At 68.3% G+C, this 97,634-nt stretch carries 90 protein-coding genes and 6 tRNA genes (1 of these 96 cut by a window edge); 50 read left to right on the forward strand and 46 right to left on the reverse strand.

Features of this window, described 5'->3' with window-relative positions:
• The 4 genes from D2K64_RS07355 to D2K64_RS07370 form a co-directional block, all read right to left on the reverse strand.
• Positions 1 to 204 carry the 5' end (the start) of a Zn-dependent hydrolase gene (locus D2K64_RS07355; protein WP_120007567.1) on the reverse strand. Its footprint begins 1,041 nt before the window's first position, so only the first 204 of its 1,245 coding nucleotides appear in the window; it begins with the start codon at positions 202 to 204; its stop codon lies off the left edge, out of view.
• Positions 205 to 269: 65 nt separating this feature from the next.
• The gene (locus tag D2K64_RS07360; RefSeq protein ID WP_120007568.1) at positions 270 to 1,037 is read right to left on the reverse strand and encodes a methyltransferase domain-containing protein; all 768 of its coding nucleotides are present in this window, start codon (positions 1,035 to 1,037) and stop codon (positions 270 to 272) included.
• A gap of 59 nt (positions 1,038 to 1,096) precedes the next feature.
• The gene (locus D2K64_RS07365) at positions 1,097 to 1,891 is read right to left on the reverse strand and encodes a 3-hydroxybutyrate dehydrogenase (RefSeq protein ID WP_120007569.1); all 795 of its coding nucleotides are present in this window, start codon (positions 1,889 to 1,891) and stop codon (positions 1,097 to 1,099) included.
• Between the two features lie 74 nt (positions 1,892 to 1,965).
• Positions 1,966 to 3,294 (reverse strand): FAD-dependent oxidoreductase, encoded by a 1,329-nt coding sequence (locus tag D2K64_RS07370; protein ID WP_120007570.1) that lies wholly within the window; start codon positions 3,292 to 3,294, stop codon positions 1,966 to 1,968.
• Positions 3,295 to 3,586: 292 nt separating this feature from the next.
• On the opposite strand from D2K64_RS07370, the gene rpmH reads away from it, so the two are divergent.
• The 10 genes from rpmH to D2K64_RS07420 all read left to right on the forward strand — a co-directional run bounded on the left by rpmH (position 3,587) and on the right by D2K64_RS07420 (position 11,945).
• Entirely contained in the window at positions 3,587 to 3,721 is a 135-nt protein-coding gene (gene rpmH / locus D2K64_RS07375; protein ID WP_120007571.1) for a 50S ribosomal protein L34, read from the forward strand.
• Between the two features lie 25 nt (positions 3,722 to 3,746).
• Positions 3,747 to 4,088 carry a ribonuclease P protein component gene (gene rnpA, locus D2K64_RS07380; RefSeq protein ID WP_120007572.1) on the forward strand — a complete coding sequence of 114 codons (342 nt, stop codon included), beginning with the start codon at positions 3,747 to 3,749 and terminating at the stop codon, positions 4,086 to 4,088.
• The gene (gene yidD / locus D2K64_RS07385) at positions 4,085 to 4,414 is read left to right on the forward strand and encodes a membrane protein insertion efficiency factor YidD (RefSeq protein WP_120007573.1); all 330 of its coding nucleotides are present in this window, start codon (positions 4,085 to 4,087) and stop codon (positions 4,412 to 4,414) included. The genes rnpA and yidD overlap by 4 nt, the downstream gene beginning before the upstream one ends.
• Before the next feature lie 12 nt (positions 4,415 to 4,426).
• Entirely contained in the window at positions 4,427 to 6,190 is a 1,764-nt protein-coding gene (yidC, locus tag D2K64_RS07390; protein ID WP_120007574.1) for a membrane protein insertase YidC, read from the forward strand.
• Positions 6,187 to 6,852 (forward strand): ribosome biogenesis GTP-binding protein YihA/YsxC, encoded by a 666-nt coding sequence (gene yihA, locus D2K64_RS07395; protein WP_120007575.1) that lies wholly within the window; start codon positions 6,187 to 6,189, stop codon positions 6,850 to 6,852. Before yidC ends, yihA begins: the two co-directional genes overlap by 4 nt.
• 96 nt (positions 6,853 to 6,948) lie before the next feature.
• Positions 6,949 to 7,833, forward strand: a complete 885-nt coding sequence (gene argB / locus D2K64_RS07400; protein ID WP_120007576.1) for an acetylglutamate kinase — start codon at positions 6,949 to 6,951, stop codon at positions 7,831 to 7,833.
• Positions 7,834 to 7,910: 77 nt separating this feature from the next.
• Positions 7,911 to 8,738, forward strand: coding sequence for a 2,3,4,5-tetrahydropyridine-2,6-dicarboxylate N-succinyltransferase (dapD, locus tag D2K64_RS07405; protein WP_120007577.1), 828 nt, complete (start codon positions 7,911 to 7,913; stop codon positions 8,736 to 8,738).
• Between the two features lie 7 nt (positions 8,739 to 8,745).
• Complete coding sequence (dapE, locus tag D2K64_RS07410) at positions 8,746 to 9,873, forward strand: succinyl-diaminopimelate desuccinylase (RefSeq protein WP_120007670.1); 1,128 nt, start codon at positions 8,746 to 8,748, stop codon at positions 9,871 to 9,873.
• A 47-nt stretch (positions 9,874 to 9,920) separates the two neighbouring features.
• Positions 9,921 to 10,433, forward strand: a complete 513-nt coding sequence (locus D2K64_RS07415) for a hypothetical protein (RefSeq protein ID WP_120007578.1) — start codon at positions 9,921 to 9,923, stop codon at positions 10,431 to 10,433.
• Positions 10,434 to 10,562: 129 nt separating this feature from the next.
• Positions 10,563 to 11,945 carry a PleD family two-component system response regulator gene (locus tag D2K64_RS07420; RefSeq protein ID WP_120007579.1) on the forward strand — a complete coding sequence of 461 codons (1,383 nt, stop codon included), beginning with the start codon at positions 10,563 to 10,565 and terminating at the stop codon, positions 11,943 to 11,945.
• Between the two features lie 72 nt (positions 11,946 to 12,017).
• On the opposite strand, the gene rpmG is transcribed toward D2K64_RS07420, so the two are convergent.
• The 8 genes from rpmG to ruvX all read right to left on the reverse strand — a co-directional run bounded on the left by rpmG (position 12,018) and on the right by ruvX (position 21,420).
• Positions 12,018 to 12,185, reverse strand: coding sequence for a 50S ribosomal protein L33 (gene rpmG / locus D2K64_RS07425; protein ID WP_007002299.1), 168 nt, complete (start codon positions 12,183 to 12,185; stop codon positions 12,018 to 12,020).
• A gap of 134 nt (positions 12,186 to 12,319) precedes the next feature.
• On the reverse strand, positions 12,320 to 13,876 hold the full coding sequence (locus D2K64_RS07430) for a S41 family peptidase (RefSeq protein WP_162306160.1): 1,557 nt from the start codon (positions 13,874 to 13,876) through the stop codon (positions 12,320 to 12,322).
• Between the two features lie 344 nt (positions 13,877 to 14,220).
• A complete protein-coding gene (gene topA / locus D2K64_RS07435) occupies positions 14,221 to 16,914 on the reverse strand; it encodes a type I DNA topoisomerase (RefSeq protein ID WP_120007581.1) in 2,694 nt (897 codons plus the stop codon).
• Positions 16,915 to 16,970: 56 nt separating this feature from the next.
• Positions 16,971 to 18,071 carry a DNA-processing protein DprA gene (dprA, locus tag D2K64_RS07440; RefSeq protein WP_120007582.1) on the reverse strand — a complete coding sequence of 367 codons (1,101 nt, stop codon included), beginning with the start codon at positions 18,069 to 18,071 and terminating at the stop codon, positions 16,971 to 16,973.
• Positions 18,068 to 18,652, reverse strand: a complete 585-nt coding sequence (gene plsY / locus D2K64_RS07445; protein WP_120007583.1) for a glycerol-3-phosphate 1-O-acyltransferase PlsY — start codon at positions 18,650 to 18,652, stop codon at positions 18,068 to 18,070. Before plsY ends, dprA begins: the two co-directional genes overlap by 4 nt.
• Positions 18,649 to 19,923 carry a dihydroorotase gene (locus D2K64_RS07450; RefSeq protein WP_120007671.1) on the reverse strand — a complete coding sequence of 425 codons (1,275 nt, stop codon included), beginning with the start codon at positions 19,921 to 19,923 and terminating at the stop codon, positions 18,649 to 18,651. Before D2K64_RS07450 ends, plsY begins: the two co-directional genes overlap by 4 nt.
• Before the next feature lie 17 nt (positions 19,924 to 19,940).
• Positions 19,941 to 20,885, reverse strand: coding sequence for an aspartate carbamoyltransferase catalytic subunit (locus D2K64_RS07455; RefSeq protein WP_120007584.1), 945 nt, complete (start codon positions 20,883 to 20,885; stop codon positions 19,941 to 19,943).
• A 70-nt stretch (positions 20,886 to 20,955) separates the two neighbouring features.
• Positions 20,956 to 21,420: a Holliday junction resolvase RuvX gene (gene ruvX / locus D2K64_RS07460; protein WP_120007585.1), complete on the reverse strand. Its 465-nt coding sequence runs from the start codon at positions 21,418 to 21,420 to the stop codon at positions 20,956 to 20,958.
• Between the two features lie 66 nt (positions 21,421 to 21,486).
• Here ruvX and gatC point away from each other — a divergent pair, with 66 nt between their 5' ends.
• The 4 genes from gatC (at position 21,487) to D2K64_RS07480 (ending at position 24,921) form a co-directional block, all read left to right on the forward strand.
• Complete coding sequence (gatC, locus tag D2K64_RS07465) at positions 21,487 to 21,774, forward strand: Asp-tRNA(Asn)/Glu-tRNA(Gln) amidotransferase subunit GatC (protein ID WP_120007586.1); 288 nt, start codon at positions 21,487 to 21,489, stop codon at positions 21,772 to 21,774.
• A 5-nt stretch (positions 21,775 to 21,779) separates the two neighbouring features.
• The gene (gene gatA / locus D2K64_RS07470) at positions 21,780 to 23,264 is read left to right on the forward strand and encodes an Asp-tRNA(Asn)/Glu-tRNA(Gln) amidotransferase subunit GatA (RefSeq protein ID WP_120007587.1); all 1,485 of its coding nucleotides are present in this window, start codon (positions 21,780 to 21,782) and stop codon (positions 23,262 to 23,264) included.
• On the forward strand, positions 23,261 to 24,712 hold the full coding sequence (gene gatB, locus D2K64_RS07475; protein WP_120007588.1) for an Asp-tRNA(Asn)/Glu-tRNA(Gln) amidotransferase subunit GatB: 1,452 nt from the start codon (positions 23,261 to 23,263) through the stop codon (positions 24,710 to 24,712). The genes gatA and gatB overlap by 4 nt, the downstream gene beginning before the upstream one ends.
• Before the next feature lie 116 nt (positions 24,713 to 24,828).
• Positions 24,829 to 24,921, forward strand: a tRNA-Ser gene (locus D2K64_RS07480).
• Positions 24,922 to 24,931: 10 nt separating this feature from the next.
• On the opposite strand, the gene truA is transcribed toward D2K64_RS07480, so the two are convergent.
• Genes truA through def form a run of 3 tightly spaced genes read right to left on the reverse strand, consistent with a single transcriptional unit; the run spans position 24,932 to position 27,147 of the window.
• A complete protein-coding gene (truA, locus tag D2K64_RS07485; protein ID WP_120007589.1) occupies positions 24,932 to 25,693 on the reverse strand; it encodes a tRNA pseudouridine(38-40) synthase TruA in 762 nt (253 codons plus the stop codon).
• 3 nt (positions 25,694 to 25,696) lie between these two features.
• The gene (gene fmt, locus D2K64_RS07490) at positions 25,697 to 26,608 is read right to left on the reverse strand and encodes a methionyl-tRNA formyltransferase (protein WP_120007672.1); all 912 of its coding nucleotides are present in this window, start codon (positions 26,606 to 26,608) and stop codon (positions 25,697 to 25,699) included.
• Positions 26,609 to 26,613: 5 nt separating this feature from the next.
• Complete coding sequence (gene def, locus D2K64_RS07495) at positions 26,614 to 27,147, reverse strand: peptide deformylase (RefSeq protein ID WP_120007590.1); 534 nt, start codon at positions 27,145 to 27,147, stop codon at positions 26,614 to 26,616.
• 167 nt (positions 27,148 to 27,314) lie between these two features.
• On the opposite strand from def, the gene D2K64_RS07500 reads away from it, so the two are divergent.
• The 7 genes from D2K64_RS07500 to D2K64_RS25915 all read left to right on the forward strand — a co-directional run bounded on the left by D2K64_RS07500 (position 27,315) and on the right by D2K64_RS25915 (position 30,990).
• Positions 27,315 to 27,797: an Hsp20 family protein gene (locus D2K64_RS07500; RefSeq protein ID WP_120007591.1), complete on the forward strand. Its 483-nt coding sequence runs from the start codon at positions 27,315 to 27,317 to the stop codon at positions 27,795 to 27,797.
• A 63-nt stretch (positions 27,798 to 27,860) separates the two neighbouring features.
• A complete protein-coding gene (locus tag D2K64_RS07505; RefSeq protein WP_120007592.1) occupies positions 27,861 to 28,103 on the forward strand; it encodes a DUF1150 family protein in 243 nt (80 codons plus the stop codon).
• A gap of 109 nt (positions 28,104 to 28,212) precedes the next feature.
• A tRNA-Thr gene (locus D2K64_RS07510) sits at positions 28,213 to 28,287 on the forward strand.
• A 147-nt stretch (positions 28,288 to 28,434) separates the two neighbouring features.
• Complete coding sequence (locus D2K64_RS07515; RefSeq protein WP_120007593.1) at positions 28,435 to 28,869, forward strand: Tat pathway signal protein; 435 nt, start codon at positions 28,435 to 28,437, stop codon at positions 28,867 to 28,869.
• Between the two features lie 10 nt (positions 28,870 to 28,879).
• Complete coding sequence (locus tag D2K64_RS07520) at positions 28,880 to 29,626, forward strand: MotA/TolQ/ExbB proton channel family protein (RefSeq protein ID WP_120007594.1); 747 nt, start codon at positions 28,880 to 28,882, stop codon at positions 29,624 to 29,626.
• A 6-nt stretch (positions 29,627 to 29,632) separates the two neighbouring features.
• Complete coding sequence (locus tag D2K64_RS07525; RefSeq protein ID WP_120007595.1) at positions 29,633 to 30,082, forward strand: ExbD/TolR family protein; 450 nt, start codon at positions 29,633 to 29,635, stop codon at positions 30,080 to 30,082.
• The gene (locus D2K64_RS25915; protein WP_157985755.1) at positions 30,082 to 30,990 is read left to right on the forward strand and encodes a TonB family protein; all 909 of its coding nucleotides are present in this window, start codon (positions 30,082 to 30,084) and stop codon (positions 30,988 to 30,990) included. The genes D2K64_RS07525 and D2K64_RS25915 overlap by 1 nt, the downstream gene beginning before the upstream one ends.
• Before the next feature lie 58 nt (positions 30,991 to 31,048).
• On the opposite strand, the gene uvrA is transcribed toward D2K64_RS25915, so the two are convergent.
• Positions 31,049 to 33,949, reverse strand: a complete 2,901-nt coding sequence (uvrA, locus tag D2K64_RS07535) for an excinuclease ABC subunit UvrA (RefSeq protein ID WP_238384065.1) — start codon at positions 33,947 to 33,949, stop codon at positions 31,049 to 31,051.
• A gap of 271 nt (positions 33,950 to 34,220) precedes the next feature.
• Here uvrA and ssb point away from each other — a divergent pair, with 271 nt between their 5' ends.
• The 11 genes from ssb (at position 34,221) to msrP (ending at position 47,877) form a co-directional block, all read left to right on the forward strand.
• Entirely contained in the window at positions 34,221 to 34,748 is a 528-nt protein-coding gene (gene ssb / locus D2K64_RS07540) for a single-stranded DNA-binding protein (protein ID WP_120007597.1), read from the forward strand.
• Positions 34,749 to 34,856: 108 nt separating this feature from the next.
• Positions 34,857 to 37,370, forward strand: coding sequence for a phosphoenolpyruvate--protein phosphotransferase (ptsP, locus tag D2K64_RS07545; RefSeq protein WP_120007674.1), 2,514 nt, complete (start codon positions 34,857 to 34,859; stop codon positions 37,368 to 37,370).
• Positions 37,360 to 38,301, forward strand: a complete 942-nt coding sequence (locus D2K64_RS07550) for a 1-phosphofructokinase family hexose kinase (protein WP_157985756.1) — start codon at positions 37,360 to 37,362, stop codon at positions 38,299 to 38,301. Before ptsP ends, D2K64_RS07550 begins: the two co-directional genes overlap by 11 nt.
• Positions 38,302 to 38,330: 29 nt before the next feature.
• Positions 38,331 to 40,103 (forward strand): fructose-specific PTS transporter subunit EIIC, encoded by a 1,773-nt coding sequence (locus D2K64_RS07555; RefSeq protein WP_202910540.1) that lies wholly within the window; start codon positions 38,331 to 38,333, stop codon positions 40,101 to 40,103.
• 217 nt (positions 40,104 to 40,320) lie between these two features.
• Positions 40,321 to 43,023 carry a DNA gyrase subunit A gene (gyrA, locus tag D2K64_RS07560; RefSeq protein WP_238384078.1) on the forward strand — a complete coding sequence of 901 codons (2,703 nt, stop codon included), beginning with the start codon at positions 40,321 to 40,323 and terminating at the stop codon, positions 43,021 to 43,023.
• Entirely contained in the window at positions 43,016 to 43,531 is a 516-nt protein-coding gene (gene coaD, locus D2K64_RS07565; protein WP_120007599.1) for a pantetheine-phosphate adenylyltransferase, read from the forward strand. Before gyrA ends, coaD begins: the two co-directional genes overlap by 8 nt.
• Before the next feature lie 7 nt (positions 43,532 to 43,538).
• Positions 43,539 to 44,111: a peptidylprolyl isomerase gene (locus D2K64_RS07570; protein WP_162306162.1), complete on the forward strand. Its 573-nt coding sequence runs from the start codon at positions 43,539 to 43,541 to the stop codon at positions 44,109 to 44,111.
• Positions 44,112 to 44,196: 85 nt separating this feature from the next.
• Positions 44,197 to 44,269, forward strand: a tRNA-Lys gene (locus D2K64_RS07575).
• A 61-nt stretch (positions 44,270 to 44,330) separates the two neighbouring features.
• Positions 44,331 to 45,419: a glycosyltransferase gene (locus D2K64_RS07580; protein WP_120007600.1), complete on the forward strand. Its 1,089-nt coding sequence runs from the start codon at positions 44,331 to 44,333 to the stop codon at positions 45,417 to 45,419.
• Positions 45,416 to 46,864 carry an ArnT family glycosyltransferase gene (locus D2K64_RS07585; RefSeq protein ID WP_120007678.1) on the forward strand — a complete coding sequence of 483 codons (1,449 nt, stop codon included), beginning with the start codon at positions 45,416 to 45,418 and terminating at the stop codon, positions 46,862 to 46,864. Before D2K64_RS07580 ends, D2K64_RS07585 begins: the two co-directional genes overlap by 4 nt.
• A 65-nt stretch (positions 46,865 to 46,929) precedes the next feature.
• Positions 46,930 to 47,877, forward strand: coding sequence for a protein-methionine-sulfoxide reductase catalytic subunit MsrP (gene msrP / locus D2K64_RS07590; protein ID WP_120007601.1), 948 nt, complete (start codon positions 46,930 to 46,932; stop codon positions 47,875 to 47,877).
• Positions 47,878 to 47,881: 4 nt separating this feature from the next.
• On the opposite strand, the gene D2K64_RS07595 is transcribed toward msrP, so the two are convergent.
• The gene (locus D2K64_RS07595; RefSeq protein ID WP_120007602.1) at positions 47,882 to 48,331 is read right to left on the reverse strand and encodes an NUDIX hydrolase; all 450 of its coding nucleotides are present in this window, start codon (positions 48,329 to 48,331) and stop codon (positions 47,882 to 47,884) included.
• 16 nt (positions 48,332 to 48,347) lie between these two features.
• Positions 48,348 to 50,420 carry an ATP-dependent DNA helicase RecG gene (gene recG, locus D2K64_RS07600; RefSeq protein WP_306418938.1) on the reverse strand — a complete coding sequence of 691 codons (2,073 nt, stop codon included), beginning with the start codon at positions 50,418 to 50,420 and terminating at the stop codon, positions 48,348 to 48,350.
• A 43-nt stretch (positions 50,421 to 50,463) separates the two neighbouring features.
• Between recG and D2K64_RS07605 the strand changes: the two genes are divergently transcribed.
• A complete protein-coding gene (locus D2K64_RS07605; RefSeq protein WP_120007604.1) occupies positions 50,464 to 50,778 on the forward strand; it encodes a succinate dehydrogenase assembly factor 2 in 315 nt (104 codons plus the stop codon).
• Positions 50,775 to 54,239, forward strand: coding sequence for a transcription-repair coupling factor (mfd, locus tag D2K64_RS07610; RefSeq protein ID WP_120007605.1), 3,465 nt, complete (start codon positions 50,775 to 50,777; stop codon positions 54,237 to 54,239). Before D2K64_RS07605 ends, mfd begins: the two co-directional genes overlap by 4 nt.
• A 4-nt stretch (positions 54,240 to 54,243) precedes the next feature.
• Here the strand turns inward: mfd and D2K64_RS07615 are convergent, their stop codons facing one another.
• Positions 54,244 to 54,942 (reverse strand): DsbA family oxidoreductase, encoded by a 699-nt coding sequence (locus tag D2K64_RS07615; protein ID WP_120007606.1) that lies wholly within the window; start codon positions 54,940 to 54,942, stop codon positions 54,244 to 54,246.
• Positions 54,943 to 55,099: 157 nt separating this feature from the next.
• Here D2K64_RS07615 and D2K64_RS07620 point away from each other — a divergent pair, with 157 nt between their 5' ends.
• Complete coding sequence (locus D2K64_RS07620; protein WP_238384066.1) at positions 55,100 to 55,756, forward strand: metal-dependent hydrolase; 657 nt, start codon at positions 55,100 to 55,102, stop codon at positions 55,754 to 55,756.
• Positions 55,757 to 55,767: 11 nt separating this feature from the next.
• Here the strand turns inward: D2K64_RS07620 and D2K64_RS07625 are convergent.
• Positions 55,768 to 55,857 (reverse strand) — tRNA-Ser (locus D2K64_RS07625).
• 88 nt (positions 55,858 to 55,945) lie between these two features.
• Between D2K64_RS07625 and D2K64_RS07630 the strand changes: the two genes are divergently transcribed.
• The 10 genes from D2K64_RS07630 to mazG all read left to right on the forward strand — a co-directional run bounded on the left by D2K64_RS07630 (position 55,946) and on the right by mazG (position 65,724).
• Entirely contained in the window at positions 55,946 to 56,956 is a 1,011-nt protein-coding gene (locus tag D2K64_RS07630; RefSeq protein WP_120007608.1) for a lipid A deacylase LpxR family protein, read from the forward strand.
• Between the two features lie 64 nt (positions 56,957 to 57,020).
• The gene (locus D2K64_RS07635; protein WP_120007609.1) at positions 57,021 to 57,992 is read left to right on the forward strand and encodes a lytic murein transglycosylase; all 972 of its coding nucleotides are present in this window, start codon (positions 57,021 to 57,023) and stop codon (positions 57,990 to 57,992) included.
• Positions 57,989 to 58,891 (forward strand): septal ring lytic transglycosylase RlpA family protein, encoded by a 903-nt coding sequence (locus D2K64_RS07640; RefSeq protein WP_120007610.1) that lies wholly within the window; start codon positions 57,989 to 57,991, stop codon positions 58,889 to 58,891. The genes D2K64_RS07635 and D2K64_RS07640 overlap by 4 nt, the downstream gene beginning before the upstream one ends.
• A 28-nt stretch (positions 58,892 to 58,919) precedes the next feature.
• Positions 58,920 to 60,125, forward strand: a complete 1,206-nt coding sequence (locus D2K64_RS07645) for a D-alanyl-D-alanine carboxypeptidase family protein (protein ID WP_238384067.1) — start codon at positions 58,920 to 58,922, stop codon at positions 60,123 to 60,125.
• 1 nt (position 60,126) lies between these two features.
• Positions 60,127 to 60,756 carry a dTMP kinase gene (tmk, locus tag D2K64_RS07650; protein ID WP_120007612.1) on the forward strand — a complete coding sequence of 210 codons (630 nt, stop codon included), beginning with the start codon at positions 60,127 to 60,129 and terminating at the stop codon, positions 60,754 to 60,756.
• Complete coding sequence (locus D2K64_RS07655) at positions 60,732 to 61,754, forward strand: DNA polymerase III subunit delta' (protein WP_202910544.1); 1,023 nt, start codon at positions 60,732 to 60,734, stop codon at positions 61,752 to 61,754. Before tmk ends, D2K64_RS07655 begins: the two co-directional genes overlap by 25 nt.
• Positions 61,755 to 61,765: 11 nt before the next feature.
• On the forward strand, positions 61,766 to 63,304 hold the full coding sequence (gene metG, locus D2K64_RS07660) for a methionine--tRNA ligase (RefSeq protein ID WP_120007613.1): 1,539 nt from the start codon (positions 61,766 to 61,768) through the stop codon (positions 63,302 to 63,304).
• Positions 63,304 to 64,086, forward strand: a complete 783-nt coding sequence (locus D2K64_RS07665) for a TatD family hydrolase (protein ID WP_120007614.1) — start codon at positions 63,304 to 63,306, stop codon at positions 64,084 to 64,086. The genes metG and D2K64_RS07665 overlap by 1 nt, the downstream gene beginning before the upstream one ends.
• Entirely contained in the window at positions 64,080 to 64,871 is a 792-nt protein-coding gene (locus D2K64_RS07670; protein WP_238384068.1) for an MBL fold metallo-hydrolase, read from the forward strand. Before D2K64_RS07665 ends, D2K64_RS07670 begins: the two co-directional genes overlap by 7 nt.
• A 58-nt stretch (positions 64,872 to 64,929) precedes the next feature.
• Positions 64,930 to 65,724 carry a nucleoside triphosphate pyrophosphohydrolase gene (mazG, locus tag D2K64_RS07675; RefSeq protein ID WP_120007615.1) on the forward strand — a complete coding sequence of 265 codons (795 nt, stop codon included), beginning with the start codon at positions 64,930 to 64,932 and terminating at the stop codon, positions 65,722 to 65,724.
• A 4-nt stretch (positions 65,725 to 65,728) separates the two neighbouring features.
• Here mazG and D2K64_RS07680 read toward each other — a convergent pair whose 3' ends face one another.
• The 10 genes from D2K64_RS07680 to dusB form a co-directional block, all read right to left on the reverse strand.
• Entirely contained in the window at positions 65,729 to 66,556 is an 828-nt protein-coding gene (locus D2K64_RS07680) for an inositol monophosphatase family protein (RefSeq protein WP_238384069.1), read from the reverse strand.
• Between the two features lie 14 nt (positions 66,557 to 66,570).
• Positions 66,571 to 67,926, reverse strand: a complete 1,356-nt coding sequence (gene hflX, locus D2K64_RS07685; protein ID WP_456316370.1) for a GTPase HflX — start codon at positions 67,924 to 67,926, stop codon at positions 66,571 to 66,573.
• A complete protein-coding gene (gene hfq / locus D2K64_RS07690) occupies positions 67,907 to 68,245 on the reverse strand; it encodes an RNA chaperone Hfq (protein ID WP_120007617.1) in 339 nt (112 codons plus the stop codon). The genes hflX and hfq overlap by 20 nt, the downstream gene beginning before the upstream one ends.
• A gap of 116 nt (positions 68,246 to 68,361) precedes the next feature.
• The gene (locus tag D2K64_RS07695; RefSeq protein ID WP_120007618.1) at positions 68,362 to 69,036 is read right to left on the reverse strand and encodes an HAD family hydrolase; all 675 of its coding nucleotides are present in this window, start codon (positions 69,034 to 69,036) and stop codon (positions 68,362 to 68,364) included.
• Positions 69,033 to 69,905 (reverse strand): D-amino-acid transaminase, encoded by an 873-nt coding sequence (locus D2K64_RS07700; RefSeq protein ID WP_120007619.1) that lies wholly within the window; start codon positions 69,903 to 69,905, stop codon positions 69,033 to 69,035. The genes D2K64_RS07695 and D2K64_RS07700 overlap by 4 nt, the downstream gene beginning before the upstream one ends.
• A gap of 82 nt (positions 69,906 to 69,987) precedes the next feature.
• The gene (ntrX, locus tag D2K64_RS07705) at positions 69,988 to 71,388 is read right to left on the reverse strand and encodes a nitrogen assimilation response regulator NtrX (protein ID WP_120007620.1); all 1,401 of its coding nucleotides are present in this window, start codon (positions 71,386 to 71,388) and stop codon (positions 69,988 to 69,990) included.
• A complete protein-coding gene (locus D2K64_RS07710) occupies positions 71,378 to 73,627 on the reverse strand; it encodes a sensor histidine kinase NtrY-like (protein ID WP_120007621.1) in 2,250 nt (749 codons plus the stop codon). Before D2K64_RS07710 ends, ntrX begins: the two co-directional genes overlap by 11 nt.
• A 29-nt stretch (positions 73,628 to 73,656) precedes the next feature.
• A complete protein-coding gene (gene ntrC / locus D2K64_RS07715; RefSeq protein ID WP_120007622.1) occupies positions 73,657 to 75,099 on the reverse strand; it encodes a nitrogen regulation protein NR(I) in 1,443 nt (480 codons plus the stop codon).
• A complete protein-coding gene (locus tag D2K64_RS07720; protein ID WP_120007623.1) occupies positions 75,096 to 76,238 on the reverse strand; it encodes a two-component system sensor histidine kinase NtrB in 1,143 nt (380 codons plus the stop codon). Before D2K64_RS07720 ends, ntrC begins: the two co-directional genes overlap by 4 nt.
• Positions 76,235 to 77,263: a tRNA dihydrouridine synthase DusB gene (dusB, locus tag D2K64_RS07725; protein WP_370764544.1), complete on the reverse strand. Its 1,029-nt coding sequence runs from the start codon at positions 77,261 to 77,263 to the stop codon at positions 76,235 to 76,237. The genes D2K64_RS07720 and dusB overlap by 4 nt, the downstream gene beginning before the upstream one ends.
• A 187-nt stretch (positions 77,264 to 77,450) precedes the next feature.
• Between dusB and D2K64_RS07730 the strand changes: the two genes are divergently transcribed.
• A complete protein-coding gene (locus tag D2K64_RS07730) occupies positions 77,451 to 78,599 on the forward strand; it encodes a bifunctional 2-C-methyl-D-erythritol 4-phosphate cytidylyltransferase/2-C-methyl-D-erythritol 2,4-cyclodiphosphate synthase (protein ID WP_120007625.1) in 1,149 nt (382 codons plus the stop codon).
• Between the two features lie 3 nt (positions 78,600 to 78,602).
• Here the strand turns inward: D2K64_RS07730 and trpS are convergent, their stop codons facing one another.
• On the reverse strand, positions 78,603 to 79,604 hold the full coding sequence (gene trpS / locus D2K64_RS07735; protein ID WP_120007626.1) for a tryptophan--tRNA ligase: 1,002 nt from the start codon (positions 79,602 to 79,604) through the stop codon (positions 78,603 to 78,605).
• A 295-nt stretch (positions 79,605 to 79,899) separates the two neighbouring features.
• Here trpS and D2K64_RS07740 point away from each other — a divergent pair, with 295 nt between their 5' ends.
• Both D2K64_RS07740 and D2K64_RS07745 read left to right on the forward strand, forming a co-directional pair.
• Positions 79,900 to 82,056, forward strand: a complete 2,157-nt coding sequence (locus tag D2K64_RS07740) for a VTT domain-containing protein (RefSeq protein WP_238384071.1) — start codon at positions 79,900 to 79,902, stop codon at positions 82,054 to 82,056.
• On the forward strand, positions 82,053 to 82,793 hold the full coding sequence (locus D2K64_RS07745; RefSeq protein ID WP_120007628.1) for an endonuclease/exonuclease/phosphatase family protein: 741 nt from the start codon (positions 82,053 to 82,055) through the stop codon (positions 82,791 to 82,793). Before D2K64_RS07740 ends, D2K64_RS07745 begins: the two co-directional genes overlap by 4 nt.
• A gap of 12 nt (positions 82,794 to 82,805) precedes the next feature.
• Here D2K64_RS07745 and D2K64_RS07750 read toward each other — a convergent pair.
• The 13 genes from D2K64_RS07750 to D2K64_RS07810 form a co-directional block, all read right to left on the reverse strand.
• Positions 82,806 to 82,882 (reverse strand) — tRNA-Arg (locus tag D2K64_RS07750).
• Positions 82,883 to 82,897: 15 nt separating this feature from the next.
• Entirely contained in the window at positions 82,898 to 83,221 is a 324-nt protein-coding gene (locus D2K64_RS07755) for an ETC complex I subunit (RefSeq protein ID WP_120007629.1), read from the reverse strand.
• Between the two features lie 46 nt (positions 83,222 to 83,267).
• Positions 83,268 to 83,341: transfer RNA gene (locus D2K64_RS07760), tRNA-Pro, on the reverse strand.
• 52 nt (positions 83,342 to 83,393) lie between these two features.
• Positions 83,394 to 84,662: a serine--tRNA ligase gene (gene serS, locus D2K64_RS07765; RefSeq protein ID WP_120007630.1), complete on the reverse strand. Its 1,269-nt coding sequence runs from the start codon at positions 84,660 to 84,662 to the stop codon at positions 83,394 to 83,396.
• Positions 84,663 to 84,669: 7 nt separating this feature from the next.
• Positions 84,670 to 85,422: a twin-arginine translocase subunit TatC gene (gene tatC, locus D2K64_RS07770; protein WP_120007682.1), complete on the reverse strand. Its 753-nt coding sequence runs from the start codon at positions 85,420 to 85,422 to the stop codon at positions 84,670 to 84,672.
• Between the two features lie 50 nt (positions 85,423 to 85,472).
• On the reverse strand, positions 85,473 to 86,012 hold the full coding sequence (gene tatB, locus D2K64_RS25045; protein WP_202910573.1) for a Sec-independent protein translocase protein TatB: 540 nt from the start codon (positions 86,010 to 86,012) through the stop codon (positions 85,473 to 85,475).
• A gap of 146 nt (positions 86,013 to 86,158) precedes the next feature.
• Positions 86,159 to 86,782 carry an SMC-Scp complex subunit ScpB gene (gene scpB, locus D2K64_RS07780; RefSeq protein WP_370764548.1) on the reverse strand — a complete coding sequence of 208 codons (624 nt, stop codon included), beginning with the start codon at positions 86,780 to 86,782 and terminating at the stop codon, positions 86,159 to 86,161.
• Positions 86,766 to 87,560, reverse strand: a complete 795-nt coding sequence (locus D2K64_RS07785) for a segregation and condensation protein A (protein WP_120007632.1) — start codon at positions 87,558 to 87,560, stop codon at positions 86,766 to 86,768. Before D2K64_RS07785 ends, scpB begins: the two co-directional genes overlap by 17 nt.
• Positions 87,560 to 88,261: a site-2 protease family protein gene (locus tag D2K64_RS07790; RefSeq protein ID WP_202910546.1), complete on the reverse strand. Its 702-nt coding sequence runs from the start codon at positions 88,259 to 88,261 to the stop codon at positions 87,560 to 87,562. The genes D2K64_RS07785 and D2K64_RS07790 overlap by 1 nt, the downstream gene beginning before the upstream one ends.
• Positions 88,258 to 89,259 carry a beta-N-acetylhexosaminidase gene (gene nagZ / locus D2K64_RS07795; protein WP_120007633.1) on the reverse strand — a complete coding sequence of 334 codons (1,002 nt, stop codon included), beginning with the start codon at positions 89,257 to 89,259 and terminating at the stop codon, positions 88,258 to 88,260. Before nagZ ends, D2K64_RS07790 begins: the two co-directional genes overlap by 4 nt.
• A gap of 14 nt (positions 89,260 to 89,273) precedes the next feature.
• Positions 89,274 to 90,095 (reverse strand): SPOR domain-containing protein, encoded by an 822-nt coding sequence (locus D2K64_RS25420; RefSeq protein WP_238384073.1) that lies wholly within the window; start codon positions 90,093 to 90,095, stop codon positions 89,274 to 89,276.
• Positions 90,092 to 91,879 (reverse strand): arginine--tRNA ligase, encoded by a 1,788-nt coding sequence (argS, locus tag D2K64_RS07805; RefSeq protein WP_120007634.1) that lies wholly within the window; start codon positions 91,877 to 91,879, stop codon positions 90,092 to 90,094. The genes D2K64_RS25420 and argS overlap by 4 nt, the downstream gene beginning before the upstream one ends.
• Positions 91,880 to 91,888: 9 nt before the next feature.
• Positions 91,889 to 93,040, reverse strand: a complete 1,152-nt coding sequence (locus D2K64_RS07810) for a deoxyguanosinetriphosphate triphosphohydrolase (protein ID WP_120007635.1) — start codon at positions 93,038 to 93,040, stop codon at positions 91,889 to 91,891.
• A 104-nt stretch (positions 93,041 to 93,144) separates the two neighbouring features.
• Between D2K64_RS07810 and D2K64_RS07815 the strand changes: the two genes are divergently transcribed.
• Both D2K64_RS07815 and xth read left to right on the forward strand, forming a co-directional pair.
• Complete coding sequence (locus D2K64_RS07815) at positions 93,145 to 93,498, forward strand: HesB/IscA family protein (RefSeq protein WP_120007636.1); 354 nt, start codon at positions 93,145 to 93,147, stop codon at positions 93,496 to 93,498.
• A 17-nt stretch (positions 93,499 to 93,515) separates the two neighbouring features.
• Complete coding sequence (gene xth / locus D2K64_RS07820; protein ID WP_120007637.1) at positions 93,516 to 94,283, forward strand: exodeoxyribonuclease III; 768 nt, start codon at positions 93,516 to 93,518, stop codon at positions 94,281 to 94,283.
• A gap of 33 nt (positions 94,284 to 94,316) precedes the next feature.
• Here the strand turns inward: xth and D2K64_RS07825 are convergent, their stop codons facing one another.
• Together D2K64_RS07825 and D2K64_RS07830 are read right to left on the reverse strand one after the other, a co-directional pair.
• Entirely contained in the window at positions 94,317 to 97,016 is a 2,700-nt protein-coding gene (locus D2K64_RS07825) for a valine--tRNA ligase (protein ID WP_120007685.1), read from the reverse strand.
• Positions 97,017 to 97,069: 53 nt separating this feature from the next.
• Entirely contained in the window at positions 97,070 to 97,486 is a 417-nt protein-coding gene (locus D2K64_RS07830) for a DUF2497 domain-containing protein (RefSeq protein WP_157985757.1), read from the reverse strand.
• Positions 97,487 to 97,634: the final 148 nt, after the last annotated feature.

The raw sequence follows: 97,634 nt of genomic DNA on the forward strand, positions 1-97,634 counted from the left end.
CGCGAACATGTTGCCGATGGCATCCACGCGGAGTGTCAGTCCCAAGTCCCGGCACCAGCCGGCGAGGCGTTCCCGGCCGGCCTGATCCTCCGGTGTTAGTGTAAGGCGGCGGACCCCGCCCTTGGGCGTGGCACCGATCTCAGCCATGGACATCAGACTGTTCCAGAGGCGCCCCGCGTCGATGCGCTGGTTGGTGCCGGCCATTCCTGCTGTCTCCGAGCTTGCGGCCGGCATTCTGCGCGGCCATGCCGTCTTGGCCAAGCCCCGGGTCAGAGGCTTCCCACCAGGAACAGCCGACGGAACGGCAGCAGCACCGTGCCGTCGGGGAGCGGCGGGTAGGCGGCGCGCATGGCTTCGCCATAGGCCGCACGGAACGCCGCACGTTCTTCCGCGTCCAGCGCGGCTAGGTAGGGGCGAAGGCTGGAACCCGCGGCCCATTCGACGACCGGATCCTTGCCGCGCAGCACATGGAGATATTCCGTGTACCAGAGATCCAGGCTGCGAAGCCGCGGCGCCAGCAGCGCATGGTACCCGGCCGCGGGCAGGATCGGCGGGGCGGATGCGATGCCCCTCAACTTGTCCCGCCACGGGCCTTCCTGGGCAATACGGTCCTGCTCCGCGCGCAGGGGCGCATCATGCATGGACGGCATCTGAACGGCGAGGGTGCCGGCGGGCGCCAGGAAGCCGAGCAGGCGCGGAAACAATGCGGCGTGATCGGGCAGCCAATGCAGCGCCGCATTGGAAAACAGCACGTCCACCGGCTCGCGCGGCTGCCAGCCGGCGATGTCCGCCTGCTGCACCGGGATGCCGTGCCGCCCTGCCTCGGCCAGCATCGCGGCGGAGGCATCGACCCCGACAACCTCGGCCACCGCAAAACGCGCCGCGAGCAGCGGCAGGGCGCTGCCGGTGCCGCAGCCGAGATCCACGACACGCTGGCCGCCCGTGTGGTCGATGCGCGCGATCAGGTCCTGAACCGGGCGCAATCGCTCGCTGTTGAAGCGAAGATACTGCGCCGCGTCCCATGGGGTGCCCTGCAAGCCATCCTCCTCGTCACCGGATTCTCAGCTCACCTTCGGCGCCGCCTGCCGCCGGCCGGTCAAGCCGCCGACCAGCCGCCATCGATCGACAGCGCGGCTCCGTTGACGCTGCCACTATCCGGGCCGCACAGGTAGAGGGCCATGCGCGCCACCTCCTCGACCTCAACCCAGCGCTTGCTGGGCTGCTTGACGAGAAGGAAGTCCTTCAGCGCCGCTTCCTCGGTGATGTTGTGCCTGGCGGCGAGGGCGGTCACCTGCTTTTCCGCCAGGGGCGTGCGCACGAAGCCGGGACAGATCGCGTTGCAGGTGACCTGCCCCTGGGCGAGCTCCAGCGCCACGGTGCGGGTCATGCCGATGACGCCATGCTTCGCGGCGACATAGGCCACCTTTTCCGGGGAGGCGACGATGCCATGGATGGAAGCGATGTTGACGATGCGTCCCCAGTTCCGCGTCGTCATGCCCGGCAACAGGGCCTTGGTGGTGTGGAAGTTGGCGGACAGGTTGAGCGCGATGATCGCGTTCCACTTCTCGTCCGGGAAGTCGACGATCGGGCTGGTGAACTGGATGCCGGCATTGTTCACCAGGATGTCGACCTGTCCCAGGTGCTGCTCCGCCTCGGCGCACATGGCGCGGATCTGGGCGGGGTCCGAAAGATCCGCCGCGGAGTGATGCGGCTCGGGCGCATTGCCGGCCTTCGCCACGTCCCGCTTGGCAGCCGCGATGTCATCCGCGGAGCCGAAGCCGTTCAACATGATGCGCGCGCCGGCAGCGGCCAGCATTCGGGCAATGCCCAGTCCGATGCCGCTGGTTGATCCGGTGATCAGGGCCGTGCGGCCTGACAGGGTCTGCTCCATAATCCGATCCTCAGTTTGAATGGCTGGCGGATGCCCGGCCGGTCGCTGCCGGCCCCTGGAAGGTCAGAGTGCCCTCACGAGGCGCACGGGTCCAATAACGGGGACAGATCCAGCGCCGAGCGCAGTTGTGCGATGGACACGGTACCCCGGAACTGGAGGCTTCGCAGCGCCGGCAGATCCTTCGGGGCGTCCTGGCGCAGCAGCGTGAGGCCGAGAAGCTGCGTTTCGCCCTCGTGGATGAGTTTCAAAGACAATGGGTAATCGGCCGAGCCTTCGGGCACCGACAGGCGCATCACCGTGACCCGATGGCCTGCTTCGCGGGCCTCCGCCTCGGTGAGGCCGAGCTGCACCAGCCCCGGATCGGTTCTCACCACCTGGACCCGGAGGCGTGCGGACGCCGAGCCATGGCCGATGATGGAGGCGGTGACGCGTTGCATCGCCGCCTGCACTGGCTGCACCAGCCAGGGGGCAGCCTCGGTGTCCTCCGGTTGCCAGAGGGGACCGAGGACCCAGATCCGCCCATTGCTGGTGGCTTTGACGGTATCGGTGGGAGCCGGGATGGCTTCGGCGGCGGTCAGCTGCGCGGCCGGCAGATCCAGAGATTGCAGGTCGGGATGCCGCCCCTGCGCGAGAACCAGATGAGTGCCGCGAAGCGCGGCGCCGGTGGATGTCCGCAGTTCCACCGCCCCCTTGTCATCGGCGACTCTGACCACCCCGGTATTTTCGCTGAATTCAACGCCATCGGCCCGGAGGCTCTCGCGGATTGCCAGACGCGCCTCGGGCTCCAGCCGCTCCAGGATGTTGGGGCGCTCGGTCACCAGGGTGACGCGGGAGCCGAGCCGCGCGAAGCATTGCGCCAACTCGGCCGCCATGGTGCCGCCGCCCAGGATCAACAGATGCTCCGGCCGGTCGGGCAGGGCCAGAAGGCGGTCGGGCGTCAGCCAGGAACAGCTGGCAAGCCCAGGAATATCCGGAATCACATGCGCCCGGCCGGTCGCGATGACCGCCTTTCCAAAGCTGTGCAACTGCCCGCCGGCCTCGATGCGGTCGGTGCCGGTGAAATAGGCACTGCCCTGAACCACCGTGATGCCGCGCGACGCCAGGCGGGCGCCGCCGCAACTCTCGGCGATGGCATCCTGAGCCGCTTCGACCCGGCGCCGCACCGCTGGCCAGTTCACCACCGGGTCCTGGCATCGCATCGCGTCATCGTCATCCCTCGCCAGCGCCACCTTGCGCGCCAGTCTTGCCAGAACCTGCAACGGAACGGTTTCGGCGAGATAGGCGGTGCCGCCGAGCCGTCCGCGTTCGAACAAGGCGACGGACAGGCCCCGGGCGGCCGCCTGCACCGCGACGCCGATGCCGGCTGGGCCTCCCCCGATCACGGCGAGGTCATGATTCGGCATGGCGGGTCTCCTTGCGTCCACGGTGATGCGGCAGGCGGCGCCGGCGAGGCCACCGCGTTGCCACGAAGCGCCGGACGGTGAAAGGGGGAGGTGAAGCGCTGCGCCCCAGACATCAATGGCTTGAACGCTGGTGATGGCAACGCCGCGAACCAAGAACGGTTGACGGAATGGGAGGCGGGTTCCTATACGTCGCCACCTTCACCGGCCTCCCCAAGGGGGGCCGGCCCGATTCATGCAGGGCTCCGGGATCCGGGGCTGTGCTGCAGACGAAGATCATACGGAGTAGCTCGTCGTGAAGCGTACCTATCAGCCCTCCAAGCTCGTCCGGAAGCGCCGGCACGGATTCCGCACTCGCATGGCGACGGTGGGCGGCCGCAACGTGCTGGCCAATCGCCGCTCCAAGGGCCGCAAGAAGCTTTCCGCCTGAGGCTAAAGCCCGGAGGAGGACGCCCGTGCCCTCGCCATCCCGCCTGAAGAAGCGCCGCGAGTTCCTTCGCGTCGCTGGCAAGGGCGCCAGGGTGGCGCGGCCGGGCGTTCTTTTGCAGGCGCTGCCCGGAACCGGGGAGCCGTTGCGCGTCGGCTTCACCGCCACCAAGAAGCTCGGCAACGCCGTGGTCCGCAACCGTGCGAAACGCCGGCTGCGCGAAGCGGCGCGGCTGCTGCTGGCCGATCGCGGCCTTGTGGGTTGGGATCTCGTGCTGGTGGGCCGCGACGCAACCCGTTCGCGGCCGTTTCAGCAGCTGATGGGTGATCTGCGGGGCGCGTTGCGGCAGGCCGGCGTCGCCCAGCCATGACGCGGCGTGGCAGCGGCCCCGCGGGGGCCGTTGCCTGGTTGCTGATCGGCGGCGTCCGGACCTATCAATTGACCCTGCGTGGCGTGATCGGCAGCCATTGCCGGTTTCATCCGCATTGCAGCGCCTATGCCATTGAGGCGCTGAAGAAGCATGGTGCCGCCAGGGGAACCTGGCTCGCCACACGACGCATCCTTCGCTGCCATCCCTGGCATCCCGGCGGGTATGACCCCGTGCCGGAGGCTGGACCGGAAGCACCATCCGCGGCGCCACGACAGGCGCCTCCCGCCGGGCCTGGATCGGACCGTGCGGGGCAGAACAGGGCCTGACGGCACGTAACGATGGACCAGAAGCGACTTTTCGCGGCAATCGCAATTTCGATCGGCATCCTGCTGGCCTTCGACCTGTGGAAGCGCGAAACGACGCCTCCGGCCGATCCATCGCCGGCGGCCGTGACGCGGCAGGCGCCGACCCCGGCATCGCCGCTGTCGCCGACCGCCCCGGCGACCTCCGACTCGGCGGCCGCTGCCGCTGCCAACAGGCCGCCGCCGGAGCGCCTGCGGATCGACAGCCCGCGCCTGGCCGGCAGCCTCCTGCTGCGCGGCGCCCGGCTCGACGACCTTATCCTGAAGGATTACCGCGAAACCACCGCGCCGGGTTCGGCGCAGGTGCGGATGTTCGCCCCGCGTGAGGAAGCTCAACCTTACTTTGCGCAGTGGGGCTGGTCGGCCGCGGATGGCCGCACGCGTGTTCCGGACAGCCAGACGGACTGGACGGCCAGTGGAGGCCCGCTCGCGCCGGATCAGCCGGTGACGCTGTCCTGGGACAATGGCCAGGGTCAGACCTTCCAGATCGTGCTGACGCTGGACCGGAACTTCATGTTCCAGGCCGAGCAGCGCGTCATCAACAATGGCAGCGAACCGGTGCAGCTGTTGCCCTGGACACGGATCCGGCGCGAGCGCACGCCGCAGGTCGAAGGATATTACATCCTGCACGAAGGCTTCGTGGGCGTGCTGAACGGCCGCTTGAACGAGCAGACCTACAAGACTGCCAAGAGTGATGGCGAAGCCCGTGGCGGCCTGTCGCTGGAGCAGGAGACTCGCGGTGGCTGGGCCGGCTTCACCGACAAGTACTGGCTGGCCGCAATTGCTCCGGTCGACGCTGCGCAGCCGCTGAAGTCGAGCTGGCGCCACACCACCGAGAATGGCGAGGACCGCTGGCAGGTCGATTTCGCGACCCCGGCGCCCATGGCGGTTGCCGCAGGCGAGACCTCCAGCCTGGCCACGCGGCTGTTCGCCGGCGCCAAGGAAGTGCACCTGCTGGACGCTTACCAGTCCAATCTCGGCATCACCGACTTCGACAAGGCCATCGACTTCGGCTGGTTCTACTTCCTGACCAAGCCGTTCTTCTACGCCCTGGATTTCCTGTTCAAGCTGTTCGGCAATTTCGGCGTCGCCATCCTGCTGTTCACGGTGGTCCTGAAGGCGCTGTTCTTCCCGCTCGCCAACAAGGCCTACAAGTCGATGGCGCGCATGAAGTCCATGGCGCCGAAGATGCAGGAGGTCCGCGAGCGCTATAAGGATGATCCGGCGAAGGCGCAGAGTGAGATGATGGCGCTGTACCGGACGGAGAAGATCAACCCGGCCTCCGGCTGCCTGCCGATCCTGATCCAGATCCCTGTGTTCTTCGCCCTCTACAAGGTGCTGTTCGTCACCATCGAGATGCGGCACGCCCCGTTCTTCGGCTGGATACGCGACCTGTCGGCGCCGGATCCGACCAACCTTTTCACCTTGTTCGGACTGATCCCGTGGGATCCGCCGCAGATGCTGCACATGCCGGTCTGGGCGATCATCATGGGCGTCACCATGTTCCTGCAGCAGAAGCTCAACCCGGCCCCGCCGGACCCGGTGCAGGCGAAGATCTTCCAATTCATGCCGCTGATCTTCACCTTCATGCTGGCGAGCTTCCCGGCGGGCCTGGTGATCTACTGGTCCTGGAACAACCTGCTGTCGATCCTGCAGCAATGGTACATCATGCGCCATGAGCGCGAGGCCCGGCGGCAGGAGAAGACGCTTGGCAAGACCGTCGTAAAGGCCAAGGGGTGAACCGCGGCCTGCTGGATGCGCGCGATGCGGAGGAGCGGGAGGCCCTGATCGAACAGGGCCGGCTGCTTTTCTGTCAGCCCTGCAACTTCTTCTTCGCTGCGCAGCGCCTGGATCAATTGCCGCCGACCAACCATCCGGAGGTCGCGTTCTGCGGCCGCTCCAACGTCGGCAAATCCTCGCTGATCAACGCTGTGACGGGCCATCACGGCCTCGCCCGTGTGTCGAACACGCCGGGACGGACCAAGCAGCTCAACTTCTTCGATCTAGGCGGGCGGCTCACCCTCGTGGACATGCCGGGTTATGGCTATGCCCAGGCCTCCAAGAGCGTGAAGGAGGATTGGCAAGGGTTGATGTTCGACTTTCTGCGTGGCCGCCCCACCTTGCGCCGGGTAATCCTGCTGTTGGATGCGCGGATCGAAACCAAGGCGGGTGATCGGGCAGCCATGAAGCTGCTGACCGAGGCGGCGGTGATCTTCCAGATCGTGCTCACCAAGGCCGATGACACCAAGGCGGCCTGGCTGCGCCAGCGTCAGGACGAGGCCGCGGAATTGGTGAAACAGCATACCTCGGCCCATCCCCTGGTGATCACCACCAGCAGCGAGACCGGCCTCGGATTGCCGGAACTGCGGGCCGAGATGGCGGCCCTCGCGATCCCAGGTTAGCCGAGCGGTCGGGAAGGCATTCGGCGGCGCTCTTGACCCCCGGGAAAGAGGCCCGTAGACGCGCCGGACTGCGATTTCTTGCGGAAAGAGGGCGGGATGGCCGACAGCGCACGCGATCAGATGGAAATCCTTGCCGCGGCGCTTCCGTTCCTGAAGCGCTATGACGAGCAGATCGTCGTGGTGAAGTATGGCGGCCATGCCATGGGCGAGGAAGACACGGCGCTACGCTTCGGCCGCGACATCGCCTTGCTGGAGCAGATGGGCGTCCAGCCGGTCGTGGTTCATGGCGGCGGCCCGCAGATCAGTGCAATGCTGAAGCGCCTCAACGTCCAGTCCACCTTCGTGAACGGCCTCCGGGTGACCGATTCGCAGATGGTGGATGTGGTGGAGATGGTGCTGTCCGGCACCGTCAACAAACAGGTGGCCGGCTGCATCACCCGCGCAGGGGCGATCGCCGTCGGCATCTCCGGCAAGGATGGTGGCCTGATCCGTGCCCGCAAGCTGGAGCGCACCTATCGCGACCCGGACGACAACGTCGAGAAGGTCCTGGATCTCGGCTTCGTGGGCGAGCCCGAACATGTGGATCCGCGGGTGCTGGAACTGCTGATCGCGGCGGACATCGTGCCGGTGGTCGCTCCCGTCGGTGCCTCGGCCGACGGGCAGACCTACAACATCAACGCGGACACGGCGGCCGGAGCCATCGCGGGCGCGCTGAATGCATCCCGCCTGCTGATGCTGACCGATGTGCCGGGCGTTTTGGGCCCGGACAAGGTGCTGATCCCGGAGATGACAGTGGCCGATGCCAGGAGCGGCATCGAGGCCGGCTGGATCTCCGGCGGCATGATCCCGAAGATCGAGACCTGCATCTATGCCATCGAGCGGGGCGTCAAGGGCGCCGTTATCGTCGATGGCCGTGTGCCGCATGCGGTGCTGATCGAGCTGTTCACCAATGGGGGCGCAGGCACCCTGATCCGCCCCTGACACCCGACCGTTGACAGTTCCGGCCCTGGCTCTGATACCGCAGGCGAGCATTGTTGATCTGCGCCGGAGCTGCCGCCATGGAACTCGCCGCCACCATCGAGGGGCTTTGGGCCCGACGCACCGAGATCTCGCCCGCCACCAGCGGTGCCGAGCGTGAGGCCGTCGAGGCGGCGCTGGAGCTTCTCGACAGCGGACAGGCGCGGGTGGCGGAGCCGGACGGGCAGGGTGGCTGGAAGGTCAATCAATGGCTGAAGCAGGCCGTGCTGCTGTCGTTCCGGCTGGATGACTCCGCCGTGATCCCGACCGGGTTCGGCGCCTATGACAAGGTGCCCCTCAAGTTCGCCGACTGGGGCGAGAATCGCTTCAAGGAAGCTGGCTTCCGCGCGGTGCCGGGCGCCGTGGTGCGCCGTTCCGCCTATATCGCGCCGGGCGTGGTGCTGATGCCATCCTTCGTGAATCTGGGCGCCTATGTCGACAGCAACACCATGGTGGATACCTGGGCCACCATTGGGTCCTGCGCGCAGATCGGCAGGAACTGCCACATCTCGGGCGGCGCCGGCATCGGCGGCGTTCTCGAGCCGCTGCAGGCCAATCCGGTGGTGATCGGCGACAATTGCTTCATCGGCGCGCGCTCCGAGGTGGCGGAAGGCGTCATCGTGGGCGAGGGCAGCGTGCTGTCCATGGGCGTGTTCCTTGGGGCTTCGACCAAGATCATCGACCGGTCCAGTGGGGAGATCTTCATCGGCCACGTGCCGCCCTTCTCGGTGGTGGTGCCGGGAAGCCTCCCGGGGAAGTCCCTGCCGGATGGAACGCCAGGCCCCAGCCTGTATTGCGCGGTGATCGTGAAGCGCGTGGACGCCCGCACACGGGAGAAGACCTCGATCAACGAGCTGTTGCGGGACTGATCCGGTGCTGGATCCAGTGCCGCTGCTGCAGGCGCTCATCCGGTGCCGCAGCGTGACGCCGGCGGATGACGGTGCCCTTGCGGTGCTGGAAGCGGCACTGGTGCCGCTGGGCTTCACCTGCACACGCCTGCGCTTCGGCGAGGTGCAGAACCTGTTCGCTCGCCGCGGCAGCCTGCCACCGCATCTGTGCTTCGCCGGCCATACCGATGTGGTGCCGCCCGGCGATCCCGCGGACTGGATGGTGGACCCGTTCTCTGCGGAGATCCGCGACGGCTCCGTCATGGGGCGTGGGGCCACGGACATGAAGGGCGGCATCGCCGCGTGGATTGCCGCGATCGCCGGCCTTCCGCGCGACCTGCCGGGCAGCCTCTCGCTGCTGATCACCGGCGACGAGGAGGGACCTGCCCAGGACGGAACGATCCGCGTGCTGCACTGGATGGAGCAGAATGGCCACCGTCCCGACATGTGCGTGGTGGGCGAGCCGACCAGCAGGGCGGTGCTCGGCGACACCATCAAGATCGGCCGGCGCGGCAGCCTGAACGCGGTGATCCGGGTGCATGGCACCCAGGGGCACAGTGCCTATCCACAACGCGCCGACAATCCGGTGCATCGGCTCGTCCGGGTGCTGGCACGCTTGACCGAACAGCCACTCGACACCGGCAGCCGGTGGTTCGAGCCTTCGACGCTCCAGGTCACCAGCTTCGATGTTGGCAATCCGGCCACCAACGTGATTCCGGCCTCGGCCGAGGCGCGCCTGAACATCCGCTTCAACGACCTGCATTCCTCGGCCTCGCTGGACGCCCGGTTGCGGCAGGCCCTGGAGGCGGAGGAAGCCCGGTTTGATCTGGAAACCCGCTGTTCCGGCGAATCCTTCCTGACCACGCCCGGGCCGTTCGTGGACGCGCTGGTGCAGGCGACGCTGGATGCCACGGGGGTGAAGCCTGCGCTCGATACGGGCGGCGGCACCTCGGATGCGCGGTTCATCACACGGATCTGCCCGGTCGCGGAACTGGGGGCAGTGGGAGCCAGCATGCACAAGGTGAACGAGGCGACGCCGGTTGCGGAGCTGCGGCAATTGGCGGCTCTCTATGCCCGCGTCATTGGAGCGCTGCTGCCTGGGGAGCCGGTTTCCTGAGCGGGCAGGGAAGCACCCAGGGCCTGCTCAGCGGGTTCGTCGGCCTCTTGTTTCTGCTGCGCGGGCGAAAGGACGGCGTACGCTTCCACGCGGCAACCCTGGAAGCCGCGCGCCAGTCCTTCTGGGTCGTGGCTGTCTGCGCGCCCCTGTTCCTGCTGGCCCGGCTGCTGGCCCAGCCGGCGGAGGCCGTGACGGGGCGGTTTCTCACAGCCGAGATCTTCGGCTTCATCGCCTCCTGGCCGGCCTATGCGCTCGCCTCCCTCGTGCTGTGCCGCGTGGTGAACCGGCAAACTCTCTGGCCCCGACTCATCAGCGTCTGGAACTGGACCAATCTGGCCCAGTACGTGCTGATGGTGGGGCTGCTGGTGGTCGGATTGCTGCAGCCGCCGGCCTGGATCCTGGAAGGCAGCAGCCTCGTGGTGATCGGCTACGTGCTGTGGCTGCAATGGTTCGCCGCGCGTGCAGCGCTGGAAGTGGACGGCCTACAGGCGGCGGCTTTCGTGATGCTGGACCTGATCGTCAGCCTGCTGCTCTCGGGTGTCGTCGCCGATCTCTCCTGAACCGGACGGCGGCACCCTGCCGGGCTCCTTGCCTTACAATTTGGTCTTAGTGGGAACAGCAATCTCGGACTATCCTGGGTTGTACAGAGGCCTTGATCAAGTTTTCTGCTTGCGAAAGACCCATATGGCATGAGCGCGCGTATCCTGGTGGTCGACGACATCGCGGCGAATCTGCGCCTGCTGGAGGCACGGCTGAATGCCGAATACTATGATGTCGCGCTGGCCTCCTCCGGGCAGGAAGCCCTGGTGCGTGCGGAGGAATGGCTGCCGGACGTCATCCTGCTGGATGTCATGATGCCAGGCATGGATGGCTACGAGGTCAGCCGCCGGCTGAAGGCGAACCCGGCGACGGCCCACATCCCGGTGGTCATGATCACCGCCCTGGTGGATCCGGTGGAGCGGGTCCGGGGTCTCGAGGCCGGGGCCGATGATTTCTTGTCGAAGCCGGTGGATCACCCGACGCTGTTCGCCCGGCTGCGGGCGCTGCTGCGCACCAAGCAGGTCATGGATGCCTTCCGCCTCCGCGCGGCGACTGCCCTGGACCTCGGCTTCGAGCCGGATCCCGCGCCGGCGGAAGGCGTCGCCGGCGCCGCTGTTCTGCTGGCCACCGAGGATGTGAACGAGGCCGAGCTGATCACCGCGCTGATGCGGCAGGAGGGTGTCGAGCTGCACCTGGCGCAAACGGCGTCCGAGGCATGGCACTGGCTATCTCAGGGGCATCACGACGTGGCGCTGCTGAGCCTGTCGCTCGATGGCGGGGAAGGGCTGCGGCTGGCGTCGCGGCTGCGGGCGCATGACCTGACCCGTGACATCCCGGTTCTGCTGATCGCCGACCTCGATCAGCGGTCCCTGGTGCTGAGAGGCTTCGATCTGGGAGCCAATGACCATGTGCTGCGGCCGGTGGACCCGAATGAACTGCGAGCGCGGCTGCGGAACCAGATCCGCCGCAAGCGCTACCAGGAACATCTCCGGCTGGAACTGGACCGCTCGCTGGAACTGGCGGTCACCGACAGCCTGACCGGCCTGCGCAACCGGCGCTACATCACCCGGCATCTCGAAGGACTTCTTCGCAGCGGCCGCCCGGCGATGCTGCTGATGGATGTGGACCGCTTCAAAGCGGTCAACGACACCTATGGCCATACCGTGGGCGACGTGGTGCTCCGGGAAGTCGCCAGCCGCATCCGGCAGGACATGCGGGCCGTGGACGTGGTGGCGCGATTCGGCGGCGAGGAATTCGTGGTCGCGATGGCCGATGTTTCGCAGGAGGAAGCCCTGCAGGCGGCCGAACGCCTGCGGCAAATCGTGGAACGCGAGGTGATTGCCACCGGACATGGCGACATGCTGCACATCAGCGTCAGCATCGGGGTGGCGCTGGCGCAGCCTGGAGAAACACTGTCCAGCCTAACGCGGGCAGCGGACGGCGCTCTCTACCGGGCCAAGGCGGCCGGGCGCAACAGAGTCGAAATGGCGGATGAACTTGACCGGAGGCCACGCAGCATCGGTGCCGCCTGAGCGGCAGGAACCATAAAAAAACGCCGCGCCCGGCGGGCACGGCGTCATCACGGCAGCGTCTGAAGCCGCGGCTTACTTGATCTTGGATTCGCGGAAAGCGACGTGCTTCCGCGCAACCGGATCGTACTTGCGCATTTCCAGCTTGCCGGTGGTGTTACGGGTATTCTTCTTGGTCACATAGAAATACCCGGTATCAGCGGTGCTGACGAGCTTGATCAAGATGGTGTTCGACTTGGCCATGATCTTCTTCCGTGGGCGCCTGGGTGGCACCGCAAGCAAGGCGGCCCTGAGCCGCGCACCTGGGTGCGACGCGAGAGGCCGCAAACTAATGGAATGAGTCGTTCAGTCAAGGCAAACCTGTACCGGCGGGCCGTTCAGCGGGCCAGCAACGCGTCGTAAGCCGCCGGATGATCGAGCAGGAAACGCGCCACCACCAGATCCTGCTCGCGTCCCTCCGCGGGGGGGCAGGTTCCGCGCAGTGCCAAGACTTCGCTGGCGGGTACCGGCGTGCGAAGGCTCCGCAACCGCGCCAATGCACCCGCCATGGGTGCGACGCCCTGGCCGATCTGCTGCAGATCCCTCTGCAGGGTTTCCTGCCCGAGGCTGGTACAAAGCGCGGGAAGCACGCCGAGGCCCTGCACCGGCCAGCCGCGCGGCGCCAGCACGCGCGCCCAGGAGATCAGCATCTCCGCATCATTGGGCAGTGGCAGGACGATCTGGATCAATCCCTTGCCCAGGCTGGAACTGCCGACCACCACGGCCCGGCCCTGATCGGACAGCGCAGCGACCACGATCTCCGCAGCCGATGCCGTTCGCCCATCCACCAGCGCCACCACCGGTCTGCCGCGCGCCAGGTCGCCGCCTGCAGCGTGCCAGATGCGCTGAGCGCCGGGATGGCGGCCCTGGCTCTGTGCGATCACGCCTCGACTGAGGAAGGCATCGGAGACGCTCATGGCCTGTTGCAGAAGTCCGCCGCGATTGCCGCGCAGGTCCAGCACGATTCCCGTGGGCGGTACGCCTGCCGAGAAGGCGCGATCCAGCGCCTCCGCCACCTTCAGGCCGGTATCGGTGGAGAACACCGTCAGCCGGAGCCAGAGGATGTTCTCGTGCAGCTCGGCCAGGAGGGAAGAGCCCCGCTGATTGGGCCGGGACAGGGACAGGGTGAGGCGACGGCCGGCACGCCGCACTGTCAGCTTGATGTTTCCTTCGGTGGAGCCTTCCAGCAATTCCGCGGCCAGGGCGATACGCGCCGCGGTGACGGCTTGCCCGTCGATCGCCAGAACGGAGTCGCCTTCTCGCAGCCCAGCCTGCTGGGCAGGTCCGCCAGGGAACACCGATACCACGACGATGGTGTTGCGGGCACCGGCAGCCATTCTGAAACCCAGAGGAGTTTGTCCGCTGCGCCGATGCCGCAATTGCTGCGCTTCCGCTGAGGGGACGTAGCGGCTGTAGGGGTCGAGATGGTTGAAGACCTCTTCGAAGCCGGATTGCAGCAGGCGCTCCGCGCCGCCGGCCTGAATGGCGGCGGAGCTGTTCCAGGCGGCGACATAGAACTCGACCAGGGAGCGGGCGATCAGGTCCGCTATTGTCAAATTGTCCTGCTGCGCCGACGCGGCGGCCGGCAGATCGGAAAGGGAGCGGCTGAGCAGCACCACGCTGCCGCGTCCCAGCTGCAAGGTTCCGCCAACCACCTGGATGGTGAATGCAGTGTCCAGGGCCGTCAGGCCCCGGAGAGCCCAGAGCAGCAGCTCGGCGGGGCTGGCGATGTCCAGCTGTCGCTCAAGCATGCCGGAATAAGCCGTTCGCAGAACGTCGCGGACATCCTGAGGATAGAAGTGATCCCGCTGCGGCGCCGCGCGGCGCATCTCCTGCGCGATCACGGGCGGCGCCAGAAGAATGCCGCACAGGATCGCGGCGGCAGTGTTCCTCAACAACCGGCCTCTTGATCCCTGCCAGCCTCGGCGCCGGATGCTCATTCCTGTGTCAGCGGGGCCACGGATAGATCGGACGGCCTCGCATCGCGGAGACTCCGATGCAGCTTCCTGGCGAACGATGCGCGGCCTGAACCGGATCCAAATCCCTGCCTGGCATCGCTGGGCCGCCATGAAACATCCGGAAAGGTAGATCAGTGTACGCGATCATTCGCCACATCTGCGAGCAGGGTGGCGAAGCCGTGCCGTTCTGTCACGCCTGAAATGGCGCAGCCTGGCTCAGATTCCGGCTCATCGTTCAACAAGGCTGCGCCGCGACACTGCAAGTGTCGCCGCACGATGAATCAAGCTCCCACCTTGGCCTTGGCAGAACGAGCCCGGCTTCCGGTGGCCTTGGGCTTGGCTTTCGCGGCCGGCTTTCGCGCCGGCGGCTTGGCCGCGGCCGTGGCGGCGCTGGCTGCGGGCTCTGTGGCCTTCGCCTTGCGGGCAGCCGGCTTCTTGGCACCCTTCTTCGCCCCGGCCGGGGCCAGCTTCTTGCCCTTCTCCGCCAGCAGCAGGACGGCCTGCTCCAGCGTCACGTCTTCCATCTGCGTGCCTCGGGGCAGGTTGGCCACCATGCCGGCATGCTGTGCATAGGGTCCGAAGCGCCCGCGCTTGATCTCGACTGGCTCGCTATCCTTGGGATGCGGGCCGAGGGAGCGGACCTTGGCCTTGGCATCGGCCAGCAGCGCCACGGCGCGGTTGATGCCGATGGACAACACATCATCGTCGCGATCCAGCGATTTGAAGATGCTGCCCATTTTCACATAAGGGCCGAACCGTCCGATGGCCGCCGTGATCTCGTCGCCCGTTTCGGGATGCAGCCCGACCACCCGCGGCAGGGCCAGCAGCGCGACGGCACGTTCGAGGGTCAGGGAATCCGGGTCCATGCCGCGGGCCAGGCTGGCCCGCTTCGGCTTGATGGCCTTTCCCTTGGCGTCCGTTCCACCTTCGCCGAGCTGGACGTAGAGACCGTAGGGTCCGCGACGCAGCGTGATGGGCGCGCCGCTGACCGGATCGGGACCCAGCTCCTTGATGCCCCCCGCCAGGGCAGCCTCGCCTTCGCCTTCGCCTGCCATGGACAAGGGCCGGGTATGGCGGCATTCCGGATAATTGGAGCAGCCGATGAACGCACCGTTGCGGCCGAGGCGCAGCCCGAGCCGGCCCGTGCCGCAGGCCGGGCAGGCGCGCGGGTCCCCACCCTCGGTGGCCTGGGGAAAGAAATGCGGACCAAGTTCCTCGTCCAGCGCGTCGATCACGGCGCTGATGGTCAGGTCCTTGGTGGCGGCGACCGCAGTGTTGAACTCGTTCCAGAAGGCATGCATCACCGCCCGCCAATCGGCACGCCCACCCGAAATATCGTCGAGCTGCTCTTCCAGCGATGCCGTGAAGCCGGTGTCGACGTAGCGCTCGAAGAAATTGACCAGAAAGGCGGTGACCAGCCGGCCCCGGTCCTCGGGCGTGAAGCGCCGCTTCTCCAGCTTCACGTAATCGCGGTCCTGCAGCGTCTGCAGGATTGAGGCATAGGTGGAGGGCCGGCCGATGCCGAGTTCCTCCATCTTCTTCACCAGGGACGCCTCCGAGTAACGGGGCGGCGGCTGGGTGAAGTGCTGGTCGGCCTGGGCCGCGCTCAGCCTGGCGGGATCCTGTTCGCGCATCGGCGGCAGGACGCGCGAATCCTCGTCGTCCGTGCCGGCGGCATCATCCACATCCTCCCGGTACAGCTTCAGGAAGCCGTCGAAGGCGATGATGCTGCCGGTGGCCCGCAGCCGCGTCTTGCCGGAAGGCTCCGACAATTCCACCGCCGTCTGGTCCAGCTCGGCCGACTGCATCTGGCTGGCCACGGCCCGCTTCCAGACCAGCTCGTAGAGGCGCCGCTGCTCCGGCGACAGGTAGCGCGCCACGTCCTCCGGCGTCCGGGTCACATCGGTCGGCCGCACCGCCTCGTGCGCCTCCTGGGCGTTCTTGGCCTTGGAGGAATATTCGCGCGGCGCCGCCGGCAGGTAGTCGGCGCCGAAGGCGCCTTTCACATGGTCACGGATGGCACCGATGGCCTCCCGCGCCATCTGCACGCCATCGGTCCGCATATAGGTGATGAGGCCCACGGTCTCGCCGCGGATGTCGACGCCCTCATACAGCTGCTGCGCCAGCCGCATGGTCTGCTGCGCGCCGAAACCGAGCTTGCGGGAGCTTTCCTGCTGCAGGGTCGAGGTGGTGAAGGGTGGCGGCGGGTTGCGTCGGACCCGCTTGCGCTCGATGGAGCTGATGCTGAACTCGCCGGCTTCCACCGCGGCCTTGGCCCGGAGCGCGCCGGCCTCGTTCGGCAAGTCGAACTGGTCCAGGCGCTTGCCGTCGAGATGCGTCAGCCGGGCCGTGAAGGGTGCCCGGTCGAGCGTCAGGAAGCGGCCTTCCACCGTCCAGTATTCACGCGGCCGGAAGGCCTCGACCTCGGCCTCGCGCTCGCAGATCAACCGCAGGGCCACCGACTGGACACGGCCGGCGGAACGGCTGCCAGGCAGCTTGCGCCACAGCACCGGGGACAGGGTGAACCCCACCAGGTAGTCCAGCGCCCGGCGGGCCAGATAGGCCTCGATCAGCGGCGTGTCGAGATCGCGCGGATGCGCCAGCGCATGCTGCACCGCCCGCTTGGTGATCTCGTTAAAGGTGATGCGGTGGACCTGGACGCCCTTCAGCGCCCCCTTCTGCCGCAGCATCTCCTGGACGTGCCAGGAGATCGCCTCGCCTTCGCGGTCCGGGTCGGTGGCCAGGTACAGGTTGCGCGCGCCCTTCACCGCCTTGGCGATGGCGGCCACCTGCTTCTCGCCCCGATCCTCGGAGGACCAGTCCATGGCGAAATCCTCGTCCGGACGGACGCTGCCATCCTTGGCCGGCAGGTCCCGGACATGGCCGAAGCTGGCAAGAACGGTGAAGTCCTCGCCGAGGTACTTGTTGATGGTCTTCGCCTTGGCCGGCGATTCGACGACGACGACGTCGGTCATGGCGGGTATCGAGCGCTCTCTCCTGACCGCCGGCAGCAGGGGCGCTGGGCGGGAACTTATCGCAAGCCGCTGCGGATCACGCGGTTGCCGGGCAGCGTCTCTATCCGCCCCTCGAGTTCCAGGTCCAGCAGAATAACCTGCACCGCAGCGGCAGAGAGGTGGCAGTGTCGCATCACCTCGTCAACCGTGACGGGCGATGCGCCGATCAGATCGAGGATGTGGGCGGCGTCTCCGTCCGTCACTCCAGGTGCGGTTGCGGGCTCCACGGAACGCACCGGCTGTCGGGCGAAGGGCCTGGCTTCGCCGGGTGCGGCCGGCAGGTGGTCCAGCACGTCCGCGACGCGTTCGGTCAGGTGGGCACCCTGGCGGATCAGATCATTGGAGCCGGAGCAGCGCGGATCGAGGGGACTGCCCGGCACGGCGTAGACCTCCCGCCCAGCCTCCAGGGCCAGCCGGGCGGTCATCAGCGTGCCCGATTGGTGCGCGGCCTCGATCACCACCACGCCGAGGCTGAGCCCGGCAATGATGCGGTTGCGGCGGGGGAAGTGGCGGGCGATGGGCGCGGTGCCGAGCGGCGCCTCCGCCACCACCGCGCCTGCCTCGGCGATCACCGATTGCAGCTCCGCGTGCTCGGGCGGATAAGCGCGATCCAGCCCGCCCGGGATCACCGCGATGGTCGGCCCGGCCCGCAGCGCACCGAGATGCGCCGCACCGTCGATGCCCCGGGCCAGCCCGGAGGTCACCACCACGTTGTTCTGCGCGAGGTCAGCCGCCAGATCCCCGGCCAGACGGCGCCCAAGGCTGGACGCGTTGCGCGCCCCCACCACGGCTACCTGCATCCGCTGCAGCAGGGACGCATCTCCCACCACTGCGACGGCAGCCGGCGGATCGTCCAGCAGGGCCAGCAGCGGAGGATAATCCTCCTCGCCCCAGAACAGGAAGCAGCCGCCCATCTCGGCGACCTGGTCCAGCTCATGGCGGATGGCGGCGGACGGGGGCGGCGTGAAGGGCGTGCTGCGGCGGGCCGACAGGGCGGGCAGGGAGTCGAGCGCCGCTTCGGCGCTGCCGTAGCGCTCCAGCAGGCGCCGCAGCGTGACGGGACCGATGCCATCGGTCCGCACAAGGCGCAGCCGGGCCAGAGCCTCGGCCGGCGTCATGTCTTCCGGCCGATCCGGGGTTCCGTGCCGGCCAGGAGGCGGCGGATATTGGCATGGTGCCGCAGGGCGATCAGCAGCGCCAGCGCCAGGGCAAACACCGCCAGCTGGCTGTCGCCGGCCAGCCAGGCGATCAGCGGAGCGGCGCCGCAGGCGGTCAGGGCCGAGGCGGAGGAGATCCGCGTCACCTTGGCCATCACCAGCCAGATCAGCGCGCAGGTCAGCCCCAGCCACCAGGACGCCGCCAGCAGCACGCCGGCACCCGTGGCCACCCCCTTGCCGCCGCGGAAGCCGAGCCAGATCGGAAACACATGGCCCAGCATGGCGGCCACCCCGGCCACCAGACCCGCCTCGCGCCCCCAGATCACGCCGAACAGCAGAACCGGCACAACGCCTTTCAGCGCATCCAGCAGCAAGGTCGCGGCCGCCACCTTCTTGTTGCCGGTGCGCAACACGTTGGTGGCGCCGATGTTGCCGCTGCCGATCGTGCGGATATCACCAAGGCCGGCCATCCGGCTCAGCAGCAGGCCATAAGGAACGGAACCCGACAGGTATCCGAGGAGGGCGGCGAGCAGCAGGCTCATCCGAACACGCGCCGCCCGGCTTTCCAGGTGCCGATCACCCGCCCTTCCAGGGCCCGGCCGTCGAAAGGAGAGTTCTGCGCCTTGCCCGGCAGGCGCCCGGCTTCGACCTTCCAGGCCCGCTCCGGGTCCAGGAGCAGCAGATCCGCCGCCTTTCCGCGGCCCAGCGTCCCGGCCTCCAGCCCCAGTAGGGCGGCCGGGCGGGAGGCCAGCAGGGCAAGCGCCTGCAGCATGGTCAGGTCGCCGCCATGCACCCGCGCCAGGGTGATCCCCAGCAGGGTCGCGAGGCCAGTGCCACCGGCCGAGGCCAGGGCGAAGGGCAGGCGCTTGTCATCCGGATCGGCGGGCTGGTGGTCGGACGCGATGGCGTCGATGGTGCCGTCCGCCAGCGCGGCCACCACGGCTTGGCGGTCCTCCTCCCGCCGCAAGGGCGGCGACAGCTTGGCATAGGTGCGGAAATCACCGATCGCCGTCTCGTTGAGATCGAAATAGGGTGGCGCGGTGTCGCAGCTGACCGCCAGCCCTTCCTGCTTGGCTGCGCGGATCAGCGCCAGCGCCGCGCCGGTCGAGACATGGGCGAAATGCACGTGGCCACCGGTGATGCGGACCAGGGCGATGTCGCGCGCCACCATGATGGCTTCTGCGGCGGGGGTGATCCCAGGCAGGCCGAGCCGGGTCGCCAGCTCGCCCTCGGTGGCAGCGCCGCCGGCAGCCAGGGCCGGCTCTTCCGGATGCTGGACGATGAAGCTGCCGAAAGCCCGCGCGTAGGACAAGGCCAGCCGCATGGTGCGGGCGCTGGCGATGGCGTGGGTGCCGTCGCTGAAAGCCACCGCACCGGCTTCCCGCAGCAGGCCGAATTCGGCGATCTCCTTGCCCTGGCAGCCCTTGGTGGCCGCGCCATAGGGCAGGATGGTGAGGCTGCCGGTGGCTTCTCCGCGGCGCAGCACGAATTGAACCAGGGCCGGATCGTCCAGCACGGGCTGCGTGTCCGGCAGGGCGCACAGCGTGGTGATGCCGCCGGCGGCCGCGGCAGCGGCGGCCGATTCGATCGTTTCACGGTATTCCGCGCCGGGCTCCCCGAGCGCCGCCCGCATGTCCACCAAGCCGGGCGCCAGCACCGCGCCGGCGCAATCCACCACCTCCGCGCCCTCTGGAACGCCGAGGCCGGTGCCGTGCTCGGCGATGGTGCCATTCCGAACCAGAAGGCTTGCAGGCGCATCCATCCCGGAGGCCGGGTCGATCAGGCGCGCATTGATGAACAGCGTGTCGGGCATGGCAGTCATCGGGGGGCTCACAGCCGGGCGCTCCGGCGCAGGTTCCGGGCCAGCGTGTCGAGCACGGCCATCCGGACGGCGACGCCCATCTCCACCTGCTCGCCGATCACGCTGCGCTCCGTGTCGTCGGCAACCGCGCTGTCGATCTCCACGCCGCGGTTCATCGGGCCCGGATGCATCACGATGGCATCCGGCTTGGCGACCGCCAGCTTGGCGGCATCCAGGCCGTAGAAGCGGAAGAACTCACGCGCGGAGGGCACAAGGCCACCCGCCATGCGTTCCTTTTGCAGGCGCAGCATCATCACCACGTCGGCATCGCGCAGACCGGCCCTCATGTCGTGGAACACTTCGACGCCCATGCGGCCGGCCTCGGCCGGGATCAGGGTCGGCGGGCCGACCACCCGTACGCGGCAGTTCATGGCCGAGAGCAGATGGATGTTGGAACGTGCCACGCGGCTGTGCAGCACGTCGCCGCAGATGGCCACGGTCAGGTTCTCCAGCTGCCCCTTACGGCGGCGGATCGTCAGTGCGTCGAGCAGCGCCTGGGTCGGATGCTCATGCGTGCCGTCGCCGGCATTGATCACGGCGGCATCCACCTTCTGGCTCAGCAGGGCCGGCGCGCCGGATTGCGCATGCCGCACCACCAGCAGGTCGCAATGCATGGCATTGAGGGTGGAGGCGGTGTCGAGCAGCGTTTCGCCCTTGTTCACGCTGCTGGTGGAGACCGACATGTTGATCACGTCGGCGCCCAGCCGCTTTCCCGCGAGCTCGAAGGAGGTGCGGGTCCGGGTGCTGTCCTCGAAGAACAGGTTGATCAGCGTGCGGCCCTTGAGCAGGTCACGCTGCGTCTTGCCGCTGCGATTCAGCAGGGCATAGGACTCAGCGAGGTCCAGGAGGTCGGCGATGTAAGGCGGCTCCAAACCTTGCAGGGCGAGGAGGTGCCGGTGAGGGAAGGGCAGCATCGAGCACCAGTCCGGCTAGAAGGTGGGGGACCATAACGGCGTGCGTCCGGTGCCGGAAGAGGGCGATAGCTCAGCCCGCGGTGGCATCCAGCGCCGCCTGCAGCATGTAGGCCGCGGCCGCGGCATCCACGACCTTGGCGCGGCGGGCGCGGGTCATGTCGGCCTCCTCGACCAGCATGCGGTTCACCGCCGAGGAGGACAGCCGTTCATCCCACAGCGCCGCCGGCAGTTCCGTGGCTTCGGACATGGCGATGGCCCAGTCCTTGGCCGCCTGTGCCGCCGGCCCGAAGGAGCCGTCCAGCCCGAGCGGAAGGCCGACCACGAGGCCGCCGGCGCCTTCCTTGCGGGCGATGGCGGCGACCGTTGCGGCATTGGCCGCGAGCTTGCCGCGCGGCAGGCCCTGATAGGGACTTGCCAGCATCAGCATCACGTCCGTCAGCGCGATGCCGATGGTTTTCCTGCCGGGGTCGAGCCCGATCAGCCTTTGACCTCGGGGCAGGGCGGCGCGAAGCTCGGTCAGGTTGATGACGGGCATGGCGGTGTTTATGGTCCGGCCCCGTTTGCGCGCAAACCCGACCTTGTCACTTCCGGAAGAAAAAGAATGTCGCTCGACACCGCCACAGTCCGGCGCGTCGCCTCACTGGCCCGCCTCAGGGTCGAGGAGAGGGACCTGCCACGCCTCGAATCCGAACTGAACGGGATCCTGGGCTGGATCGAGCAGTTGCAGGCCGTTGATACGACGGGCGTCGAGCCGGTGGCCGGTGGCGGCGCCGAGGCGCTGCGCCTGCGCGAGGACCGCGTCACCGATGGCGGCATCCAGGACGACGTGCTGGCCAACGCCCCCGACCGCGCCGGTGCCTTCTTCGCCGTGCCCAAGGTGGTGGAGTGATCGGCATGACCGCAGCCACCGACCTGACCCTGGCTGGCGCCCGCGCCGCCCTCGCGCGGCGCGAGCTCAGCGCCGTTGAGCTGACGCGCGCCCACCTGGACGCGATCGCCGCGCTCAACCCGCGGCTCAACGCCTTCATCACCGTGACGCCGGACCAAGCGCTGGCGCAGGCCGGAGCCGCCGACGCGGCGCTGGCGCGCGGTGATGCCGGGCCGCTGACCGGCCTGCCGCTGGCGGTGAAGGACCTGTTCTGCACGGCCGGCACGCGCACCACGGCGGCCAGCAGGATCCTGGGCGATTTCGTGCCGCCGTATGAGAGCACGGTGACGTCCCAGCTGCTGCGCGACGGCGCCGTGTTCCTGGGCAAGGCGAATCTGGACGAGTTCGCCATGGGGTCCTCCAACACCTCTTCCGCCTTCGGGCCGGTGGAGAATCCCTGGAAGCGGCAGGGCGAAGAGAACACCGTGCTGGTGCCAGGCGGCTCCTCCGGCGGCTCGGCGGCGGCGGTGGCGGCGCGGCTGGCGCTGGGTGCCACGGCGACGGATACGGGCGGCTCAATCCGCCAGCCGGCGGCCTTCTGCGGCGTGGCCGGCATCAAGCCGACCTATGGCCGCTGCTCGCGCTTCGGCATCATCGCCTACGCTTCCTCGCTGGACCAGGCGGGACCGGTGGCGCGCACGGTCGAGGACTGCGCCATTCTGCTGAACTCCATGGCCGGCTTTGATCCCCGCGATTCCACTAGCGCCGACCTCGCGGTGCCGGATTTCGCCGCCGCCTGCGAACGTGGCGTCAAAGGCTTGCGCATCGGCATTCCACGCGAATACCGGCTGGACGCCCTGCCGGCCGAGATCGCCGCGCTGTGGGAGCAGGGCATGGCCTGGCTGCAGGCGGAAGGCGCCACGCTGGCGGAGATCAGCCTGCCGCATACGCGCTACGCGCTGCCGACCTACTACATCGTGGCGCCGGCCGAGGCTTCCTCCAACCTGGCGCGCTACGATGGCGTTCGCTTCGGCCTGCGGAAGGATGGCGAGGACCTGAAGGACCTGTATGAGCGCACCCGCGCCGCCGGATTCGGCGAGGAGGTGAAGCGCCGCATCCTGATCGGCACCTATGTGCTCAGCGCCGGCTATTACGACGCCTACTACGTCAAGGCGCAGCAGGTGCGGGCGCTGATCCGCCAGGATTTCGACCGCGCCTGGGATCAGGTGGACGCCATCCTCGCACCCACCACACCGACCGCCGCCTTCGGCCGTGACGAGAAGCAGGACGATCCTGTGGCCATGTACCTGAACGACGTCTTCACCATCACCGCCAATCTGGCGGGCCTGCCGGGCATGTCCGTTCCGGCCGGCCAGGATGCCAAGGGCCTGCCACTCGGGCTGCAGATTCTCGGCCGCCGCTTCGATGAGGAAACGGTGTTCGCCGTCGGCCGCGCCATCGAGCGCAATGCCGGCTTTTCCGCCCTTCCGGCGCTGAGGGCCGCGGCATGAGCTACACGATCGAGGGCGCGAGCGGCGCCTGGGAAGTGGTGATCGGGCTGGAGGTGCATGCCCAGGTCATGTCGGAAGCCAAGCTGTTCAGCGGCGCCGCGACCGAGTTCGGCGCCGAGCCGAACTCGCAGGTGTCCTTCGTCGATGCCGGCTTCCCCGGCATGCTGCCGGTGATCAACGGCGAGTGCGTGGCGCAGGCCGTGCGCACCGGCCTCGGGCTGAAGGCGCAGGTCAATCTGTGGTCGCGCTTCGACCGCAAGAACTACTTCTACGCCGACCTGCCGCAGGGCTACCAGATCAGCCAGTACCAGTTTCCGGTGATCGGCCGGGGCGAGATCCAGGTCGAGCTGTCGGATGGCAGCACCAAAATGATCGGCATCACCCGCCTGCACCTGGAGCAGGACGCCGGCAAGTCGCTGCACGACCAGCATCCGAGCAAGTCCTACATCGATCTGAACCGCTCGGGCGTGGCGCTGATGGAGATCGTGTCGGAGCCCGACATGCGCTCGCCGGAGGAGGCGGGCGCCTACCTGACCAAGCTGCGGCAGATCCTGCGCTATCTCGGCACTTGCGACGGCAACATGGAGCAGGGCTCGCTGCGGGCGGACGTCAACGTGTCCGTTCGCAAGCCTGGTGAAGCGTTCCGCACCCGCTGCGAGGTCAAGAACGTCAACTCCATCCGCTTCGTCATGCAGGCGGTGGAGGCTGAGGCGCGCCGCCAGATCGCCGTCTGGGAGGAAGGCGGTGAGGTGGTGCAGGAAACCCGGCTGTTCGACACCGGCCGCGGCGTCACCCGCTCCATGCGCTCCAAGGAGGACGCGCATGACTACCGGTACTTCCCTGATCCCGATCTGCCGCCGCTGGTGCTGCAGCAGGACTGGGTCGATCAACTCAAGGCCGCGCTGCCGGAACTGCCGGACGAGCGCCGCGCCCGCTACGTCGGCGAATACGGGCTGACGCCGTACGACGCCCACGTGCTGACGCTGGAAAAGGAAACCGCGGCCTTCTACGAGGCGGTGGCGTCCGGCCGCGATCCGAAGATGGCGGCCAACTGGGTCACCGGCGACTTCTTCGCCGGGCTCAACCGGCATGGCGAAGGCATCGGCGAATCGCCGGTCAGCGCGGCGGATCTGGGCGCATTGCTGGACCTGATCGCCGACAACACCTTGTCCGGCAAGCTGGCCAAGGAGGTGCTGGAGGCGATGTTCGAAACCGGCAAGCCGCCCGCCGCCATCGTCGAGGAACGTGGCCTGAAGCAGGTCACCGACACCGGCGCCATCGAGGCGGTGATCGACCAGGTGATGGACGCCAATGCCGGCAAAGTCGCGGAATACCGCGCCGGCAAGGACAAGTTGTTCGGCTTCTTTGTCGGCCAGACCATGAAGGCGATGCAGGGCAAGGGAAACCCGGCCCTGGTCAACGAGTTGCTGAAAAAGAAGCTGGGATAGAAAAGCCCGCAGGGCGGGGGGTGTTTTTTGCGCTCCCCGTCCCATGGCCATTTGACGACGGCCTGGCCGCCCGCTAGAAGCCGCTCAAGCATACGCCGTGCAACTTCAAACCCTGCGGAGGGGTGGCCGAGTGGCCGAAGGCGGCGGTTTGCTAAACCGTTAAAGGGAGATAATCCCTTTCGTGGGTTCGAATCCCATCCCCTCCGCCACCTTTCGTTGTCAGCGCCAGTCCAGCCCCTCAGGGTAGCGGGCGAACAGAAATGTCAGCCCCTCGGCCGGCGCATTCTGCCCGGCCAGAGTGCGGTCACGGCCATCCAGCAGCTGGCGCGGCCATTCCACCGGGCGGCGCCCCAGGCCGACCTGCACCAGCGTTCCCACCATGTTGCGAACCTGGTGGTGCAGGAAGGAACGCGCCTCGGTCCGCACCAGGATCTCGTCGTCCTGCCGCTCCACATCCAGCCGGTCCAGGGTGCGCAGCGCGTCCTTTGCCTGGCAGGCCGCGGCCCGGAAGGCGGAGAAATCGTGCCGTCCCAGCAGATGCTGGGCGGCGCGGTGCATCACTTCGGCATCCAGCGGACCCTGCACGTGCCACACCCGCCCAGCCTGCAGCGCCGGCCGGGCGCGGCGGTTCAGGATGCGATAGCGATAGCCCCGGCCGGTGCAGGAGAAGCGCGCCGACCACCCCGCCGGCGCATGGGCCGCCTTGACCACGCTGACGGGGTGAGGCCGACCGTGGAAATTCAGCGCATCGCGTAGCCGCTCCGGTGACAGGCCGAGCGCGATGTCGATCTGCACCACCTGACCTTCGGCATGCACGCCAGCATCGGTGCGGCCGGATGCCATGGTGGGCGCCGGAACGCCACCATTCAGCGACGCGCCGGCGTCTTCCAGCACCTGCTGCACCGACAGGCCGCTGGCTTGGCGTTGCCAGCCCACGAACGGCGCGCCGTCATATTCCACCAGAAGGGCGTAGCGCGGCACCGGTCAGGCCAGAAGGGTGCCGGGCGGCAGGCTGTAGCCGCGCAGAAAGGCTTCCGCATCCTGCGCGGCGCGACCGGCCCGTTGCAGGCGCCGCAGGCGTAGCCTGCCATGGCCGCAGGCGATGCGCGGCGCGTCATCCAGCACCTGGCCCGGCGGCGCTATCGTCGGGCAGTCCTCCGCCACGGCGTCCAGGACGCGGACCGGCTGCCCGTCATGCCGGAAGAACGTGCCCGGCCGCGGGTTCAGGGCCCGTACCCGCCGCGCCAGCCCCGCGGCGTCCTCGGTCCAGTTCAGCTGCCCGTCGGCCTTGCTGAGCTTGGGCGCATAGGTGGCACCTTCCTCGGGTTGCGGCACCGGCGGCGGCGGTTCTGCCAGGGTGCGCAGGATCAGCTCGCTGCCCAGGGCCGCCAGGGCGTCATGCACCACCTGGGTGTTGTCCGTGTCCCGGATCGGCACCCGCCCGGACAGCAGCATCGCTCCGGTATCCAGCCCCTCATCCATCTGCATGATGGTGATCCCGGTTTCCCGATCTCCCGCCAGGATCGCCGCCTGGATCGGGGCCGCGCCACGCCAGCGCGGCAGCAGCGAGGCGTGGATGTTCAGGCAGCCGCGACGCGGCGCCTCCAGCATCGCCGCTGGCAGGATCAGGCCGTAGGCGGCGACCACGGCGGCATCCAGCGCCAGGGCGGCGAAGGCTTCATGCTCGGCGGCATCGCGCCGCAGCCGGACGGGATGCCGCGTGGGCAGGCCCAGCGCCAGAGCCTTGCGATGGACGGGGCAGGGGGTTTCGCGCTGCCCACGGCCGGCGGGGCGAGGTGGCTGGGTGTACACGGCGGCGATCTCGTGCCCGGCGGCGTGCAAAGCCTCCAGTGCCGGCACCGCGAAGTCCGGGCTGCCCATGAAAGCGAGGCGCAGCGGCGTCATTCCTTGTCGCGCGCCTGTTGCTTGAGTTCCTTGGCCAGCTTGCGCAGCAGCATGTTGCGCTTCAGCGCCGACAGATGATCCACGAACAGCACGCCGTTGAGGTGGTCGATCTCGTGCTGGATGCAGGTGGCGAGCAGGCCGTCCGCCGACATTTCCTGGCGCCGGCCCTCGAGGTCAAGCCAGCGGACCTTGACCTCGGCCGGCCGCTCCACATCCGCGTACTGGTTGGGCAGCGACAGGCATCCCTCCTCGCGCACCGCGTGCTCGGCGCTGGCGGCCACGATCTCGGGATTTACCATGACCAGCGGCGAGGGCACCTCGTCGGGCTGCAGGTCGATCACCACCAGACGCAGCAGCGATCCGATCTGCGGGGCAGCGAGGCCGATGCCGGGAGCCTTGTACATCGTGGCGAGCATGCGCGGCGCCAGGGCGCGTACCGCGTCCATGTCGGCGGGGCCCACGGGCCGCGCCTTGGCACGCAGCTGGGGGGCGGGAACGAAAAGGATCGGCAACAGGTCGGAATCTGGCATGGGATGCCTGCTCTAGCCGCCGCCCTCGTTCGCTTCAACCGGCATGCGCCACGCAGCTGAGCCAAGGCAGCCCCTTGCATCGCGCGCCGGAAATATCACATCTGGAAGCGTCGGAGGTGCCTCGGGCCTCCGGCACCGACTCGCTCAACCTTGAGGGGTTACCGGCCATGTCCCGCTCGTCGCTTTTCGGCTCTCCGCTGTTTCTGGGCTTCGACCACCTCGAGCAAATGCTCGACCGGGTTGCCAAGAATTCGGACGGCTATCCTCCCTACAACATCGAGCAAACCGGCGAGAGCCGCCTGCGGATCACCCTTGCCGTGGCGGGCTTCAGCATGGACGACCTGCAGATCACGCAGGAAGACAACCAGCTCGTTGTTCGCGGAAAGCAACGCGAGGAGGTCGAAGGGCGTATATTCCTTCACAGGGGTATCGCCGCCAGGCAGTTCCAGCGTGCCTTTGTTCTGGCGGAGGGTATCGAGGTGGAGGGGGCGTGGCTCGATAACGGCCTGCTGCACATCGACCTGAAGCGCCCGCAGCCCGAGGTTCGGGTCAAGGCCATCCAGATCGGCACGCGCGGCAACCAGCCCAGCCGGTCGTTGATGAGCAATGGCTTGCTCGGGGACCGCAAAGGGTCCGAGCGCGAATCCTGAATTTGGCCCGCGTTTGTCCGGGATACGTCCGCCTGAAACAGGGGACAGAAAGGAGATCAGTTCATGATCAAGGAGAATGCAACCCGCCCGTTCGCCGCTTCTGACGCGTTGCGCCAGTTGACCGCCGCGGACTGGGCCCGGTTTGGAGCCGACCAGATCGCCTATATCCGCCCGATCATCGTGGATGGGCAGGCCGTGGTGGCCATCCATGCCGCGGATGGAACGCAGATCGGCGCGGCGCCGGATACCGGCTTGGCGACGGCGGCGATCCTGCAGCATGAAATGCTGCCGGTGCTGGTCCACTGACGATCGGCCTCGCGGGCGAAAGGAGCCGGCGCGGTGCGTTTTCTTGGCTCTTCGCTCCCGAGAGGCGTTGCCCTGGGCATCCGGGGCCGTTAGATAGCGCGGCGCAGGCGCCGACGTAGCTCAGCGGTAGAGCAACTGATTCGTAATCAGTAGGTCCCCGGTTCAATCCCGGGCGTCGGCACCAGTTCTTCCCCTCACATCGCGCGCATCGCTTGCCGGCCTGCCGATGCTTCGCTCGATGTGACTTCCTGTCGCGGTATTTTGCGAATCATTCGCATTGCAAGCGCGTCGCAATGGCGCCATATGCTCCGCAACTGCGAAGGAAGCCACCATGCTGGTTCGCCAGATCCTCCTCGCCACGGCCACAGCTACGGGGCTGCTATTGCTGGCACCGTTCGCGCGGGCGCAGACGGCAACCCCGATCGGGCTGGAACTGAACCGCCTGGAAGCGCGGCAGGAAGGCTGCCGCGTGTGGCTGGTGCTGCGCAATCCTGGCGAGGAGGCGGTGGACCCACTGCGGCTCGACCTCCTGGTGTTCGGCAAGGACGGCGTGGTGTCGCGCCGCCTCGCGCTCGATGTCGGACCTTTGCCGGCCGAAAAGACCATGGCGCGCATCTTCGACCTGAACGGACAGAATTGCGACGGCATCGGCACGGTCCTGCTCAACGACCTGCTGGCCTGCGGCGCCAGCGCCGAGGCGCGGGCGGGTTGCCTGTCCCGCATCACCCTCGGCTCCCGGGTCGAAGGTGTGCCGTTCGAGAAGTGAGGACATCGCGATGAACCCGACCGAAACTGCCGCCGGCGCTGCCGCGATGCCCTCCGTCACCAATGCGCTGGTGCCGCCGCACGCTGATCTCTCGATGCTGGGCCTGTTCCTGCAGGCCGACTGGGTGGTCAAGGCAGTGATGATCGCCCTGGCCCTGGCGTCGCTGGTGTGCTGGGCCATCATTATCGAGAAATCCCTGCTGCTGTCGCGGCTTGGGCGCGAAATCCGCGTGCTGGTCGCCGCCTCCCTTCCGGGCGCGGCACCGTCGACCGTTCCGCAGGGGGATGGCCTGTCCGCGCATGTTCTCCAGGCCGGGACCCGCGAATGGCACGATGGCCGCGAAGGCGGCGAAAGCCGGTTCGAGTACCGGCACCGCATGGAGCATGCCATGCGCCATGTCCTGGCGGGCGAGCTGCGCCGGGTTGAGCCGGGTCTGCCGTTCCTGGCGACCACCGGAGCCGTGGCGCCGTTCATCGGCCTGTTCGGCACGGTCTGGGGCATCATGAACAGCTTCGCTGGCATCGCGCAAAGCAATGACACGTCGCTGGCCGTGGTCGCCCCCGGCATCGCCGAAGCCTTGTTCGCGACCGCCATCGGCCTGGTGGCCGCCATTCCGGCGGTGATGGCTTACAACCGGCTCCTGGTGCGCTTGAACCGGCTGCGCCAGGAAGGGCAGGCGGCCGCCGGCGATCTGGCGGCCAACCTGTCGCGCCGCCCGCCGCAGTTGGGCCATCACCGCGCCAGCGCGGCGGAGTAGGCGGCCATGGCTTTCTCCGGCATGGGTGTGGGGGGTGGCGAGGACGACAGCCCGCTCCCCATGGCCGACATGAACGTCACGCCGCTGGTGGACGTCATGCTGGTGTTGTTGATCGTCTTCATGGTGGCCGCACCGATGATGGTGGTGGGCGTTCCCGTGGAGCTGCCGAAAACCGCCGCTCCGCGTGCGGCTGCGCAGCGGCCACCGACCGTGCTGACCGTGGCGGCCGATGGCCGCGTGTTTCTGCGGCAGGACGAGATCGCGCGGGGCGAACTGGCCGGACGCCTGCGAGACCTGCACCAGGAGGACCCTGAGGCGCCGGTCTATGTGCGCGGCGACCGTTCCGCTCCCTATGGAGACGTGCTGCGCGTGATGGGGCTGGTGACCCAGGCCGGCATCAGCCGGGTCTCGCTGATCGCGGAAGCCGAACCGGGCCCGGCGGTGCAGGCCCGCTGATGTCTGCCGCTGCTTCGATGGGGCAGAGCCTGCCGCGGATGCGGACTCTGGGCTGGGGCGTCTCCGTGCTGCTGCATGGCGGCGCGGCCGCCTTTCTGCTGGTCGGCCTGCCGGCCGAGCCGCCGCCATCGGCCGTGGTGGTGCCGCTGGAGATGACGAGCATGCCGACGGCGCCGACAGACGGCGAGTCGACGGCGAGCGATGCGGCCGAACCGGTTCAGGCCGTGGCGCCCGAGACCGTGCCAGCGGAACCGCCGCCCGTGGCGGCCGAAGCCCCGCCCGAACTGGCTCCCGAAGCCCCGCCTGATATTGCCCCTGTGCAGCCGCCCGATCCGGTTCTCGCCGAAGTGCCTCCTGAGCCGGCGCCGGCGCCGCCCGAACTGGCCCAGGCGGTAGAGCCGGAAACGGCTCCCCTTCTGGAGACCGAGGTGCCGCCGCCGCCGCCGCCGGCCCCCCCGCCGCCGCCACGGCCGGTGCAGCCACCGCCACGGACGGTTCCGCCGCGCCCGGTGGCGCGTCCTGCTCCGGCTGAAGCCACGCCGCGTCCCGATCCGGCGCCGCGGCCGGCCGCTTCGGCGGCCCAGGCGGCCGCGCCGGCCCAGCCCGGGCGGCTGGCCGCGCCGCCGCCGAGCTACATCAGCCGGCTCAATGCGGCCCTGGTGCGGGCCAAGCGCTATCCCAACGGCGCCCGCATCCGACGGCAGGAAGGAACCGCCATCCTCAGCTTCCGGATGGATCGCCAGGGTGAGGTCCTGGGCTGGCGCATCGTCCGCAGCACCGGCTTCGACGATCTGGACAGCGCGGTGGGCGAGATGATCGAGCGGGCATCGCCGCTGCCTCCACCGCCGGAGGAAGTGCCGGGCAATCCCGTGGAATTGCAGGTGCCCGTCAACTTCAGCCTCCGCTGAGGAACAAGAAAGGCCGGGAAGCCGGCCTCCCTTGTTCAAAAGTCCAGAGTTCGGAGGCTCAGGCGCGCTTGCGGCGAGATGCCGGCTTGGCCGGCAGCAGGGGGGCCAGGAATCGTCCCGTGTGGCTCGCCGCCACGGCCGCGACCTGCTCCGGCGTGCCCTCGGCTACGATCTGACCGCCGCCATCGCCGCCCTCGGGACCCAGGTCGAGGATCCAGTCGGCGGTTTTGATGACTTCCAGGTTGTGCTCGATCACGACGACCGTATTGCCCTGCTCCACCAGTTGGTGGAGCACTTCCAGCAGCTTGCGCACATCCTCGAAATGCAGGCCGGTGGTCGGCTCGTCGAGGATGTAGAGGGTACGGCCGGTGGCGCGGCGGGACAGTTCCTTGGACAGCTTGATGCGCTGCGCCTCGCCGCCCGAGAGCGTCGTTGCCTGCTGGCCGAGATGGATATAGCCGAGGCCCACCTCCCGCAGCACGCGGAGCTTCTCCCTGATCGCGGGCACGGCGGAGAAGAACTCAACGCCTTCGTCCACCGTCATCTCCAGCACGTCGGCGATGGACTTGCCGCGGAACTTCACTTCCAGCGTCTCGCGGTTGTAGCGCTTGCCCTTGCAGGTGTCGCAGGTGACGTAGACGTCGGGCAGGAAGTGCATCTCGATCTTCAGCACGCCGTCGCCCTGGCAGGCCTCGCACCGCCCGCCCTTCACGTTGAAGGAGAAGCGGCCGGGCTTGTAGCCGCGCGAACGGCTGTCCGGCAGTTCCGCGAACCAGTCCCGGATCGGTGCAAACAATCCGGTATAGGTGGCCGGGTTGGAGCGCGGCGTGCGGCCGATCGGCGACTGGTCGATGTCGATGATCTTGTCGAGGTGCTCCAGCCCCTCGATCCGGTCATGCGGCGCCGGCACGGTGCCGGCCCCCATCAGGCGGCGGGCGGTGGCCTTGTACAGGGTTTCCACCGTGAAGGTGCTCTTGCCGCCGCCGGAAACGCCGGTGATGCAGGTGAAGGTGCCGAGCGGAATGCCAGCGGTCAGGTCGCGCAGGTTGTTGCCGCGCGCGCCTACCACGCGCAGCATGCGGTCCGCATCCGGGGCGCGGCGCTGCGGTGGTACCGGAATGCCGCGCCGGCCCGAAAGATAGGCGCCGGTGATGCTGTCCGGATGGCGCGCGACCTCCTCCGGCGTGCCCTGGGCGATGACGCGGCCGCCGCCGGCGCCGGCGGCGGGGCCGATGTCGATCAGGTGGTCGGCCGTGCGGATGGCGTCCTCGTCGTGCTCCACCACCAGCACGGTGTTGCCGAGGTCGCGCAGTCGTCGCAGCGTGGCCAGCAGCCGCTCATTGTCACGCTGGTGCAGGCCGATCGAGGGCTCGTCCAGCACGTACAGCACGCCGGTCAGGCCTGAGCCGATCTGCGAGGCCAGCCGGATGCGCTGGCTTTCACCGCCCGACAGGGTGGCGGAGGAGCGGGACAGCGACAGGTAGTCCAGCCCGACATCCAGCAGGAAGCGCAGCCGGTCCACGATCTCCTTGAGGATGCGGCGCGCGATCTCGGCCCGCTGCGGGGTCAGGGTAGCCTCCACGCCCTCGAACCAGGGCAGCGCGTCGCGGATCGACAATTCGCTCGCCGCCGCGATGTGCCGGCCGCCGATCTTGACCGACAAGGCCTCCGGCTTGAGCCGGGCGCCGCAGCAGGCATGGCAGGGACGGTCCGCCTGGTAGCGGGACAGATCCTCACGCACCCAGGGATTGTCGGTTTCGCGCAGGCGCCGCGACAGGTTGGGCAGCACACCCTCGAAGGGCTTCTTGACCTCGTAGGCGCGCAGCCCGTCCTTGTAGCGCAGCGACACCACCTCGCTGCCGGTGCCGTTCAGCACCGCTTCGCGGAAGGCAACCGGCAGGTCGCTCCAGGGCGTGGTGGTCTTGACCTTGAAGTGCTTGGCCAGGCTGTCCAGCGTCTGATCGTAATAGGGCGCGCTGTTGCCGGCCCAGGCGGCGATGGCGCCATCGCCCAGGCTGCGGCCCTCATCCGGCACCACGAGGGCCGCGTCGAAGAAGCTTTCCGTGCCGAGGCCGTCGCAGGCCGGGCAGGCACCCTGGGGCGAGTTGAAGGAGAACAGCCGGGGCTCGATCTCCTCCAGGGTGAAGCCGGAGACCGGGCAGGCGTAACGGCTGCTGAACACCGTGCGCTCGCCATCGTCGGCGTTCTCGGCATAGGCCACGCCGTCAGCCAGGCCGAGCGCCGTTTCAAAGGAATCCGCCAGGCGCTGGGCCAGCCCCTCATTGCCCACCACGACGCGGTCCACCACCACCTCGATGTCGTGCTTGCGGCGCTTGTCGAGGGACGGCGCATCCTCGATCCGCATCAGCTCGCCATTGATCTTCACCCGCTCGAAGCCGCGGCGCTGGTACTCGGCCAGCTCCTTGCGGAACTCGCCCTTTTTGCCACGCACCACCGGCGCCAGCAGCAGCAGCCGCGTGCGCTCCGGCATGGCCAGCACGCGGTCCACCATTTGACTGACCGTCTGCGCCTCGATCGGCAGGCCGGTGGCGGGCGAGTAGGGCACGCCCGCCCGTGCCCAGAGCAGGCGCATGTAGTCGTTGATCTCGGTCACCGTGCCGACGGTGGAGCGCGGGTTGTGGCTGGTGGTCTTCTGCTCGATCGAGATGGCCGGCGACAGGCCCTCGATGCTGTCCACGTCCGGCTTCTGCTGCAGCTCCAGGAACTGCCGCGCATAAGCCGACAGACTTTCCACGTAGCGGCGCTGGCCCTCGGCATAGATGGTGTCGAACGCCAGCGACGACTTGCCCGAGCCCGACAATCCGGTGATCACCGTCAGCGTGTGCTTCGGGATGTCGATGTCGACATTCTTCAGGTTGTGCTGGCGGGCGCCGCGGATGCGGATCAGGTCGTTCTGACCGGAGACAGCGGGGAGGTTCTGCTTGGACAGCTTGTTCAACGGAAGCTCCTGCGGCCCTGCGTTCGCCATGTGTTCCTGCGGCCTCTCATGCCAGCATCCGCCGGGCAGGGGAAGTAGGCCAGTGAACTTGCGGCGCCGCGGGAGCCGTGGCGGGGGACTGGTGGAGGAAACGGGCTGTGGCTAGTTTGCGGCACGGCGCCCGCAGGGGCGCGCGGAGATGTGAAACCTTGCCCGTCCACCCCATGTTCTGCCCAGGCCCGCGGCCGGGCAGGCCCGGCGGGACGGGGCAGCGGATGAGGAAGCGCGCGGCATGGCCGGCAGTGTCAACAAAGTCATTCTGATCGGCAATCTGGGTCGCGACCCCGAGGTCCGCAACTTCCAGAATGGTGGTCGGGTGGTGAATCTGCGAATCGCCACCACGGATTCCTACAAGGACCGTGAAGGGAACCGCCAGGAACGCACGGAGTGGCACTCCGTCGCCATCTTCAACGAGCGCGTGGGCGAGATTGCCGAGAAATACCTCCGGAAGGGCAGCAAGGTCTATATCGAAGGCAAGCTCGAAACCCGGAAATGGCAGGACCAAGCCGGGCAGGACCGCTACTCCACCGAGGTGGTGATCCGCAATTTCGGCGGCGAGTTGACGCTGCTGGACGGCCGCGGCGGGGAGGGCGGCGGCGCCATGGACGCCGGCGAGCGGCCTGCTGGTGGACGCCAGGGCGCAGGCTTCGGCGACCGTGGCGGCAGCTCCGCCGGCGGCGGTGCGTCACGGCCGCAACGCGGCGGCTGGGATGCGCCGAAGGGTGGCGGAAGCGATCTGGACGACGACATCCCGTTCTGACGCGAGCAGACAGTGCCGGGCCCGCGGCACGCTTGAGCACGGGCTGGGCCGGGTCTGACAGCGATGGCGGGCTCCGTTCCGAACAACCACAACAGGACCCGACCAGCCGTGATCCTTTCCGCGGACCTCATCCGCCTCGCCGCGAAGCCTGCCAGCAAGGACGCCGCCATCCGTCAGGCGGCGCAGCTGCTGGTTGATGCCGGTGCCATCCAGCCCGGCTACGTCGACAGCATGCTGCGCCGCGAGGTCGAGGCGGACACCTTCCTCGGCAACGCCATCGCCATTCCGCATGGCCAACGCGGCGACCGGCACCTGATCTCCCGCACGGCCATCGGCGTGCTGCAAGTGCCGGACGGCGTGGCCTGGAACGGCGATGACGTGGCGAAGCTGGTGGTCGCCATCGCGGCGCAGGGGGATGAGCACATCGCGGTGCTGCGGCGCCTCACCGACGTTCTCGGTGATGAGGCGCTGTCGGATCGCCTGGCCCGCACCGGGGATCCGCAGGACATCCTCGCAGCCCTCGATCCGGAGGCAGAGCCGCGGTCGGCCGGGGCGCCCGCTGCGGCCGTGCCGGAGGCGGCCGGTGACCTGATTTCCCTGGCGGTGGCGGCCCCCGCCGCGGCCGGCATGCATGCCCGGCCTGCCAAGGTGCTGGTGCAGCTGGCGAAGCGCTTCGGTGCGGAGATCCGTCTCCGGCATGGCGATCGCAGCGCCGACGCCCGCAGCATGATGGGGCTGCTGCAACTCGGCGCCGGGCCCGGCGCCGGCATGACGGCGGAGGTGTCCGGGCCCGATGCGCGGGCGGCGGCGACAGCCCTTCGCGCCGCGTTTGACGAGCAGTTGGGCGATGCCGCGCCGGGGTCTGCCACCGCGCCGGCCCCGGCCGGTTCATCGCCTCCGGCGGCGGCCGATGCGGAGTTGGAGGCCGGGGCGCTGCGCGGCCTGCCGGCCAGCCCGGGCATCGCCATCGGCGTGCTGCACCGCTTCCGCTCCGAGGCCGCCGGCTTCGCCGCCACCTCCACCGATCCGGCGGGCGAGCGCGCGGCGTTGGAAGCCGCGCTGGATCAGGCCCGACATGAGTTGAAATCCGTCGCCTCCGAGATGGCCCAGCGGGTTGGCGACCAGCATGCCGCCATTTTCGCGGCGCATGAGGAGTTCCTTGGCGATCCTGAACTGCTGCAGGCGGCGGATCGCGCCATCGCCGAAGGCGCCTCAGCGCCCGCGGCATGGCAGGGGGCGACCGACGCGCAGGCCGCAGCCCTGGCCGGCATCGGCGATCCGCTGCTGGCGGCCCGCGCGACGGATCTGAAGGATGTTGCGCGTCGGGTGCTGCGGCATCTGGTGGGCGGCCCGGCCGAGACCGCGGCCATTCCCGAGAAGGCCGTGATCGCGGCGGAGGACCTGACGCCGTCCGAAACCGCGAATCTCGATCCGCAGCGGGTCGTGGGCCTTGTCACGGCCGCTGGGGGGCCGACGGCTCACACCGCCATCCTCGCGCGCGCCCTGGGCATCCCGGCGGTGGTGGCCGCCGGACCGGGTGTTCTGGATATCGCCGATGGCACGCCGGTGATCCTGGATGGTGACCGCGGCGGGCTGCTGCCGAACCCCGACCCTTCTGCCCTGGGACGAGCGGAGGAGCGCCGGGAGCAGGGCCTGCACCGCGCCGACGCGGCCCGGGCCGCCGCCTTCCGGCCGGCGGTCACCACCGATGGGCACCGGATCGAGGTCGCGGCCAATGTCCGCCATCCGGAGGAAGCCTTGGCGGCAGTGGCGGCCGGCGCCGAAGGCACTGGGCTGGTGCGCAGCGAGTTCCTGTTCGACGAGCGCAGCGAGCCGCCTGGCGAGGATGAGCAGTTCGACCTTTACCGGCGCCTCGCAGAAGGCTTCGGCGGATTGCCGGTGGTGCTGCGGACGCTGGATGCCGGCGGCGACAAGCCCTTGCGCTTCGTCCAGCACCCGGTCGAGGCTAACCCGTTCCTCGGCCTTCGCGGCCTGCGTCTCAGCCTTGCCCAGCCCGGGCTGTTCCGGACCCAGGTGAGGGCGGCCCTGCGTGCCGCCCGCCACGGGGATCTCCGCATCATGCTGCCGATGGTCGATGGCCTGGCTGACCTGCGGGCGGCGAAGGAGCTGATCGAGGCGGAGCGTGCCGCGCTGAACGCGCCGCCGGTCGAGATCGGCATCATGGTGGAGGTGCCGTCCGCCGCCGTGATGGCGGATCAGCTGGCCCGCGAGGCCGATTTCTTTTCCATCGGCACCAATGACCTCACCCAATATGCCCTGGCCGTGGACCGGCTGCACCCGACCCTCGGCGCGCGGTCGGACGCCCTCGATCCGGCCGTGCTGCGCCTGATCGACATGACGGTGAAGGCGGCGCATGCGCGCGGCCGCTGGGTCGGCGTCTGCGGCAACATGGCCGCCGACCCGATGGCGGCGCCGATCCTGATCGGGCTCGGGGTGGATGAGCTTTCGGTTTCGGTGCCCAACGTGGCCGCGCTGAAGGCGCAGATCCGTGGCCTCAGCATGGCGCGGGCGGAGGATGTGGCGCGCGCGGCGCTGGGCTGCGGCACCGCGGCGGATGTCCGCGGCCTTCCGGCCCTGCGGGAGCTGGTCCATGGCCGGTGACACCCTGGCGCGGATCGGCACAGTTTCGCTGAACCCGGCCTTCGACCTGACCATTCCGCTGGAGCGCCTGGAGCCCGGCGAGGTGAACCGGGCCGCGGCGACGGAGCTTCGGCCGGCCGGCAAGGGGATCAATGTTTCGGTGATGCTCTCGATTCTGGGGGAGCCATCCGTCGCCACGGGGCTGCTGGGCGCGGAGGATGTGGCCGCCTTCGAAGCCTTCCTGCGGCCGATGGGCGTGATCTGCCGGTTCGAGCCGGTGCCGGGACGCTGCCGGATCAACGTCAAGGTTGTTGAAACGGCAGGTGGACGCGTCACCGACATCAATTCCCCCGGCACCGCCGCCACGGCCGACGCCATCCCGGCATTGCAGCAGCGCCTGCTGACAGCACCCGAGTTGATGGTGGTGTCGGGAAGCCTGCCGCCTGGACTTCCTCTGGGGGAGTGGTCCGGTCTGATGCAGCATCTGGCGGCCGGTGGGCGGCGCATCATCGTCGACACCAGCGGTCCTGCCTTCGGTGCAGCCCTGCCGGCGAAGCCGTTTCTGGTGAAGCCGAACCGCTCCGAGCTGGCGGCCGTTCTCGGCCGGCCACTGGTCGGGCGCGAGGCGCTGCTGCAGGCCGCCCTGGAACTTCAGCAGCAAGGCGTCCGACAGGTTGTGGTGTCGGACGGTGCCGAGGGCGCCCTGTTCCTGCTGGGTGATGCGCGGTTGTGGGTGCGCCCGCCTCCGGTGCCGCTGACCACCACGGTGGGGGCCGGCGATGCCATGGTGGCGGGCCTTGCCGCGGCTCTGGCCCGAGGCCATGACGCGGAGGCCGCCGCCCGCCTCGCCACGGGCTGCGCCGCGGCCGCGGTGTCGCGGCCGGCCTCCGCGCTGCCAGCGGCGGCGGAGATCACGCGGCTCGCGGCGGCGGCCCATATTGAACGCCTTTGATGTCTTCTCTTTGAACCTGGATGTGCGTCATGCCACCTGAACCCGGCTCCTCGCCATCGCCCAAGCTGCTGGCAGTGATCCGCCACGGTGCCAGCCAACCGCATGAGCGCATGGCCGCCGAGGCCCTGCGGGACGCCGCCCAGCGCGCCGATCTGCAACTGGCCATCGACACCTCCGACGCGCCGGCAGCCGCCACATCCGGCGGGGCCGTGCTGCTGGTCGGCGATGCCACAGCGGATGCCGCCCGCTTCGCCGGCCAGCCCCTGATCGCCACCACCATTGTGGAGGCCATCCGGCGGCCCGAGCAGGCGCTTCGCTCCGCGGCCTCGCTCGCCATGCTGCCCCGTCCGCAAGCCACGGCGCCCATGCCGGCGGCTCCGGCGGCTCCGGCCGCACCTGTTTCGCCGGCGGCGGAGGCCCGGTCACGCAGGCTGGTCGGCATCACCGCATGCCCCACCGGCATCGCCCACACCTTCATGGCCGCCGCCGCCCTGGAGAAGGCCGCCAAGGCGTCCGGCTACGAGATCAAGGTCGAGACGCAGGGTTCGGTGGGCGCCAAGAATACCCTGACCGATGCCGAGATCGCCGAGGCCGACGCGGTGGTGATCGCCGCGGATACCGGGGTCGACACGGGCCGCTTCGCTGGCAAGCGGATCGTGGTCACCGGCACGGCGGAAGCGCTGAAGGACGGCAAAGCCCTGATCGCCCGCGCCCTGGCGGCGGAGCCGATGGCCGGCGCGAAGCCGGGCGGTTCCACCCCTTCGCCCGGCAAGTCGACCCAGGCGCCCGGTGTCTACAAGCACCTGATGACCGGCGTGTCCTACATGATCCCGCTGGTCACCGCCGGCGGCCTATGCATCGCGATGTCCTTCGCTTTCGGCATCGAGGCTTTCAAGGAACCGGGCAGCCTGCCCGCCGCCTTGTTCCAGATCGGCGCCCAATCGGCTCTGGCGCTGATGGTGCCGGTGCTGGCCGCCTTTATCGCCTTCTCCATCGCCGACCGCCCGGGCCTTGCGCCGGGCTTCGTTGGCGGCTCGCTGGCGGGCGCGATCGGCGCCGGCTTCCTGGGCGGCATCGTCGCCGGCTTCCTGGCCGGCTATGTCGCCCGCTTCCTGCGCGACCGGCTGCCATTTCCGGAAAGCCTGGAAGGGCTGAAGCCGGTTCTGGTGATCCCGCTCCTGGCCTCGCTGATCACCGGCCTGCTGATGATCTACGTGCTGGGAACACCCATCGCGGCGGCGCTGGCCTGGCTGACGGAGTTCCTGCGCAGCATGGGCTCCACCAATGCGGTGATCCTGGGCGTGCTGCTCGGCGCCATGATGGCGGTGGACATGGGCGGGCCGGTGAACAAGGCGGCCTATGCCTTCGGCGTCGGCCTGCTGGGTTCCGAAACCTATGCTCCCATGGCAGCCATCATGGCGGCCGGCATGACGCCGCCGCTGGGCATTGCCCTGGCCACCCTGATTGCAAGGTCGCGCTTCGGGCAGGAGGAGCGGGACGCCGGCAAGGCCGCGGCGGTGCTCGGATTAGCGTTCATCTCGGAAGGCGCCATTCCCTTCGCCGCGAAGGATCCGGTGCGGGTAATCCCGGCGCTGATCCTGGGTTCGGCGGTGGCGGGCGGATTGTCCATGCTGTTCGGCTGCACGCTGCGGGCCCCGCATGGCGGGATCTTCGTGGTCGGCATTCCGGGGGCTGTCGGCAATCCCCTCTTCTACCTAGTGGCCATCGTCGCGGGGACTCTGGTCACCGCCTTCGCCGTTGCCGCCCTGAAGCGCAATTCGCCGGTGGCGGCCACGGCTTGAGGCCGTTTGGCGGCCGCCGCCGGACGCGGTATAAGAAGCGGGAAACCAACAGGGCAGGTGGCTTCCGCCGCCTCCCTCCACCGGCATCCTCTTCGAACCGGTGGCTGATTGCCATCCTGCTGCATGGGAACACCGCGTGAGCGAGAGCGACAACGGCACCGGACCGTCCGGCCATATTCCGCCTGAGGGAACCCTGCCGATCGCGCTTGAGGAGGAGATGCGCCGCTCCTACCTCGATTATGCGATGAGCGTCATTGTTTCGCGCGCCTTGCCGGACGTGCGGGACGGTTTGAAGCCGGTGCATCGGCGGATCCTGTTCTCCATGCAGGAGAACGGCTTCACCGCCGACAAGCCCTACAAGAAATCCGCCCGCGTCGTTGGCGACGTGATGGGCAAGTATCACCCGCACGGCGACAGCGCGATCTACGACGCCATGGTCCGCATGGCACAGACCTTCTCGCTGCGCGTGCCGTTGATCGATGGGCAGGGCAATTTCGGCTCCATGGACGGCGATCCGCCGGCGGCGATGCGCTACACCGAGGCCCGGCTGGCCAAATCCGCCGCGGCGCTGCTGGAAGGCATCGACGAGGACACCGTCGATTTCAGCCCGAACTACGACGAAAGCGCCGAGGAGCCCAGGGTTCTTCCGGCCGCCTTCCCGAACCTGCTGGTGAACGGCGCCAACGGCATCGCCGTCGGCATGGCGACCAACATTCCGACGCACAACCCGACGGAAGTGATCGACGCCACGCTGAAGCTGATCGCGGAGCCGGACACCTCGCTGGAAGATCTGATGCAGATCATCCCGGGACCGGATTTCCCCACCGGGGCGCTGATCCTGGGCCGCTCCGGCATCCGCTCCGCCTTCGAGACCGGCCGCGGCAGCGTGGTGCTGCGCGCCCGCGCCGAGATCGAGGAGATGCGCGGCGGCCGCAGCGCCATCGCCGTGTCCGAGATCCCCTACCAGGTGAACAAGGCGGCACTGATCGAGCGCATCGCCGATCTGGTGCGCACCAAGCAACTCGAAGGCATCAGCGACCTCCGCGATGAGAGCGACCGTTCCGGCCTGCGCATCGTGGTGGAGCTGAAGAAGGATGCCACGCCGGAGGTGGTGCTGAACCACCTGTACCGGTACACCAACCTGCAGACATCCTTTGCCGTCAACTTCCTGGCGCTGCATGAGGGACGGCCACAGCAGATGGGGCTGCGGCAGGCGCTGCGCGCCTTTATCGATTTCCGCGAGGAGGTGATCCTCCGCCGGTCCCGGCATCGCCTGGGCAAGGCGCGCGATCGCGGGCACCTGCTGGTGGGCCTCGCCATCGCGGTGGCCAACATCGACGAGGTCATCCGGCTGATCCGCGAAAGCCCGGACGCGCTGACCGCCCGCACCGCGCTGATGGCGCGGCAGTGGCCGGTGGCCGATGTCGGGCCGCTGCTCGCCCTGGTGGACGATGCGGGCAACATCGTGGTCGACGAGACGGTTCGCCTGACCGAGGCGCAGGCGCGCGGCATCCTGGAATTGCGCCTGCAGCGCCTGACCGGGCTGGAGCGCGACAAGATCCATGGCGAGCTGGATGAGGTGGCCGGCCGCATCCGCGAGCTGCTCGACATCCTGTCCTCGCATCCGCGTCGCATGGAGCTGATGAGCAGCGAATTGCTGGCCGTGCGGGCGCAGATCGCCTCGCCGCGCTTGTCCGAGATCGTCGAGGGCATCGCCGACCAGGATGACGAGAGCCTGGTCGAGCCCGGGCTGATGGTGGTCACCCTGACCCGGGACGGCTACGTCAAGCGCACGCCGCTGGAAACCTTCCGCGCGCAGAACCGCGGCGGCCGTGGCCGCAGCAGCGCCTCGATGCGGCAGGACGACGTGGTGATCCGCTCCTTCAACGCCCATACTCACCAGTGGGTGCTGTTCTTCACCAGCCGCGGCATCGCCTTCCGCGAGAAGGTGTGGAAGCTGCCGGAGGCGGGGCCGACGGCGCGCGGGCGTTCGCTGCGCCAGTTGCTCCAACTGCAGGAAAACGAGTCGGTGACCGCCGTGCTGCCGCTGCCGCAGGACGAGTCGCTGTGGGAGAACCTGCACCTGGTGTTCGCCACCGCGCAGGGGAATGTGCGCCGCAACCGCCTGTCGGATTTCAGGAACGTCCGCTCCTCCGGCTTGATCGCCATGAAGCTGGACGAGGGCGACAGCCTGATCGGCGTCTCGACCTGCCGCGAAGGCGACAACGTGTTGTTGGCGTCGCGCTCCGGCCGGGCCATCCGGTTCGTGGCCGATGTTGACACGCTGCGCGTCTTCGCCGGCCGCGACTCCACCGGCGTCCGCGGCATTCGGCTCGGCAAGGGCGACGAGGTGATCGCGCTGTCCGTGCTGCGCCACGCCGAGGCGAGGGTGGAGGAGCGTGCCGCCTACTTGAAGCAGGCGGCGCAGCGCCGCCGTAGCGCCGATGAGGCGGCGGAAGCGGCGGCCGAATCCGAGGCCGCGCTGGCCGAGGAGAGCGCCGAGGAGGCGCATAGCGATATCGCCCTCTCGGCCGAGCGGATGAGCGAGCTTGAAGCGCTTGAGGATATCCTGCTCACCGTCACCGATGGCGGGTTCGGCAAGCGTTCCTCGGCCTACGAGTACCGCGTCACCGGACGTGGCGGGCAGGGCATCACCAACATCAACCTGACGTCCCGCACGGGCCGCGAGGTGGTGGCGACCTTTCCGGTGCGCGGCGGCGACGACGTGATGCTGGTGACCGATAGCGGCCGGTTGATCCGCGTGCCGGTGGACCAGGTGCGCATCACCGGCCGGCAGGCCATGGGCGTGATGCTGCTGCGGCTGGATGATGGCGAGCGCGTGACCTCCTGCTTCACCGTGGTCGAGGAGCAGGGCGTGGATGCCGAGCTGCCCGGCGGCGAGGACGTTCCGGATGCCTGAGCGCGCCGGCGTCTATCCCGGCACCTTTGATCCGGTCACCAATGGGCATCTCGACATCATCGGGCGCGCCGCGCGCCTGCTGGACCGCTTGGTGATCAGTGTCGCCCGCAGCGGCGGGAAGGGACCTCTGTTCGCGCTGGAGGAGCGGGTGGAACTGGTCCGCGCCGAGGCCGCGGCCGTGGCGGGCGGCAGCGGCTGCACCATCGAGGTCGTCGCGTTCGACGGCCTGCTGGTGAACCTGGCCCGTGACGTCGGCGCCGGATGCATCATCCGGGGCCTGCGCAGCGGGACGGATTTCGACTACGAGTTCCAGATGGCAGGCATGAACCGGCGCCTCGATCCCGCGGTCGAGGAGCTGTTTCTGATGGCCAGCGAGGGGAACCAATTCATTGCTTCGCGTTTAGTGAAGGAAATCGCGCGGCTGGGAGGCGATATCTCCTCCTTCGTGCCGCGGATGACGCTGGAGCGGACGCTTGCGCGGCTCCGCCCGGCGGATCCAGGGGAGTAACCACGGCATGCATCGACGCACTCTGCTTGCCAGCACCATTGCCGCCACGGGGATCATGATGAGCGAAGCCACCACCAACGACGCCGCCGCCCAGGACGATCGCGAGAACACGCTGTTCTTCGATCTCAAGGATGGCCGCGTCGTGATCAAGCTGCGGCCGGACCTCGCGCCCCAGCATGTCGAGCGGATCAAGGCGCTGGTTCGCCAGGGCTTCTATGACGGTACGCCGTTCCACCGCGTGATTGAGGGTTTCATGGCGCAGGGCGGGGACCCGACCGGCACCGGCACGGGCGGCAGCCAGATGCCGGACCTGCCCGCCGAGTTCAGCCCGCCGGCCAAGGCGCGCTTCCTGCGCGGCGTCTGCGGCATGGCTCGGACGGCGGCGCCGAACAGCGCCAACAGCCAGTTCTTCATCATGTTCGCACCGGCTTCCAGCCTGGATGGCCAGTACACCATCTGGGGACAGGTGACGTCGGGCATGGAGTTCGTGGACAAGATCAAGCGCGGCGCCGGCCAGAGCGGCATGGTGCGTGAGCCGGACCGCCTGTTGAAGGCGCAGCTGGCCGCCGACGCGGCCTGAACGGAGCTCATGCACCCTCTGGTGGTGCCTGGCTCTTGACAGCCTGGGCCCGGATCGGCTTACCCCCGCTCCGGCGTCCCACTCCGTGCCCGTAGCTCAGTTGGTAGAGCACGAGACTTTTAATCTTGGGGTCCAGGGTTCGAGTCCCTGCGGGCACATACCCCCCAGCCGCCGGCATGCCCTGGCACAGCGTGACCAGGAAGGCTAAGCACGGCGGCGATGTCACCGCCGATTCTGACCGTTGTGGTTCCCTGTTACAACGAAGCCGCCAATGTGCTTGCCATGGTGTCGCGGCTGCGATCGGTGCTGCATGGCATCGCATGGGAAGTCATCTTCGTTGATGATGACAGCCCGGACGGCACGGCCGCCGTGGCGAAGCAGCTCGCGGCTGATGATGGCCGCATCCGCTGCATCCGGCGTGTTGGCAGGCGCGGCCTTTCATCCGCCTGCGTGGAGGGGATGCTGGCCTCCGCCGCCCGCTACGTCGCGGTGATCGATGGCGACCTCCAGCACGATGAGAACCTGCTGCCGGAGATGTTGCGCGTGCTCGAAGCGGATGAGGCCGATGTCGTGATCGGCAGCCGCCATGTGAGCGGCGGCGAGGCGGCCGAAGGCTTCTCGCGGCTGCGACGGATGCTCAGCGATGGCGGAACCGGCCTCGCCCGCCTGTTCCTGCCGGTTCCCGTGGCCGATCCGATGAGCGGCTTCTTCATGCTGCGCCGGGCCACGGTGGATCAGCTGGCGCCGGAACTGACCGGGCGCGGCTTCAAGATCCTGCTCGACCTGTTGCTGACCAGCCATGCCGTGCTGCGCATCAAGGAACTGCCCTACGTGTTCCGGCCTCGCGAAGCGGGCGAGTCGAAGCTCGACACCATCGTGTTGATTGAATTCCTGACGCTGCTGCTGGACAAGGTGTCGGGCGGCATCCTGCCTATGCGGTTCCTGTCCTTCGCCGCGGTGGGCGGCTTCGGGTTGCTGGTGCATCTGCTGGTGCTGACCGCGTCGATCCACCGGATGGATTTCGCGGCCGCGCAGTGGTTGGCCAGCTTCGCCGCCATGACCGCCAATTTCTGGCTGAACAATCGCCTGACCTATAGCGACGTCCGGCTTCGGGGGGCGGCCTTGTGGCGCGGCCTGCTGATCTTCTACGTCGTCTGCGGCGTGGGCGTCGCGGCCAATGTCGGCATCGCCGGGCTGATGCTGCATGATGACCAGATGAACTGGGGCCTGGCCGGTGCCGCGGGCGCGCTGATCACGCTGGTGTGGAACTACGCGGTCTCGGCGACTCTGGTTTGGCGCGCGCGATGACCGCATCGGCCCGCCCCTGGGTGCTGGCGCTCGGCCTGCTGACCGCCTTGCGGCTGGTTGCGGCCATGATGCTGCCGCCGGCTCCCGACGAAGCCTATTACTGGATCTGGGGGCGGGCCCTGGCCCTCAGCTACTACGACCATCCGCCCATGGTGGCCTTGTGGACGGCCGCAGGCTCCGGTCTGCTAGGCGACACGGCCCTCGGCCTGCGGCTGCTGGGTCCGCTGAGCTTGGCGGTGGCCTCGGTGCTGCTGGCGCGGGCCGGCAATGCCCTGTTTCCGGCCAGTGGCGCCGGATACTGGGCCGCGGCGCTGTTGAACGGGACGCTGCTGTTCAGTGCCGGTTCGGTGCTGATGACGCCGGACACGCCGTTGCTGGTGTTCTGGTGTGCCGCCTTGTGGGCCTGGGTACAGGCGCATCTGCGGCAGGACGGGCGCTGGTGGCTGGTGTTCGGGGTGCTCGCCGGGTGCGCGCTGTTGTCGAAATACACAGCGGCATTCCTGGGTCTTGGCGTCCTGATCTGGATGATCGCCGCGCCCCGGGCGCGGCACTGGTTCCGAGACTGGCGCCTGTGGGCCGGCGGCATCCTGGCGGTGGTGGTGTTTTCCCCGGTTTTGGTGTGGAACGCACAGCATGACTGGGTCAGCCTGGTGAAACAGGGTGGGCGGGCCGGCAGCGTGGGAACCGGATCGGCGCTCCGCTATCTGGGCGAACTCATCGGTGGCCAAATCGGGCTGGCGACGCCGATCATCTTCGTGCTGTGCGTCGCCGGTATCGCCGTCGCATGCCGGCGGTTCTGGCGAGGCGATGCTGCGGCAGGGCTTCTGGCCGCCGCGACGATTCCCGCCGCCCTGGTCTTTCTGTGGCAATCCACCGGCAGCCGGGTGCAGGGAAACTGGCCGGCGATCCTTTATCCCTCGGCCTGCCTCGCGGCGGCCGGCTATCTCAGCCCGCGCTGGCACCGGTGGCGCCGCTGGGGCATCTCGGTGGGCCTGGTGCTGACCGCGATGGTGTTGCTGCAGGCCGCGCTGGCCCCGTTGCCCCTGCCACGCCGCAGCGATCCGACGCTGGCGCGCCTCGGCGGGTGGCAGGATTTCGCGAACCGTGTGGAGGAACTGCGCCTGGAGCGCGGCGCCAGCTTCGTGGCCGCTGAGGAATACGGGCTGGCGAGTGAGCTGGCCCTGCACCTGCCGCGTGGCACCCCGGTCATCGCGCTGGGCGATCGCTGGGACCTTTTCAACCTTCCGGAGCCTCCTCCGGGTGGCCGGGGATTGCTGATCCGCAGTACGCGGCGGGGCGAGGCCGAGCCGCTCTGGCCGCAGTCGGAACCTGCGGGCGAGGTGTCGCGCCGGCGCGAGGGGATCGAGGCGGAGCGCTACCGCATCTACAACGTGACTGTGATCGGGGACGGGCCGAGGAAGGTGGCTTTGCCGTCGCGCCGCTGACGTGCCGGCCCTGGTGAAGCCCGCGCCGCCGCCTACATGCAGGGGGCAAGCGAAAGGGCCGCGCCATGTTGATTCGGATCCGCCGGGGATGGGAGTTGCCGGAAGCAGCGGCGACGCCGGAAGCCCTGGTGTTGAGGCGCCGCGCTTGGCTGCGTGCCGCCGGGCTCGGCGCGGTGGCGATCGCGGCCCCGGGCCTCGCCGGCGCCCAGACGGCCCCGGGCCCCATGAATGCTGTGGCGAACAGCCGCTTCCAGCCCGGCCGCGACATCACGCCGGAGAAGGATGCCGCCAGCTACAACAACTATTATGAGTTCGGCTCCAGCAAATCGGTCGCGGCCGCGGCGCAGAAGCTTCCCCAGTCGCCCTGGACCCTGAAGCTCGAAGGCTTGGTGGAGAAGCCGCAGGAGCTTGACCTCGGCGATCTGCTGAAGCGCGTATCCCTGGAGGAACGTGTTCTGCGCCATCGCTGTGTGGAAGCGTGGGCCATGACCGTGCCCTGGACCGGTTTTCCGATGGCGGAGCTGGTCAAGCTCGCCGCGCCGACCTCCGCAGCCCGCTTCGTGGTGTTCGAAACGATCCAGGACAGGGCCCGGATGCCGGGGCTTCGGCAAAGCTGGTATCCCTGGCCCTATCAGGAGGGCTGCACCCTGGCCGAGGCCACGAATGAGTTGTGCTTCCTGGCCGTCGGGATGTACGGCAAGCCGGTTCCGGCCCAGAACGGCGGACCGATCCGGGTGCTGTTTCCATGGAAATACGGCTTCAAGAGCGGCAAGGCGCTGACGCGGATCCGCTTCACCGACACCCGCCCCGTCAGCTTCTGGGAGAAGCTGCAGCCGAGCGAATACGGCTTCTGGGCCAATGTGAACCCCGCCGTGCCGCATCCCCGATGGAGCCAGGCGTCCGAGCGGCTGCTGGGCAGCAACGAACGCGTGCCCACGCAGATCTTCAACGGCTACGGCGAGTTCGTGGCGCCGATCTATGCCGGGCTTGAGAAGGAAGCTCTGTTCCTCTGACCCCTCAATCCGGCAAGCGGCGGCGGCCCTCAGCAATGGCCTGGAGCACCTCCGGCCGAAGGCTGAGGCCGGCGACCTGATCCGGCGTGAACCAGGCGGCAGCGCTGGCATCGTCGCCCGCCCGCGGCGTGCCGGCCAGCCATCGCGCCGCGAAGTCGAGGATGGTGTAGTGGAAGCGGGTACGGCCCTCCTCATCCTGGCTGATCGCATCCACGGCCAGGGCGATGTGCAGGGGGCCGGCCGTGACCCCGGTTTCTTCGAGCAATTCGCGGCGAGCGGCCTCGTCCACGGTTTCGCCCAGATGCTGGGCGCCGCCCGGAATCGACCATTCGCCGAGGCGGGGCGGCCTAGCGCGGCGTACCAGCAGCACGTCCTCGCCCCGGAACAGGATGACGCCGATGCCGATCCAGGGACGGTCAGGATATTCCCGAGAGAGCGCGGGAGCAGAATTCATGTCTTGCCTCCCGGTGTCAGCCCGCTGCCAGCGGAGCGAGGCTAAGGTCGTGGTCGAACAACGCCAGCAGGGTGCGCGCCGCACGGCCGCGGGGCGAGGCGGAGAGTTCCGGGTCACGTTCCAGCAGCAGCGCGGCATCCTGGTGCGCCATGCGAACCAGACCGCCATGCCGGGCCGGGTCCGCCAACCGGCGGCCGATGCGGCCCGCCTGCCGTACTCCCAGAGCATCTCCGCCGCCGCGATAGTCCAGATCGGCATCGGCGATCACGAAGCCGTCCTCGGTGTCGCGCAGCACCGAGAGCCGGCGCTGCTCCGCCTCGTTCAACTCGGCCGAGGGCAGCAGCAGACAGAAGGATTGCGCGCTGCCGCGCCCGACCCGTCCACGCAGCTGGTGCAGGGCCGCCAAGCCGAAGCGCTCGGCCTGCTCGATGATCATGATGGTGGCCTCAGGCACATCCACCCCGACCTCCACCACCGTGGTGGCCACCAGCAGCTGCGCCGTTCCGGCGGCGAAATCCTGCAGCGCCGCTTCACGAATCTCCAGCTTCTGGGCGCCATGCGCCAGCCGGACCAGGGACCCGAAGATCGCGGAAAGCTCCGCGAAGGTGGTCTCGGCCGCCACATTGTCGTGTTTCTCGCCTTCCTCCACGGCCCGAACGACCCAGTAGGCGCGGTGCCCCTGCGCAAAGGCAGCACGCAGCCGTTCCACCAGCTCGTCCCGCCGCTCGCGGCTGACGATGCGGGTGACAATAGGCTGCCGGCCGGCGGGCCGGCCTGCGAGGCGGCTGACCGCCATATCGCCCCACTGGGTCAGCAGCAGGGTGCGGGGAATGGGCGTGGCCGTCATCACCAGCACATCCGTGAGGCCCTTCTCCGTCAGGGCCAGGCGCTGCGCCACACCGAAGCGGTGCTGCTCGTCGACCACCACCAGGCCCAGATCGCGGAACACCACGCCATCCTCGATCAGGGCATGGGTCCCAATCACCATCGGGATGGAGCCGTCGGCCAGGCCAGCCATGACCCGACGGCGCTCCTTGCCCTTCACGGAGCCCGCCAGCAGCATGCATTCCACGCCGGCGGCGCCGGCCAGCTTCCGCAGCGTCCTCAGATGCTGCCGCGCGAGCAGCTCCGTGGGCGCCATCAATGCCGCCTGCGCCCCGGCTTCCACCGCCCGCAGCATGGCCAGGATCGCCACCAGCGTCTTGCCCGCGCCCACATCGCCCTGCAGCAGCCGCAGCATCCGGCGCGGCACGGCCAGATCCGCATCGATCTCGCGCAGGGCCTGCTGCTGCGCCTCCGTCGGCGGATAACCGAAGGCTTCGAGGGCAGCGCGGCGGAGGCGGCCATCGCCCTGCAGCGCGCGGCCGGGGCGTTGCAGAACCGTTCGCCGCACCAGCCCAACGGCCAATTGCCCCGCCAGCAGCTCGTCATAGGCGAGACGTTCCCGCGGTTCCTGGTCGGGGATGGTGTCGGGCCCCTGAAGCAGGTGCAGCGCGTCGGAGAAGGAGGGCCAGCGGCGCCGGGCGAGCAGGGTCGGATCGTGCCATTCGGCCAGATCCGGCACGATCTTCAGCGCTTCCTCCATCGCCCGGCCGATGTCGCGCTGACCCACGCCCTTCACCAGCGCCCAGACCGGCTGGATGGCGGGGATCTGGTCGGGCGGCTCGACGAAATCGGGCGCATCCATCTGCCAGCGGTCGCGGTACCGCTTCACCCGCCCCGAGATCCGGCGACTGGCCCCTTCCGGAAAGGTTCGGCCCAGCCACGCCCCGAGCCAGGATCGGCGGCCGAAATAGATCAGGTCGATCGGACCGGAAGCGTCGTCGCAGCATACCACCCAGGGCTGCTGCGGCGTGCGGGGCGGCGTCACGTGGCGGATCACCACCGGACGGGTCGTTATCTCGCCATCCTGCAGATCCAGGTTGCGGCGGTCCTGATACCGTTCCGGGAGATGGAACAGCAGGTCGATGATCCGCGTTCCATCGATCGCGCGTTGCACGCGGGCGCGCTTGTCCTCACCCAGCGGAAGGCTGTCCAAAGGCGCCAGAAGCGCGGCGTGGCTTTCCGGCATCGTCTCTCGGGCTGACATGATTCCCATCCGCCTCTATATGCCAGCCTTGAAAGGCGCCGACATGTCCCAGACCGATCACACCTGTCCCGATCTTTCGCCGCGTCACCGGCGCCTGCTGTTCCGCGCCTCGCATCGCGGCACAAAGGAAACCGACCTGATGATCGGCGGCTTCGTGTCCCGCAACATCCGGACCTTCAACGAGGCCGAGCTGGATGAACTCGAGGCCGTGCTGGAATACCTCGATGTCGACCTGGTCGACTGGCTTTCCGGCCGGCGGCCCATTCCGTCCGAGATGATGACGCCGATGCTGGCCCGCATGGCGGAGGCCTGTTCGGAGTCGGGCGCCGGCATGCCGGAGAGCGTGCGACGCGCATGACGGCTCTGACCGTCTTCGGTGCCCCGGAAGGTTTCGACGCACTTCTCCTGGCCCGCCGCAGGGCCGAGGCGGACGGCTTCGTTCTGCATGTCTGCCGCGACGATGCCCGCGTCGCCCGCATGCAGGACGGGCTGGCCTTCTTCGCGCCCGATGTCGAGGTGCTTCGCCTGCCGGCCTGGGATGTGCTGCCCTATGACCGGATTTCGCCGCATGCGGAGCTGGTGGCCGAGCGGATGGCGACCCTGGCCCGGCTGGGCGAGCCGCAGGCGCGCCGCGGCGTCGTCCTGACCACCGTCAACGCCCTGGTGCAGCGGGTGCCGCCGCAGGCGGTGTTCGAGGGTGCGACGCTGCATCTGCGCCGCGGCAGCCGCACCACTCCGGAAAAACTCTCCGCCTTTCTGGAATCCAATGGCTATGGCCGCGTTGCGACGGTCATGGAGCCCGGGGAATATGCCGTGCGCGGCGGCATCATCGACCTCTACCCGGCGGGGCAGCCGGAGCCGGTGCGCGTCGACCTGTTCGGCGATGAGGTCGAGAGCCTGCGCAGCTTCTCCACGGAAACGCAGCGCAGCGGTGCGCAGCTGAAGGAATTATCACTGCGCCCGGTGGGCGAGGTGTTCCTGGACCAGGAGTCGATCTCACGCTTCCGCAGCGGCTACCGCGAATTGTTCGGCTCAGCCGCGGCGGAGGATCCGCTCTACGTCTCGATCTCCGCCGGCCGCCGCCATCCGGGCATGGAGCATTACGCGCCGCTGTTCCACGACAGCATGGCGACGCTGCTCGACTACCTGCCGGGCGCTTCGGTCAGCCTCGACCATCAGGCCGAGGATGCCCTGGAAGCCCGGCTGGAGATGATCGAGGATCATTATCAGGCACGCCGCAACCCGACGCGGGAAGGCGAGGTGCCGTACCGGCCCGTGCAGCCTGCCCGCTTGTACCTGACGCGCGGCGACTGGGACGCCATGCTGTCGGGCGGCCCCCTGCTGCGCTTCACCCCGTTTCCCCAGCCCGAAGGCTCCGACGACGGCCTGGATGCCGGCGGGCGCCCCGGGAGGCTTTATTCCGAGGTCCGGGCTTCCGGGGAGAACGTGTTCGCCGCCTTCAAGGAGCAGGCGCAGAGCCAGTCGCGGCTCGGTCTGAAGCCCGTGCTGGCGGCCTGGAGCAAGGGCTCCCGCGAGCGGCTGGGCAATCTGCTGCGCGAGAATGGCGTCGCCGCGCAGGTGGCGGAAGACTGGCGCGCCGCCACTCGCGTGCCGGATGGCGTGATCGCCCTGGCGACCTTCGGCGTTGAGCGCGGCTTCACGGCGCCGCCCGGCGGCCCGCGGCAGCCCGGCATCGCCATCACCGGCGAACAGGATCTGCTGGGCGAGCGGATCGCCCGGCCGCCGCGGCGCCGCAAGCGCGCCGACCAGTTCATCGCTGACGCCACGGAGATCGCTGAGGGCGATCTGGTGGTGCACCAGGATCACGGCATTGGCCGCTATGACGGGCTGGCCATCATCGAGGTCTCCGGCGCGCCGCATGATTGCCTGCGGCTGATCTATGATGGCGGCGACAAGCTGTTCCTGCCGGTGGAGAACATCGAGCTGCTGTCACGCTTCGGCAGCGAAACGGCTGGCGCCACGCTGGACAAGCTGGGCGGCGCCTCCTGGCAGAACCGCAAGGCCAAGGCCAAGCAGCGAATCGCCGACATGGCCGAACGCCTGATCCGCATCGCGGCGGAGCGCCGGGTCAAGGACGCGCCACTCGCCGCGCCGCCGGAAGGCGCCTGGGACGAGTTCTGCGCCCGCTTTCCCTTTGCCGAGACCGACGACCAGCAGCGCGCCATCGCCGATGTGCTGGAAGATCTCGCCGCCGGCCGCCCCATGGACCGGCTGATCTGTGGCGATGTCGGCTTCGGCAAAACCGAGATCGCCCTGCGCGCCGCCTTCGTGGTGGCGATGACCGGCGTTCAGGTGGCGGTGGTGGTGCCCACCACGCTCTTGTCACGCCAGCATTTCCGCACCTTCACCGCCCGCTTCGAGGGCCTGCCGATCAAGGTCGCGCAGCTGTCACGGATGGTGACGGCGAAGGAGGCAGCCCAGGTGAAGGCGGGGCTGGCCGACGGTTCCATCAACATCGTGGTCGGCACCCACGCCCTGCTGGCCAAGGGCATCGAATTTGCCGATCTCGGCTTGGTGATCGTCGACGAGGAGCAGCATTTCGGCGTGGCGCACAAGGAGCGGCTGAAATCGCTGAAGGCCGACGTCCACGTGCTGACGCTGACCGCCACGCCGATCCCCCGCACCCTGCAGCTGGCGCTGACCGGGGTACGGGAGATGAGCATCATCGCCACGCCCCCCGTGGACCGGCTGGCGGTGCGCACCTTCATCATGCCGTTCGACGCGGTGGTGATCCGCGAGGCGATCCAGCGCGAGCGCTTCCGCGGCGGGCAGATCTTCTGCGTCGTGCCGAGGCTCGAGGACCTGCCGAGAATGGCCACCCGGCTCGCCGAGATTGTGCCGGAGGCGCGCACCGTTCAGGCGCATGGCCGCCTGACACCCTCCGAGCTGGAGCGGGTGATGACCGAGTTCGGCGACGGCAAGTACGACATCCTGCTGGCCACCAACATCGTCGAGAGCGGCCTCGACATGCCGGCGGTGAACACCCTGCTGATCTACCGCGCGGACATGTTCGGCCTGGCCCAGCTCTACCAGCTGCGTGGACGCGTCGGCCGCGGCAAGCTGCGTGGCTACGCCTATCTCACCTGGCCGGCGACGCAGCGCCTGTCCGTCGCTGCCGAGAAGCGGCTCGCCGTGATGCAGACGCTGGACAATCTCGGTGCCGGCTTCACCCTGGCCAGCCATGACCTCGACATTCGCGGCGCCGGCAACCTGTTGGGCGACGAGCAGTCCGGCCACATCCGCGAGGTCGGCATCGAGCTCTACCAGCAGATGCTGGAAGACGCGGTGGCCGATATCAAGGCCGGGCAGGGGCGGAAAGGCGAGGGTGCCGATCGCGAGTGGACGCCGCAGATCAATCTCGGCCTGCCGGTGCTGATCCCGGAAAGCTATGTCGCGGACCTGCCGGTGCGGCTCGGTCTGTATCGCCGCATCGGTGGCCTGGCGGGAGATCAGGAGGTCGACGCCATGGCGGCCGAGCTGAGCGACCGCTTCGGTCCGCTGCCACCGGAGGTCGAGAACCTGCTCCAGGTGGTGTCGATCAAGCATTTCTGCCGTCAGGCAGGGGTGGAGAAGCTCGATGCCGGTCCCAAGGGGATCGTGGCCAGCTTCCGCGGCAACCGCTTCGCCAATCCGGGTGGGCTGGTGAGCTGGGTGACCGCGCAGAAGGGGCAGGTGAAACTGCGGCCCGACCACAAGCTGGCGATGGTGCGGGAGATGGATCTGCCGGTGCGCGTGCGCGCCGCCAAGGACATGCTGGTCGCGCTGGCCAAGCTGACCCGTCAGGCCAAGGCGGCCTGACGGGTCAGAACTCGGCGGCCTCGGCGATGGCGACGTCCATCAGCCTTTCCAGCACCTCGGGCTCCTGCGCGCCGGCGATCGCATGCCCGGCGCCGATGCCCTGCCGGCCGCTGACCACGAAGCAGGGAACGCCATTGATGCCGAGGCGGTGGGCCCGGAGGTTCTCGGCGTGGATAGCGTCGGTTTCCAGCCCGCCGGACAGGAAACGCTGGGCCGCCCAGTGATCCAGGCCCTGCTGCGCGGCGATGGTGGCCAGCGTTCCCGCATGCCCGATATCCGCGCCGTCGCAGAAATGCGACGTGAACAACGCATCCACCATGGCATCCGCCAGGCCGAGCTGTTCAGCAAACCGCACCAGCCGATGCGCATCCACCGAGGGCGGAACGCGACGGATCCGCTCGAAGCGGAAGGCGATGCCTTCCGCCTGGCCGAGTTCGGCCATCGTTGCATGAAGGCGCCGGGCCCGTTCCTCGCCGCCGAACTTGCGGGCCATGTAGTCCTGTCGGGCAGTACCGCCCAGGCCCAGATCCGGGTTCAGCAGGAAGGGCCGCCAGCGGATCTGCGCCAGGATGTCCGGCCGTGCCCGCAAGGCGCGGCGAAGCCGGCGCGTGCCCAGGAAGCACCAGGGACAGACCAGATCAAACACCACCTCGATCTCGAGCTGGTGGCGGGAGGGCGACAGCAGGTTCACGAACACCAACATAGTGGGATCGGCACGGGATCGCATCCCCGGCTTTCGGACTAATTCTTTTGACTGCTGAAGCCTATTCGTGAATAAAAACTTCAGAATCAAACTTGTAGAAGGTAGGGCTGAGTCTTAGGTTCAGCCACTCGATGCAAAGGCCGTTGAACAGCGTATGATGGCGGGATCGCATATCGCGTTGGGTGCAGCGGCCTGGTTCGTGGCGGGTCCCCGGCTGGGCCTCCCGGCGCTGGATCCGGCCATGCTGGGCTTGGCCGTGACAGGCGCCCTGCTTCCCGACATCGACCATCCGAAATCCTGGGTCGGCCGGCGCCTCAAGCCTTTGTCCCTGGTTCTGGCCACTCTGCTGGGACATCGCGGCATCACGCATTCGCTGCTGGCCGTGATCGGCTGTGCGGCGTTGTTGCTGTGGCAGCAGGTTCCGCTCGGCATCGCGGCACCGCTGGTGGTCGGTTACCTGTCTCACCTGGCCGCCGATCTGCTGACGCCCGGCGGATTGCGCCTCGCCTGGCCTCTGAAGCGCAGCTTCAGCTTTCCACTCTGCCGCACGGGCTCGCCGTTTGAGCCGCTGGTTGTGGCGGTGGCGCTGTCCTGGGCCTGGGGTTCCGCCCCGGCAGGCCTCGACTGGTGCGCCGGCTACCGGCTGACCGGGCTCTCCAGGCTGACACAGGCGGAATGGCCGGGCTTCTGCCAGGGCGGTGCGTCGTCCCCTGAATTGCGCTCGTTCCTGTGGGGCGACGCCACCCTCGGCCATTGGTGGCAGATGGCGCAGATCAGCGATCCTGGGCGCTCTGCACCGGCGGGGCCACGCTGATGAGCCATTCCTGGCGGATGGGGTGGGATTCGAACCCACGGTAAGGTTACCCCTACGGCGGTTTTCAAGACCGCTGCCTTAAACCACTCGGCCACCCATCCCGCAGGGCTGCCACCATCGTGTTGCCGGCACGCCCGGCAAACTGCCGAGATGCGGCGTTAGCGTCCCCGCCGTGAAAAGGAAAGTCTGATGCGCGTCTGCCTGTTGTTTCCTGTGATCCTGGCCGCCACCCTGATCTCGGCTCCGCCGGCCTCGGCTCAGGATGCCAGTCTTGCCGCGCCGCTGCCCGATCCTTCCGGCACCTTTGCGTTCTCCCTGGAGAACGACATGTTCGGCGGCAGCGACCGCTACTACACCAACGGATTTCAATTCGCTTACCGCTCGCCATCGGCCGATCTGCCGAGCCCTCTCGACTGGTTCAATCGGCGGCTGGACTGGCTGATGGGACCAGGCACGCTGCGCTGGGGGTGGGCGTTCGGGCAGAGCATCTACACGCCCCAGGACACGGAAAGGGTGCAGCCCGATCCGCGCGATCGTCCCTACGCCGCCTATCTCTACGGCGCCCTGTCCCTGACCAGGGTATCGGAGCGCAGCTCCAACCTGTTCGAGCTGCAGGCCGGCATGGTGGGACCTTCGGCGCTGGGCGAGTTCGTGCAGAACAACTACCACGATGCGATCAACATTCCCCAGACCAACGGATGGCACTCCCAGCTCAAGGACGAACCGGCGATCACCGCGCTGTACGAGCGGAGATGGCGGGTTCCGCTCGGAACCATTGGCGGAGTCGAAGCCGAGGTCATCCCGGCGGTTTCGGTCAGCCTCGGCAATGTGCAGACCTATGGCGGCTTCGGGGCGGTCGCGCGCTTCGGCGAAGGCCTCGACGCGGATTACGGTCCGCCACGGATCAGGCCGGCGCTGGCGGGCTCGACCTGGATCCAGCCGCGGCAGGAACTCGGCTGGTACGTCTTCGCCGGCCTGGATGGAAGGGCCATGGCGCGCGACATTTTCCTCGACGGCAATACCTGGCGTGACAGCCGCAGCGTGGACAAGCGGATCTTGGTGGGCGACCTGCAGGCGGGGGTGGCCCTGCTGTGGCGCGGCATCCGCCTGTCCTACACGCAGGTCTGGAGAAGCGAGGAATTCTACGGCCAGTCGGGGCTGCAGAGCTTCGGCTCCCTGAGCGCGTCGTTCCGCTTCTAGGAGTTGAAAAACCCCTGCTGATGCCTGTTGCGGGAGGGGCGGTGGTCATGGCAACCCTGCGGCCATGCTTGAACGCCGCCCACTGCTCCTGCGACTCGCTGCCCTGCCGCTTCTGGCCTGCGGCAGCGCCAAAGCTGCCACCGCCAGCTTCAGCGCCTTTCTGGATGGGGTGGCGGCCGAGGCGCGCCGCAGCGGCGTCTCGGAGATCACCCTGAGGCAGGCACTCTCCGGTGTTCAGCCGAATGACAAGGTGCTGGAACTGGATCGCCGGCAGCCTGAATTCACCCTGACCTGGGAGGGGTATCGCGACGGCCGGCTCTCGGTGCAGCGGATCGATCGCGGACGGCAGCTGTTCCAGGAACACCAGGCTCTTTTGGACGCCATCTGGCAGCGGTTTCAGGTGTCGCCGCGCATCATCATGGCGGTCTGGGGCCTGGAAACCAATTACGGTGGCTTCACTGGCAATTTCAACGTCATCGAAGCGCTGGCGACCTTGGCTTGGGACGGCCGCCGCAGCGAATTCTTTCGCAAGGAATTGCTGGCCGCACTGCGGATCCTGGAAGCACGCGACGTCACGCCGGAGCGCATGCGGGGCAGCTACGCAGGTGCCATGGGCAATCCGCAGTTCATGCCGACCAGCTTCGAGCGGCTGGCCGTGGATTTCGATGGCGATGGGCACCGCGATATCTGGGGAAGCCATGCCGACGCCCTGGCCTCGATCGCCAACTACCTGGCGCGCAGCGGCTGGCGCGAGGATGAGCGCTGGGGGCGGGAGGTCATGCTGCCGGCGGGCTTCGATCCGGGCCTGTCTGGGCGAGCCAACCGCAAGCCGTTGCAGGAATGGCTTCGCCTTGGCGTCCGCGCCGTGGATGGCACGGAGTTGGCGCCCTTCGACATGGATGCCTCGATCCTGTTGCCGGGGGGTGCCGGGGGGCAGGCCTTCATGGTTTACCAGAATTTCAACGTGATCAGGCGCTACAATCCGTCGGACTACTACGCCCTGGTAATCGGCATGCTGTCCGACCGGCTGGCATGATCCCGGCTGGCGCCCTGTATCTCGCCGTGCTGGGCGGCTGCATGCTGGTCTGCAGCTGCGCGCCACCCGGCCCGGCCGCAGTTCCGGCGCCACAATACGTGGTCGGCGAACCGTATCAGATGGGCAGCCGCTGGTCCTACCCGCGCGAGGATTTCGATCTGCGGGAAAGTGGCCTCGCGGCGGTGATCGCTGACCGGCGGGCCGGGCGGCGCACCGTGAATGGCGAGATCTATGACCCGGACCGCCTGACGGCGTCCCATCGGACTCTCCAGCTTCCCGCGATCCTGCGCGTCACCAACCTGGAGAACGGGTTGCAACTCCTGGTGCGGGTGAATGACCGCGGGCCGGCTCAGCCGGGCCGGCTGCTGGAACTGTCCCGGCGCGCCGCCGAACTGCTGCAGATCCCGCCCGCGGGCGGCACGCAGATCGCCATCGCCGTGGAGGGCGAGCCGTCCCGCACCCTGGCGGCGGCGCTGCCCACCCAGGAGGCTCGCAGCCTGCGCATCGATGCCGCGCCGCGCGAACAGCTGCAGGCCGAGCGCCTGTCGGACGTGCCCGGCGCCCGGACGGCAGCGTCGGTGCGGCGTGCCCCGGCCGGTCCGGCGGTGGCGGATCTGCCGCGGCCATCCGGCGACGAAAACGTCGTGCTGCCGGAGCTGCCGGCTCGCGGCCCCGCACGCCCGGGACGGCTGATGATCCAGGCCGGCAGCTTCACCAGCCGCGGCGATGCCCAGCGCCAGGCGGCCCGGATCGGTGCCCGGGTGGACACGGTGGGGCAGGGAAGGCGTGCGGAGCACCGGGTGCGCCTGGGGCCGTTCCCCGACGCGGCGCAAGCCGACAACGCTCTTGAGGCGGCCCTCAGATCGGGCGTATCGGATGCCCGGATCATCATCGACTAGAACCGCCAGGACCATGGAGATATCCGCTATGCCGCTCCGCCGTAGACTGCTTGGTGGCGCCATCGGGATCGCGGCCGGCGGCATGTTGAGCCATCCGGTGGCCGCGCAGCGCCGGCCGGCGCAGCGCAGCGCACCGGCCGCACCGCCCGCCACGCCGGCGACGACGCCGCTGGGTCCTGTGGACACCCAGGCGCGGCAGGCCCTCATCATTGATGCCGACACCTCCGCAGTGTTGCTGGAAAAGAACGCGGATGAGCGGATGCCGCCATCCTCCATGTCGAAGCTGATGACGATGTATGTCGTGTTCGACATGCTGAAGCAGGGCCGGCTGCGCATGGATCAGGAGCTTCCGGTGAGCGAAGCCGCTTGGCGCATGGGCGGTTCCAAAATGTTCGTGGAGCTGGGCAGCAGCATCAGCGTCGAGAACCTGGTGCACGGCGTGATCGTCCAGTCCGGCAACGACGCCTGCGTTGTGCTGGCCGAAGGTATCAGCGGGAGCGAGCGGCAATTCGCCGAACTGCTCAATGAATACGGCACGAGGCTCGGGCTGAAGAACAGCACGTTCCGCAACGCGACGGGCTGGCCCGACCCTGAACACCGCATGACCTGCCGCGATCTGGCGACGCTGGCGCAACGCCTGATCAACGACTTCCCGCAATACTACACCATCTACAGCCAGCGCTCCTTCAGCTGGCACGGCATCAGCCAGGAGAACCGAAATCCGCTGCTGGGGCGGGTTTCCGGAGCGGATGGCCTGAAGACCGGCCACACCGAGGACGCCGGCTACGGGCTGACAGGAACGGCGAAGCGGGGCGAGCGACGCCTGATCCTGGTGGTGAACGGGCTGACCTCGATGCGTGCGCGCGGCGAGGAGTCGGAGCGCCTTCTTGAATGGGGCTTCCGTGAATTCGAGAATGTGACGCTGTTTCGCACCGCCGACACGATCGAGTCGGCACCGGTGTATCTGGGGGAGCAAGCCGCGGTGCCGCTGGTGGGGGGGCGCGATCTGGTGCTGACGCTTCCGCGGCAATGGCGGCGCAGCCTCGCCGTGAAGCTGCGCTACGCGGCACCGATTCCGGCGCCGGTTGCGAAGGGACAGGAGGTGGGGCAGCTGGAGGTGTCCGGCGAGGGCGTTCCCGCCATGACGCTGCCGCTGTTCGCCGGGGCCGACGTGCCGCGGCTCGGCCTGGTTCAGCGAATTCCCGCCGTGATCAGCCGATTGGTCTCGGGCTGAGGTGCAGCGCGGCTTCTTCATCACCCTGGAAGGCGGCGAGGGCGCGGGCAAGACCACATTGGCGCGGGGCCTGTCGCGGCATCTGGCGGGGCTCGGCATTCCCGCTCTGCGCACCCGAGAGCCTGGGGGAGCGCCGGGGGCCGAGGCGCTGCGCGGGCTGCTTCTGGGAACCGCCCTGGACTGGGACCCTGTGGCCGAGGCGATGCTGATGTTCGCCGCCCGGCGCGAACACTGGGTCAAGACCATCGAACCGGCCCTCCAGGCCGGCGCCTGGGTGATCTGCGACCGGTTCTTCGACTCCACCCTGGCCTACCAGTGCCACGGCCGCGGACTGGATGCCGGCATCGGGCAGGGCCTGCGTGACATTGCGCTGCCCGGTGTCTCGCCGGATGCCACCCTGGTGCTGGATGTGCCGTCGGCACTGGGCATGGCGCGCGCAGCGCGCCGCAGCCGGCCGGATCGTTTCGAGCAACTGGACGGGATGTTCCATGAGCGTGTCCGTCAGGCCTTCCTGAGGATCGCGGCGCAGGAGCCGGAGCGCTGCGCCGTCCTGGATGCTGCCGGCGCGGAGGATGGCATCCTGAGCGGCGCGCTGGCGGAGCTGCAATGCCGGCTCGGCTTCCCGCTGTGATCCCGCCAGATCCCCAGGCCAACGCTTTCCTCTTCGGCCATGAAGCGGCGGCCCGGAGCCTGGCCGCCGCGGCCGGCGAGGGCCGCCTGCACCACGCCTGGCTGATCTCCGGTCCCTCAGGCGTCGGCAAGGCGACACTGGCCTATCGCTTCGCCCGGTGGCTGCTGGCCGGCCGTCCGTCAGGCGACGAACCGCTCGCGGTTCAGCCGGAGGATGCGGTGTTCCGGCGCATCGCCGCCGGCACCCATGCCGACCTGAAGATCCTGGCGCCGAGCGCCGGCACCGGGGTCAAGCTGATGATCCGGGTTGACGAGGTGCGGCAGGTGCCGCGCTTCCTCGGCTTGACGGCCGCCGAAGGGGGCTGGCGGGTCGTCGTGGTGGAACAGGCCGAGGCCATGAACGCCGAAGCGCAGAACGCTCTGCTCAAGACCCTCGAGGAACCGCCGGCACGGGCGCTGATCCTGCTCACCACCGCGGCTCCGGATCGGCTGTTGCCGACCATCCGCAGCCGCTGCCGGCGGATCGAGCTGTTTCCGCTGCCGGAAGCCGAGATGCTGCGGCTGGCGGAAACCTGGCTGCCGGAGCTGGATGCGGGGCAGCGCCGGGTGCTGACCGAGATCTCAGCGGGGGCGCCCGGCCGTTTGCTGCGCCTGGCTGAAGGCGACGGCCTTACCCTGCACGAGCAGGTGCAGAATTTTCTGGCCGATCTGCCGCAGCCTGACCCTCGCCGGATGCATCAGCTCGCGGACCTGCTGGCCGCAAAGCGCGATGGCACCGCATTCGTCACCTTCACCGAGCTGTTGCGGGACCGGCTGGGCAGCGCCATCCGGCAGGCGGCGCGGGGGGCGCCGGCACCGCGCTTCCTGGCATCCCGGCCGCTTGCCGAGTGGGCCACCCTGTGGGACACCCTCGGGCACCTGGCCATCGAGACCGAAGCCCTGAACCTCGACCGCAAGCAGGCGGTCCTGAGCGGCCTTTCGCGGCTGGCCTCGCGTTGAGGACCAAGAGCATGAGCACCGAGCGGCGCACCTATCTGACCACCCCGATCTACTACGTGAACGACAAGCCGCATATCGGCCATGCCTACACCTCGCTGGCCACCGATGTGCTGGCGCGCTGGCGCCGGCTGGCCGGCGACGAGGTGTTCTTCCTGACTGGAACGGATGAGCACGGCCAGAAAGTGGAGAAGGCCGCGGAAGCGCGCGGCATGGCGCCGCAGGCCTTCACGGACGAGGTCAGCCAGGCCTTCCGCGGTCTCGCGGCGCGCATGAACTTCTCCAACGACGCGTTCATCCGCACCACCGAGGAGCGCCACAAGGTAGCCTGCGCCGCGCTGTGGCAGCGCCTGTGGGACAAGGGTGAGATCTACCTCGGTCACTACGAAGGTTGGTACGCGGTCCGCGACGAGGCGTTCTACGGCCCCGACGAAATCACCGAGAAGGATGGGCAGAAATTCGCTCCGACCGGCGCGCCGGTGGAATGGGTGAGGGAGCCGTCCTACTTCTTCCGCCTGTCGAACTGGCAGCAGAAGCTGCTCGATTTTTACGACGCGAATCCCGACTTCATCGCGCCGGCGACGCGCCGCAACGAGGTGATCAGCTTTGTCCGGACTGGCCTGACCGACCTGTCCATCTCGCGCACCTCCTTCACCTGGGGCGTCAGGGTGCCGGGCGATGAGAGCCATGTGATGTATGTCTGGCTCGACGCGCTGACCAATTACATCACGGCGCTGGGCTATCCGGACGAGCAGGCGCCGCTGTGGCGCTTCTGGCCGGCGGATGTGCATTTCGTCGGCAAGGATATTCTGCGCTTCCACGCCATCTACTGGCCGGCCTTCCTGATGGCGGCGGAACTGCCGACGCCGCGCCGCGTTTTTGCGCATGGCTGGTGGACCAATGAAGGCCAGAAGATTTCTAAATCGGTCGGTAACGTGATCGATCCGCTGGCGCTGGTGGACGAATTCGGGCTCGATCCCGTGCGCTTCTTTCTGCTGCGCGAAGTGCCCTTCGGAAATGACGGCGATTTCAGCCGGCGCGCGCTGATGGGGCGGCTGAACAGCGATCTGGCCAACGACCTGGGCAATCTGGCGCAGCGTTCCTTGTCGCTGATCCAGAAGAATTGCGAAGGCCGCCTGCCGGGGATCGAGGCGCCGGATGCGAGCGACAGCGAGATTCTGGAACTGGCCGCCGCCTTGCCGGCCCAGGTCGAGGAGGCGCTCGACCGTCAGGCCTTCCATGAGGCGTTGGAGCGGATCTGGGCCTTGTCGCGCCTGGGTAATGCCTGGATCGACGCGCAGAAGCCCTGGGCACTGCGCAAGACCGACCTGCCGCGCATGGCCACCGTGCTGCGCCACCTGCACACCGCGCTGCGCACCCTCGCCACGGTTTTGCAGCCCTTCATGCCTGACACTATGCGACGCATGCTGGACCAGCTCGGCGTGCCGGAGGAGGCGAGGGCGCTCGCCGCCCTGTCGACCCCCTTGGCCGATGGCGTGCCGCTGCCCCCGCCCAGCCCCTTGTTCCAGAAGATCCAGGACGAGCCTGCCTGATGCTGGTCGATAGTCATTGCCACCTCGACTACTTTACCGAGGCGGAGATCGAGGCCGTGCTGCAGCGGGCTCAGGATGCCGGCGTGACGGAGATGGTGACCATCGGCGTGCGCATGGCGCAGGCCGACGCTGTCAAGGCGCTGGCCGAGCGGTTTCCCGCCGTGTGGGGCACGGTCGGGGTGCATCCGCAGAATGTGGGCGAGGGGCCCTTGCCGAGCGTGGACGAGATCGTCCGGGCCGCGGATCATCCGCGCATCATCGGCCTGGGCGAGAGCGGCCTCGACTATTTCTATGACAAGGCGCCGCACGAGGTTCAACACGACGGGTTCCGCCGCCATATTCAGGCGGCCCGGCGCACCGGGCTGCCCCTGGTAATCCATGCACGGGACGCCGACGAGGACATCGCCGCGGTCCTGCGCGAGGAACACGCAGGGGGAGCATTTCCATTTCTTCTGCACTGCTTCAGTTCCGGCCGCGGCCTAGCCAACACGGCGCTGGAACTGGGCGGATACCTGTCCTTCTCCGGAATCCTGACCTTTCCGAAATCGGCCGAGTTGCGGGAGATCGCGCGCGATGCGCCTCGCGACCGGATCCTGGTAGAGACCGACGCACCCTATCTTGCGCCGGTGCCGTTCCGCGGCAAGCGGAACGAACCCTCCTATGTGGCCCACACGGCCAGGATGCTGGCCGAACTACTGGAATTGGAGCCGGAGGCGCTGGCCGGGCTGACCACGGCCAATTTCCGCCGCCTGTTCAACCGCGCCATCGATCCGCGATGCTGAAAGTCACGATCCTGGGCTGCGGCGGATCGGCCGGCGTGCCGATGCTGGGTGGCACAGATGGGGCCGGGGAATGGGGCCATTGCGACCCGGCGGAATCCCGCAATCGCCGGACGCGCTCCTCGATCATCATCGAAGGAGAGGATGGCCGCCGGCTGCTGGTGGATGCCGGTCCGGATCTGCGCAGCCAGCTGCTAGCGAACCAGATCGGCCGCATTGATGCGCTGCTGGTCACGCATGGCCATGCCGACCACATCATGGGTCTCGATGAAATCCGCCCGCTGAATCGGGCGATCGGCGCGGCGATACCAGTCTATGCCACGGCGGAAACCCTGGCGGCTCTGCAGGTGCGCTTCGATTACGTCTTCAGGACACCGACGCCGCCGGTGTTCTTTCGTCCGGCCCTGACGCCGATCACGGTGGCGCCTGGCCAGGCAATTGAGGCGGCGGGACAGCCGGTGCTGCTGTTCCGGCAAGACCACAAGGTCATGGAGACGCTGGGGCTACGCATCGGCCGGTTTGCGTATTCAACCGATGTGGTCGCGATGCCGGAGGCGAGCCTGGACGGTCTGCTGGACCTCGACACCTGGATCGTCGGCTGCTTCCAGAGACATCCGCATTCGGTGCACGCACATGTCGACCTCGTGCTGCAATGGGTTGAACGTCTACGGCCCCGGCGCACCATCCTCACGCATATGGGGCATGACATGGACTGGGCGTGGATGCGGGCGCATCTGCCGCAGGGCGTCGAGGCTGCCCACGACGGCATGTCCCTCCACATCGATTAGTTTACATAATGTCCCTTATGCGGCATATGGAGCCGCTCTTTGCCGGAGCCGATGCGCCATGGATGATGCTTCCTCCGCCCTTCGCGACCTTCTGTTGATCATGGCGCGTCTGCGGGGTCCGGATGGCTGCCCCTGGGATCGTGAACAGGATTTCGCGTCCATCGCGCCCTACACCATCGAGGAAGCTTTCGAGGTCGCCGACGCGGTGGAGCGGCAGGATCTCGTGGCTCTGCAGGATGAACTGGGCGATCTTCTGCTCCAGGTGGTGTTCCATTCGCGCATGGCCGAGGAACAAGGCGCCTTCGATTTCGCCGCCGTTGCCCGCACCATCGGCCAGAAGATGATCCGTCGCCATCCGCACGTCTTCGGCGCCGCGGAGATGCGTGACACCGCCGAGCAGAACGAGGCCTGGGAACAACAAAAGGAAGCCGAACGTGCCGCGCGGCAGGAGATCGGCACGCTGGCGGGGCTTCCGCGCAACCTCCCTGCCCTTGTTCGCGCCACCAAGCTGACCCGGCGAGCCGCCCGGATCGGCTTCGACTGGCCGGATGCTGAGGCCGTGCTGGACAAGCTGGCAGAAGAAACCGCCGAGTTACAGGCCGAACTGGCCGCCGGGCAGCGTGACCGCCTGGCGGACGAACTCGGCGATATGCTGTTCGTGCTGGCTAATCTCGCCCGGAAGCTGGACCTCGACGCGGAAGCCTGCCTGCGCGGCGCCAATGCCAAGTTTGAACGCCGCTTCCGGGGCATGGAAGCCGCCGCCGCCGCCGATGGCACCGCACTGGCCGATCACGACCTTGACCGCATGGAAGATTACTGGCGCCGCGTAAAGGCCACGGAGCGCGGTGCCTGATGCTTCACTCCGCCAGCAAGGCGGCATGCAGCTCCTGCCAACTCACCTTGTCAGGCGCCAGCAACAGGCCGCCATCGATGTGGGCCGGCCGGTAGTCGCTGCCATCGAAGCGTGCGCTGTAGCCTCCCGCCTCCCGGTGCAGCAGCCATCCGGGAAGATGATCCCATGGCATCAGGCGTTGATAGGCCGTGGCATGAGCGCCACCCGATGCGATGAGCCGGTATTCATGCGCGGCGCAACGGAACTGAACACCGCCCGCGAGCCTGCCGAGTCGTGCCGTTAACCGTGATCGCAGCGGTTCCTGCATATAGGTCCAGCTGATGCCCGCGATCATCCGGTCCACGGGCGCAGCATCGGCCACGTGCAGCCCGGTGCGGTGACCATCCGGTGCCTCGATCCAGGCGCCCTCGCCCCGGAGTGCGATGGCGGTGTCGTCGCCCATCGGATCGTGGATCCACGAGGCCACCACTTCGCCGCGCCACACCGCGGCCACCATGCAGCCGAATAGGGGCACGCCCGCTGCGAAATTGGCCGTGCCGTCGACCGGGTCCACCACAAAGGCCAATTCGGCGTCCGACCAGCCCGACAGCAGGGCCGGCTCGGCGGCGCAGGCTTCCTCGCCGATCACCAGGGCGCCCTGGAAGCTCCGCCGCAGCGCCTCGGCGATGCGCAGTTCGGCGGCCTCATCCGCATCCGTGACGAGGTCGGTGGCGCTGCTCTTGGTGCGGATGGCGCCGGCGGCGAGCCGCCGAAAGCGAGGCTTGATCTCGGCTGCCGCCACGTCGCGCAGCATCGCGGCGATGTCCGAGGCCATGGGCTGGTTGAAGCGCAAGGGGCCAGACCTTCTCAACGTTGCTCGAAACGCGCACGGTCAGCGGGGGCCAGGCGCACCGTCACCAGCATGCGGCCTTCCTTGTCGGCGCGGTCCAGCACTTCGCCATGCTGGTAAAGCCAGGCGAGGCCGGCGCCGTCCTCGATCGACAAGGCGTATTCCACCGTTTCCATGCCGGCGGCCAGCCGGGTGTCCAAAGCCTGGCGCAGGGTGTCGAGCCCTTCTCCGGTCAGCGCCGACGCGACAATGGAGAATGCATCATCGGTCCCGGCCACCGCCTCGGCGCCACCCAGCAGGTCCGCCTTATTCAGCACCTCGATGGTGCGCTCCTGCCAGTGCTCGTCCAGTGCCGGATCAAGGCCCGTCGTCATCTCGTTCAGCACGGCGATGACATCGCTTCGCTGGGATGCGGTGTCGGGATGAGCCACGTCGCGGACATGCAGGATGATGTCGGCCGCTGCGACTTCCTCGAGCGTCGCACGGAAGGCCTCGATCAGCTGCGTCGGCAGGTCGCTGATGAAGCCCACCGTGTCCGATAGGATCACGGTGCGGCCGCTGGGCAGCCGGATGGCCCGCATGGTCGGGTCCAGCGTCGCGAAGAGCTGGTCCTGCGCATACACGCCTGCTCCCGTCAAAGCATTGAACAGGGTCGATTTGCCGGCATTGGTGTAGCCGACCAGCGCCACCACCGGGAACGGCACCCGCGACCGTGCGGAGCGGTGCAAGCCGCGGGTCCGGCGGACCTGCTCCAGCTCGCGCTTCAACTTGACGATTCGTTCACCGATCAGGCGGCGGTCGATCTCAATCTGGCTTTCGCCCGGGCCGCCCAGGAAGCCGAAGCCGCCGCGCTGCCGTTCAAGGTGGGTCCAGGACCGTACCAGCCGCGTACGTTGGTAGTCGAGATGCGCCAGTTCCACCTGCAGCGCACCTTCCCGGGTCCGCGCACGCTCGCCGAAGATCTCCAGGATCAGGCCCGTGCGATCGATCACCTTGCAGTGCCAGGCCCGCTCGAGGTTGCGCTGCTGCACAGGGGACAGGGCGGCGTCCACCACCACCACGCCGATGCCATGTTCCTCGATCGCGGCCGCGGCCATCTCCACCTGGCCTTCGCCCAGCAGGGTGGAAGGCCTGCGATTGCGCAACGGGAAGACCGCGGTATGGACGATGGTCAGGCCGATCGAGGCCGTGAGCCCGACCGCCTCCGCCAGGCGTGCCTCTGCGGCGCGGGTGGCGGAGCGTCCATCCGGAAAGGGCAGCACTCCTTCGCCGGAGGTGCCGGAGCGGAGGGGGCGATCGAAAGGCAGCAGAACGGCGGCAAGCTGTGGCTTGCCGGCCGTCTCGTTGCCGGAATTACTCGGAGGAGCCGACAGGATTGACCTCGCGCTGCATTGTCATCGTTCCTTCGCGTGTCACGGAGACGCTGGCGCCCGGAGCCGCGGGAGCAGCCTGCCCCGCCGCGGCGGCATCGAACAGCATGATCGGCGCGCCGGGCATGACCGTGCTGATGGCATGCTTGTAGACAAGCTGGGTGTGCCCATCACGCCGCAGAAGAACGGAGAAATTGTCGAACCAGGTGATGATGCCCTGCAGCTTCACCCCATTGACCAGAAAGATGGTCACCGGCGTCTTGCTTTTGCGGACATGGTTCAGGAACACGTCCTGAACATTCTGGGACTTCTCGGCGGCCATGGGCTCGGTCCTTCTTGTTCTTGGCGAGCCGGCGAGACCCTCCGGCATGTTGACGCAGGATGGGGCACATGGCTTCGCCCCGGTGGACGGGGGTGCCCACCGGTTCGCCGGCAAGATCATGCATGCGGGGGTGTCTTGGCAAGGCCGCGCAAGCACTTTGCAAGGTCATGACCATCCACGAAGACCACGTCCGGCTGCAGCGCCGCCACGCCTCCGTCATGCGCCGCATCGCCGATCAGCACGGCCCGGCAGCCGGCGGCACGGGCCGCCTGCAGATCGACGCCGGTGTCGCCGATGAACCAGACATCCGGTCCCGCCGCCATGCCCATCCGCTGCAGCGCCAGCAGAACCGGCGCGGCCGCCGGCTTGTCGGCCTCGGCATCCCCGGCACCGATCAGTGCGGCGAAGCGGCCGGTCCAGCCGAGATGCTCGACTTCCGCCCGCAGGATCGGACCCTGCTTGTTGGACACCACACCCAGCGGCCAGGGCACCGCGGCAGCCAGGGCTTCCATGGTGCCGTCCAGCGGCATCAGTACATCCAGGTGCCGCGCCCGCACCTCCGCGTAGAACAAGTCGCGGGCATGGTGCCATCGCTCGCCGAACAGCGCCGGGAATGCTTCCCGCAATGACAGCCTGGCCCGGCCTCGTACTTCCTCGACCGTCCATTCCGGCAGGTCGAAGGCGCGGAGCGCGGCGTTCATGCCGGCCTGGACGCCGGCCCAGGCATCCACCAGCGTGTTGTCCCAGTCCCAGAGCAAGGCACGGGGTGGCTGTAGGCTGTCGCAGCTCATGCCGCGTTCGCCAGACTGCCCTGCACGTGACGTGCAAACAGCTCAAACAGTTGCCGGGTCACGGGTCCTGGCTGCCCATCCCCGATGGCTTGGCCGTCGATGTGCAGGATCGGCTTCACGAATGAGGTAGCGGACGTCAGGAAGGCTTCCCGCGCATAGAGCAGATCATTCCGGCTGAATGGCTGTTCCAGGACATCCATGCCGGCTTCCCGCAATTCTGCCAGCAAGGCGTCCCGCGTGCACCCGGGCAGGATGTCACGGGAAAGATCGCGGGTGCGCACCCTGCCCTCGGCGTCAACGATCCAGAAGCTGGTGGCCGCGCCTTCGGTGATCATGCCGGTGCTCTCCTCGTACAGGACGGCCTCGATGGCGCCCTGTTCCCGCGCCGCCTGCCGGGCCAGCACGTTGGGCAACAGGTTGGTGCTCTTGATGTCACGCCGTGCCCAGCGAAGGTCGGGCATGGTGATGGCATCGCCGCCCCAGTTCTCGATGCTCGCGGGGTAAGGCTTGATCCGGCGGATCGTGACCACCAGGGCCGGTGGCACGGGATGGGCCGGAAAGGCATGATCGCGACGGGAGACGCCGCGGGTCACCTGCATGTACAGCAGCCCTTCGGCAACGCGGTTGCGCTGCGCCACCTCCTGCAGGACCTGCCGCAAGGCGTTGCGGGCCAGCGGCATCGGCAGCCGGATCTCGCGCAGGGAACGTTCCAGCCGGTCCAGGTGCCGCTGCTCATCGATGAAGCGGCCCTTGTACAGATGGACAACCTCGTAGATGCCGTCGCCGAACTGATAGCCGCGATCCTCGATGTTCACGCTGGCGTCCCGCTGCGGCAGGTAGCGTCCATTCACGTAAGCGATGCGGGACATGGCCTGATCTTTCTGCGTCGGATGGAAGAGGGCACGACGGGCGCGCCGGAAGCATGGCGCGGCGACTGCGAGGCGGAATGGGTCATGCCAGCGAGGCACGGTCCTCCGCCTGCACGCCGAGGAACTTCAGCTTCCGGTGCAAGGCGCTCCGCTCCATGCCGACGAAATTCGCGGTTCGGCTGATGTTGCCGCCGAAGCGCAGCAGCTGCGCCTCCAGGTATTGCCGCTCAAACAACTCCCGCGCCTCGCGCAGCGGCAAGGTCATGATCTCGGAGGAACGATCGAGCTTCAGCGCGGCAGGCGCGGCCGATCCAACCTCGGGCGGCAGCATTTCCGGCCGGATCGCCTCACCCGGGCCGCCCGGCGCCATGATCAGCAGCCAGTCCACCAGATTACGGAGCTGCCGCACATTGCCGGGCCAGTCATAGGCCTGCATTGCGGCCAGCACGTCTTCCGACAGCTCGCGGGCCGGAACGCCCGAGGTGCCGGCGGAGCGCGCCATGAAATGCCTGGCCAGCACCGGCACGTCTTCCCGCCGCTCGCGCAGTGAAGGCACACGGAGCGGCACCACGGCCAACCGGTAGTAGAGATCTTCACGGAAGCGCCCGGCGGCGATCTCGGCCGAGAGATCACGGTTGGTGGTGGCGATCACGCGGACATCGACCTTGACGCGGGTGGCGCCGCCAACACGCTCGAATCCCTGTTCCTGCAGCGCGCGAACGATCTTGCCCTGCGTCTCCAGCGGCATGTCCGCCACCTCGTCGAGCAGCAGGGTGCCACCATGCGCCCGCTCCAGCACGCCGGAGCGGCGCGGCGGAGCCTGCTGATCGGAACTGGATTCGACGCCGAACAATTCTTCTTCGAATCGGGCCGGATTCAGGGTGGCGCAATTCAGCGCCACGAAGGGCTCGTGGCTGCGCCGCGACCGCGCATGGATCATGCGGGCTGCGACTTCCTTGCCCACTCCGGCGGGACCTGAAATCAGCACGCGGCTGCCGGTGGGAGCGACGCGCTCGATCGAGGAGCGAAGCTGGCTGATCTGCGAGGAATGGCCGATCAGCTCGGTTTCCGCACCCGCGCGCAGCTTCAGCTCGCTGTTCTCGCGCTTCAGCCGCGCCGCTTCCAGCGCGCGCTCGGCGATCAACAGCAAGCGGTCCGACTTGAACGGCTTCTCGATGAAGTCGTAGGCGCCCTGCTGGATCGCCTGCACGGCCGTTTCGATCGTGCCGTGGCCGGAGATCATCACGACTGGCACCTGCGGCTCCTCTCGCTGCATCGCCTCCAGGATGCCAAGGCCGTCCAGCCGCGAATTCTGCAGCCAGATGTCCAGGATCACCAGGCTCGGCCGACGTGCGCGGAATGCCGCCAGGGCGGTGTCCGAGTTCTGAGCCGCACGCGTGTCGTAGCCCTCGTCCGACAGGATGCCTTCCATCAGCGCGCGAATGTCCGGCTCGTCATCGACGATCAGGATCTCATGCGCCATGACGCTGCATCTCCGTGGCTTGTTCCGTGGCTTCGACCTCTACCGGACGGCGAGGCAGGATCAGCGCGGCGCGCGTGCCAGGCGCCGCCGTGCCATCGGGAAGCCGCCGCTCGGTCAGCACCAGCTTCCCGCCATGGTCCTCCATGATCTTCTTGACGATGGCAAGACCAAGGCCGGTTCCTTTCGGCTTATGAGTCACATAGGGCTCTGTCAGACGATCACGCTCCTCGCCGGACGGCAGGCCGATGCCGTTATCCTCCACGGCCAGGGCCACGCTGTCCTCCGACGGTTCGACGGTGAGCAGCACATGGCCGCGATCCGCGCCCTCGCCGGCCGCCTGGCGCCGCATGGCGACGGCATCGGCCGCGTTGGTCAACAGGTTGGTCAAAGCCTGACCGATGAGCCTGCGGTCGCACGGGATGCGGGGCGCTTGGTCCGGAATGCGGGTTTCATAGACAATGTCCGAATGGGCGTTCTGCTGCAGCACCAATGCCTCGCGCACCAGCTGGCCGAGTGGTTCCGGACGGATCACCGGCTGTGGCATCCGGGCGAAGGCGGAGAACTCATCCACCATTCGGCCGATATCCTCGACCTGGCGGACGATGGTGTCGGTGCAGGCGCGGAAGGTATCGGGATCCGATTGGATCTCCTTCAGGTAGCGGCGCTTCAGCCGCTCGGCCGAGAGCTGGATGGGTGTGAGGGGATTCTTGATCTCGTGGGCGATCCGGCGCGCCACATCGGCCCAGGCGGCCTTGCGCTGGGCAGACAGCAACTCGGTGATATCGTCGAAGGTGACAACGTAGCCGGTGACGTGTCCCCGCTGCATCTCGGCGCCGATCTGCGCGAGCAGGGTGCGGCGGCCGCTGCTCGGGCCGATGCGGATCTCCGCCGTGCGCGCCCGTTCCGGCGCCGCCAGGGCGGAGTCAAGCAGGTCGGAAAACTCCGGCACCACCTCGGAGAGCCGGCGGCCCAGTTCCGCATCGAGGTCGAGTCCCAGCAATTCGCTGGCCGAGCGATTCGGCAGGTTGATCTGTCCTTCGGCGTTCAGCCCGATCACGCCTGCCGAGACACCCGACAGAACCGTCTCGGTGAAGCGCCGCCGCTCGTCGATCTGGCGGTAGGCTTCCATCAGTTCGCTGCGCTGGGCGGCCAGCTGGTTGGTCATGCGGTTGAAGGCCCGCGACAGGCTGCCGACCTCGTCATCGGCCTCGCCCTCGGCCACGCGCACCGACAGGTCGCCGCTGCGGACGCGATCCGCCGCGACGATCAGGCGCGCCAGCGGCCGCGCGATCTGGTTGGCCATCACGAGCCCCACCAGAACCGCCGCCATCAGCACCAGCAGCGCGGCAATGGCGAAGATCATGGCAAAGGTGATCTGCAGCCCGCCACGGTTCCGATCCAGCTCGTTGTATTGCTGGAAGGCGCGCTCGGTCCTTTGCATGTGCTCGATGACGCCGGGATCCACCGGACGACCGATCAGCAGCATGAGTCCCTGGCCGATGTCCAGCTCCACTAGGGCCCGCACCCTGCCCTCCTCGGACTCGCCGGGTAGTACGGCTACCTCGCCGCTGCGCGCCAGTTCCATGGCCCAGGCGGGCGGCGGATCGACCACCGCGCTGGTGGTGAGTCCGGCATGCGAGATGACACGGTTCAGCGTCGGCTCGAACACCACCGACTCGGTCAGTCCGCGCAAGGCCGTATGGGTCGCCAGAATCTGCGCGAAGCCGTACTGGTTGGCATCCAGCAGACGCCCGGCGCGGTTCAGGTCCGCCGCCATGGCCAGCGCGTCCCCGCGGATCGTGTTGCGGTGCTCATCCAGGTAGGCGCGGGATGCCACCAGGCTGGCCTCCAGCGTGCTGCGCACCCGGTCGCTGAACCAGGCCTGGATGCCGAGGTTGAAGAACACGGCGGCGAACACGGCCACCAGCAGCGCCGGCACCACCGCCACCACGCTGAACAACATCACCAGCCGCACGTGCAGGCGGGAGCCGGCCGAACCGCTTCGCCGCTCAGCCCAGACCCGCACCAGCCGGGCGATCAGCGACACCAGCAGAAGCAGCAGGAACAGCGCGTTGATCAGCACCATCGCCACCACCTGCCCGGGACGGGTGGGACCGAAGGGGCTGCCGCCGGACAGCAGCATGAAGGTGCCGATGCCCAGCAGCAGGGCACCGACCGCGAGCGCCAGCGTCACGCCGCGGCCGAGCAGAAGATCCAGGATGCGCCGCCCCAGGGGCATGCCGCCCCTCGCCGTGTGCGGCGAGGGGCTCACGACAGCCCGCGCACCACGGGAAGATCCAGTTCACGGATCTTCTTGCGCAGGGTGTTGCGGTTCAGGCCGAGCATGGCCGCGGCCTTGATCTGGTTGCCGCGGGTGGCGGCCAGGGCCAGGCGCAACAGCGGGCGCTCCACCTCCGCCAGAACCCTCTCATACAGGTCGCGTACCGGCAACCCGTCCTTCTGCGCGGCCACGAAACTGGTCAGGTGACGCTCCACCGCCTGTTCCAGCGTTTCCGGCGAGCGACTCTCCGGATCGTTCAGCGGCTCCGCCTCCATCAGTTCGGCATGCACCGCATCGCCGCTGATCACCTCCTGCGGATACAGCGCGGCGAGGCGCCGCATCAGATTCTCCAGCTCGCGCGCATTGCCCGGCCAGGCATGCTGCCGCAGCCGGTCGATGGCACTCTGGTCCAACTGCTTACCCGGCAGGCCGGATGCCTTGGCCCGGTCCAGGAAGTGGCGTGCCAGCAGGGGAATGTCCTCGATCCGCTCGCGCAGCGGTGGCAGGCGGATGGGAACGACGTTCAGCCGGTAGAACAGGTCCTCCCGGAACATGCCCTGGCGGATGGCCTGCCGCAGGTCGCGATGCGTGGCGGCGACGATGCGCACATTCGCCTTGACTGGATTCCGGCCGCCCACCGTGGTGAACTCGCCCTCTTGCAGCACCCGCAGCAGCCGGGTCTGTGCTTCCGGCGGCATGTCGCCGATCTCATCCAGGAACAGCGTGCCCCCCGCCGCCTGCTCGAACCGGCCGACGCCGCGGGCCAAGGCACCGGTGAAGGCGCCGCGTTCATGGCCGAACAGCTCGCTCTCGATTAGTTCGCGCGGGATCGCCGCCATGTTGATCGCCACGAACGGACCGGTGCGGCGACGCCCGTAATCGTGCAGCGCGCGCGAGATCAGCTCCTTGCCCGTTCCGCTTTCGCCGGTGATCATCACCGTCAGGTCGGTCGTCGTCAGGCGGGCGACGGTGCGGTAGATCTCCTGCATCGCCGGGGACCGGCCGATCAGCGGCAGGCGCTCGCCCTCGGCATCCTCATCCGTCTGCGGCATGGCCGCGGCAGGTGCGGTCAGGGCCCGCGCCACCACGGCCAGCAGTTCCTTCAGGTCGAAGGGCTTCGGAAGATACTCGAAGGCGCCGCGCTGGGCCGCCTTGACCGCCGTGACAAAGGTCGATTGCGCCGACATCACCACCACGCGCAGGTCGGGGCGGATCCGCTTGATGCGCGGCACCAGATCCAGGCCGTTCTCATCCGGCATGATCACGTCGGTGATCACCAGATCGCCCGCCCCCTCCTCCACCCAGCGCCAGAGGGTGGCGGCGGAGGAGGTGGCGCGAACCGTGTATCCTGCCCGGCCCAGCGCCTGTGACAGAACGGTTCGAATGGCCCGATCGTCGTCGGCCACCAGGATGGTGCGGGATTCGTTCATTCGTCTCGCGTCTTGAGGGCCGGCACGACGCCGGAGGGGATCATCGGGAGGGAGATGCGGAACACGGTCCGGCCGGGCTGGCTGTCACACTCGATCAGAGCGCCCATATCAGCGACGAGCTTGGCCACCAGGGCAAGGCCGAGGCCCTGCCCGCCCCGTTTGGTGCTGATGAAGGGCTCCCAGATGGTGGATTCCACCTCGGCCGGAATGCCGGGACCATTGTCGCGCACGCTGACGCGCAGCGGCAGGTGCACCCGTTCGGGTGAGCCCGGGACGGCAATCCGGACGCCGTGATGATAGGCCGTCGACAAGTGGATTTCGCCGCCTTGAGGATCAACGGCTTCCGCGGCGTTCTTCACCAGATTCAGCAGGACCTGCACCAGGAAATCCCGGTTGCCGAAGACCTGGGGCAGCGAAGGATCGTAATCCTCGACGATGCGCAGATGACTGGCGAAGCCGCGTCCGGCGATGCGGCGCACATGGTCCAGCACCTCATGGATGTTGACCGGCGCCCGCTCCACCGGTCGTTCGGAGAACATCTCCATGCGCTCCACCAGGGCGCGGATGCGATCCGCCTCATCCTGGATGAGCGTGCATAATTCACGATCATCCTCGCTGGCGGACTGCTCCAACAGCTGCGCCGCGCCGCGGATGCCCGAAAGCGGGTTCTTCACCTCGTGCGCCAGCATGGCCGCCATGGCGGACGCACCGCGCGCGGCACCCCTGAAATCCAGCTGCCGCTCCAGCCTCTGAGCCTTGCTGCCGTCCTGCAGGCTGAGCACCACGGCGCCCTGCATCTCCGGCAGCGGCGCGCCATGGGCGGCGACATCGGTGCGTCGCAGGCGAGGGCTTTCCACCGTCAGGCCATGGTCCGAAACAGGCGCGTCCTGCAGGCGAACCTGGCTGACCAGCGACAGCAGGCGGCTGTCGGGGGGGATCAGCTCCGCCAGCCCCAGCTGGCGCAGCGAACTGGCCGAAAGCTGGAAGAACTGTTCCGCCGCCGGATTGGCGAACAGGAACCGGTCCTCCGCATCCAGCACCACCACCGGCACCGGCAAGGCAGCCAGCAAGGCCAGGGAGTCGGGCACGGCCGAGGCGCCGCTGCCGCTGAAACGCCGCCCCAGCGCAGGGGCGGTCATGCGGCCAGGGAGTCCGGCTCAGCGTCCCGGAAGGCATCGCGGACGGCTTCCACGCCGTTCTCGATCAGCGGCCGGTAGAAGCCCTCCAGCAAGGCCTCCACCGCTGCGACGCTGTCGGCACGGTTCACCTGCACGCGGAACTCCGCCGATCCCGGCAGGCCCCTGGAATACCAAGCCAGGTGCTTCCGCGCGAGGCGGATGCCGGGATGGGCGCCGTGGTGGTCCAGCATGGCATGGTAATGGCGCAGCAGGATCGCGTATTGCGCCGCCAGATCGGGTTCCGGAAGCATGTCCTGACCGGTCAGGTAGGCCGCCGTGCGCGCCAGCAGCCAGGGTCGGCCGTAGCAGCCCCGGCCGATCATCACGCCATCAGCGCCGGACTGCCGCAGCGCCTCTTCGGCGTGCTCGGGGGTCAGGATGTCGCCGTTCACGATCACCGGGATGCCGACGGCCTGCTTGACCTGCGCAACAAAGGCCCAGTCGGCCGTGCCGGTGTAGAACATCTGCCGCGTGCGGCCATGCACCGTCACCATGCGAATGCCGCTTGCCTCGGCGATGCGCGCCAGATTGGGCGCGTTGAGGCTGGCGTGATCCCAGCCCATGCGCATTTTCAGGGTCACCGGCACCGGGACCGCCTTGACCACGGCCTCCAGGATGCGCGCGGCGCCGATCTCGTCGCGCATCAGCGCGCTGCCGGCCTGCTGGCCCACCGCCACCTTCTTCACGGGGCAGCCGAAATTGATGTCCACGATGGCCGCGCCGTGATCCACGGCGAGTCGGGCCGCCTCGGCCATCACGGCCGGATCGCAGCCCGCGAGCTGAACGCTGGCCGGCCCGCCGAAGCCATCCACCTCCGCCATCTTCAGAGTCTGCCGGTTCTCCCGCACCATGGCCTGGCTGGCGATCATCTCGCTCACCACCATTGGCGCCTGCAACTCGCGGCAGATCCGCCGGAAGGGCAGATCCGTCACCCCGGACATTGGCGCCAGGATCACCGGCGCCTCGATCCGGATCGGCCCAACCATGATCGGTCGCAGGCGCGGCTCTGAGGCCGTCGGACGGGTCGGAAGGATGCTCATGATTTGGGCAAGTTAGCCGCAGCGCCGCCCTGCGTCCATGCGCAACAATTGGTTGGCTCCTTCGCGTGCACAGGGAAGCGCGGGTGCGGAGATGGCTGGGCGAACACCTCGCCCGCCGTTACCTTGCCGCCCCATGCGCGTCATCGCCCTTCTTATGGCGGCCGGCCAGGGTACCCGCTTCGGTGCCGGCCGACCCAAACAATTCCTGCCCCTGCTGGGGCGACCGGTCCTGCGACATGCGGCGGAGGCCTTGCTGCGTGGCGGCTCGGTCGATGCCCTGCTGCCGGTGGTGGCCTCGGACGAGGAAGCGAAGGCCGTTGCCGGGGCGCTTGTTGGCCTTCCCCTGCTGCCGGCGGTGCTGGGGGGCGCGACGCGGCAGCAGAGCGTGCGGGCCGGTCTGGAAGCCCTGGCAAGCCAGCCGCCGGACATCATCCTGGTGCATGATGCGGCCCGTCCCTTCATTCCCGACAACACGATCGGCAACCTGCTCCAGGCGCTGCAAGACACCCCCGGCGCCATTCCCGCGCAACCGGTCAGCGACACCCTGAAGCTTGGCCGGCAGGGCCGCATCCTGCGGACCCAGCCGCGAGACGGCCTGTTCCGGGCACAAACGCCCCAAGCCTTCCACTTCCGCGCGCTGCTGGACGCCCACCGGATGGCACGCGATGAAGCCACCGATGACGCGGCGCTGCTGGAAGCCGCAAACCTGCCGGTGACCCTGGTGCCTGGATCGGAGAGCAACCTGAAAGTGACCTATCCCGAGGATCTGGCCCGTGCCGAGGCCGCCCTGGTGCCCCGCTTCCTGCCCGCGATGGGAACCGGTTTCGACGTTCACCGTCTGGTGGAAGGGCGCCCCCTCATCCTCTGCGGCATCGAGATCCCGCACGCGCTGGGGCTGGACGGCCATTCCGATGCCGATGTCGGCCTGCATGCCTTGTGCGATGCGATCTACGGCGCCCTCGCGGAGGGCGATATCGGCCGCCATTTCCCGCCCAGCGAGGATCGCTGGAAAGATGCCGACAGCACCGCCTTTCTCCGCCACGCCGTGGAGCGGGTGGCGGCGCGGGGCGGCATCCTCACCCATGTCGACGTGACGCTGATCTGCGAGCGCCCGAAGATCGCGCCGCATGCCGACCGAATGCGGCAGCGCCTGGCCGGGCTGCTGGGCATCGCCGTGGAACGCGTCTCCGTCAAGGCAACCACCACGGAGCGCCTGGGCTTCACCGGCCGCGGCGAAGGCATCGCCGCCCAGGCCGCCGCGACCTTGCTGTTGCCGGGCTGAGCCTCAGCCGCGCGGCAGAAACCCGACCAGGGCCTCGGCCCGGGCCACGATGGGCTCGGCGATTGCCGCGGCCTTCTCGGCGCCGCGGCGGAGGCCGGCATCCACGGCCGCCGGGTCATCCAGCAGTCGCTGCATCTCGGCCTGGATCGGGCCCAGATGCGCCACCAGCGCATCGGTCAGCACGCCCTTGAAGGTACCGAACCCCTGCCCTTCATGGGCGCGCAGGACCTGCTGCGGCTCCTGGCCGGTGATCGCGGCGAGGATGCCCACCAGGTTGCGCGCTTCCGGCCGGCCTTCCAGCGCAGCCAGCTCCGCCGGCAGCGGCTCCGCATCGGTCTTGGCGCGGCGGATCTTGAGGGCGATGGTGTCCGCATCATCGGTCAGGTTGATGCGGGACTGGTCCGACGGATCGGATTTGGACATCTTCCTGGTGCCGTCGCGCAGCGACATCACCCGTGCCGCGACCCCCTGGATGATCGGCTCGATCGGCGGAAAGAACGTCTCGCCGAAATCGTGGTTGAACTTCTGGGCGATGTCATTGGCGAGCTCGAGGTGTTGCTTCTGGTCCTCGCCCACCGGCACCCGGGTGGCATGGTAGGCCAGGATGTCGGCCGCCATCAGGTTCGGATAAACATACAGCCCGGCGCCGGCATTCTCGCGATCCTTGCCCGCCTTGTCCTTGAACTGCGTCATCCGGTTGAGCCAGCCGAGGCGGGCCACGCAGTTGAAGATCCAGGCCAGCCTCGCATGGGCATGCACATGGCTTTGCACGAACAGCACGCACCGGTCCGGGGTGACGCCACAGGCCATCAGGGCAGCGGCCATTTCCCGCGTCTGGCTGGCCAGCGCCTTCGGATCGAAGGGCTGGGTGATCGCGTGCAGGTCAACCACGCAGTAGATGCATTCATGGTCCCGCATCATGGGCACCCAGTTCCGGATCGCGCCCAGGTAATTGCCGAGCGTGGGGATGCCGGAGGGCTGGATACCGGAGAAAACGCGCTGCATCGCTGAACCTTTCGCGCCTGGGCAGGGCTGGGTGATCCCGCGCAGGACGGCCCGCGTCAAGTTGCCGCCGACGCGGCGGCATCGCCGGACCGGACCCGCACTATCTCTCCACCGGGGCGCCCGCCGGCTGCAGCGTGGCCTTCACGGTTCCGGCACCCTGGCACGCGGTCGATTTGCCGATGACACCAAATAATGTTTGCCGCGTTGCAGCAGCGTTATGGTCGCCCTCATCACGCAAGCTCCGACTTCGCCCTTGTCCCATCCTGATCCGATTGCCGCCCCCACGACAGCGCCGGTGCTCCGTCCCGGCTTCAACATCTGGCGCCTGGAGCATGCGCACCGCGTCGCCATGCTGGTTGATGCGGCGTCCTACTACGGGGCGCTTCGGGAAGCGCTCAAGAAGGCACGCCATGCCATTGTGATTGTTGGATGGGACATCGACAGCCGGGCGCCTCTGGTCGGACCTTCCGGCGAGGTTGAGGATGACCTTCCACGTGAACTCGGGCCGTTTTTGTGCGAGTTGGTTCATCGCCGGCCCGAGCTGCGCATCAAGCTGCTGCTATGGGACTACTCCGTCCTCTATGCCCTTGAACGGGAACTTCTTCCTGCCCTCCGCTTGCAGTGGAACACGCCGGAACAGATCGAGCTCTGCCTTGATGACCAAGTGTCGTTCGGAGCGTCGCATCACCAGAAGATCGCGGTGATCGACGGCGCCGTCGCCTTTGCCGGCGGGCTCGACCTGACCATCCGCCGCTGGGACACGCGGGAGCATCGGCCCGTGCATCCGCACCGGATCGATCCGGGTGACGAGAGCTATGCACCCTTTCATGACGTGCAGATGCTGGTCGATGGCGCCGCGGCCCGGGCGCTGGATGATCTGGTCCGCGAACGCTGGAAGCGCGGGGCCTGCGAGGATCTGCCCCCGGCGGAGGAACTGGGCGCGGGCGAGCAGCAGGAAGACCCTTGGCCGGATGGCGTAGCCGCGGACCTCCGGGACGTCCGCGTCGGGATCGCACGCACCTATGGCAGCTTCGAGGGCGAGCCCGAGGTGCATGAGGTCGAACGCCTATTCGAGGACATGATCGACCACGCGGAACACAGCATCTACATCGAGAACCAGTTCCTGACGCATCTTGGCCTGGCCCGGCGACTGGCGCTGCGGCTTCAGGCTAGGCCCGAGCTGGAGGTGGTGATCCTCGCTCCCCGCACCCATCATACTTGGCTTGAGCACCGCAGCATGCTGGCAGGACGTATCCGCTTCATGGAAACCCTGCGTCGCGAAGGCGTGGCCGAGCGCGTGCGGCTGTTGTTCCCGCGCGTCGGCGCCCGCTCGGAATCGCGGGCGGATGTGATGATCCATGCCAAGGTGATGATCGTCGACGACCGAATGCTGCGCGTTGGGTCGGCCAATATCTGCCGCCGTTCCATGGGCACCGACAGCGAGTGCGACCTTGTCATCGAGGCGGAGAACCCCGAGACGCGGCGGGGCATCCGAGCGCTCCGCGACGGTTTGCTGGCCGAGCACCTCGGCGCCGATCCCGCCATGGTTGCCGCGGCAACCAGCGATGGTTCCTTGTTCCAGGCGCTCGACAGCCTGAACCGCGGCCGCCGGCGGCTGCTGCCGATCCAGGACGGGCACCTCGCGGAGGGCGAGGCGATTCCGCAGATCGAAGCCGTGGCCGATCCGGCGCGCTCACTCGGCACAACCATGTTGCTGGCCGATTTCACCTCAGAAGATGGAACCCCGCACGGTATGCCGCTCTGGACCCGGATCGCCTTCGTGGCTGTGCCGATCGTGCTGCTCGGTCTCGCCTGGCAGTACACCCCCCTGTCGGGCTTCCTGAACCCGGAAACCTTCAGCCACTCCATGCAGCGGGCCAATGGCGCCTGGGGGCCGGCCCTGGCCTTGGGCCTGTTCATGCTGCTCGGCCTCCTGGCGTTCCCTGTCAACGTGCTGATCGTGGCCACGGCAGCCGCATTCGGCCTCTGGCCAGGCCTCGCTTATGCGGCAGTCGGCGCGATGGTCAGTGCGGTGCTGACCTATCTGGTGGGCCGCAAGGTGGGACCCGGCCTGTTGCGCAAGATCATAGGCCCACGGATCAACCGGATCAGCCGCGGCATAGCCCGGAACGGGATCATGGCCGTGACCATGGTGCGCCTGATGCCGGTGGCGCCCTTCACGCTGGTCAACCTGGTGGCGGGCGCGGTCAGGATTCCGCTGCTGGATTACACCGTCGGGACCGCCCTCGGACTGGCACCCGGGCTGCTGCTCATGACCGCCTTGGGTGACCGGTTGCTGCGCATCATGACGGACCCGTCCTGGTCGGACATCCTGGGCTTCGCGCTGGTGCTGATCGCCTGGGGCGCACTGTCCTACGGGCTGCAGAGCCTCGTGGCCTGGATGCGGCGCCGGAGCGGCCATCCCGCCCCGGCACAGGAGGAAGTGGCATGATCATTCGTGCGATGACCTGGAACATCCATTCGGCCATCGGTCCCGATGGACGTTCCGATATCCAGCGGGTCATTGCTCTGATCCGCCGTCACCGCCCGGACATCCTGGCCGTGCAGGAGGTGGAGGCGCGCAACAGGGGTGTGCAAGAATCACCCTTCGTAGTCTTGAAGGAGCATTTCGGCCACACGGTGGATGCCGAAACCATTCGCAGCGCCGACGGCGCCTACGGGCACATGCTGCTGAGCCGGTGGCCGATGGAGGACGAGGCCCTGCACGACCTTTCGGTCGATGGACGCGAGCCTCGCACCGCCATCAGCGCCCGGGTGCGGACGCCCAGCGGCATGTTGAGCGTCATCGCGGCCCATCTGGGGCTGAAGCGACATGAACGCCGGACTCAGGCATCGCGGCTGGCGAAGCTGGTGCGGTCCATGCCAGGCCCACTGATCGTGATGGGTGACTTCAATGACTGGACCTGGAGGGGACCGGTGTGGCGCAGCCTCTCTCCGCTGCTGCCGGCGCGCACCCGCCATCGCACCTTTCCGGCGCGCTTTCCGGTCCTGCGGCTGGATGAGATCTTCTGCCGGCCGGCCGGCCTGCTGGGCCAGAACTGGCGGGACGGCTCGGCCCGGGCGGCATCGGACCACCTTCCCGTGATCGCCGAACTTCACCTGGCGGACTCAGTCCGTGAGGTCAGCAGCCGGCCCCGCGAACCCGCCCTGGTTCCGGAGGAAGTTTGAAGCCTTGGGAAATGGCGCGCCCTGAGGGACTCGAACCCCCAACCAACCGGGTAGAAGCCGGTTGCTCTGTCCAGTTGAGCTAAGGACGCAGGGCCGGCCTGGCGCTAGTGGGTCCAGTTCTCGGCGCGGCCGTAGCGGAAATTCTCCGCATAGGATTTCGGCTTGATCTCCGCCTGCCCCGGCGCGACTTCCACGTCGTACCGGAGACCGTTGGCCTTGGCATAGGCTTCCGCGGCCTCACGGGTGGCGAAGCTCAGGCGAAGCTGGGACCGGGTATCGCCGGAGCCTGACCAGCCGGTCAGCGGATCCAGGCGGCGTGCCTCGGCGGGGGCAAATGACAATACCCAGCCGCCACTCTTGGCTTTTCCAGATTGCATGGCGGAGCGCGGCGGGCTGTGGATGCGGGCAATGGCGCGGTCGCGGCTCATGATGTCTCAGCCTTATCCTGGGCGGCGAGGCCGCCCGAAACAGGTATCGGGGCGAGAGGATTCGAACCTCCGGCCCTCTGCTCCCAAAGCAGATGCGCTACCAGGCTGCGCTACGCCCCGTCGAAACCGAAAATATGGCCAGAAGCCAGTTTGCGCAACCTGTGCTGTGGCTTCAGCCGATACGGGCGATGCCGCCCATCCACGGTGCCAGCACCTCGGGGATGATCACGCTGCCATCGGCCTGCTGATGCGTCTCGAGAACCGCGATCAGCGCCCGCCCGACAGCCACGCCGGAACCATTGAGCGTATGGAGGTAGGCCGTGCCCTTAACATCGTTCGGACGGAAGCGGGCACCCATGCGGCGGGCCTGGAAGTCCCGGCAATTGGAACAGGAGGAAATCTCCCGCCAGGCCGCCTGCCCCGGCAGCCAAACCTCCAGATCGTAGGTCTTGGAGGCGGAGAAGCCGGTGTCGCCGGCACACAGCATGATCCGGCGCCAGGTGAGGCCGAGCCCGGTCAGCACCCGCTCGGCGCAGCGTGTCATGCGCTCATGCTCGTCCTCGGACTGATCGGGAGCGGTGATCGCCACCATCTCGACCTTGCCGAACTGGTGCTGCCGCAGCATGCCCCGGGTATCGCGGCCCGCGCTGCCGGCTTCCGAACGGAAGCAGGCGGACAGAGCCGCAAAGCGCAGGGGCAGCGCGTCCTCGGGCAGGATATCGCCGGCGACCAGGTTCGTGAGCGGCACCTCGGCGGTGGGGATCAGCCAGCGCCCGTCGGTGGTACGGAACAGGTCTTCGGCGAATTTCGGCAGTTGCCCAGTGCCGTAGACGGCGGGGGTGTTCACCAGAAGCGGGACGGAGGTCTCGCTGTAGCCATGCTCATCTACGTGCAGGGACAGCATGTATTGTCCCAGCGCCCGTTCGAGCCGGGCGAGCGCGCCGCGCAGAACCGTGAAGCGGGCCCCGGCCAGCTTCGCCGCCGCGGCGAAATCCATCAGGCCCCAGGCTTCACCCAGTTCGAAATGCTGCTTCGGGGTGAACTCGAACCGCGCGGGCTCCCCCTGCTGGTGCAGCACGACGTTGTTGCTCTCATCCATTCCTTCCGGAACGGCGGCATCAAGGAGGTTGGGCAGCGCTTCGAGAAGGCTTGTCTGCGCCTGCTCCGCGGTCGTGGCTTCCGCCTCCAGCGCCTCCAGCCGGCCGCGCAAAGCGACAGCTTCGGCTTCCAGCGCCGTGCTGTCGCCGCCCTGCCGCTTTGCCTGGCCGATCTCCTTGGAAAGCTGGTTCCGCCGGGACTGGATCTCCTGGGCCGTTGTTTGCGCTGCGCGCCGGGCCGCGTCATGGGCAAGAACGTCGTCCGCCACGGGCGGCAACCCCCGGCGTGCCATGGCGGCGTCGAACGCGGCCGGATCGGCCCGGAGGGTGCGGATATCGTGCATCGAAGGCTCAGCTCTCGGTATCGTCGGTGCGCTTGGGCGCGACCCAGCCGGCTGCCAGGATCGACAGCTCGTAAAGGGCGATCAGCGGAATGGCCAGGCCGGCCTGGCTGATGACGTCCGGCGGCGTGGCAATGGCAGCGACGACGAACATGCCGACGATGGCATAGCGCCGGCTCCGCCTCAGGCCGTCCGCGGTCACGATGCCGACCTTCGCCATCAGGGTCAGCGCGACGGGCAGCTGGAAGGCCGCGCCGAAGGCCAGGATCATGTGCATCACGAGGCTCAGGTACTCGCTGACCTTGGCCTCCAGCTGCACCGGCAGAACGCCCCCACCCGGCGGGGTCTCGAAGGAAATGAAGAACTTCCAGGCCATCGGGAAGATGAAGTAGTACGCCAGGGCGGCGCCGAGCAGGAACAGCACCGGGGACGCCAGGATGAAGGGCAGGATCGCCCGCTTCTCGCTGCGGTACAGGCCGGGCGCGATGAACAGCCAGAGCTGCGTGGCCCACATCGGGAAGCTCAGAAAGGTCGCGCCGAAGAACGCCACCTTCAGGTAGGTGAAGAAGGCTTCATACAGCGCGGTGAAGATCATCCTGCGCTCGCCGCCCGATTGCTCTTGCAGAACATCGGCGAGCGGACGCGCCAGGAAACCGTAGATCTGCGACGAGAAGTAGTAGCAGACGCCGAAGGCGATGATGAACGCCCCGATGGACCAGAGCAGCCGCGTGCGCAGTTCGAGCAGATGCTCGATCAGCGGCATCGGCTTGTCGTCGATGATGTCTTCCTGCGGTGGGGCCACGGATCAGGTGCTCAGGCGTTCGGGGTTGCTGGCTTGCCCGTCGCGGGCTCGGGCGATACGGCTTCGGCTGGTGCCGCGGTTCTGGCCGGCTCCGCGCCGGCCGGCGCGTCGAGGTCGGGCGGCACAAAGGCCGGCGCCGCTTCTGCCGCGGAATCGTTGCCGACCGCGGAGCCGGCGGGTGTTCCGCCTGCTGCGGCACCGGAACTGGGCGGCGTGGCGGTGGACGTGCCGGACGGCGAATCCGGCTTCCAGTCGTCGCGCAGCGGGTTGTCGTTGAAGGTGCGGCGGATCTCGCCGTCCGAATCGAGGTTGCGCTCGATGGTGCTCTTCAGGTCGAAATTCCGGATATCGCGGATCTGGTCCCGCACGTCTTCGAGCTTGGCTTCCCGAACAAGCTCATCGGCGTGCGTCTGGAAGTCGGCCGCCATGCGCCGGAGCTTCTGGATTCCTTTCGCCATCTTTCGGATGGCGTCAGGCAGATCCTTCGGCCCGATCACCACGATCGCCACCACGGCGATGAGCGCCAATTCAGACCAGGCGAAATCAAACATGTGCTTCCCATTTCCCCCGCGGGGGCCGCTTCCGTTAGCAGGAACCGCGGGCAGCGCCAATGCGGCGCCGCACCCCGATGAACCCGGCTCCCTTATCTAGGCCTTTATGGAGGGAAAAACGACGTGGCCACCAGGATGAAGCAAATTCAATCCCGTGCTGCAGCGGGCTGGGCCTCCCCCGCCAGCAATTCCTCCCGCCGGGGCAGATCGGCCAGCACCCGCAGGCCGAATTGTTCCAGGAAGCGCGGCGTGGTGGCCCACAGGGTTGGCCGTCCCGGCACCTCCTTTCGCCCCCGCGGCGCGATCAGCGCGTGCTCCAGCAGAGTTTCCAGCGTGGATTGCGACAGGCTGGCGCCGCGGATCTCCTCGATCTCGGAGCGTGTGACCGGCTGGTGATAGGCGATGATCGCCAGCGCTTCCATGGCAACGCGCGGCAGGCGGCGCGGCGTTTCCACCACCTTGGTCAGCAGGGGCGCGAGGTCGAGGGCCGTGCGGAAGGCATAGCCGCCCGCCACCTCTGTCAATTCCACGCCGCGCCCGGCATAGCGCGAGGCCAGAAGCGTCAGCACCGCATCGGCCCGCAGCCCGTCGGGCAACAGGGCCTGGAGGCGCTCCGCCGGCACCGGCCGGTCGGAGGCGAACACCAACGCCTCCGCCAGCCGCAGGGCGTGCTCCAGCGGGGCGATGCCCGCCGGATCATCCGAAAGGCGGAGGTTGCCCGCGGTGGTGGCGGAATCCTCGGGTGCAGCGGGGTCAGGCGGCTGCTGCATCGGGTGCATCCTCAACGCTCATGATCGTGCGGCAGGCCGATGCCTTGCGCAACAGGATCGGGCCGAAGGCCGCTTCCTGACGCAGCTCCAGTCCGCCGCCGCGGGCCAGCTCGAGCCCCGCGATCAAGGTCGCCGCCAAGGCCGCACGTTTTTCAACCGGGTCGGTCAGGGTTTCCGGGAGGAAGCGCTGCAACTCGCCCCATTCCGGCAGGGTGCCGACCAGGCGGGCCAGTCGGTCAAGGGCGTCCTGCACGGTCCAGAGGCGGCGGGGCTTCGGCCGGTAGGGACGCCGCGCCGAGGATCTCCGCAGCGCTTCCACATGGGCGCGGAGCAGGCCCGGCAGATCCGCGTGGAGGCCGCTGCGGTCCTGCTGCACCAGGCTCTCCGGCTGGCCCCTCGCCAGAACATCCAGGTTCAGCATCGGCCGCCGCGACAGCCAGCGGGCCGCTGCGCGCATCCGTTCCAGCTCAGCCAGCCGCTCGGCCAGCTGCTCAGCCAGCTGCTCCGCATCTTCTTCCTGCCCGGGATCGTCCGGCAGCAGCAGGCGGGATTTCAGCCAGGCGAGCCAAGCCGCCATGACCAGCCAATCGGCGGCGAGCTCCAGCCGGATGCGGCGCGCGCCCTCGATCACCGCCAGGTACTGGTCCACCAGGGCCAGGATGGAGATGCGGGCGATGTCCACCTTCTGCGCCCGGGCCAGTTCCAGCAAGAGGTCGAGCGGGCCCTCATAGCCTTCCAATGTGAGGTGCAGCATGTCCGGCGGCGCGCTTTCCGGCATCACACGCCATGTCCGGCCAGCTGCAGGATCAGGCGGAACCCCGGCCCCGTCACCAGGGCCGCGAGCCCTCCCATGATGTCCAGGGAGGGTGCCAGCCGGGGCAGCACGAACAACAGCAGCAGCACGATCACCAGCCCGGCCGGCTCCAACCGCGCCAGCGCCATGGCCGGCCCGCGCGGCAGCAGACCCACCATGATACGGCCGCCATCCAGCGGCGGCACCGGCAACAGGTTGAACAGCCCCAGCAGCAGGTTGGCGAGGATCGAGAGAACAACGAAGCGGATGGCGAACTCCATCGCCTCCGGAGGCAGGACGCCGGCAAGGCCGTCCAGCGGATGCGCCAGCATCGCTGCGCACCACGCCAGGAACACATTCATGGCCGGCCCCGCAGCCGCCACCAGCACCATGCCGAAGCGCGGGTTGCGCAGCCGGCCGATATCCACCGGCACCGGCTTGGCCCAGCCGAACATCACCTCGACCCGGCCGATCGTCAGCAGCTGGAACAGCACCAGCAGCCCGGGCAGGATCACCGTGCCGACCCGGTCGACATGCCGCAGGGGATTGAGGCTCAGTCGCCCTGCCCGTGCCGCAGTGTCGTCGCCCATGGCCAGCGCGGCATAGCCATGCGCTGCCTCATGCAGGGTGATGGCCAGAACCGCCGCCAGAATGGCCGCGAGCAGCTCCGGCAGCCACTCCGTCACGCCAGGTTCCGCAGGACGTCATCCCGCTGCCGCGCCAGGGCGGTCCGATCATGGACCATAACCCGGCCCGGCAGGCTGTGCTGCCGCGCCCGCGCGAGGCGCCCTTCGGCCCGGTCGCTGAGCGGGCCGCTGCCGCGAAGCACCGCGACGCTTTCGGACAGCACGCCGGTGCAATGCAGCACCAGATCGCAACCGGCGTCGAGCGACTCCCGCGCCAGCCCGCCGGGCTCGCCCCGCAGCGCATGCATGGCCAGATCGTCCGACACCAGAGGGCCATCGAAGCCGATGGCGCCGCGGATCACCTGTTCGATCACCAGCGGCGACAGGGTGGCGGGGCGTTGCTCGTCCCAGGCAGTGTAGAGGATGTGCGCCGTCATGGCCCAGGCGCCGGACGCCGCCAGCGCCGTGAAGGGAGCGAGATCGGCTTCCAGCTCCCGCGCCGTGGCGGTGACGCGGGGCAGCTCCAGGTGGCTGTCGACTGCGGCACGCCCATGCCCCGGGATGTGCTTGATCACCGGGATGGTCCCGGCTTCCTGCAATCCCCGGATCCAGGCGCCGCCGAGCCTCGCAACCTCGTCGGGGTCCGCGGAGAAGGAACGGTCTCCGATGATGCCATGGGCTCCGGGCAGGCGCAGATCCAGAACCGGTGCGCAGACCACATCCAGCCCGAGATCACGGCATTCCAGCCCGAGCAGCGTGGCGTTGGCGCAGGCGGCTGCCTCGGCGCCCGCCTCGAATCGCGCGGCGGGTGGAAACTCCGGCCAGTGCGGCGGCCGCAGCCGGGCGACGCGCCCGCCTTCCTGATCCACCAGGATCGGCACCTCGGCTCCCAGCTCGGTGCGGATCGCTGTTGTGAGGCTTCGAAGCTGTTCCGGATTGGCGATGTTGCGGGCGAACAGGATCACGCCGAAGGGGCGCCACTGCCGCAGCATGGCCACCTCGTCCGTTGATAAATGGTGGCCGGCCAAACCGATGATCGCGGCGCGAGGATGTGCCATGTCAGCGCCGGACCTCAGCCGCCGATCACGGCGCAGGCACCGCCGCGGCTCCGCACCGAATTGCACAGGTCGCTGGCCGCATCGCGGCTCTGGAACCCGCCGGTGCGCAGGCGCCACATGGTGGGCTTTCCGTCCTGCTCGAAGCGGATGATCTGCGGCGCATGTCCGCTCAGTTCCGGAACCCGCCGGCCCAGCCGGTCCCACTCGGCGCGCGCGCCGGCTTCGGAACCGAGCGCGCCGAGTTGCACCACCACGGTGCCGCTGACGGCCACCGAGGGGCGGGCCGGCGGTGCGGCTGGCGGCAGTTGCTCCGGCGCCCGCACAACCACGGGGGGTGCCGGTTCCGGCACCGGAACAGCGGCTGGTGGCGCGGCAGGCGGCGTTTGCGCGGCAATCGGCAGAGTTGTTGCCGAGGGTTCCGCCTCCTGCACCGGGGCTGGCACCAGCAGCGGCGGTGGCGCGGCAACCACCTGTGGCGCCAGCATCGCCGGCGGGGTCGTCGCGGCACGCAGCGCATCCAGGTTCGGCGCTTCGGCCGCCGGGCCGAGCCTCCCGGAAGGCTCGTAACTGCCGCTCGCCGTGCGCCGCTGGAAGATGATCTCGTCCTGGTTGGCGACCCGCAAGCCGCCGCGATCCTCCGGCCGCACCTTGATGGGGCGCGAATCCGCCTGGATCACCGGAATGGTGTTGTCCGTGTAATGCGTGATCGTCCAGCCGACCACACCGCCGACCGCCAGGGTTCCCAAAACGCCGGCAGCCATCATCAGGAGGCGGCGGGAGCCGCCATCCTCAGCGGTTTCCCTGACCCGATAGGACGGGATCTGAGCTTCTCTCACCGCATCTCCTCAACCGGCGCGACGCCCATGACCGCGAGGCCCGAGCGGATGACGATGGCCGTGGCGGCCACCAACGCGAGGCGCGCCCGCGTGGCGTCCGGCTCCTCGGCCCGAATGAATCGCAATGTCGCATCATCGCGGCCACGGTTCCACAAAATATGAAAGTCGCCGGCCAAGTCCCCAAGATAAAAGGCAATCCGGTGTGGCTCCCGCGCCGCAGCAGCGCCCTCCACCACCCGCGGCCACAGGCTGAGGCGGCGGATCAGCGCCAACTCCGCCGGATCCTTCAGCAGATTGACCGGCGCCGCCGCAAGCTCGGCCTGAACCGGCGCCTCTGCCTGGCGCAACACGGAGCGGCAGCGCGCATGCGCGTACTGGACGTAGAACACCGGATTGTCGCGCGACTGCTCCACGACCTTGTCGAGGTCGAAATCCATCTGCGCGTCAGATTTGCGTGTCAGCATGGTGAAACGCACGGCGTCACGCCCGACCTCGTCGATCAGGTCGCGCAGCGTGATGTAGGTGCCGGCGCGTTTCGACATGCGCACCGGCTCGCCACCTTTCAGCACCTTCACGATCTGCGTCAGCACGACCGAGAACCCGATCGGCTTCTCAGCCGACAGCGCGGCGACCGCGGCCTTCATGCGCGGCACGTAGCCACCGTGGTCGGCACCCCAGACCTGCACCAGCTCGTCGAAGCCGCGCGCGATCTTGTCGGCATGGTTGCCGATGTCGTTGGCGAAGTAGGTGTTGCTGCCATCGCTTTTGCGCAGCGGACGATCCACGTCGTCGCCGAAGCGGGTGGAGGCGAACAGCGTTTGCGGCCGCGGTTCCCAATCCTCCGGCAACTTGCCCTTCGGCGGTTCCAGCACGCCCTCATACACCATGCCCCGGGCGGCGAGCTCGGCGATGGCCTGGTCGGCCACGCCGCGGCGCACCAGCTCGGCCTCGCTGATGAACACGTCATGCTCGACGCCAAGCGCCGCCAGATCCTCGCGGATCGCTTCCATCATCCGCGCCACGGCGAAGCTGCGCACCACATCGATCCAGTTGGCCGGATCGGCCGGCATCGCTCCCGGCGCGAGGGCGTCGCCATATTGCTCGCGCAGCGCTTCGCCGACCGGAACAAGGTAGTCGCCACGATACTGCAACCCGCCGGGGATGGATGCGGCGTAGGCGTCCTCCGTCAGTGTCGTGCCGAGCGCCTGCAGGTAGCGCCAATAGGCGGCATAGCCCAGCGCCTGGACCTGCGCCCCCGCGTCGTTGATGTAGTATTCCTTGGTCACGCGCGCGCCCGCCTTGGCCAGCAGGTTGGCCAAGGCATCGCCCACCACCGCGCCGCGGCAATGGCCGACATGCATGGGGCCAGTCGGATTCGCGGATACATATTCCACGTTCACCGCTGCGCCCTGCCCCGACTGGCCATCGCCATAGGCCTCGCCGACCCGGAGGATCAGCGGCAGCTGGCTCAGCAGGTAGTCCTCTGCCAGCCTGAGGTTGACGAAGCCCGGACCGGCCGGAACCGCTTCCGACACCATCGGAAGCCGTGCCAGCGCCTCGGCCAGTTGGGCGGCGATCCTGGCCGGCGGCTGCCGGGCAGGCTTGGCCACGACCATGGCGCCGTTGGTGGACATGTCCCCGTGGGAGACATCGCGGGGCGGCTCCACGGTGACGCGGGCCAGCGCTTCTTCCGGCAGTTCCGGCAGGAGGCGCCGCAGGCAGGCCAGGACCTCGATGCGCAACGCGGCGAAGATGTCCTGCGGGGCGTCTTGATGCTGTTCCATAGGGTCCGTTCAGCCTGGAAGATGGGGGTCGGTCAGGCGCCGGTGTTCTTCCAGCGCGAAACGGTCGGTCATGCCGGCGATGTAGTCGCACACGGCGGCGGCACAGTCGGCGCTGCCGGCGACCCCGGCGCGCTCGCGCCATTCCGGCGGCAGCATGTCGGGGCCGCCATGCAGCAGGCTGAACAGCACCTGCACCACCCGGCGGCATTTCTGCGTGGTGCGGTTCACCCGCCAATGCCGGTACATGCGGCCGAACAGGAACTCCCGCACCTGCTGGTTGGCTTCCTGCATGGCAGCACTGAAGGCCACCATCGGTTGGCCGGCCTGCCGCACCGCCGCGGCATCCGCCGGCGCCAGGGCCGCCAGGCGGCGCGTCGCCTCCGCGACCACGTCCTCGACCATCAGGTTGATCACCCGCCGGATGGCCTCGCTCGCCAGGCGCGCCGGCGATGCGGCGGGGTAGGCCCGGCGGGCTTCCGCCAGGGCGGTGCCCACCAGCGGCAGGGAGGCCGCTTCGTCCAGGGTGAAGATGCGGGCCCGCAGGCCGTCGTCGAGGTCGTGGTTGTTGTAGGCGATGTCGTCCGCCAGCGCCGCCACTTGCGCTTCCACCGAGGAATGGGTGTTCAGCTCGAGCGAATGGCGCTGGTCGTACTCGGCGGTGAAGGGCGGCGGGCGGCGCAGCGGTCCGTTGTGCTTGGCCAAGCCTTCCAGCGTTTCCCAGGTCAGGTTCAGCCCGTCGAACTCGGCGTAGCGCCATTCCAGCGTCGTGACTGCCTTCAGGCTCTGGGCATTGTGATCGAAGCCGCCATAGGGCCGCATCACGCCGTTCAGCGCCTCTTCCCCGGCGTGGCCGAATGGCGGGTGGCCGAGATCATGGGCCAGGGCCAGGGCTTCCGCCAGATCCTCATCCACCCGCAGGCGCCGCGCGATGGAGCGGGCGATCTGCGCCACCTCGATGCTGTGCGTCAGCCGAGTGCGGAACGCATCCCCTTCATGGAAGATGAAGACCTGCGTCTTGTATTGCAGGCGCCGGAACGCGGCGCTGTGGATGATGCGGTCCCGGTCACGCTGGAACGGCGATCGGGCCCCGCCCGCCGGCTCCGGATGGAGGCGGCCACGCGAGGTTTCCGGCCGGACGGCATAGGGAGCAAGGTCGGGCATGACCGCGGCGGCTTACCAGCCGCCCTGGCCTGCCGCAACGCCGGCATCAAGGTTGGAAAGCGGTGGGCCACGGCCTATGTTCGGTGTCGAGGAGTTTCCCGATCATGCCCGATGGTTCGCCGCACCCCGCTTCCTTCAGCGTCACGCCCCGCGCCTTCGCCCAGGTCCGCCAGATCGCCGGGCGCGAGGGCCGGCCCGGAGCCGGACTCCGGCTGGCCGTGCTGGCGGGCGGCTGCTCCGGCTTCCAGTATTCCTTTCAGCTCGACGACGCCGTGGCCGAGGACGACCTTGTGCTGGAGGCAGACGGAACGCGGGTGATGATCGACCCGGTCAGCCTGGACCTGGTGCAGGGCGCGCAGCTCGACTGGGCGGACGAGCTGATCGGGGCGCATTTCACCGTGCGCAACCCGCAGGCGGCGTCCGGCTGCGGCTGCGGCGCTTCCTTCTCCATCGGCTGATCCGAAGCAACGCTGCGGTGCGCCTCGCCAGCTTCAATGTGAACTCCGTGCGGAAGCGTGTTCCGCATATCTCCCGCTTCCTGCAGCACGCCGAGCCCGACCTGCTGTTCCTGCAGGAACTGAAATGCAAGACGGAGGAGGTTCCGGCCGCCGAGTTCGAGCGCCTCGGCTACCGGGTGCACGCGGTTGGACAGCCGGGTGGCCGCAACGGCGTCGCCGTGTTGTCGCGAATTCCCTTTGAGGTAATTTGCGAGGCGCTGGAGGGCGAAGCCGCCGACGACCATGCGCGCTATATCGAGGTGATCGCCGGCGGCGCGCACCTCGCCGGCATCTACCTGCCGAACGGCAATTCCGGTGGCGCCGAGGGCTATGCCTACAAGCTGCGCTGGATGGAGCGGCTGCGGCAGCGCGCCGTCACCTTGCTGGATCAATTCAAGCCGCTGGCCATCCTCGGCGACTTTAATGTCTGCCCGGCCGCGCTGGATCTGGCGCCGGGCGCCTTGCCGGCCACGGACGCGCTGGTGCGCCCGGAAACCCGCGCCGCCTTTCAGGCGATCTGCCACCTGGGCCTGACCGATGCGGTTCGGGCCCTGCATCCGCGGGAACAGGTCTTTACCTACTGGGACTACGGCGCCTCCTTTGAAGGCAATCGCGGGCTGCGCATCGATCACGCGCTGCTGTCGCCTGAGCTGGCCGAACGTCTGGTCTCCGCCCGGGTCGACATCGGCCCGCGGGCGGAGGAACAGCCCTCCGACCATACGCCCCTGGTGATCGAACTCGCCTGACCTACCGCGGCGACGCGCCGCGGCACGGCCTCCTCAGTCGGTGATTCGGTCCAGCGCCACTTGCAGCCGGGCCGCCTCCGCCTCGAACCCGGCCAGGCGTTCGCGGTTTTCCTCAACCACCTCGGGCTTGGCCCGGCTGACGAAGTCGGGATTCGCCAGCTTGGCGGACACCTTGGCGGCCTCCGCCTCGTTCTTGTCCAGCTCACGCCGCAGCCGGGCCCGCTCGGCCTCCAGGTCGATCGCCCCGGCCAGGGGCAGCAGCACCGTGGCTTCGCCCACCACCAGCTGGGCCACGCCCTTTGGCGCCTCGTCGGTGGCCAGGGCACGGAACTCGGTGGCCCGCGCCATGCGGCGGATGGTGTCCAGCCAGGCTCCGCCGCGCGCCAGGGTTTCCGGTGACGCGTCCTGCACCAGCAGCGGCACGGTCACGCTGGGCGGCACGTTCATTTCGGCTCGCACGGCCCGCACCGCGGACACCAGCCCGACCAGCCAGTCGAGCTCGCCGCGGGCCGCGGCGGCCTCGCTCACGGGCACCGGTTCCGGCCAGGCGGCGTGGATCAGGCTGAACTCGGCGCCATAGCCGAAGCGGTCCCACAGCTCCTCGGTGAGGTAGGGCATCACCGGGTGCAGCAGGCGGAGGATGGTGCCCAGCACGTGCTGGGCGGCACCCTTGATCTCGGCCTTTTCCGCACCGTCCGGGCCATTCAGCGCCGGCTTGGCGAATTCCAGGAACCCGTCGCAGAAGCTGTTCCAGACGAAGCGGTAACAACAGCCCGCGTAATCATCCATGCGGTAGGCGTCCAGCGCCGCCGTGGCCTCGCCGATCGCCTGGTTCGCGGCATCCAGGATCCAGCGGGCCAGCGGCGCGCGCACCGCCGAAGGATCGAAACCCGGGTCCGGCGCGATGCCGTTCATCTCGCAGAAGCGGGCGGCGTTCCACAGCTTGGTGCCGAAGGAGCGGAAATCCTCCACCCGCTTGCGGCCGAGCTTCACGTCACGGCCCGGCGTCGCCAGCGAGGCAATGGTGAAGCGCAGGGCATCGGCGCCGAAGCTGTCCACCAGCTCCAGCGGGTCGATGACGTTGCCCTTCGACTTCGACATCTTCTGGCCCTTCTCGTCGCGGACCAGGCCATGGATGTAGACGGTGCGGAACGGCACCTCGCCCATGAAGTGGATGCCCATCATCATCATCCGGGCCACCCAGAAGAAGATGATGTCCCAGCCCGTCACCAGAACGTCGCCGGGGTAGTACTTCGCCAGCTCCGCCGTCTTCTGCGGCCAGCCCAGCGTGCTGAACGGCCAGAGGGCGGAGCTGAACCAGGTGTCCAGCACGTCCTCGTCGCGGGTCAGCGTAATCCCCTCGCCCAGCGCCTGACGGGCCTGGACATAGGCTTCTTCCTCGGTCCGGGCCACGAAGACGCTGCCATCCGGCGCGTACCAGGCCGGGATCTGGTGGCCCCACCAGAGCTGGCGCGAGACGCACCAGGGCTGGATGTCCCGCATCCAGGAAAAGAAGACGTTTTCGAAATGCTTCGGCACGAATTCGGTGCGGCCGCTCTCCACCGCCTCGATCGCCGGCTTCGCCAGGGTGGCGGCGTCGCAGTACCACTGCATGGTCAGGCGAGGCTCGATCGGCACGCCGGAGCGGTCGCCATGCGGCACGGCGTTCTGGTGCGCCTCGATCGTCTCCACCAGATCCAGCCGCTCCAGCTCCGCCACAATGGCCTTGCGGGCGGCGAAGCGGTCCTGTCCGGCGAGGCCGCGGACGAAATCAGGATCGGCCACGCCCGGCACGGCCAGGAGGTCGCCCTCGATCTCGTCCAGGCACACGGCACCGACGGCATCGAGCACGGAGGGCATCGCCAGGCCGTGCCGCTTGCCGACCTCGAAATCGTTGAAGTCATGGGCGGGGGTGATCTTCACCGCGCCCGATCCCTTCTCCGGGTCGGAATATTCGTCTGCCACCACGGGAATACGCCGGCCGACCAGCGGCAGGATCACCGATGCCCCGATCAGGTCGCGGAACCGCTCATCCTCCGGGTGCACGGCCACGGCCGTGTCGCCCAGCAGGGTTTCCGGGCGCGTGGTCGCCACCACGAGATACCGGCCGGGCTGCCCCTCCACCGGATAGCGCAGGTGCCAGAGGCTGCCCTTCATTTCCCGGCTCTCCACCTCCAGGTCGGAGATGGCGGTCTGGAATTTCGGATCCCAGTTCACCAGTCGGCGGTCGCGATAGATCAGCCCCTGCTGGTGCAGGGTGACGAACACCTCGCGCACCGCCTCGGACAGGCCGGCATCCATGGTGAACCGCTCGCGTGGCCAGTCGAGGCTGGCGCCGAGGCGGCGCAGCTGCCGGGTGATGGTGCCGCCCGATTGCGCCTTCCATTCCCAGATGTGCTCCAGGAATTTCTCGCGCCCGATGTCGCGGCGGGCGACACCCTGCGTGCCGAGCAGGCGTTCCACGACCATCTGGGTGGCGATGCCGGCATGATCCGTACCGGGCTGCCACAGCGCGTCGCGCCCCTGCATGCGGCGCCAGCGGACCAGCGTGTCCTGGATGGTGAAGGTCAGCGCATGGCCGATATGCAGGCTGCCGGTGACGTTAGGCGGCGGGATCATGATGGTGAACGGCGCCGCCGTGCTGGACGGGTCGGCGCCGAAGGCGCCCGAAGCCTCCCACCCCTCATAGAGGCGCTGTTCGAAGGAGGCGGGCGAGAGGGTCTTGTCGAGCATGCGGGCACGCTTGGTCGGGCGCCGCCCCGGCGTCAAGAGGAAGCTGGCGCGGATCAGCCCGCCGCGCCGCGATCCCCCCCCGGCTGTCCCATCAACCGGCGGATCTCGGCTTCCACCAGCCTCTTCACCAGGGTCGGCAGATGCTGGTCCAGCCATTCGCGGAGCAACGGCCGCAATTCCTCGCGCACCACATCCTCGATGCTGGGGCCGGCCTGCCGCAGAACCGGAGCCGCGCGGTTCGACGACACGGTACGGGCCAGCTGCGCCAGCGCGGCCGCCGTGGCCGCCGCCGCCACCGGGCCGAGCAATCCCCCGGCGGGCTCGGCGCTGTCATCCGGACCTGCCGGAGGCGCCGCTGCCGCGGGCGAAGCCTCCGGCACCAGCATGGCCTCGGTCAGGTCCAGCGGAGCGGCGCCGGTTTCCTCATCCTCGTTCAGCGATTGCCGGATGGAGGCGAGGATCTCGTCCATGGACGCTTCCTTCGGACCCTCCGGCGGGGAATGACCAACCATGGCTCACCTTCTTTCGCTGTAATCGCCGATGCCGAAGAACTTGTTGCGGACGGTGTTGTAGTAGGCGTCCATGTCGTACTGGGCGACGGGCAGCGCCAGGTCGCGC

It is taken from the genome of Teichococcus vastitatis (genome assembly GCF_003604215.1).
GTDB lineage: Bacteria > Pseudomonadota > Alphaproteobacteria > Acetobacterales > Acetobacteraceae > Pseudoroseomonas > Pseudoroseomonas vastitatis.

Excerpts from the sequence above, each read along its gene's own strand:
- coaD (WP_120007599.1), top strand. The coding sequence starts at position 43,016 with ATGCCTGAGCGCGCCGGCGTCTATCCCGGCACCTTTGATCCGGTCACC.
- gatB (WP_120007588.1), top strand. The coding sequence starts at position 23,261 with ATGAGCTACACGATCGAGGGCGCGAGCGGCGCCTGGGAAGTGGTGATC.
- D2K64_RS07825 (WP_120007685.1), bottom strand. The coding sequence starts at position 97,016 with ATGCTCGACAAGACCCTCTCGCCCGCCTCCTTCGAACAGCGCCTCTAT.
- mfd (WP_120007605.1), top strand. The coding sequence starts at position 50,775 with ATGACGGCTCTGACCGTCTTCGGTGCCCCGGAAGGTTTCGACGCACTT.
- def (WP_120007590.1), bottom strand. The coding sequence starts at position 27,147 with ATGCCAGATTCCGACCTGTTGCCGATCCTTTTCGTTCCCGCCCCCCAG.
- msrP (WP_120007601.1), top strand. The coding sequence starts at position 46,930 with ATGTTGATTCGGATCCGCCGGGGATGGGAGTTGCCGGAAGCAGCGGCG.
- recG (WP_306418938.1), bottom strand. The coding sequence starts at position 50,420 with ATGTCAGCCCGAGAGACGATGCCGGAAAGCCACGCCGCGCTTCTGGCG.
- metG (WP_120007613.1), top strand. The coding sequence starts at position 61,766 with ATGAGCACCGAGCGGCGCACCTATCTGACCACCCCGATCTACTACGTG.
- D2K64_RS07710 (WP_120007621.1), bottom strand. The coding sequence starts at position 73,627 with ATGCCCCTGGGGCGGCGCATCCTGGATCTTCTGCTCGGCCGCGGCGTG.
- D2K64_RS07450 (WP_120007671.1), bottom strand. The coding sequence starts at position 19,923 with ATGCCCGACACGCTGTTCATCAATGCGCGCCTGATCGACCCGGCCTCC.
- D2K64_RS07665 (WP_120007614.1), top strand. The coding sequence starts at position 63,304 with ATGCTGGTCGATAGTCATTGCCACCTCGACTACTTTACCGAGGCGGAG.
- D2K64_RS07570 (WP_162306162.1), top strand. The coding sequence starts at position 43,539 with ATGCATCGACGCACTCTGCTTGCCAGCACCATTGCCGCCACGGGGATC.
- D2K64_RS07500 (WP_120007591.1), top strand. The coding sequence starts at position 27,315 with ATGTCCCGCTCGTCGCTTTTCGGCTCTCCGCTGTTTCTGGGCTTCGAC.
- D2K64_RS07695 (WP_120007618.1), bottom strand. The coding sequence starts at position 69,036 with ATGAGCTGCGACAGCCTACAGCCACCCCGTGCCTTGCTCTGGGACTGG.
- D2K64_RS07745 (WP_120007628.1), top strand. The coding sequence starts at position 82,053 with ATGATCATTCGTGCGATGACCTGGAACATCCATTCGGCCATCGGTCCC.
- D2K64_RS07810 (WP_120007635.1), bottom strand. The coding sequence starts at position 93,040 with ATGCCCGACCTTGCTCCCTATGCCGTCCGGCCGGAAACCTCGCGTGGC.
- D2K64_RS07730 (WP_120007625.1), top strand. The coding sequence starts at position 77,451 with ATGCGCGTCATCGCCCTTCTTATGGCGGCCGGCCAGGGTACCCGCTTC.
- D2K64_RS07525 (WP_120007595.1), top strand. The coding sequence starts at position 29,633 with ATGGCTTTCTCCGGCATGGGTGTGGGGGGTGGCGAGGACGACAGCCCG.
- D2K64_RS07815 (WP_120007636.1), top strand. The coding sequence starts at position 93,145 with ATGCCCGATGGTTCGCCGCACCCCGCTTCCTTCAGCGTCACGCCCCGC.
- D2K64_RS07595 (WP_120007602.1), bottom strand. The coding sequence starts at position 48,331 with ATGAATTCTGCTCCCGCGCTCTCTCGGGAATATCCTGACCGTCCCTGG.
- gatC (WP_120007586.1), top strand. The coding sequence starts at position 21,487 with ATGTCGCTCGACACCGCCACAGTCCGGCGCGTCGCCTCACTGGCCCGC.
- D2K64_RS07755 (WP_120007629.1), bottom strand. The coding sequence starts at position 83,221 with ATGAGCCGCGACCGCGCCATTGCCCGCATCCACAGCCCGCCGCGCTCC.
- dusB (WP_370764544.1), bottom strand. The coding sequence starts at position 77,263 with ATGGTTGGGCCGATCCGGATCGAGGCGCCGGTGATCCTGGCGCCAATG.
- trpS (WP_120007626.1), bottom strand. The coding sequence starts at position 79,604 with ATGCAGCGCGTTTTCTCCGGTATCCAGCCCTCCGGCATCCCCACGCTC.
- D2K64_RS07370 (WP_120007570.1), bottom strand. The coding sequence starts at position 3,294 with ATGCCGAATCATGACCTCGCCGTGATCGGGGGAGGCCCAGCCGGCATC.
- nagZ (WP_120007633.1), bottom strand. The coding sequence starts at position 89,259 with ATGGCACATCCTCGCGCCGCGATCATCGGTTTGGCCGGCCACCATTTA.
- gyrA (WP_238384078.1), top strand. The coding sequence starts at position 40,321 with ATGCGCCGCTCCTACCTCGATTATGCGATGAGCGTCATTGTTTCGCGC.
- ntrC (WP_120007622.1), bottom strand. The coding sequence starts at position 75,099 with ATGAACGAATCCCGCACCATCCTGGTGGCCGACGACGATCGGGCCATT.
- D2K64_RS07635 (WP_120007609.1), top strand. The coding sequence starts at position 57,021 with ATGCTTGAACGCCGCCCACTGCTCCTGCGACTCGCTGCCCTGCCGCTT.
- D2K64_RS07670 (WP_238384068.1), top strand. The coding sequence starts at position 64,080 with ATGCTGAAAGTCACGATCCTGGGCTGCGGCGGATCGGCCGGCGTGCCG.
- D2K64_RS07830 (WP_157985757.1), bottom strand. The coding sequence starts at position 97,486 with ATGGACGAGATCCTCGCCTCCATCCGGCAATCGCTGAACGAGGATGAG.
- D2K64_RS07605 (WP_120007604.1), top strand. The coding sequence starts at position 50,464 with ATGTCCCAGACCGATCACACCTGTCCCGATCTTTCGCCGCGTCACCGG.
- D2K64_RS07620 (WP_238384066.1), top strand. The coding sequence starts at position 55,100 with ATGGCGGGATCGCATATCGCGTTGGGTGCAGCGGCCTGGTTCGTGGCG.
- D2K64_RS07630 (WP_120007608.1), top strand. The coding sequence starts at position 55,946 with ATGCGCGTCTGCCTGTTGTTTCCTGTGATCCTGGCCGCCACCCTGATC.
- D2K64_RS25915 (WP_157985755.1), top strand. The coding sequence starts at position 30,082 with ATGTCTGCCGCTGCTTCGATGGGGCAGAGCCTGCCGCGGATGCGGACT.
- serS (WP_120007630.1), bottom strand. The coding sequence starts at position 84,662 with ATGCACGATATCCGCACCCTCCGGGCCGATCCGGCCGCGTTCGACGCC.
- D2K64_RS07520 (WP_120007594.1), top strand. The coding sequence starts at position 28,880 with ATGAACCCGACCGAAACTGCCGCCGGCGCTGCCGCGATGCCCTCCGTC.
- topA (WP_120007581.1), bottom strand. The coding sequence starts at position 16,914 with ATGACCGACGTCGTCGTCGTCGAATCGCCGGCCAAGGCGAAGACCATC.
- D2K64_RS07700 (WP_120007619.1), bottom strand. The coding sequence starts at position 69,905 with ATGTCCCGCATCGCTTACGTGAATGGACGCTACCTGCCGCAGCGGGAC.
- rpmG (WP_007002299.1), bottom strand. The coding sequence starts at position 12,185 with ATGGCCAAGTCGAACACCATCTTGATCAAGCTCGTCAGCACCGCTGAT.
- gatA (WP_120007587.1), top strand. The coding sequence starts at position 21,780 with ATGACCGCAGCCACCGACCTGACCCTGGCTGGCGCCCGCGCCGCCCTC.
- D2K64_RS07720 (WP_120007623.1), bottom strand. The coding sequence starts at position 76,238 with ATGACCGCCCCTGCGCTGGGGCGGCGTTTCAGCGGCAGCGGCGCCTCG.
- mazG (WP_120007615.1), top strand. The coding sequence starts at position 64,930 with ATGGATGATGCTTCCTCCGCCCTTCGCGACCTTCTGTTGATCATGGCG.
- ruvX (WP_120007585.1), bottom strand. The coding sequence starts at position 21,420 with ATGCCCGTCATCAACCTGACCGAGCTTCGCGCCGCCCTGCCCCGAGGT.
- yidC (WP_120007574.1), top strand. The coding sequence starts at position 4,427 with ATGGACCAGAAGCGACTTTTCGCGGCAATCGCAATTTCGATCGGCATC.
- D2K64_RS07640 (WP_120007610.1), top strand. The coding sequence starts at position 57,989 with ATGATCCCGGCTGGCGCCCTGTATCTCGCCGTGCTGGGCGGCTGCATG.
- tatC (WP_120007682.1), bottom strand. The coding sequence starts at position 85,422 with ATGCCGCTGATCGAGCATCTGCTCGAACTGCGCACGCGGCTGCTCTGG.
- ntrX (WP_120007620.1), bottom strand. The coding sequence starts at position 71,388 with ATGGCGCATGAGATCCTGATCGTCGATGACGAGCCGGACATTCGCGCG.
- hfq (WP_120007617.1), bottom strand. The coding sequence starts at position 68,245 with ATGGCCGCCGAGAAGTCCCAGAATGTTCAGGACGTGTTCCTGAACCAT.
- D2K64_RS07505 (WP_120007592.1), top strand. The coding sequence starts at position 27,861 with ATGATCAAGGAGAATGCAACCCGCCCGTTCGCCGCTTCTGACGCGTTG.
- scpB (WP_370764548.1), bottom strand. The coding sequence starts at position 86,782 with ATGCAGCAGCCGCCTGACCCCGCTGCACCCGAGGATTCCGCCACCACC.
- plsY (WP_120007583.1), bottom strand. The coding sequence starts at position 18,652 with ATGAGCCTGCTGCTCGCCGCCCTCCTCGGATACCTGTCGGGTTCCGTT.
- D2K64_RS07645 (WP_238384067.1), top strand. The coding sequence starts at position 58,920 with ATGCCGCTCCGCCGTAGACTGCTTGGTGGCGCCATCGGGATCGCGGCC.
- tatB (WP_202910573.1), bottom strand. The coding sequence starts at position 86,012 with ATGTTTGATTTCGCCTGGTCTGAATTGGCGCTCATCGCCGTGGTGGCG.
- yidD (WP_120007573.1), top strand. The coding sequence starts at position 4,085 with ATGACGCGGCGTGGCAGCGGCCCCGCGGGGGCCGTTGCCTGGTTGCTG.
- D2K64_RS07550 (WP_157985756.1), top strand. The coding sequence starts at position 37,360 with ATGGCCGGTGACACCCTGGCGCGGATCGGCACAGTTTCGCTGAACCCG.
- D2K64_RS07515 (WP_120007593.1), top strand. The coding sequence starts at position 28,435 with ATGCTGGTTCGCCAGATCCTCCTCGCCACGGCCACAGCTACGGGGCTG.
- D2K64_RS07580 (WP_120007600.1), top strand. The coding sequence starts at position 44,331 with ATGTCACCGCCGATTCTGACCGTTGTGGTTCCCTGTTACAACGAAGCC.
- ssb (WP_120007597.1), top strand. The coding sequence starts at position 34,221 with ATGGCCGGCAGTGTCAACAAAGTCATTCTGATCGGCAATCTGGGTCGC.
- D2K64_RS07655 (WP_202910544.1), top strand. The coding sequence starts at position 60,732 with ATGCCGGCTCGGCTTCCCGCTGTGATCCCGCCAGATCCCCAGGCCAAC.
- dprA (WP_120007582.1), bottom strand. The coding sequence starts at position 18,071 with ATGACGCCGGCCGAGGCTCTGGCCCGGCTGCGCCTTGTGCGGACCGAT.
- D2K64_RS07420 (WP_120007579.1), top strand. The coding sequence starts at position 10,563 with ATGAGCGCGCGTATCCTGGTGGTCGACGACATCGCGGCGAATCTGCGC.
- D2K64_RS07785 (WP_120007632.1), bottom strand. The coding sequence starts at position 87,560 with ATGCCGGAAAGCGCGCCGCCGGACATGCTGCACCTCACATTGGAAGGC.
- argS (WP_120007634.1), bottom strand. The coding sequence starts at position 91,879 with ATGGAACAGCATCAAGACGCCCCGCAGGACATCTTCGCCGCGTTGCGC.
- D2K64_RS07585 (WP_120007678.1), top strand. The coding sequence starts at position 45,416 with ATGACCGCATCGGCCCGCCCCTGGGTGCTGGCGCTCGGCCTGCTGACC.
- D2K64_RS07615 (WP_120007606.1), bottom strand. The coding sequence starts at position 54,942 with ATGTTGGTGTTCGTGAACCTGCTGTCGCCCTCCCGCCACCAGCTCGAG.
- argB (WP_120007576.1), top strand. The coding sequence starts at position 6,949 with ATGGCCGACAGCGCACGCGATCAGATGGAAATCCTTGCCGCGGCGCTT.
- D2K64_RS07365 (WP_120007569.1), bottom strand. The coding sequence starts at position 1,891 with ATGGAGCAGACCCTGTCAGGCCGCACGGCCCTGATCACCGGATCAACC.
- D2K64_RS07555 (WP_202910540.1), top strand. The coding sequence starts at position 38,331 with ATGCCACCTGAACCCGGCTCCTCGCCATCGCCCAAGCTGCTGGCAGTG.
- D2K64_RS07455 (WP_120007584.1), bottom strand. The coding sequence starts at position 20,885 with ATGCTGCCCTTCCCTCACCGGCACCTCCTCGCCCTGCAAGGTTTGGAG.
- dapD (WP_120007577.1), top strand. The coding sequence starts at position 7,911 with ATGGAACTCGCCGCCACCATCGAGGGGCTTTGGGCCCGACGCACCGAG.